Source organism: Mesorhizobium sp. P2_F7 (assembly GCF_056403695.1).
The window spans coordinates 165339-280034 of sequence record NZ_JBFUFA010000002.1; the positions used below are offsets into that span (position 1 = coordinate 165339).

Here is a 114696-nt window from a genome sequence, read left to right on the forward strand (position 1 = left end):
ATTCTGTGCAGCGGCCTCATCGCTTTGGCCGGCGCCGGGGTGCTCGAAGCCTATGGCGTGATGCTGTCGGCCTCGTTCGGCGACAGCTACGCCATCACCGAAACACTGGTGCGCGCTGCACCGATGATCTTCACCGGGCTGGCAGTGGCCGTCGCCTTCCGGGCGAAGTTCTGGAACATCGGCGCCGAGGGGCAGTTGCTGGCCGGCGCGGTGGCCAGCTGTTTCGTCGGCGCCATCCCGATGCCGGGGGCGCTGGCGATCCTGTTGATGGCGATCGCGGGCGCCGCTGCTGGTGCGGCGGTGGCGCTGGTGCCGGCGACGCTGCGCGTAAAGTTCAAGGTCGATGACGTCGTCAGTTCGCTGCTGCTCAATTCGGTCATCTACTATGCGCTGATGGCGCTGATCGAAGGGCCGTGGAAGGATAGTTTCAGCGGCTATCCGATCTCGCCGCCGATCGAGGATTCGGCAAATTTTCCGGTGCTGCTCGAAGGCACGCGCCTGCATCTCGGCGTCATCGCGGCGCTGGTCGCCGCGCCTTTGATCTGGTTCCTGATCGTGCGCACCACGCTCGGCTTCCGCATCCGGGTCACCGGCGAAAGCCCTGAAGCCGCCCGTTATGGCGGCATCCATGTCGAGCGGGTGCTGATCTCAACCGCGCTGCTGTCCGGTGCGCTGGCCGGGCTCGCCGGTGTCGGCGAAGTCGGCGGCGTGCATTTCCAAGTGATGAGCGACATCTCGCCGGGCTATGGCTATTCCGGCATCGTCGTCGCCATGCTGGCGAGGCTCAATCCGCTCGGCGTGGTGCCGGCGGCGATCTTTCTGGCCGCCGTGATGACAGGGGCCGAGGCGATGTCGCGGGCGACCGGCGTGCCGGCCTTCCTCAGCGATGTCATCCAGGGAACGGCGCTGCTTGCCATGCTGGTGGCGCTGCTGTTCACGGCATATCGCGTCCGCCGCGTCGGAGCGGCCTCATGAGCGCAGTGTTCGAACAGATTTTTCAGGTCGGCTTTTTGGCCGCCATCATCCGGATCGCCACGCCGCTCGCCTTTGCCACGCTCGGCGAGATGTTCTCCGAGCGCGCCGGCGTGCTCAATCTCGGCACCGAAGGCATCATGCTTTTGTCGGCGATGACCGGCTTCACCGCCGCCAGCCTCAGCGGCAGCCTGTGGCTTGGCGTGCTGGCGGCAGTGCTGACCGGCATGCTGATGGGCGCGCTGCATGCGCTGTTCACAGTGGCACTGGGCTTGAGCCAGCATGTCTGCGGCATCGGCGTCACGCTGTTCTCGTCGGGCCTGGCCTATTTCCTCTACCGGCTGATCTTCGGCCAGCAATCGGTGCCGCCCAGCATCAAGGGGTTTCAGACCTTGCCGATCCCGCTGCTCTCCGACATTCCGGTGCTCGGGCCGGCAGTGTTCAACCAGTTCACGCTGGTCTACATGGCGATCATCGCCATCCCACTCGCCGCCTTCGTACTCTACCGCACGCCCTGGGGCCTGTCGGTGCGGATGGTCGGCGAGAACCCGCGCGCGGCCGATTCCGCCGGCGTCAGCGTCATTGCCACGCGTTTTCAGGCCGTCATCCTCGGCGGCGCGCTGATGGGGCTCGCCGGCGCCTTCCTCACGATGGCGCAGTTCAACGCCTTCACCTTCGGCGTCGTCTCCGGGCGCGGCTGGGTAGCGATCGCGCTGGTCGTGTTCGGCCGTTGGGATCCGTGGCGCTCTGCGGGCGCTGCGCTGCTGTTCGCTTTCGTCGATGCCTTGCAATTGCGCATGCAGGCTAGCGGGCTCGGGCATATCCCCTACGAGGCGTTCCTGATGCTGCCCTTCATCTTCACCATCGTGGCGATGGCGGCGATGTCGCGCAATGCGGTGGCGCCGTCCGCGCTGTTGAAGCCGTTTCGACGGGAAGAACGGTAGACGAGCAGGACTTGGCGCCGTTCCTCTCCCCCGTCGATCGGGGGAGAGGTGTCGAGCGCAGCTCGACGGAGTGGGGGTCGACCCTCAGCGCGACATAGAGAGATTCTTGTGCATCCGTTGGCGACGGTTGCCAGGTGGTTCCCCCACTCCATCGCTGCTTCGCAGCGCCACCTCTCCCCCCTCCGGAGGGAGAGGAAGGGCGCCAAGTCTGGAATACTCACATCGCCGTAAAGCCGTTGTCCACGAACAGATGCGTGCCGTTGACGAAGCTGGACTCGTCGCTAGCCAGATACAGGGCGGCCTTGGCCACTTCCTCCGGCTCGCCGATGCGGCCTTGCTGCGCGGCCAACGCGGCATCCGAAACGTCGACGCCGAGCTTGCCGAGATCGGCCACCTCGTGCAGGCCGTGCGGTGTCCTGATAAAGCCGGGGCAGACGGCGTTGCAGCGGATGTTGCGGTCGCGGAACTCGACCGCAATGGCGCGCGCAAACATGTGGCAGGCACCCTTGGTGGTGTCGTAGAGCACCTCCATCGGTGTCGCCGCCACCGCCGAGATCGACGAGGTGCAGACGATCGAGCCACCACCGGCGGCAATCATGCCGGGCAGCACGGCGCGGGTCATCAGGAACATCGAGCGGACATTGACGGCATGCAGCCAGTCCCATTCCTGCACCGTCGTTTCCAGGAACGGCTTTATGACGATGGTGCCGGCATGGTTGAACAGCACGGTCGCGGGGCCAAGCTTGGCTGTTGCAGCTTTCACCGCCGCCTCGACCTGTGCCTCGTCCGACACATCGGCGACGAAGTGTTCGGCCACGTGCCCGCGCGCCCGGATTCCTGCTGCGGTTTTCGCCGCCTCTTCGCTATTGCGGTCGATGATCGCCACATGAGCGCCTTCGGCGGCGAACAATTCCGACGCCGCTCCGCCCATGCCCGTCGCGCCGCCCGAGATGATGGCGACCTTGCCGGCCAGTCTTGAACCCATGTCCTGTGCTCCCCGTACCCGATTGAATCGTCCGCTTTTACGCGGGAATGGCGATGCTATCCCCGTTGTGAAGGCTGGCCAAGCTGGCTGGTCGCCTGCCTCGAATCGTGGCCTCCCAGCAATCTCAGACCAATTCACATCGAAGATTGAGAAAATTGTTCTGCGTATTGCCAAAAAATAGCAATCGACAAAGTCTACTGATTTTATAGATTAACCGGCGAGACGGAGGTCGATATGTCCTATATCCAGAACGCCGAGACGGATCGCAGCAGCCAGAGGCTGGCCAATGCCCAGGCTTTCCGCCCGGCCTATGCAGGCGCCTTCGCCTATCTCGTCTTTGCCCTTGCGTTTGCGTTCACCGGGGCAGTCGTGCTCGGCCTGATCCCCTGATCCGTTCAGGCCGAAAGGGTGGCGACCTACCGCCTTCAGGTAACCGGAGTTGATGAACCGAACGCGGACGCGCTCTGGCGTGGTGCGCTTTGTTTTATGCATGTCGTTGCCCCCAAAACCGGGGCCTTTTTGGGCGACATGCATCCAACGTGATGGAGGAGATGGCAATGCCGATCGAGTTCACGCATGTTCCCGGTAAAACGCAGGCCGCCGACGCCGGTTCGGCCGTTCCTTTCTTCTACGATTTCGTCGAGACGGCGACAAAGCTGTCGCTGATCGAGGAGTCCGGCTTCCAGAAGATCGTCGTCGACGATCAAGCCGGGCTGTTGACCAATATGGACATTGCCGCCCAGGCGCTCGACCGCACCTCGTCGCTGGAAGTGGTGCTGACGCATTGGGCCGGCGTGATCGCGCCTGCGGTTGCTGCGCGGCAACTGGCGGCGCTCGACGCCAGGAGCGGGGGCCGGCTGTCGCTGAGGATGCTGAGCGAACCGCTGGCTGATGACGATGCCGAGACGCGTCCGGTTGGCCACACGGTGGTCTGGCAGCGCATTGACGAATATCTGGTGTTGCTGAAGCGGCTGTGGTCGAACGACAGGCCCTTCGACCATGAAGGCGCCTTCTACAGCATCAAGGGTGGCTACGTGCCGCGCAAGGGGCCGCATGGCGCCGATATCACCATCCGCATGGGTGGCCAGTCCGGCACCGCGCTCCGGGTCGCCGGACGGCATGCCGACGTCTTTGAGCTGGCGTCCGGATCGCTCGACGAGATCCGCCAGCTGATGGAACGGGCGCGCAGCGCCGCTGCCGAACATGGCCGTGCCGGCAAGCTGCGTTTTGCGCTTCCGCTTCGGATTCGTTCGGAAGGCGGTGCATCCGTCGCCGGCCACAAGGCCGTCGAGCTTTCCGGACCGCCGGCGCAGATCGCTTTGTCGCTACTGCCCTATGCGGCGCTCGGCATCAGCGAGTTCATGATCGTCGGCGTCGACAGGCCGCGGGAGATCGCCAGCATCGCCCGCGAGACGATCGCGCTCACGCGCAACTCGCTGGCGCGCCGTGAGGCCGAAGTGCCGCAGCCCGGCGCGTTTGCGTCGCGAGCAGGGTCGGACATACACGCAGGGTAGTTACGTGCCAAAACTGGCGCCTGCTGCGGATCGCGATCTGGAAACGCCGGCAGGACAGAGGGGGTGCTGTCCCGCCGGCATCTAACCGCGACCCAACCGCGCCAGCGCCTCAAGCACAGCACCCGATTCGGCCAGCGCACCGAAAACCCCATCCTCCACCGTCACCATATGCAGCGCCGCCTCATGCGCGTATTGGTCGCCGCTCGCACACGCATCGCTAATCGTCAGGCACTGGAAATTGCGGTCGGAGGCCTCGCGCAGCGTGGTGTGGACGCAGACATCGGTCGTGCAGCCGGAAAACATCAAATGGGTGATGCCGCGTGCGCGCAGCACTAACTCAAGATCAGTATAGGTGAAGGCGCTGTTGCAGGTCTTGTCGACGATAATGTCCTCGGGCTTGACCTCAATGTCGGCGACGATCCGGAAGCCCGCGCCGGAGCGCAGCAGCACGTCGGTGCCGTCGAGTCCAGCCCGCTTGCGCCGCCATTTCTCATAAGGCGTCATATCGGCCATATCGCCACGGTAGCCTTGCCTGGTGTGGATGACGGTGAGACCGGCCGACCGTGCGGCCGCGATCAGCCGGTTGACCGTCGGCAGGATGGCGCGCAGCGGCGCAGGGTCATAGCCCTTCCTGGCAAAATAGCCTGTCGGCGACAAGAAATCTTCCTGCAGGTCGATGACCAGCAGCGCGGTGTTTGCAGGCACCAGCCTTCCGTCATAGGGGAAATCGAACGGTGTCGCCTTGATCATCGATGCGTGCCTCAATTGCTGCCTGGCATCGTGGCCCAGCAACGCCGCCGCCGTCCATCCCTCAGTGCAACGCGGCAAGCCAGACCGACACGAAGACGATGCGCCGGTTGGCACATCGCGCCAAAGACTGCTGGCCAAAAAGCCATCTTGTTTGTTGACTAGTAAACTCATGTTTTATAGTCAAGCGGGGCACGGCCGCCTGAATTGGTTTCCAGTGGCTGTGCCACGTTTGAGAGAAAGCCAGAATCCGTGGCTGGTATTTTTCGGGGTCGAGATGGGGTGTTTGCGCATCCCGTCACCCCCGCCAGCCCATCGGTTACGTGCAATGACGAAGCGAGGACGAATCGTGTCCAGAAACGGTCTTTTGGCGGCGCTGGCCGCGGTTGTGCTGTCGGCCGGCAGCGCTGCGGCGCAAGAGCAGCCGACCACCCAGCCTCGGGTGACGACGGAACCCGCTCCAGCTGCGCCGGCCGCAGTCGTCCAGCCCGCGCCGGTCTTGCCGCCAGCGGCAATGGAACAGGCGGCACCGACCGCGCCGGCTGCGCCTTTGCCGGCCAGCCAGTCCGGTGCACCCACGCAGGCCGGGCCTTCCGCCATTTCGCTGACTTTGCCGCACGATCTGTCGCCCTGGGGCATGTTCATCGCCGCCGACATCATCGTCAAGGCGGTGATGATCGGGCTCGCCTTCGCCTCCCTCGTCACCTGGACGGTGTGGCTGGCCAAGTCGCTTGAAATACTCTTCGGCAAGCTCAGTGCCCGCCGCGCCGCGCGCGCCATCGGCAATGCCGCCACGCTGCGGCAGGCCGGGCGCGCGCTTGGCAACAGCGGCGGCCCCGCTGCGCTTTTGGTTCAGGCAGCCGAAGAAGAGGCAGCGCTTTCGGCCGGCGCGCTCGACCACGTCACCGGTGACGGGTTGAAGGAACGCGTGACGTCGCGCCTGTCGCGGATCGAAGCGGCGGCGGCGCGGCGCATGTCGCGCGGCACCGGCGTGCTGGCGACGATCGGCTCGACGGCGCCCTTCGTCGGCCTGTTCGGCACCGTCTGGGGCATCATGAACGCCTTCGTCGGCATTTCGCAGGCGCAGACCACCAATCTCGCCGTCGTCGCGCCYGGCATCGCCGAGGCGCTGCTGGCCACCGCGATGGGCCTGGTCGCGGCCATTCCCGCCGTCGTCATCTACAACGTCTTTGCGCGCTCCATTTCCGGTTACCGGCAGATCCTTGCCGATGCGTCGGCCGGCGTCGAACGGCTGGTCAGCCGAGATCTCGATTTCCGCACGGTGCCGCAGGCGCCCGCGCTGGCGGCGGAATGATGGAGCGGGAGCATGGCGTCTAGGATTCGCGAAAACATCGACGGCGATATCGAGGAAAACCACGAGATCAACGTGACGCCGTTCATCGATGTCATCCTGGTGCTGCTGATCATCTTCATGGTCGCCGCACCTTTGGCGACGGTCGACGTCAATGTCGACCTGCCGGGCTCGACGGCGACACCGGCACCGCGGCCGGAAACGCCGCTGTTCCTGACTCTGAAGGACGATCTGACGCTGGCGATCGGCAACGACAGTGTGCCGCGTGCCGCTTTTGCCACCGTGCTCGACGGCAAGACCAAGGGTGACAAGCAAACCCGCATCTTCCTGCGTGCCGACAAGGCGGTCGGCTATGGCGAGCTGATGGAGGTGATGAATTTGTTGCGCGGCGCCGGCTACCTGAAAATTGCGCTGGTCGGGCTGGAAACGGTGCCGGCGGGACCGGCCGCGCCGTCGCAACCAGGCCCCGCCCCATGATGCATCTGGCCGCTGCCGTTCCCATGGCCGATCCGCCGCGCACTGGCGCGCGCGAGATCGGTCTGTGGACAATGGCAGCGGTGCTCATTGTCGGCGCGCATGTCGCGATCGCCTATGCCGTGCAGAGCTTCAGCCTGGCCAACGAGATGGATGGCGGCCCGCCGCCGGCGGTGGCGATCGAGCTGTCGCCTATGATGGTCGCACCAGCAGTGCCGGAGGACGCGATAGCCGATGTGGTGACGCCGGAGCCGACAAACCAGGTCGAGGAGACGGTCGCCGACGCAGAACCTGTCGTGGAGCCGGACGTCGGAAAGCCGGAGCCGGTCACCGAGGAGGCTGAAGAGGTCCAGCTCGACGAGCCCGCACCAGTCGAGACGGCCGCGGCCGAACAACCCGACCAGCCGCCGCTCGACGAGGTCGTACCCGACATTGTCCCGGCCATTGCGCCGGACGTGGTCATTCCGCTGCCGCAGGCCAAGCCAGTGGAGGACAAGCCGGTCGAAAAGGCGAAGCAAGCGGTCGAAAAACCCAAGCCGAAACCAAAGAAAGAGAAGAAGGAAAAGGCTGTGCCGGCGAAAGCGGTCGTAACCGCCAGCGTCGATGCGAAAGCGGCTGCCAAAGCCGCCGCGCCGAAGGCCTCGCAGTCGAGTGGATCATCAGTCAGTGCAAGCAAATGGAACTCACAGCTGATCGGATGGATCAATCGGCACAAGCGCTACCCGAGCGCGGCAAGGTCGCGGCGCGCCGTGGGTACCGCAAATGTGACCTTCGTCGTCAGCGCTTCGGGCAAGGTGACCTCCGCCCGACTGACGCGATCTTCGGGGGACGCGGATCTCGATCGCGCCGCGCTCAGCATTCTGCAGGGTGCGACGGTGCCCGCGCCTCCGCCTGACAAGGCCGGTACGGCTGTCGTGGCACCTTTGATGTTCACGCTGCGGTAAAGTTATGCCGTAGCGGTGGAGCCGATGCGGGATGCGGGCTTTGTGTCCCGCATCCCATTTTCGTTCAGCGCCCCTGTTGCTGCAGGCGCGCTTCCCGCTTCTTGCGCCACGGCGCGTTGGCCTCCCAGTCGCCGGCCATGATGCAGCCATAGGGCAGCACCTCGTCGACGATCTCCGCCAGGCCGAAATGCTCGATCTGGCGGCGCATCGAGGCCGCGTTCTTGTAGGCGCTCGGCAGCTCCGAAATATCGGTCACGCCGGAGAAGAAACGGGCATCGATGCTCTTCGTCTCCTGCGCAAAGATATCGGCGTCGCTGCGCCCCGCCTGCATGCGCCGGTGCTGGCTGCGCGAAAAGTTGCGCCCGGCGCCGTGCGGCGAGAAGCCAAGCCCGTTCTCGGCGTTCTTGCCGCGCACGATCAACACCGGCTCCGCCATGTTGAGCGGGATCAGCGTCAGATCGGTCGCGTCGTGCGCCCAGTTGTCGAAGGCCGGCGTGGCGCCTTTGCCGTGGTAGAACAGCCCGTCCGAACGGCGGAAGACGAAGTTGTGCTCGTTCCAGAACCGGTCCGACACCTTTGCTGCCAGCTTTTCGGCCGTCAGGTCGTGGATGAGCATATGGTTGCCCTTGGTCCATTCGCGGATCGTCTGCAGGGCGTCCCAATACTCATCGCCTTCCCGCGTATCTGCCGGGATCCAGGCGTTCTGCGGCAAGGTTTCCGGCGACAGCGTCTTGCGCACACCCTCGGCGATCTTCATCCCCTTGCTGTACAGCCGCGCCCCTGGCGAGCGCGAGCCATGATGGGTGACCAGCGCCGTCTCGCCGCTCGACTTCAAAGTGCCGACATAGGCGAAATGGTTGCCGTCGCCCTGCGTGCCGAAATGCTCGATCGCGGCACTGGTCAGGTCCCGCAGCAAAGGGTTCGCCTCGAAGCGCTCGAAGACCTCCTTGGCCGGCCGGATCTGCTGGCCGCGCGGACGCCCGCCCGGCCCGAAATGAGTGACCGCGTGGACGGCATCGAGCAGGGCTGCAGGCGCCACGCCCGGAAATACCGAGATCGCCATCGAGCAGCAGATGTCGGCCGAATGCATGCCGGGGTGGATTGCCTCGGACACCGCGACGCCGCCAACCGGGATCGTGCCCGACGGACCGGTCGGGCAGGCATCCGGCATGATGGCGCCGGCGCGGATCACCGGCGTGCGCATCAGCTCGGCCATGCTGCGCGTGACCGCTTCGACGTTGGCGGCTTCGTCAGGCGTCTCGGCCTCGATGTTGAGATGCAGCGGCATGGAAGCGACCGCATGCAGCGGCAGCGCCGGCGGCGGCGCGAAAGCACGCGCGGCGTCCAGCGCATCGCTCGGCGATCCACCGCTTTCCAGCACCGCATTGGCCGCGGCAAGCGCCTTGCCGAACCATTTGCCCTGCGGCATGCCGGCGTCGATCAAATCCTGTCCACTCAAAATCTCGGTCATGTCTTTCACTTTCGGTCCATATCAAGCACTGCGTATTGCGGGCGGACGACAAGGGAATGCGAGACATCTTTCCGCCACTTCGCGAAGATGCGAGGAGGGACACGAACCCTCACGCCTTTCGGCACCCGCCGTAACGGGCTGCGTCTACCTGTAGTCTCGCAGGCATTCGTCCTATTCATTCGGTCTGGCGACAAGGGTCGGCAAGACAATTACTGAGCTACTTTCCATCCGGAGATGGGAGGGATGGTTTGAACATCCGACCTTCCGCGACTTTCGCCGCGGACGCTCTATCCCTGTAGTCCTGCCTGCATTCGCCATTCAGTTACGTCGCCGCGGCGACAAGGGATGATGAAACACCGGGAGTCCCGCTCGTGCCAGAGAGCGCCGCCAAGGTGAGGAGTCGAACCTCACGGAGCATCCCATTCTTTGGAGCTGTAGTTCCATCCGGCATTCGCCGCGGTTTTGTCGAGGTGTGTGACGACAAGTATGTTGTGAAAACTGCCTTTCTGCTCTGCCGACTGAGCTACGGAGTCGATTGGCAACTCCGGCGGGACTCGAACCCGCGACCCGAAAGTTAGGATGTAGTTCCACAGGCATTCGTCACGCCGTTTGTTCAGTTCCTTTCTGTCCAATTGCGGCCGAAACCGCGTAAAGCCGTCAGGCATGACGACAAGGTTTGATGAAACGTCCCGCTCTATCCGCTGAGCTACGGGTCCATAGTGGCGGACCCGGCGGGACTCGAACCCGCGACCTGGAGGTGAATAGCCTGTAGTTCCATCGGCATTCGTCATGCCCAGATTTTTGTTCTGTTGGTCCCGGCAGACTCACTGCCGGGACTTGGTTCAGAGTTCGACCGCCTCGATCGTGCGCACCCAATGATCCGGGTCGCCGCTCGAAGTCAGCATGGTTCCCACCACGTCGAAGACGCGGTCGGAAAAGCCGCCGACATTCAGTATGTCGGCCTGCGGCTTCGCCTGCGTCGTCGCGTAGGGCTGGATGTCGACGCAGACCAGCTTGGCCTCCGGGTTCAATCCCTTGAGCTTCTGCCATTCCTGCATCGTCGCCGTGCCCTGATGCGCATGCGCTGATGCATCCACCCAGGACTGGTTGTCCGACACGAACACCACCAGGTCGACCTTCGCCTTCTCGCGCACCAGCCGCGCCAGCGGAGCCGAACAGTTGGTTCCGCCACCACCGATAGCCGCCAGCTTGGCGGCGTTGGTCATCACCGTGTCGCGAGCGTTGAGGCTGATATCAACCACATCGTTCTCGAACGGCAGGACCCTCGCCGTCGGGTTGCGCCGCAGCATCGCGGCGGCCACCAGGGCAGCCACATCGATGCAACGCACGGCCGAGGTCGCGCCCTTGCGGTAGCCGGTCGCGGGCGATGCCATCGAGCCCGAAACGTCCGGGCATACGACGACGTTGCCGTTGATCCGCGGCGCATTGCCGAGCGCGATTTCCATCGCATCCTGCAGCGCATCCCTGATCACGCCGGGCACATCCGTACCGGTCATGGTGAACGCCACCATGAGCTGGTACGGGAACACCCGGGCGCGCCGGACCGCTTCCGGATCGCGCAGACGCGCCGCCAGCTTCTCGGCGAACCCTTCCACTTCGAACACGCCGTTGCGGGCGAAAGTGTTCAGGTTCTGCCGCAGCATCTGCCAGCCGGCCGCTTCGGCGATCTGCACCCAATGCTCGCGCGACAGCGGCATCGAGGTCAGCATCTGGAACGGCACTTCCGGCACTGGCAGCGACGGATCGCGCTTGAACGCCTCGAAAGCCTTCACCGCGTCCGGCAGCACCGACAAATCATGCGGCTTGCCGATCAGGTAGCCATAAAGCGCCTCACGCGAGGCCGATTTCGGCTTCGGGTGAACCATCTTGATGACATCGGCCAGCGACGGATCATTGCCGACCGCAGCCCGCATGATCTCGAAGTCGGCCGCCTGTTCGAGCCAGGCCTGGACGAGACGCTTCGGCCGCGTGCCGAGCGACTTGCGCCCGGTGGCGCCGGAGCGCATGACCTGCACGAAGTTGCGCAGCATCTTGCCGTTCCTGACGATCCGTCCGAAAGCACGGTCGAACTCGTCGCCCTGCATCGAGGACAGAACCGCCAGCAGCAAGGCCGGCATATCCTTCATGTAGCCCTGCTCGAAGGCGTGGACAGCGGTGCGAGCCAGGAAACCCGGCTCGACCTGCCAGGCGAGCTTCAACACCTCGTCCAGCTGCTCGCGCGGCTCGGCATAGAAGGTCGCGTTGAACGTGCCCGTCGCCGCCAGCTGCGCCAGGGCCTGATGGGGCGACAGGCGATAAGCCCGGGCTCCTTCATTGTTCTTGATGCCAGCCGACGGGAGCAGCTTTCCTGCATACGTCGCAAACACGGATTTGTTCGCCATTGTTCCTATCCTTCATTTCACACCAGCAGCACTGCAGAAGGCGTGCCAGTTTGAAGGATGTGCAGGCGGCGGCTCGTGATGCTCCTCATAAATTATTGATTTTATTCCAAAATAAAAAACAACATCAAAACTTGTCGGCACTGGCCCTTCGCGAGAGAGTGCCTGTATAGTAATCCAAAAATCTCTGTTGTTATAACACAGGATAAAATGAAAAGACGCGTCGCGATAGGCATTCTGGGGACGACGCTCGATGCGGGGCGCACCGATGACCGCTGGAGGAAATGGCGGCCGACGGTTGCGCTCTGCCAACAGCAAGGGCTGTTCATCGACCGGCTTGAACTCATTCACGGGTCTCAGTCCCGGCAACTCGCCACGCAGGTCATCGCCGACATAGAACAGGTTTCGCCGGCGACCGAGGTCAGGACGCATCTGATCAGCATGCGCGATCCCTGGGATTTCTCAGAGGTCTACACGGGTCTGAGGGACTTCGCCCGCGCCTACACATTTGATCCCGACAAGGAAGATTATCTCGTCAACATCACCACCGGCACCCATGTCGCGCAGATCTGCTGGTTCCTGCTCACCGAAGCCCATTTCATCCCGGCCCGGCTGCTGCAGCTTTCGCCGCGCAAGCAGGGCAGCGACGACGATGTTTCCGGCAGCCATTCGATCATCGATCTCGACCTCTCCCGCTACGACGCCATCGCCACCCGCTTCACGGCGGAGCGCGACGAGGCGACATCGTTCCTGAAATCAGGCATCGCCACCCGCAACCCTGCCTTCAACCAGATGATCGACCAGATCGAAAAGGTGACGATCCGCTCGCGCGCGCCGGTGCTGTTGACCGGCCCGACAGGCGCCGGCAAGTCGCAACTGGCCAGGCGCATCTATGAACTCAAGAAGGCGCAGCGCCAGGTCTCCGGCGCCTTCATCGAGGTCAATTGCGCGACACTGCGCGGCGACCAGGCGATGTCGACGCTGTTCGGCCACGTCAAGGGCGCCTTCACCGGCGCCCAGAACGAGCGCGCCGGGTTGATGAAATCGGCCAACAAGGGTGTGCTGTTTCTCGACGAGATCGGCGAGCTCGGCCCCGACGAGCAGGCCATGTGCCTGAGGGCCATCGAGGAAAAGCGCTTCCTGCCGGTCGGCGCCGACCAGGATGTCATGTCGGACTTCCAGCTTCTTGCCGGCACCAATCGCGATCTGGCGATCGGCGTCAAGGAAGGCAAATTCCGCGAGGATCTGTTCGCGCGGCTGAACCTGTGGACCTTCCAGTTGCCGGCGTTGCGCGATCGTAAGGAAGACATCGAGCCGAACCTCGACTTCGAGCTGCGCCGCTTCAGCGAGCGCGAGGGCCAGAACGTTACCTTCAACAAGGAGGCGCGCGACCTCTATCTGAAATTCGCCATGGCGCCGGAGGCGATGTGGCGCGCGAACTTCCGCGATCTCTCGGCTTCGGTTACCCGCATGGCGACGCTGGCGCCGCTCGGACGTATCGACGAGGAGACCGTGCGCGACGAGATGGAGCGGCTCGGCGCCTTGTGGCGGAGCGGCGAGGCCGGCGATCGCGAGGCCATCTTGCTGGAAATCCTTGGCTCCGAGCGTCGCGATCAGATCGACATATTCGACCGGGCGCAACTGGCCACCGTGCTCGAGGTTTGCCGCGGCAGCAATTCGATCAGCGCCGCCGGCCGCAAACTCTTTGCCGTCTCCCGGCTGCAAAAGACCAGCGGCAACGACGCCGACCGGCTGCGCAAATATCTCATGCGCTTCGACCTCAGCTTCGAAGACATCGCCCGTAAATGATCGGCTTCGTGCGCGGTGCGATCGCAGTGGCGGTCACTTTCCCGCTTGACTGACCCGCCGGACCGAATACGCTAGCCCAAAATACCGGCTTTGGTCGCCGGGCGGCAAATATGCCTCGTATGCCTCGCCCTTGCGGCGCTGGCTGCGGGGCATTGTCATTTCTGGGGTTCTGTATGAAACGGCGTATCGAGATCGGCATCCTCTATTCCCGCTCGGGCAGCTACCAGCTGGTCTCCGATGCGTGCCGGATGGGCGCCATGCGCGCAATTGCCGATATCAATGCCGATCGCAGCTCAGGCATCGAGCTGGTGCCGGTCGAGCGCGATCCGCACAGCAATGCCGACCGCTACGCGACGCTGTGCGAAGACATTTTCAGGACCAGCAGCGCCCGCCATGTCGTCGGCTGTGTCACCTCATGGAGCCGCAAGGAAACGATCCCGGTGCTGGAGAAGGCCGGCGGCATGCTCTGGTACGCCTGCCCTTATGAAGGTTTTGAGGCCAACGAGCATGTCGTCTACATGCACGCTTGCCCTAACCAGCACCTGGTGCCGCTGATGGCGCATGTCGTGCCGCGCTTCGGCGCCAACGGCTTCCTGCTCGGATCGAACTATATCTGGGGCTGGGAGATGAACCGCGTGGCGCGCGACCTGATCGCGGATGCCGGCGGCAAGGTGCTGGGCGAGCGCTATCTGCGCATCGGCGAGACCGATGTGTCGCGCCTGATCGCCGAGATCCGGGCGACGCGGCCGAGCTTCATCCTCAACAATCTGATCGGGACTTCGTCCTACGCCTTCCTGGCGGCGTATCGCGATCTGGGCGACGAGGACCCGGCCTTCCGGCCGGAAAACTGCCCCGTCATTTCCTGCAACCTCACCGAGGGCGAGCTGCCGGCGATCGGCGAGACAGGCAAAGGCCATCTGTCGGTCGGGCCGTATTTCGCGCCGCGTCCGGCTGCCTTCGCCTCGTCCTTCGAGGCCTCCGCCTATGCCTCCGTGCAAGTGATGGCCGACGTCCTGTCGCGCGATGCCGATGCCGGCCCGGCGGAATTCTCCAAAGCCTTCGCCGAACGGCGCTTCTCGACCCGGCTCGGGCCGATCGCCATCGACGCCCACTCCCAGCACGCGACGCTGCCAGTGATCATCGGACGGATCGCCGACGGGTTCTTCGAGGTCGTCAGCCGCGAGGATGAGGTCGCGCCCGATCCGTATCTGTCGCGTTACGATCCGGCAAAAACATTCGGCCGTCCGCGTCTGAGAGTGGTGTCGTGACCAGGACGCGCATCCCCAATCTCGGTGGCGCCAGGGCGTTCATCCTGCATCGCCCGCACCCGACGGTGCAGGCGATCACGAGGCAATTGTCGGCCATCGGCCTGATCACGGTCGACTGCTGGCCGGAACTGTCGCCGGAAGTGCTCGCTGCCGATTTCGTCTTCTTCGACGCCGATCTCGGCTTTGACGAGCAATTTCCGTGGAAGGCCGGCGAAGCGCCGATGCCGCTTGTGGCGCTGATTGGCTCGGAGGCACCGGGCCGTATCGAATGGGCACTGTCGCACAAGGCCGATGCGCAGCTTCTGAAGCCGGTCGGCAATGCCGGCGTCTACAGCGCACTGCTGATCGCCAGGCAGAGTTTCGAGGCGCGAAAACATTTAGCCGGCGAGATCGCCTCGCTGCGCCAGCGCGTCGCCGAGCGCCAGACCATCGTGCGGGCGGTGGCAGCGCTGTCGAAAGGCTCGGATGACGAGCGCGCCTACGCGCAGCTGCGCTCGCTGGCAATGAGCTGGCAGATCAGCGTCGAGGATGCGGCGCGCCGGATCGTGGCAATGACGGATGAGGAAACAACGGGTGAGGAAGGCGGCGATGACCAGTCCCATCGCGCCTGATTTCCCTGTGCGCATGCCGGCCAAGCCACGCGCCGGCGTCTGGCGCCGGCTGGTCAAGCGCCGCCTGGCGCTGCTCGGCCTGGTCATCGTCGCCATCGTCGTCGCCGGCGCCATCCTGGCGCCATGGCTGACCGGCTATGATCCCAACGAGCAGATGTTCGATGGCCTGACCATCGAGGGCTCGCCGCTGCCGCCGAGCGCGCAGTATTGGCTGGGCACCGATCTGCTCGGCCGCGACCTGTTGACCCGCATCCTCTACGGCGCGCGCACCTCGCTTATCATCGGCATCGTCGCCAATGGCGTGGCGCTTTTGATCGGCACTTTGGTCGGCGTCACCGCCGGCTATTTCCGCGGCGGGATCGGCAGCGCGCTGATGCGCTTCACCGATCTGATGATGGCCTTCCCGGCGCTGCTGCTCGCCATTTGCCTGGCGGCGGTGTTCCAGCCGAGTCTGTGGATCGTCGCCATGGTCATTGCGCTGGTCAACTGGGTGCAGACCGCGCGCGTCATCTACACCGAGACGTCTTCGCTCGCCGAGCGCGAGTTCATCGATGCCGAACGCACCATCGGCGCCGGCGCACCGCGCATCCTGTTTCGCCACATCCTGCCGCACCTTTTGCCGACCATCATCGTCTGGGGGACGCTCGGCATCTCCACCACGGTGCTGCTCGAGGCGACGTTGTCGTTTCTCGGCATTGGCGTGCAACCGCCGACGGCGTCGTGGGGCAACATCATCTTCGAGAACCAGACGTACTTCCAGGCCGCACCCTGGCTGGTGTTCTTCCCCGGAGCCGCGATCCTGGCGCTTGCGCTGGCCTTCAACCTGATCGGCGATGCGCTGCGCGACATCCTCGATCCGACGCAAAGAGGCCGGGCATGATCGCCTATCTCGGCCGCCGGCTGATCCAGTCGCTGCTCATCCTGCTCGGCGTGTCGCTGATCACTTTTGCGCTGCTCTACCTGTTGCCCGCCGACCCGGTGCGCCAGATCGCCGGCCGCAGCGCTACGCCGCAGACGGTGGAAAACATCCGCCAGCAGCTCGGCCTCGACCAGCCCTTCGTCGTCCAGTACTGGCACTATCTCACGAAGCTCGTCAGCGGCGATCTCGGCCGTTCCTATATCCAGCGCTCCGAGGTCACCGAGCTGATCGTCTCGCGTCTGCCGGCCAGCCTGCTGCTGATGGTCGGCGCCATCCTCTGCGAGCTACTGATAGGGCTTTCCATGGGCCTGATCGCTGCCGTCAAGCGCGGCACCGCCACCGACCAGACGCTGATGGTCGCCTCCTTCGTCGGCGTCTCTGCACCGCAATTCGTTGTCGGCCTTTTGCTGCTCTACGTCTTTGCGGTGCGGCTGAGCTGGTTTCCGATCGGGGGCTACGGTACCTGGCGGCATCTGGTGCTGCCATCGCTGACCATGGGCATACTCGGCGCCGGCTGGTATGCGCGCATGATGCGCTCGTCGATGATCGACGTGCTGCGCCAGGATTATGTCCGCACCGCGCGTGCCAAGGGGCTGGCGCGCAGCGCCATCATTTTCCGCCACGCTTTGCCCAACGCCATTTTGCCGGTCATCGCCATGATCGGCATCGACATCGGCATCTTCATGGGCGGCATTGTCGTCGTCGAAAGCGTGTTCGGCTGGCCCGGCATCGGCCAGCTGGCCTGGCAGGCGATCCAGCGCGTCGACATTCCGATCATCATGGGCGTCACGCTGGTGTCGGCCTTCGCCATCGTGCTCGGCAATCTCCTCGCCGACATCATCGCGCCGTTCATCGACCCCCGTATCAAGCTCAGATGAAAATGAAAAACAAACAGAGAAAGGGAACATAACAATGAAAAAGTTTCTCACCTCAACCGTCGCGGCATCGGCCTTGGCGCTAATGCTCGGCATGGCCAGCGCCCGCGCCGAGGACGCCGTCGACCCAAACGCCAAGCAGGGCGGCGAGATTGTCGCCACATACAAGGACGACGTCACGACGCTCGATCCGGCGATCGGCTATGACTGGCAGAACTGGTCGATGATCAAGAGCCTGTTCGACGGGCTGATGGATTACGAGCCGGGCACGACCAACCTCAAGCCCGACCTCGCGGAAAGCTACGAGATTTCGCCAGACGGGCAGACCTTCACCTTCAAGCTGCGCCATGGCGTGAAGTTCCACAATGGCCGCGAGATGACGGCTGACGATGTGAAATATTCGCTCGACCGCGTCACCAATCCGAAGACGCAGAGCCCGGGCGCCGGCTTCTTCGGCTCGATCAAGGGCTATGACGATGTCGCCGCCGGCAAGGCCGAAGGGCTCTCCGGCGTCACCGTCGTCGATCCCTACACCGTCAAGTTCGAGCTGACCCGCCCCGACGCCACCTTCCTGCATGTCATGGCCATCAACTTCGCCCATGTCGTGCCGAAGGAAGAGGTCGAGAAATACGGCGCGGATTTCGGCAAGCACCCGGTCGGCACCGGCGCTTTCAAGCTCGCCGAATGGACGCTGGGACAGCGCATCGTCTTCGAGCGCAATCCGGACTATTGGCACAAGGGCCTGCCGCATCTCGACAAGATCACCTTCGAGGTTGGCCAAGAGCCGATCGTGGCGCTGCTGCGCCTGCAGAAGGGCGAGATCGACCTGGCTCTCGACGGCATTCCGCCAGCCAAGTTCCAGGAGGTGATGTCCGATCCAGAGCAAAAGTCGCACGTCATCGAGGGCGGCCAGTTGCACACCGGCTACATCACCATGAACACCACCATGGCGCCGTTCGACAATGTGAAGGTGCGCCAGGCCGTCAACATGGCGATCAACAAGGCACGCATCGTCCAGATCATCAACAACCGCGCCGTGCCGGCCAACCAGCCGCTGCCGCCGTCGATGCCCGGCTACGACAAGGAATTCAAGGGCTATCCCTATGACGTCGCCAAAGCCAAGGCGCTGCTGGCCGAGGCCGGCCATCCCGATGGCTTCGACACGCAATTGTTCGCCATGAACACCGATCCCAACCCGCGCATCGCCCAGGCGATTCAGCAGGATCTGGCGGCGATCGGCATCAAGGCCAGTATCCAGGCGCTGGCCCAGGCGAACGTCATCGCCGCCGGCGGTGACAAGACCGGTGCGCCGATGATCTGGTCCGGCGGTATGGGCTGGATCGCCGACTTCCCCGACCCGTCGAATTTCTACGGCCCTATCCTCGGCTGTGCGGGCGCTGTGCCCGGCGGCTGGAACTGGTCGTGGTACTGCAACAAGGATCTCGACGCCAAGGCGGCGGAAGCCGACTCGATGACCGATCCGGCGAAGTCTGCAGAGCGCAACAAGATGTGGAGCGGGATCTACGACAAGATCATGGAGGACGCACCTTGGGCGCCGGTGTTCAACGAGCAGCGCTTCACCATTAGATCCGCGCGCATGGGCGGCGCCGACAATCTCTATGTCGACCCGGTCCATGTCTTCATCAACTACGACAATGTGTATGTAAAAGATGTGCAATAGCTGCGACTACACCATCCACGGGCGCCATCATCATTTCGGCTGGGACAATTCCTTTGTTCCGGCCGAGCGGGTGGCGCCCGGCTCGACCATCGAGTTCCAGTGCCTCGATGCCGCCGGCGGCCAGTTGAACGCCGACAGCACGGTCGCCGACGTCGTCAAGCTCGACTTCGCCAAGGTGAACCCGGTGACCGGGCCGATCTTCGTCGAAGGTGCGGAGCCGGGCGACGCGCTGAAGGTGACGATCGAAATGTTCAAACCGTCCGGCTTCGGCTGGACGGCGAACATTCCCGGTTTCGGCCTGCTTGCCGACGATTTTACAGAGCCGGCGCTGAACATCTGGAAATACGATGCCGCCTCGCTAGAGCCGGCGCTGTTCGGCAAAAATGCGCGCGTGCCGCTGAAGCCTTTCGCCGGCACCATCGGCAACGCCCCGGCCGAGATGGGGATTCACTCGGTGGTGCCGCCACGGCGTGTCGGCGGCAATCTCGACATACGCGATCTCGCCGCCGGCACGACGCTCTATCTGCCGGTGGAAGTGGCCGGTGCGCTGTTTTCGGTCGGCGACACCCATGCTGCTCAGGGTGACGGCGAGGTCTGCGGCACGGCGATCGAAAGCCCGATGGACGTCGTGCTCAAGCTCGACCTGGTCAAGGACGCCAGGCTGAAGATGCCACGCTTCACCACATCGGGTCCGGTGACGCGCCATCTCGACGCCAAGGGCTATGAGGTGACGACCGGCATCGGACCGGATCTGATGACCGGGGCCAAGGAGGCGGTGGCGCAGATGGTCGATCTGTTGGCCGTGCGCTACAGAATAGACCCCGTCGAGGCGTATATGTTGGCTTCGGTGTGCGGTGACCTCAGGATCAGCGAGATCGTCGACATGCCGAACTGGGTGGTGTCGTTCTACTTTCCGCGTTGCGTGTTTGAATGAGGTTGGGTCAGCGCCAAGACACCCCCCTCTGCCCTGCCGGGCATCTCCCCCTCAAGGGGGGAGATCAGATGTCGCCTTGGCGTTCGCCAATCTCGAATGTCGCAAAGAGAAATGCCGCGCGGCGTGACGGCCAATCTCCCCCCTTGAGGGGGAGATGTCCGGCAGGACAGAGGGGGGTGCGGCGCTGACCGACAAAACAACCCCCATCCTCTCCATCGCCAACCTCTCCGTCAGCGTGCGTGGCGAGGAGGGCCAGCGCGAGGTCGTTTCCAATCTGTCGCTGACGCTGGCGCGCGGCGAGACGCTGTGCATTGCCGGCGAATCCGGTTCCGGCAAATCGATGACCGCGCTGGCGATCATGCAACTCTTACCGCAGCCGGCCGCGCGCATATCCTCTGGCGCAATCCGTCTTGGTGACACCGACCTGGCGACACTCGACGAACGCCAGATGCGTCGCATCCGCGGCGACCGCATCGCCATGATCTTTCAGGAGCCGATGACCTCGCTCAATCCGGTCTTGTCGATCGGCCGTCAGCTCACCGAATCTATCGAGGCGCACACCAGCCTTTCGCAGGCCGAAGCCCGCCAGCGCGCGATCGAGGCGCTGAAGGCGGTACGCATCTCAGAAGCCGAAAGCCGGCTAAAGCAGTTTCCGCACGAGCTGTCCGGCGGTATGCGCCAGCGCGTGATGATCGCCATGGCGCTGGCGCTCGAACCCGACGTGCTGATCGCCGACGAGCCGACGACGGCGCTTGACGTCACCGTGCAGGGCGAGGTGCTGGAGCTGTTGCGCGACCTGCAGCGCGAGCATGGCACCAGCGTCATCCTGATAACCCATGATATGGGCGTGGTTGCCGAAATGGCCGACCGCGTCATCATCATGCGGCACGGCCGCATGGTCGAAGAGGGCAAGACATCGCACATTTTCGCCAGGCCGCAGGCTGATTACACACGCGAGCTGCTGGCCGCCGTGCCACGCATCGGCAGCGGTGTCGGCCGCCAAAAATCCCGGGATGCAGTTGAAATCTCGAAGCCGGCCAATGTCGCGGAAGTCAGCGACCTGCATGTCCGTTTCGATCTGCGCGGCGGTATTTTTGGCCAGGTCACCCGCCGCGTCCACGCCGTCGAAGGCGTCAGTTTTTCCATAGCACCCAACGAGACGCTGGCGCTGGTCGGCGAATCCGGTTGCGGCAAGTCGACCACCGCAAAGGCGCTGGCAGGGCTGGTGCCGTATAGCGGCGACATCGTCATCGGCGGGCGCAATCTGTCGGGGCTCGGCCGAGACGAGCGCAAGGCGGTGCGCCGCGACGTGCAGATGATTTTTCAGGATCCGTTCGCCTCGCTCGATCCGCGCATGCGCGTGGGCGATCTCGTTGCCGAGCCGCTGGTGATCCACGGCATCGCCTCCAAGGACGAGCGCCGCGACCGCGTGGCGGCGCTGTTCGAGCGCGTTGGCCTGTCGGCCGACCAGATGGAGCTCTATCCGCACGAATTCTCCGGCGGCCAGCGCCAGCGCGTCTGCATCGCCCGCGCGCTCGCCTTGCGGCCAAAGCTGATCATAGCCGACGAGAGCGTCTCGGCGCTCGACGTCTCGGTGCAGGCGCGCGTGCTCGACCTTTTGAAGGAATTGCAGCGCGAATTCGGCGTCGCCTATCTCTTCATCTCGCACGACATGGCGGTGGTCGAAAACATCTCCGACCGTGTCGCCGTCATGTATCTCGGCCAGATCGTCGAGATGGGTACGCGCGACCAGGTGTTCTCCAACCCGCGGCATCCCTACACCAGGCGGCTGATCGACGCCGTGCCGGTGCCCGATCCGGCGCAGCGCAGAACCCGCTTCGCCCGCCTCGACCAGGAGATCCCGAGCGCCACCCGCAAGATCGGCGAGGCGCCGCTGAAGCTCGCGCTGAACGATGTTGGCAACGGCCATCTCGTTGCTGCCGAGGGCTGAGGCCGGTTTTGCGGCGACTGCGCGTTTCATGAACGCCGTCCCCCACTCCGTCTCGGCCTCGCCGAGCCACCTCTCCCCCCTCCGGAGGGAGAGGAAGGGAGCCAGGCGACATAAGCTCGCGCCCTTCCTCTCCCCCGTCGATCGGGGGAGAGGTGTCGAGCGAAGCTCGACGGAGTGGGGGTCGACTGTTCACCAGCAGCATTGATCAGGAATCGGTCGCTAAACGGGTGTAGTCCTCCGGTGCCGAGAGCCGCAGCTATTCAGACAGCCGAAAGTATGCCGCCATCGGAATGCCGGCATTGCAGCTATTCTTTTACCCTGTTCGCACCAACCAGGCGTTGTCGTCTTCAGGTTTACCGCACTTTAGGCTGATAGCGGTGATGATACGCTAGGCATCAGAGCCCAAGGGGACAAACAATCTTGCTCAAGGCGGTTCTGCAGCTGCTGCCGGGTCGGTTCATGGATGTGCGCATGCGCGTGTCCGACGGCTACGAGACGCGCGTGGTGGAGCGGCCCGGGCGCTGGATGAAGGCTGCTGAACTGGAGCAGCTGAGCAGCGATTTGCGGCTGGTGGCGTCGAAGACGCTGAAGGCCGGCAGCCTGACCTATGGCGTGTTTTCCGGCGATCGAAGCCGGCTGGAACATTCCATCATCACCATCGTCTACCGGCGCAGCGACGGGCGGCCGATCGCCTTCAACGCGCTGGCGCTGATGGACATCTCGCTGGCCGGCAAGCCCTATGAGGTATTGCATCTCGGGCTGGTCATGATCGATCCGGACGAGCGCAGCCGGGGTCTCAGCTGGGTCCTCTACGGCCTGACCTGCTTCCTGATGTTCCTGCGCAATCAGCTCAGGCCGATCTGGATCTCCAACGTCACCCAGGTTCCCGCCGTCGTCGGCATGGTCGCCGAAGCCTTCAGCAATGTATTTCCGGGACCGCATGCCGGCGCGCGGCGCTCGCTGACCCATGTGCTTTTGGCGCGGCAGGTCATGGCACGCCATCGCCATGTCTTCGGCGTCGGCCCCGAAGCCGGGTTCGACGAAGAGCGCTTCGTCATCACCAATGCCTATACAGGCGGATCGGACGATCTGAAGAAAACGTTCTACGAGGCGGCCAAGCATCGCGACGAGGCCTTTAACGAGTTCTGTCAGAAAGAGCTCGATTACGGGCGCGGCGATGACGTGCTGCAGATCGGCCAGATGAGTTTCCAGGCGGCTCGCACCTATCTTGCCGACGCGGTGCCGCGCGGTTCGCTTGCCGCCCTTGCCGTGGCGGGCGCCGCCGCCACGCTGCAGCGGCTCATCCTGCCGGTGGTTCACTGGGCGGACTCCAGCCGCCAATGGAATGTGCTGAGACCATGGACACGCTGATGCCGCCGTTCACCTATGAGGAGTTCACGACCCGCAACATCGGGTTCGTGACGGAGGCACAGCAGGCCAGATTGCGGGACGCGACGGTGTTTGTCTGCGGCACCGGCGGCATGGGCGGCGCCTGCATCATGGCGCTGGCGCGCGCCGGCGTCGGCCGGCTGATCATCGCCGATCTCGACACGTTCGCCATCTCCAACCTCAACCGCCAGGTCTTCGCCTTCACGGGCACGGTCGGTCGTGAGAAGGCGGAGGCGACGCGCGACCTCTGCCTGACCATCAACCCGCAAATGCAGATCGAGGTGCACGGCAAGGATTGGCCCAAGCATGCCAGCGCCGCGATCCGCGAAAGCGCCATTGTCGTCAACGGCACCGACGACCTCGGGGCGTCGCTGCTGCTCTACCGCACGGCAAGGGAGCTCGGCCGCACGGTCATCGACGCCTATGCCTCGCCTTTGCCGTCGGTCTATGTGACCAGGCCAAGTGAGCCGATGCCGGAGGAGCGTCTCGGCTACCCGACGCGTGGCACCGCCTGGGATGCACTCACGCCGGAGCAGCGCGCCACCGCCTTCCTGCGCGAGGCCGAATATGTCGTGCTCAACTCCTCGTCGCGCCACCATGTCGACCTTGCCATGGCCGGCGAGGTGGCGGCAGGAAGGCGCAGCCGCATGTCGTTTGCGCCGATGGTCGTCACAACCGGCATGCTGATGGCCTATGAGGTCGTTGCCGGCATCCTCGGCAACCCACATGGCGCCGACTACCGTGGCTGGTTCTTCAATCCTTACAAGGGCCGTGTCGAGCGGCCGCGCAATGCGCTGGTCGCAGCGCTTCTGCGCCCGCTGGTGCGTCGTTTCATGCTCAAGCTTATGGCGGCGGAACCATGAGTTTCGACGACACGCTCGTCGCTGACACCATCACCTCGCTGGCGGCGCTGGTCGGGCTGCTGATCGTGATCTCGATCGTCGGCGGCCGCGACACTGGCGATCCGCTGTCGCGGCGCTTCCTGTTTGGGCTGCGGGTCTTGGCGGTGCTGCTCGCCTGCCGCATCCTCGACTGGATCACCGGTCTCGCCCTCTTCCGTTTCGTCACCATCGCCGCGGCGGGCCTGCTGCCGCTGGCAGCACTTCTGCTGACCGAAGGCCTGCTGCGCCGGCATGCGCCGTTCGCGCTCAAATTCTTTGCTGCCGGCGGTGCCGTGCTGTTCTTCCTGCTGGCGCTGATCCCGGAACGCTTCGCCGAGCCATGGCGGATGGCGATCCTTCTGGCCTTCCAGTTCGGTGGTTTTCTCGCCATCGGTTGGCTGGTGATGACGCGCGACCGCGACAGCCTGTCGGCGGCCGAAAACCGCACGATCGAGCGCATGGCGCTGTCGCTGCTGCTGATCCTTCCGTTCATGGTCACCGACTACCGGCCCGGCCTGTTCGAAGTGCCGGTGCGGCTCGGCGGCATCGCCATCCTGTTCCTGTGCTGGCTGACGATCGGGCTTGGGCGCGCGAGCCTCGGCCATCGCGATACGATCGGCGCCTTCGCCGTTGTCGCGCTGAGCTCGGTGTTTGCCGGGCTGGCGCTGGGCGGCATCGACGATCTCGGCTGGCGCGGCAGCGTGCAAGGCGTGGTGATCGTGCTTTCGGCGACGCTGCTCGCCGTCATTTACAATGACAGCGTCAGCCTGACCGCAGAGAAGCGCCGCGATTCGCTGCTGAAGCATATGGCGGAGGGCGATCTGACCGATTCGGCGCGTTTTTTGCGCGGCCTGCAGCACCATATCCTTGTCGACGGCGCCCTGATCCTACCGGCTGCCGACCTCGGCGATTTCGACCTCAAGGTGCTGGCGCGGGCCCTGGAACAGGAGCCGGTGCGCTCGGTCGCCGACATGAAGCTGGATGCGCCGGTCGACCAGGACGTACGCGAGCAGCTGGCCTGGCTGTTCGAGAAATACGAGGCGACGCATGTGCTTCTGGCGACGCTCGAGCCCTTGACGGTGGTGGCGCTCAACATGCCGGCGCTGGCTTCGTCGCCGGGACTGGAGATGGAGCTGCGCGCCGTCCAGCGGATGGCCATGCTGATCTCGCAGCGGGAGGCGAAGCTGTAGGATGGACAATGCCTTGCTTTCCCGCATCGTCGCCACCGCCAATCTGGCGCCCTCGGTGCACAACACGCAGCCGGCGCGCTGGCATGCGGCGAGCGACGGTTCCATTCTCGTCATGGCGGAACTGGCGCGGCATCTGTCGGCCGGCGATCCTTCCCGCCGCGATATGGGCGTCTCCTGCGGCGCTGCCGTCGAAGGCACGGTGATGGCGCTCAATGACGCCGGCATCGGTGTGGCGACGGTCGAGGATCTCTGGGCGGTGAACGACACGGTGGCCTTTCCTGGTTACCGTCTGGCGGCGCGGATCGTTCCTGATGGCGCGGCGCAAGCCTCGCCGCTGAACAGCCATGTCGCGAGCCGGTTTACCTGGCGCTCGCATTTCAAGCCGGCGGCGATTGATGTCGCACAGGCGCTGCAAGCATGGGCAAAGGAGACGCAAGACGTAACGCTTGCCCATGCGCCTGGCGACATCGCCATGCTGGCGGCGTTGGCCGACGATGCCGGCATGGTCTTCCTGCGCGACCGCGCCTTTCGCCGCGAGCTGGTCGGCTGGATGCGGCTGACGCGTTCCGATCCGCGCTATGACACGGACGGCCTCAATCTCGATGCGCTGCGCATGAGTGCGCTGGAAGGGTTCGGTGCAAAGGTCGTTCTCGGCACTGGCCTGTTTGAGGCGCTTGACGCGCTCGGGCTTGGCAAGGCGCTGACCGGCGAAAAGGCTAAAACGCTGTCGTCGACGGCCATCGCCCTGTTCCACCGGCCGCGCGAGGAGTCGCCGGTCGAGTCAGGCCGCGCCTTCTATCGGTTTTGGCTGAACCTGGCCCGGCTCGGTTTCGCGGCCTGGCCGATGGCGGCGGTGGCCGACCATGCGGACAGCGCCGAGATGTGCGGCCGGCATTTCGCCATTCCGCCGGAGCGGCGGCTGATCAACGTGCTGCGCGCCGGCGTTGCTGCAGCAGTTCCGAAACGGGCGCGGCTGCCGGTGAAACTGGTCATCGCTTAAATACAAAGACGCAAACAAAAAAGGCCGGCGTCGAGCGCCGGCCTTTTTGCGTCTATCGAGATGCCGATCAGGCGGCCTTGGTCTTCATGGCCTCTTCGTCGCGCACCATTTTGGTGACGGCGGCGAAGTCGAGCTTGCCGGAGCCGAGCACCGGCACTTTCGGCACGACCCGCACCTCGGCCGGCACCATCAAATCCATGGCGCCATTGGCCTTGGCAAAAGCCAGGAAATCCGCACGCGTCGCGCCCGCCGCCTCGGTGATCAGGATAAGCTTTTCCCCTTTGCGCGCGTCCGGCACGGTGGCGACCGCCGATAGCAAGCCTTTCCACAATTCGCCGGCCAGCGCTTCGACAGCCGCCAGCGAGATCATCTCGCCGCCGATCTTGGCAAAGCGCTTGGCGCGGCCGCGAATGGTGATGAAGCCGCCCTCGTCGATGGCGACGACGTCGCCCGTATCATGCCAGCCGTCTTCGAGTGGCTCGAGCACGCCGGGCTTCTCGGCCCGGAGATAGCCCGCCATGACATTGGGTCCGCGCACGAACAGCCGTCCGCCATCGTCGACGCCCGGCACCGGGTCGAGGCGATATTCCATGCCGGGCATAATCTTACCGACGGTTCCCGAGCGGTTGTACATCGGCGTGTTGATGGAGATCACCGGCGCCGTCTCGGTGACGCCATAGCCCTCGAGGATGCGCACGCCGAACTTCTCCATATACGTCATGCGCGTCGCTGCCTTGACCGGTTCGGCGCCGGCAAAACAATAGCGTATCGAGCGGAAGTCGTAGGGGTGTGCGGTCCGCGCATAGCCGGACAGGAAGGTGTCGGTGCCGAAGATGATCGTCGCGTTCGAGGCATAGATCAGTTCCGGCACGATGCGGTAGTGCAGCGGCGACGGGTAGAAGTACACCGGCACGCCCGAGATCAGCGGCAGCACCGTGCCCGCCGTCATGCCGAAGGAATGGAAGATCGGCAGCACGTTGAACACCTTGTCGCCCGAATGGAAGTCGATGCGCGACGCCGCCTGGGCGGCGTTGGCCAGGATGTTGCGGTGGGTCAGCACGACGCCCTTGGGCGTGCCTTCCGAGCCTGAGGTGAACAGGATCACCGCCGGATCGTCAGGCAGGCGCTTAGCGCGCGGCGTCGACTTGCGCAGCAGGCCCAGCAGCTTTTCGCGAAGGCTGATGGTCTTTCGGAGATCGTCGAGCCAGACGATCTCGACCGAGCGGCCGAGTTCCTCGACCACAGCGCCGAGCTTTGCCTGTTCGACGAAGGCGCGGGACGTGAGCACGGTCCGAACTTCGGCCGCCTTGCAGGCCGACAGTATGTTGGCCGCACCCGCGGTAAAGTTCATCATCGCCGGCACCTTGCCGGCCGACATGACGCCGAGCAGGGCGGCGCAGGCGCCGTTGGCGTTGGGCAGCATGACGCCCAGCGTCTGCTGGTCGGCATAGGTGTTCTGGAACTTCTCGCCGAGCACGGCGGCCGCCGTCAAAAGCTTGCCGTAGCTGAGCGAGCCGGTGACTGGATCCTCGACGGCGAGCTGTTTCATGCCGCGTTCGTTGGCTGTCTGGATGATCTTTTCCAGCACGGTCTTATCGATGTCCTGAGTGCGGAAGACGAGATCCGACATCACCTGATAGAGGGCAGACCCCGCCGCGGCGCGGCGTTTGCGGCCCTTCAGCTCCTGCGGCACTTCGAGCTTGACCGGCTCCAGAATGGTCACCTTGACCTTCGGGAACAGGCGGCGGCGCACATGCTGCGAGCTCAGCCGCGAAAAATAGGTCTTCTCCAGCCCGTCGATGCGCACCGGCACCACCATCGAGCCGGTCTTGTCGGCGACCATGGCGGCGCCGTCATAGACCTTCATCAGGCCACCGGTGACAGTGATGCGGCCCTCGGGGAAGATGACCAGCGGGTCGCCACCCTGCACGACCTTGATCAGCGTGCGGGTCGACATCGGCTTGGCCGGATTGAGCGGCAAAGCGCGGGCAAGCTTCATGAACGGCTTCATCCACCAGGCCTGGGCGATGAAGTAGTCGATAGCGAAGACCGGCTCTTCATCAGTCAGCGTCAAGGCGAGCGGACCGTCGAGGAAGCTGACATGGTTGAGCGCCAGGATCGGCGCCTTGCCGGCGGCCTTGAGGTTGTCCATGCCCTCGACCTCAAGGCGCAGGAAGGCGCGGAACAGGATGGAGACGAAGTCGCGGAACGGGTTGGTCGGCAGGAATTTCAACATTAGCCAGGCGGCAATCGCATTGGCCCCGGCGAGGCCGAACAGAATGCCACCGGTGGAGACTTTCGTCTGAATCAAGGCGACAATAACACCGCCGACGGTCATGAAGCCGGCATTGACGATGCTGACGGCAGCGACGACGCGGGCGCGGCGCGCCTCGGGCGACCAGGCCTGTACGGCGGCGAAGGTCGGCACCACCAGGAAGGCGGCTGCAATGGCCATGCCGGCTAGGTCGATGGCGACCCGGATCGTGTTCGGGCCAGCGAAGAATGCGCCAAGGGTTTCTGCCTGGGGCGAAGGCTGCATGCTCCAGATCGTCCAGGCGAGATGCAGGCCGAACAGCGCCAGCAGCGCCGTGCCGACAGGTGCGGGCAAGAGCACGATACGGCCCTGCGACATCCAGGCGGCGATGGCCGAGCCGATGGCGATCGAGACGGCGAACACGGCGAGATAGACGGTGACGGCCATCTCGTTGCCGCCGAGCGAATCCTTGATCAGGGTCGGCAGGATCGACAGCACAATGGCGCCGATCAGCCAGAACCACGAGGTCATCAGGCCGGCGCGCCAGATACGCATGTCGGTGCGCAACTCGGCGACCTGGCGCCAGGTCGAGCGGAAGATGTTCTTGTCGATGACGAGGTCGGGCGCCGCCGAACCGGTGGATGGGATGTAGCGGCTGACCAGCCAGCAGCCGACGGCAAGCGCCATCATGATCGGTCCGAACACCGCGACGCCGATGCCGTCGGCGGAAACGACGCCGCCGGCAATGGTGCCGCCGAGGATGGCGGCAAAGGTGGCGGATTCGATCCAGGCGTTGGCCTTGGGCAGTTCCTTGCGCTCGAGGTGATCGGGCAGGATGCCGTATTTGATCGGCCCGAACAGGGCCGAGATGATGCCGAACATCAACAGCGCCACCATCAGCACGGGAATGGACGACAGCGCGATGCCGACGACGGAGACACCAGCCGCGGCGATCTCGGCGAATTTCAGACGCTTGGCGATGAGGGCCTTGTCGAAGCGATCGGCGATCTCGCCGCCAAGCGCTGACAGCAGCAGGAAGGGGGCCATGAACACGGYGCCCGCCAGGGTGACCAGGGACGCCGCCTGGTCCGCCGCCAGCGTGAACAGAATAAGGAACACCAGCGTGTTCTTCAGGAAATTGTCGTTGAAGGCGGACAGGAACTGCGTCCAGAACAAAGGCGCAAAGCGCCGGGACGTCATCAGATGAGCTGTGGGACGATTGATCGGAGCGATTTCCATAGCGGCGGCTTCCATTGGGCAAGACCGTTGAAAATCCTGGCTGGATTGATCAGCGGTCTTGCGCGGTTTGATCCTTGTTTAGCGGGAACCCGATTACACTTCGTTACTGCGGCTGACTTCCATCAGCAACTTCTCGGTCTTGGCGTCTTCCAGCCGGTTGATGAAACGGCTTGCTTCTTCCGAGTCGCGCAGCGTCTTGGTGATGGTGATCGAGGTGTGCACGAGCATGATGGCGGCCATGGCATAAAACCCCTTGGCGGCGAAGCTCGCCTCCATGAAGTAGATGCCGCCGGCCATCATCGTGGCGGCAACGGCGAAACTGGCCATGGTGAAGGTCTTCCAGGCGCTTGAATCCTTGGGCGAATAGGTGTTCGGGGTCATCGGTATAATCCTTCCGTTTCAGGGTTAGGTTGGTTGGGCGTGCGTCTGTTTCAGGCTGGATACAATCAGGCCGGCTTGGTCATGGTCTTCGTAAGCCGTTCGAGCACGGCGTCGGCGCTGGTTCTGAGCGGCGCGCCGCAGCCTGCGGCCGCAAGCTTTTCTGAGACCGCGGCCGGATCGCCCGACTGCTCCATCTCGGCCATGGCGGCTGCCGTGGCGTCGATCTGCTTTTGCCGTGTGCGCAGACGCAGCAGCGTCTCCTCGGCGTCCTTGAGCGCCGAGAGGCTCGAGCCCGGGGCGCTTTCGCGCAGGCGCTGGGTCGAGTCGACGGCGGCTACGATGCGCTGGCCGCGCTGCAATTCGCGCAGGCGCATTTCAGAGACGCGAATGATCCGCTTCAGCCGCTCGATTTCGGCGCTGAAGCTCTTCTGCGCCTCGCTGGAAGCGTCGCGTTCCGCTTCCAGCATGGCGATGGTTTCGGCGGCTTCGCGGGCCAGTTCATTCTGTCCCTGCTCGATCGCGGCGATCGTGCGCTTCTCCAGATCGTCGATGCGGACGACCAGCTTCTTGAACTGCACGACTTCCTGTTCGTTCTGGGCGATGGCAATGGCGACCGCCCGGCGGGCAGCGGCAATCGCATCGGCGCAATCGCGGATCTGCTGGCGCAGGATCACCAGCGCATTGCGGTCGACGACGGTCTCGGCTGCTTCGTAGCTGCGGCCGCGGACGAGAGCAAAAAACTGTTTCAACATTCCCGTTTCTCCTCTATGAACGTTGTTCACGAATGTAACGTAACACATCGTGAACAGCGTTCAAGAAAAAATGAACGGTGTTCATAATTTCGAATAAGGAAGGTTAATGACGGCAAAACGGGACGCCAAACGCGAGGATCTCAGGAGCAGGCTGATCGAGGCCGCGCAGGCGCGCATTGAAGCCTCCGGTCTCGCCGGCCTGCGCGCACGCGACATCACGGCCGATGCCGGCTGCGCGCTAGGTGCGCTCTATACCGCCTTCGCCGACCTCGACGAGCTCATCCTGCACGTCAATTCGATCACGCTGGCGCGGCTGGGGGCGGCCTTGGAACAGGAGGAGACGGGCGCCGCCGAGCCGAGAGCCAGGCTGAAGGCGCTGGCCAAAGCCTATCTCGGCTTCGCGCGCGACAACCGCATGGCGTGGAAGGCGCTGTTCGAGCACCGCATGGCGCCTGGCGTGCCGGTGCCCGAATGGCATCTGGCCGAACATGCGGTGCTGATCCAGCATCTGGTCGAACCGCTTGCCCAGCTGCTGCCAACGTTGGGATCGCACGATCTGCTGGCCCGCGCACGCACCCTGTTCTCCGCCGTCCACGGCATCGTCGCGATCTCGCTCGAGGACCGGTTCATTGGCCTCGCGCCCACCGACCTCGAAAGCGAGCTGCTGGGTTTCGTCGACACGCTGGTCAGCGGGCTGAAGACTGAAAGAGAATGAGCTGCCACGATCGGCTCTTGCCTCAATGCTCCCTGTCCTTATGAAGGTCTTGGCGCGGGCTGCCCTGTTGAACAAGGCCAGCTGAAACTGTTGGGGACATCAGGTGACAATTGACCAGGAACGTCGGTTTCGGCCCGAAATACAGGGGCTGCGCGGACTGGCCGTCACTCTGGTCGTCGTCTTTCACCTGTGGCCCTATGTTCTTCCCGGCGGCTATGTCGGCGTCGACGTCTTTTTCGTCATTTCGGGTTATCTGATCACAGGCTTGCTGGCGCAGATGGCGCTGCGCGACGGCCGCGTCTCGCTGATCGAATTTTATTCGCGACGGATTCGCAGACTTCTGCCGGCCGCGATCCTGGTGCTTCTGGTGACGCTGCTCGGCACGCTGCTGTTCATTTCCAAGGCGCGCTGGGAGGAAACCGCCAAGCAGATCCTGGCCAGCGCGCTCTATGTCGAGAACTGGCGTCTGGCCCATCAGGCTGTCAGCTATCTCGACGCCGACAATCTGCCGACGCCGGTGCAGCATTACTGGTCGCTTTCCATCGAAGAGCAGTTCTACATCGTCTGGCCGGTGCTCATGATCGGTGTGATCTGGCTGGCGCGGCGATGGCAGCTCTCGTTGAGACGATGCCTGGCGATGACATTGTCGCTCGTTTTCGTGGCATCGCTGGTCGCCTCGATTGTCCTGACGAAAACAGACCCCGCCCGGGCCTATTTCGTCAGCCATACACGCCTGTGGGAATTGGCGCTGGGCGGCCTGCTGGTGCTTGGCGAGCACCGGTTTCGATTGGGCGCGGGTGCAAGGCGGCTGCTCACGCTTGCTGGCATCGCCGGCATCCTCGCGTCTGCTTTTCTGTTTTCCGCGGCGACACCGTTCCCCGGCGCCAGTGCGTTGCTGCCAACCCTGGCCACCGTGCTCGTCATCCTGGCTGGCGAGATCCGAGTCGGCCGGTTTCGTGGGCTCGATTTGTGGCCGCTCCGCTTCATCGGCGATCGGTCCTATTCGATCTATCTGTGGCACTGGCCGCTGATCGCATTCTTCCTGGGGCAGGGCTATTCGCTGACATTTGCCAGTGGTGTCGGCCTGATTGCGGTGATCCTGGTGTTGTCGGACCTGTCTTATCGTTATGTCGAACAACCCTATCAGCAGTCCCGACACGACGCGTGGTGGAAGCCGCTGGGATACGGCACCATCGCGGTCCTGGCATGCGTGGCGGCGTCCGAGGGGCTGCTGCATTTCGTGACGACGCAACGCACCGACATTACGCTGATCGGCACACCTGCCTATCCTGGGCCTGCCGCTTTGCTGACCGGCGCGGCGGTTCCGGACGGTGTGGACCTGTTGCCGCCGCTGGCTCGCCTGAGGCGGGACGTGTCGAGTTTGTTCGCAGCAGGCTGTCAGCAGAACCTGAAAGGCGCCAAACCGGTGGGATGCGTGCTGGGCGACCCCGCCGGCACGCAAACCCTCGTCCTCGTGGGGGATTCCCACGCTGCCCAATGGGGTCCGGCCCTGAACAAGATCGCCAAGGACCGCAAATTCAAACTGGTTTCTTTCTCGAAATCCGCCTGCGCATTCGCGCGTGCGCCCACCATGTCGGACGGCAAGCCGTATCCATCGTGCTACGAGTGGCGAGAGAAAGTGCTGGCCGAGATTTTAAAGCTCAGACCGCTTGCTGTCATCACCAGCCAATCCAATGCCGGGTCGGTTCCGGACGACCTGATGATCGAGGGGTTGCGCGACATCTGGAGCAGACTGACGGAAGCGGGCTCCCGGATCATCGTCATCCGCAACACGCCCTTGATGCGATTCGAGCCCGGCGATTGCCTGAGTGCCACGCCTGCAAAATGCTTCACCAAAAGAAGCGACGCCGAGCTCAACGACGTGTTGGCGGTCGCCGCAGGGGGTCAGAAAAACGTCGGCGTCGTCGATATGACCGACGCCATATGCGGGCCGGAACTATGCGCGGCGGTTGTCGGCAACATGATCGTCTGGCGCGACAATGGTCATTTGACGGCCACCTATTCGCTTGCTCTCGCGCCCTATCTCGGCCCCAGGCTGGGGCTTTGACACAGTTCCCAAGGGGAAAGCGCAACGCGCCTTTCCGGATCCGTTGGGGGCGAGCAAGGAATGAATAAATTCCGCTGGTGGAGCTGAGGAGGATCGAACTCCTGACCTCGTCATTGCGAACGACGCGCTCTCCCAGCTGAGCTACAGCCCCGTCCAGCGGATGGCGCATTTATCGAAGGCTGCGCTTTCCTGTCAAGGCGCGGTTTTGCCGAAACGCCCTGCTGGCGGCCATCGCCTGCCGGCATGCGGCAGAAGGCGGCCCTTGCCGGTTCGGCATGCAATGGCTACATGTCGCGCAATTCAACGGAGCCTCGAATGAACGCGCTTATCGATACGCTGATCTACGCGCTGAGCATTTATGGATGGATCGTCATCCTGTCGGCGATCTTTTCCTGGCTGTATGCCTTCAACGTCGTCAACACGCGCAACCAGTTTGTCGGCAGCGTCGGCAACATGCTGTACCGGCTGACCGAACCGGTCTACCGGCCGATCCGCCGCTACATGCCCGATCTTGGCGGCGTCGATATCTCGCCGATCGTCGTGTTGGTGATCCTGTTCTTCCTGGAGCGGTTCCTCGACAGCACGGTTAGGTCGCTGTTCCTTTAGGCCCCCGGTGAGGGACACGCCGTTCCGCCTGCGTGACGACGGCATCGACCTGTTCGTGCGGCTGACGCCCAAGGCGGCGGTGGACAGGCTCGAAGGCGTGGAGACGGCGGCCGACGGGCGGTGCCACCTCAAAGCCCGCGTGCGCGCCGTGCCTGAGAATGGCGCCGCCAACCAAGCATTGCAAAGACTTGTCGCCAAGGCGCTGGGCGTTCCTGCATCGGCGGTGTCGGTCGTTGCTGGTGCTACCGCTCGCTTGAAGACGCTACGCGTGCTTGGCGATCCGGCGGCGCTGGTGACGAGCCTTAAGGCGCTCGCCAGCTAAGTCCTCAATCCCCCAGCGGCAATTTGGGATCGTCGACCTTCAGCGTGTTCACGCTCTGCTTGATGCGGCGCAGGTTTTCGAGAACCCTGGGTCCGCGCGTCTCGGCGACCGAAGTGACGATCATGTCGACGATCGACAGCAGCGCATAGCGCGACGAGGTCGGCTTGTAGATGTTGCCGTCTTCCAGCGACTGGAACTGGATGACCGTGTCGGCGGCTTTGGCGAGTGCTGAGTCCGGCGGGGTGATGGCGATGGTGGTGGCGCCATATTGCTGGGCGACCTGCACCGCATCGATGACCGAACGCGCATAGCCGGAGACGGAAAAGGCGATCAGCGTCGTCTCCGATGTGGCGACCGCGGCATACATGCGCTGCAACTGCCCGTCGATCTGCGCCAGCACCGGCACGCCCAGCCGAAACAGCCGGTTCTGCATTTCAGTCGCCATCATCGAGGAAATGCCGCCGGAGCCGATGCACAGCACATTGCCCGAATTGACGATCCGCGCTGCGACGCCGACCAGCGTCTTCATGTCGAGGTTTTCGCTGGCGCGCTGGATTGCGGCTATCGCCGCTTCGGTGATGGCGGTCGCGATTCGCTGCTCGCGGGCGTCGCGGCTGAGCGGTTCGGGCGACAGATACTGACCGCCAATGGCGATCGCCTGCGCCAGATAGAATTTGAAATCGCGCAGGCCCTCGCAGCCGAGATTGCGGCAGAAGCGGGTCACCGTCGGTTCGCTGACGCCGACACGCGCGGCAATCTCCGAGATTGCCGCCTTGGAGGCGAAGTCGAGGTCGGTCAGCACAAGGCCGGCCAGGCGACGGTCCGATTTGGTGCCGTCCTGCGACATCAATTGCAGGCGCGTGATGATGTCGGCCGGCGTTTTCATTTCTGGGTTTTCGTTTTCATGGCGCCTTCATAGCGGTAGCCCCGTGGCCTTGTCGAACAGATGGATGTTGCCCGGCGCGACGGAGACCGGCAGCAATTCGCCCGGCTTGACCTGCATCCGGTCGCGGAACACGGCGCGCACCGTATCAGTGCCAATGGCGCCATAGACATGGGTTTCCGAGCCGGTCGGCTCGACGACATCGACCTTGATCGCCATCGCGTCGACAGCCTCGCCGATGACGAAGTGTTCGGGCCTTATGCCGGCCTCTACCGTGCTGCCTGCCGGCGCCGTCTTGCCGCCGAGAGCCAAACGTCCGCCGCCGGCCGATTCGAACCAGGTCTTTTCGGGCGTGGTCTTCAGCGCGCCGGACACAAAGCTCATCGACGGCGAGCCGATGAAGGACGCGACGAATTTGTTGGCGGGACGGTCGTAAAGCTCCAGCGGCGCGCCGACCTGCTGGATTTTGCCGCGGTCCATCACCACGATGCGGTCGGCCATGGTCATGGCCTCGATCTGGTCGTGGGTGACGTAGACGATGGTCGATTTCAGCCGCTGGTGCAGCGCCTTGATCTCGGTGCGCATCTGCACGCGCAATTGCGCGTCGAGATTGCTGAGCGGCTCGTCAAACAGGAACACCGAGGGTTCGCGCACGATGGCGCGGCCCATGGCGACGCGCTGGCGCTGGCCCCCCGACAGCTCCCGGGGGTAGCGGTCGAGATAGGAGAACAGGTTGAGGATGCCCGACGCCTTCTTGACCTTCTCATCGATGGCCGGGCGCGCCTCGCCGCGGATCTTTGGACCGAAGCCGATATTGTCTGCCGCCTTCAGGTGCGGAAACAGCGCATAGGACTGGAACACCATGGCGATGTTGCGCTGCTGCGGCGGCAGCGAGTTGGCGCGCACGCCGCCGATCAGCAGATCGCCCGAGGTGATCGGCTCCAGCCCGGCCAGCATGCGCAGCAAGGTCGACTTGCCGCAGCCGGACGGGCCGACCAGCACGACGAACTCGCCGCTTTTGATGTCGAGGCTGATGTTCTCGAGGATCTTGTGCCGTCCGAACGATTTCGACAGGTCACGGAACTCGACATCGGTCATGGTCAGGCTCCCAATATGTCGTCGATGAAAGGCAAGAAGCCGGCGGTCAGTCCGGCGTCCACCGGCACCACCGCGCCAGTTATCCCCGACGCGCGTTCTGAGGCAAGAAAGGCCACCGCTTCGGCCACTTCCGAGGCGTCGACGATGCGGCCGAGCGGGTAGAGTCGCTGCAGCTTGCCGAGAATATCAGGGTTCTTTGCCAGGCGATGGTCCCAGGCGGCGGTGCGTATCGAACCGGGGCAGACGACATTGGCGCGCAGGCCGCTGCGGCCGAGTTCCACCGCGACCGATTTCGCATAGGCATTGATGCCGGCCTTGGCCGCGGCATAGGCCGGGTTGCCGAAATGGGCGATGGCGTTGACGGAGGAGATGAAGACGATACTGCCGGAACCTCGCGCGGCCATCGCCTTGATCAGCGGATCGGCGAACAGCATCACCCCGGTCAGATTGAGGTCGAGTTCATGCTCGATCTTATCTGATGTCAGCGCGGCAAGTGTCTCTGCGCGCGTCCAGCCGGCATTGTTGATCAGGATGTCGGGAACGCCGTCTTTCTCAAGGATCGCCGGTATCGCCGCTTCGATGGAAGCCCGGTCGAGGAGGTCGAAGACATGGCGCGAGGCCAGATGCGGACTGACAAGTTGGTCTTGCGACTGGTCACAGCCGATCACCCGTGCGCCGCGTTCAGCCAGGAGCGCCACGATGGCCGAGCCGAGGCCGCCGCCGGCGCCGGTTACCAGCACAGTCTTGCCTGCAAATTCGGCGTTCGAAACCACCCTGCGCGTCTCCCTGGGGTCTACGATAGTCGCAAAACGCTATTTTAAGAAATGTAATTAAGCAACAGAATAATCCGCTTGCGCAGTGCGAAATGATGGATAATGTAGGAAAGTCACATAAAGCTTGTGCCGCCTGAAAGCCGCAAGAGCGCAGGCGCGCACCAAATGGGAGAGATCATATGACGCTTGCGAAATGGACTGTCGGCCTGATGGCCGGAATGAGCATGCTGGCGCTGACGGCGCAAGCAGACGCCGGCGAAGTGCGCGTCACCGTCGCCGAATACAGCGCCAAGACCGGGCCATATTTCGAGGCGGTGAAGAAGGAATTCGAGGCCGCCAATCCGGGCATCACCGTCAAGTTCGAAGTGGTGCCGTGGGACGTGCTGCTGCAGAAGCTGACCACCGACATCACGGCCGGCACCAATGCGGATCTGTCGATCATCGGCACGCGCTGGCTGATCGATTTCGTCCAGCAGGATGTCGCCGAGCCGCTCGACGGCTACATCAAGCCTGACTTCAAGGACCGCTTCATCGACACCTTCCTGTCGCCCTCTATCATGGACGGCAAGACCTACGGCCTGCCGATCGCCGCTTCGGCGCGGGCGATGTACTACAACAAGGAATTGTTCGAGAAGGCCGGCATCGCCAACCCGCCGGCAACGTGGACAGAGCTGCAGGAAGATGCACGCAAGATCAAGGCGCTGGGCACCGGCACGTTCGGCTTCGGCCTGCAGGGCAAGGAGATCGAGACCGACGTCTATTACTACTACGCGATGTGGTCGCAAGGCACCGAGATCCTGAACAAGGATGGCACGTCGGGCCTAGGCACGCCTGGCGCGCTCGAAGCCGCCAAGCTCTACAAATCGATGATAGACGAGGGCCTGACCGAGCCGGGCGTCACCTCCAACAACCGCGAAGACGTGCAGAACCTGTTCAAGCAGGGCAAGGTCGGCATGATGATCACCGCACCCTTCCTGTCCAACCAGATCAAGGACGAGGCGCCGAACCTGAAATATGGCGTGGCCGCCATTCCGGCCGGCCCGAGCGGTGCGCGCGGCACCTACGGCGTCACCGATTCCATCATCATGTTCAAGAATTCCAAGAACAAGGATGAGGCCTGGAAGCTGCTCGACTTCCTGTTCACCACCGAACAGCGCGCCAAGTTCACGCAAGGCGAAGGCTTCCTGCCGGTGAACAAGGAAGAGGCCAAGATGGACTATTACGTCAACAACGCCGATCTGGCCGCGTTCACAGCACTTCTGCCCGACGCTCGCTTCGCGCCGGTTATCCCGGGCTGGGAAGAAGTCGCCCAGATCACGTCGGATGCGATGCAGAAGATCTATCTTGGCGGCGACCCGGAGGCAGGCTTGAAGGAAGCGGCTGATAAGGCCAACGCGGTGCTGAAGAAATAGGGCGTATCTCCCTGCGCCCGGCGCGCCCCTAGAGATCGGGGCGCGCCACCCTTTCCTCTCCCTCCGGAGGGGGGAGAGGTGGCTCGGCGCAGCCGAGACGGAGTGGGGGAACCACCTGGCAACCGCCGCGAACGGACATAGGAATTGCACTAGGCGCAAACATCGCCTCGCCCTGCGCCCAAGGGTCGACCCCCACTCCGTCGAGCTTCGCTCGACACCTCTCCCCCGATCGACGGGGGAGAGGAAAGGCCTTCTTCCGCAGCGCTGCTCCAGACCGATATGCAAGATTGACCCCAGCTGGCGTGCCAGCGCCACTGAACCACGGTACAAAACCGGCCGATGCAAAACCGCTTCTTGCCCTATCTGCTGACCTTGCCCAGCCTGCTGCTGGCGGCGGTCGTCATCTTTTGGCCGGTCTGGGACCTGATCCAGATTTCGACGCATGATGTCAGCCGCTTCGGCCAACTGCGCGACTTCAACAATTTCGCCAATTACGCCGCCTTCCTCGCCGATCCCGATTTCCTGGCAGCACTGTGGCGCACCGGCCTGTGGACGCTGCTGGTTGTCGGCGGCGCGCTGCTTTTTTCGATGCCGGTGGCGATGATCCTCAACACCGATTTCTATGGCCGCGGCATCGCCCGTGTCATCATCATGCTGCCCTGGGCGGTGTCACTGACGATGACGGCGGTGGTCTGGCGCTGGGCGCTCAACGGCGAAAGCGGCATGCTAAACTCGGCGCTGATCGGGCTCGGCCTGATCCATGAGAACATCCAGTGGCTGGCGCGCGCCGAGACGGCCTTTCCGATGCAGGTGCTGATCGGCATTCTGGTGACGGTACCGTTCACGACGACGATCTTCCTCGGCGGCCTGTCGTCTATCCCCGACGACCTCTATGAGGCTGCGGCGCTCGAAGGGGCGACGCCGCTGCAGCAGTTCCGCGAGATCACCTTTCCGCTCTTAAAACCGTTCATCAACATCGCCATCGTGCTCAACACCATCTACGTCTTCAATTCCTTCCCGATCATCTGGGTGATGACGCAAGGCGGGCCGGCCAATTCCACCGACATATTGGTCACCCATCTCTACAAACTGGCCTTCCGCATCGGCAAACTGGGAGAGGCCTCGGCGGTGTCGCTGCTGATGTTCGCCATCCTCTTGATCTTCACCATGATCTATGTGCGGCTGGCCATGCGGGAGCAACGCGCATGACGCCAAAGCTGAAACGCACGATCATTGCCTGGCTGCTGCTTTCGCCGCTGCTGGTAGTGACGATCTTTCCCTTCGCCGTGATGTTCCTGACCGCGGTCAAGCCAAGGCAGGAGGTGCTGTCGCCAACCTGGTGGCCGAGTGAATTCCGCTGGTCGAATTTTGCCGACATGTGGGTGGCGACCGGCTTCGGCCAGGCGCTGGCCAATTCGCTCTATGTCTCGGTCATCGCCACGGCCGGCGCCATCCTGATCTCGGTGCCGGCCGCCTATGCCATGTCGCGGTTTCGCTTTGCCGGCTATGGCGCCATCCGCCAGTTCCTGCTGATCTCGCAGATGATCTCGCCGATCGTGCTGGTGCTCGGCCTGTTCCGACTGATGGCCGCCTGGGGGCTGATCGAATCGACCACGGCGCTCGGCGTCATCTACATGGCCTTCAACGTCGCCTTCACCGTGTGGATGCTGCAGAGCTACTTCGACACCATCCCGCGCGATCTCGAAGAGGCCGCCTGGATGGAGGGCGCCGGCCGCTGGCTGACCTTGCGCAAAGTGTTCCTGCCGCTCTGCCTGCCGGCAATCGCGGTCACCGCCATCTTCACCTTCATCAACGCCTGGAACGAGTTCGTCGTCGCGCTCACCATGCTGCGCAGCCAGGAAAGCTATACGCTGCCGATCCAGGTGTTTTCGCTGGTCGCCGGCCGCTACACAATCGAATGGCACCATGTGATGGCGGCGACGCTGCTGGCGACCTTGCCGGTGGCGATCCTGTTCATCTGGCTGCAGCGCTATCTCGTCCGGGGGCTGGCGCTCGGGGCGGTCAAATAGCGTCTCTACGGAGTTTTCATGCGCATCTTCACCGCCTCGCTGGCGACGGAAACCAACACCTTCTCGCCGGTGCCGACCGACCGGGCCTCGTTCGAGATGGCCTTCTATGCCGGCCCGGGCAAGCATCCGGACACGCCGACCTTGTGTTCCTCGCCAATGGTCGCGTTGCGCCGGCGTGCAGCCAAGGATGGGCTGACCGTCATCGAAGGCACCGCCACCTGGGCGGAGCCGGGCGGGTTGGTGCAGCGGCAGACCTATGAAGCGCTGCGCGACGAGATCCTCGGCCAGTTGCGGGCAGCCTTGCCGGTCGATGCCGTCATTCTCGGCCTGCACGGCGCCATGGTGGCGCAAGGCTATGACGATTGCGAAGGTGACCTGCTCGAGCGGGTTCGCGCAATGGTCGGGCCGGATGTAGTGGTCGCGGTGGAGCTCGACCCGCACAGCCATTTGACGCCGAAGCGCGTGGCGGCCTCCAACATCATGGCCTACTTCCTCGAGTTCCCGCACACCGATTTTTACGAACGCGGTGAGCATGTCGTTGAGTTGGGGCTCGCGGCGGCACGCGGCGAGATCAAGCCCGTGATCTCGACCTTCGACTGCCGCATGATCCAGGTGCTGCCGACCAGCCGCGAGCCGATGCGCTCCTTCGTCGACCGCATCAAGGCGCTGCACGGCAAGGACGGCGTGCTGTCTGTGTCGGTCATCCATGGCTTCATGGCCGCCGATGTACCGGAAATGGGTACCCGCATCCTGGTCGTCACCGACAATGACAAGGCCAAGGGCGATGTGCTGGCGGAAAGGCTGGGGCGTGAGCTCTACGCCATGCGCGAGAAGACGGCGATGACGATGCTGAACACCGAGGATGGCATTGATCGGGCGCTTGCCGTGCGCAAGGAAAATTCGAACAAGCCGGCCGTCATCGCCGATATCTGGGACAATCCGGGCGGCGGCGTCGCCGGCGACGGCACCGTGGTGCTGCGCGCGATGCTCGAACGTGGTTTGAACAATGTCGGTGTGGCGACGATCTGGGATCCGATCGCCGTCACCTTTTGCCAGGCGGCCGGCGAGGGCGCCGTCATTGATCTGCGCTTCGGCGGCAAGGCTGGGCCGCTGGCCGGCGAACCGATCGATGCGCGCGTCAAGGTGCTGAAGGCGGTTGCCGAGGGCTGGCAGAGTTTCGGGCCGAGCCGGGTGACGCTTGGGCCGACGGCGCTGGTGCGTATCGACGGCACGGAGGTCGACATCATCCTCAACACCAACCGCACGCAGACCTTCGAGCCGGACATTTTTTCCAACATCGGTGTCGACCCGATGTCGAAGGACATTCTCTTGGTCAAGTCGACCAACCATTTCTACGCCGGCTTCGAACCGATCGCGGCGGAGATCATCTATGTCTCAGCGCCGAGTTCGTATCCGAGCAACCCGGCGGCGACGGATTACAAGAAGCTGAAGCGGCCGGTTTGGCCTAGGGTGATGGATCCTTGGGCGGTGTAATCTCCCCCCTTGAGGGGGAGATGTCGCCAAAGGCGACAGAAGGGGTCCTCGCGCGTGAAGCGCTAGCCTTCCTGCGCTGAAGATAAGGGTCGCGTCCGGTCGGGCCGACCCCCTCTGGCCGCTTTGCGGCCATCTCCCCCTCAAGGGGGGAGATTAGCTGGCGCTACACCAACCCTCTTTTCACCATCATCGCTTCCGGCGACGGCATCTTGCCGCGGAACGCGGTGTACAGCTCTTCCGGATCCTTCGAGCCGCCGGCAGCATAAATGTTCTTGCGCAGCCGTTCGGCCAGCGCCGGGTTGAAGGGGTCGCCGGTTTCCTCGAAGGCGGCGAAGGCGTCGGCGTCGAGCACTTCCGACCACATGTAGGAATAGTAGCCGGCTGAATAACCGTCGCCGGAGAAGACATGGCCGAAATGCGGGGTGCGGTGGCGCATGGCGATGGTGTCGGGCATATGTAGCTTGTCAAGCGTATCGGCTTCGAACTGAAGCGGCTCAGCCGGCGCATCGGAGCGCGCGTGATAGGCCATGTCGATGAGCGCTGAAGCCGTGAATTCGACCGTGGCGAAGCCGGCGCCGAAGGTGCGGGCGGCCAGCATCTTGTCGAGCAGCGCCTTCGGAATAGGCTTGCCGGTCTTCACATGCAGCGCATGCTTTTCCAGCACCGCCGGCACCGTCAGCCAGTGCTCGTAGAGCTGCGAGGGCAGTTCGACGAAATCGCGGCTGACCGACGTGCCCGCCACCGACGGCCAGGTGACGTCGGTCAGCATGCCGTGCAGCGCATGGCCGAACTCGTGGAACAGGGTCTTGGCCTCATCGACCGACAGCAGGGCAGCCTCGCCAACCGGCGGCTTGGCGAAATTCATGATGTTGTAGATCACCGGCTTCGAGCCATCGCCAAGCTTGTAGCCGGATTTCAGCGCGCTCATCCAGGCGCCCGAGCGCTTTGAGGAGCGGGCGAAATAGTCGGCGAGGAACAGGCCGCGTTCGCTGCCATCGGCGTTCTTCACCACGAAGGTGCGGGCGTCGGGATGCCAGGCGGCGATGCCCTTCTTCTCCTCGAAGGTGATGCCGAACAGTTTGGTCGCAACGTCGAAGCAGGCGTCGATGACGCGGTCGAGCTGCAGGTATGGCTTCAGCTCCGCCTCGTCGAAGGCAAATTTTTCCGTGCGCAACTTCTCCTGGTAATAGCGCCAATCCCAGGCGGCGAATTTCTCGTTGCTGCCGGCCTCTGTTGCCAGCCGTTCCAGTTCCTTCTGGTCGGCTGCCGCCTTCTCCAGCGCCTTTTCCCAGACGGGGTCGAGCAAATCGTGCACCGCCTTCGGCGTCTTGGCCATGGTGTCGTCGAGCTTCAGCGCGGCGAAGGAGCCATAGCCGAGCAGCTTGGCCTTTTCGGCGCGCAATTTCAGCATGTCGCGCACGACTGCGGTGTTGTCGCTGGCGCCGCCATTCTGCCCGCGCATGGTGAAGGCGCGGAAAGCTGTTTCGCGCAGGTCGCGGCGCTCGGAGAAGGTGGTGAACGGCTCATAGATCGAGCGCGACAGCGTGACGGCGTAACGGCCTTTCTGGCCGCGCGTCTCGGCGGCCTCGGCCATCGAGCTCTTCACAAAGTCCGGCAGGCCGGCAAGGTCGGCCTCATCGAGGAACAGCGCCCAGTCGCGCTCGTCGGCCAGCACGTTCTGACCGAAGGTGGTGCCAAGCGAGGACAGTTCCTCGCTGATGTTGGCTAGCCGCTTCTTGCCGTCGGCATCGAGCTTGGCGCCGGAGCGGACAAAGCCTTTCCAGGTCTTTTCCAGCACCCGCAGCGTCTCGGCATCCAGCTTCAGAGATTCGCGGCGCTGGTATAGATCGTCGATGCGGGCAAACAATTTCTCGTTCATCGAGATCGCCGAGAAATGCCTCGACATCTTTGGCGAAATCTCGCGCTCCAACGCCTGGATCTGATCGTTGGTGTGGGCGCCGGCCCGGCACCAGAAGATCGACGAAACATGGTCCAGCGGCTCGCCGGCAAGTTCAAGCGCTGCCAGCGTGTTGTCGATGGTCGGCGCATCCTTGTTGCCGGCGATGGCGTCGATCTCGGCCTCATGCGCCTTCAGCGCTGCGTCGAATACCGCTGAGAAATCGCCGTCGCCGATGTTGGTGAAATCCGGCAGGCTGAGCGGTCCTTGCCATTTGGTCAGCGGATGGGCGGCGAGGTCGACGGTTTTCGTGGACGGCATAGGGGATCTTTCGATGATTGGCGAGCGGGTGGGCTGGTGACCGATGTAGGGCGATGCCTCGCCCGGCGCAACCGCACGGTCATTCAGGATCTGGTCGGAAGCCGTCGCAATTTTCCGCGATCGCTGCTTGCGAACTGGCGGTGATGCGGTTGCCGGTGACGGCAAACGTCTCCTGCATCAGCATGTCGTTGTTGGGAAAATCATAGCAGGCGATGACAGTGGTGACACCGGCCTCGCGCTTTTCGATGCGATGGCGAATTGCGGCGCCGGCAACCGCGCCCTTCCATTCGTCGATCGAGGCGATGAATTCCTGTTTCGACTGCACGACGCCGAGATCGTCGAGTTTTATGCGGACATCGTCGGCGAGCAGGTCCGACAATTCGGTCCGGTCGGCGACCAGCAGCGCGGAATACCAGCGATCGATGACGGCGCCGTCATCGGCGAGGGCAGGGGTGAGCGAGAAGAGCAGCGCCGCCACGGCGAAAACGATCGAATGGCGATCCCGCATGACTGCCCCTCCTACCCCAAATCCGGCCGCTCGAAGTCGCCGGTGTCCTTGTTCATCACCCAGAGTTCGCCGGTCGAAATGTCGAACCAGGCGCCGTGCAATGCCAGCCGCCCCTTGCCTTCGAGGATCGAGACGCAAGGGAAGGTCCTGAGATTGGCAATCGAATAGCGGATGGAGATGCGCTCCAGCGCCGTCTGCCGTTCCGTCGCCGTCATGAAGGTGCTGGACGACACGGTTTCGGCCGCCGGCGCGATCAGGCTCATCCATTTGCCGATGAAGTCGCCGGGCGAGAGCGGCGCCGAATTGGGGTCGAGCGCGGCACGGATGCCGCCGCAGCGGCCATGACCCATCACAACGATGTTCTTCACCTTCAGGCTCTGCACCGCGAATTCGAGCGCGGCGGAGGTCGAGTGGAATTCGCCGTCCGGCGCATAGGGCGGCACCAGATTGCCGACATTGCGCAGCACGAAGAGTTCGCCGGGGCCGGCGTCGAAGATCGCCTCGGGCGCGGAGCGGGAATCGCAGCAGGCAACGATCATGGTTTCGGGCGCCTGCCCCTCACGGGCGAGCTCGCGATAGCGTCCGCTCTCGGTGAGATAGCGGCCATTCATGAAGTTGCGATAGCCGGCGAGGAGGTGGTCGGGGAGGTGGGGCATGGGCGGCGGACGGAGCCTTTCCGGGTTGGAGACGGCAGCTCGTTTTCAGTTGAGAAAGCCTCTAACGGCAAAAGTCGGTCGTGGGCAATGCCGAATTGCGGATGGCTCCGTCGCAAATGGCCATGCTGCACGCATGGCTCAAGGCTTGCCTCACGCCCAGATGGCGACGGGAATGCCGAAGCGGTCGGCGAGTGGCGGGTCGGGAAACGGCTTCGCGTCGCTGCGGGCAATGCGGGCGGCAATCAGCATCATGGCTGCCGCATCGAGGAAATCGTCAGCGGCAGCACCTTTCGGCGGCGGCTGGTCGAGAAAGGCTCTTTCATAGCCGTGGCGGCTGAGCAGCGCCTTGCGCTCTTCCATGCCGGCCGGATTGACGGCGCCCTTGATCTTCTTAGGCAGCGACATCGGCTTTTCGCCATTCAGCCGGCAGAAGGCGACTTCCGGATGCGATTCGAAGACGCGGCCGCGCAGTTCGGGGCGCGCGATCAGCAGCGCGTCGATCTCGCGGATCTTGGAAAAGATGCCGAAGGCCTGGATCGAGACGCCGCGCGGCGGATCAGAGGTCGCCTTGGCCACCTCGCTGGCGCGGCGATGCGCTGCATACCAGGCTTCGATCGTGGTGAAGTCGCTGGTGTCGGCGTAAAGGGCCGCGCGGGAAGGGATAGCGAAAACACTTGACTGGCGTTGTCCCAGCAGCGGCCGCACCAGCGCTTCCGGCCCGCGACCGCCTTTCTGCGAAAAATCCGGCAGGCCGATCGGCATGTCGACGGCTATTGTCGCATGGCCAGGCAAGGCGTCGAGCAGGGCCGCGAAGGTAGGAAAGACGCTGACTGAGGGCGCGGCATCCAGATCGCGGCAGACGGCTATCCAGCCTGCCTTGCAGCCGTCGACGCCGGCCAGGGATGTCACGCCCGGCGGTCCCGCCCTGGGTGTGTGAGATGGCGCAGCTGGACCATCGCCATCGGGTGCGACAGGCTTTGCGCGTCGGTTTCGAGCTGCAGTTCGTCGCCGCCGCGTTTGGCTGTGCGCGCCAGGATCTCGTAGACCGCGGCCGTGGTCGACTGCAGCGCCTTGATCGGCGGCTGTCCCGACAGGATGCGGGCGAGATAGACGGCTGCCGTCAAATCACCCAGCCCGTTCGGTGGCTTGTCGATCAGGCGGTGCTCGGCCAGCAGCGCCTGGCTGGCGTCGAGCAGCAGATTGCCGGTGCCGCCGGTCATCATCGACGGCGCCGACGTCACCAGCATGGTGCGCGGTCCGGCATGAAGCGCGGCTGCGATGACCGATTTCAGGTCGGGCAGAGGCGCGCCTGCCATCCATTCCAGCTCGTAGCGGTTGGGGGTGGCGATGTCGGCGATCGGCATCAGCCGGTCGCGCATGGCAGCGGCCGTCGGCTCGGGCACGTACAGCCCGCCGGAATCGCCCATTACCGGGTCGCATATATAGACCGCGTCCGGCGTCTTCGCCTTGACCGCCGCAACCAGCGAGGCGACGGCCTCGGCCTGGCCGGCTTCGCCGAGATAGCCCGACAGCACGGCGCCGACCTCGCCTAACCATGGCGCGCGTTCGAGATCGGCCATCAGCGCCTTGAACTGGTCGAGCGGCGGCACGATGCGCGTCGCCCTGCCGTGGCCGGGATGCCAGGGCAAGGTGACCGTCGGCACCGCCCACACCGGAAAGCCCAGCGTCTCCAGCGCAAACACGGCGGCGCGGTTGCCGACCGAGCCGCGAGCGACATGGCTGGAAATGACGATGACCGCGCGCGGCGCGTCTGACTTTTCGCTGTTCATGGAATTCCTAGCTGCCCCGGGAGACGTAGTAGACGAGCCAGATCAACAGGCCGAGGGCGATGATGAGGCCAAGTGCGCGGCCGATGCGGGTGCCCCACACCTCGATCGGGTCGGAGCGGTCGGCCTCGGCGGCGGTGACGTGATCGCGCGCGCTTTTCGCGACCCGCGACACCAACGACGCGCCGCCGAGGCCGCCCTCGTTCGCCACGCGCTCGAGAATGCGGCGCGATTCGCTGTCTTCGTCGTGGCGTTCCGCCATGATCCTGTCCTGTTTCACGGCGACCATATCGCGTTCGCGCGGTCAATCACAGGGCCTGGCGAGCGCATGAGTGGGCGCCAGCCGCAGACATTTTCTTGAGCGCGGATTGTGCTAATGCTTCGCATGCAACTTTCTGTCGAGGGACCACACCATGTTTGCCCAGCGCCTTGCTTTCCCCGTCCGCAACCTGCCGGCCGTGCTGATGATGGCCATCGTGTTGCCGCTGCTTGCCGGCTGCGGTTACAACACCATCCCGACGGCGGAGGAAAACGCCAAGGCGGCGTGGAGCGAGGTGCTGAACCAGTATCAGCGCCGCTCCGACCTGATCCCCAACCTGGTCGAGACGGTCAAGGGCTATGCGGCGCATGAAAAGGACACGCTCGACGCGGTGGTCGAGGCGCGCGCCAAGGCGACGCAGATCACGGTGACGCCGGAAACGCTGAAGGATCCCGAAGCCCTCAAGAAGTTCCAGGATGCCCAGGCAGGGCTGACCGGCGCACTGTCGCGGCTGATCGCGGTGTCCGAGGCCTATCCCGACCTGAAGGCCAACCAGAATTTCCTGGCGCTGCAGGCGCAACTCGAAGGCACCGAAAACCGCATCGCGGTGGCGCGGCGCGACTACATCCTTGCGGTCAAGGATTACAATCTGACACTGAAGACCTTCCCCTCGGTGCTGTGGGCGACCTTCTGGTTCCGCAGCAACGAGCCCTACGCCAACTTCACCGTCGATGAAGACAAGATGCAGCCGCCGAAGGTCGATTTCGGCACGAAGCAGGGCGGGTGAAAGAACGGTTGGTGGGCCTGGTCCTTGCCAGCCTTGCGCTCCTTCACACCCCCCTCTGTCCTGCCGGACATCTCCCCCGCAAGGGGGGAGATCAGCAGTTTTGCTGCTTTCGCCAATTTTCGACGGGGCAGAAGGGTAGCTGCCGGTGATGACAGCCAATCTCCCCCCTTGCGGGGGAGATGGCCGGCAGGCCAGAGGGGCGTGTGCCGGAGCGCCTTCGTCGGCGTCTTGCTCGCCTTCTTCTTCCTGCCCCTCACCGCCTTCGCCGCCGATCTCCCCGCACTGACCGGCCGCGTCGTCGACAATGCCGGCATCATCGATGCAGGCACCAGAGCCGCGCTCACCCAAAAACTTGCCGACTTCGAGGCCAAAGGCTCCGACCAGATCGTCGTCGCCACCATACCCAGTCTCGATGGCGAGGAGATTGAGCCTTACGCCAACCGGCTGTTCCGCTTCTGGAAGCTTGGTCAGGCCAAGGAAAACAACGGTGTGCTGCTTCTGGTGGCGCCGAACGACCGCAAGATGCGCATCGAGGTCGGCTACGGGCTGGAAGGCACGCTGACCGACCTGCACACCAAGCTGATCATCGAAAACGACATGGTGCCGGCCTTCCGCGCCGGCGATTTCTCCGGCGGCATTTCCAAAGCCGTCGACGACATGGTGATGGTGCTGGAAGGCAATCCGGAGGAACTGGAGGCGCGCGGCAAGCGCAATGAGCAGCCGCCCGTCGACATGGACAATCTGTTCTTTGGCGTCTTCATAACCATCTGGGCGGTCATCTTCTTCGGCAGCATGGCGGCCTCCATCCTGCCGCCGATCTTCGGCAAGAAACTCGGTCCCGGCCGCTACCGCTGGCTGGGCATGACATTCGAGCCGAGCCGGCGGTCATCCAGCAGCGGCTGGTCTTCGGGCGGTGGCGGCTGGTCGTCGGGCTCAAGCGGTGGCGGCGGCTTTTCCGGCGGTGGCGGTTCGTCCGGCGGCGGCGGCTCGTCGGGGAGCTGGTGACGAGATGACCGCACGAAGCATCAATTCCTGGCATGGCCGCCTCGTCACGATGACCGGCGCTGTTTTGCTGGGCCTGGCGGTGTTGGTTGTCGGCTTTGCCGCGCTGGCGGCGGACCTACCTGCACTCACTGGGCGCGTCGTCGACAATGCCGACATGATCGATGCCGCGACCGAGGCGACACTGACGCAGAAGCTGGCGGATTTCGAGACCAAAGGCTCCGACCAGATCGTCGTCGCGACGATTCCAAGTCTCGACGGCGAAGAAATCGAACCCTACGCCACCCGGCTGTTCAATTTCTGGAAGCTCGGCCAGGCCGACAAGAACAATGGCGTGCTTCTGCTGGTGGCCAGGGGCGACCGCAAGATGCGCATCGAGGTCGGCTATGGGCTGGAGGGCGCGTTGACCAACCAGCATGCCACACGGATCATTGAAGACGACATGGTGCCGGCCTTCCGCGCCGGCGACTTCTCCGGCGGCATTTCCAAAGCCGTCGACGACATGATCACGGTGATCGAGGACAGTCATGGCACGTGAGGGGAAGCCGGTGACCGCATGACAGGACGCGCCTTCAATCCGCCAGAACCCGGCCGCGCAGCAGCGACCATCGGCATCGCCTTGTTGGCGATGATCGCAATGCTGTTCGCCGCCTTTGCCGCGGAGTTGCCTGCACTCACCGGCCGTGTCGTCGACAATGCCGATATCATCGACGCGGCGACCAAGGCGGCTCTGACCCAGAAACTGGCGGATTTCGAGACAAAAGGGTCCGACCAAATCGTCGTCGCCACCATCAACAGCCTCGACGGCGAGGAGATCGAACCCTACGCCAACCGGCTGTTCCGCTTCTGGAAGCTCGGCCAGGCCGGCGAGAACAATGGCGTGCTTTTGCTGGTGGCCAAGAACGACCACAAGATGCGCATCGAGGTCGGCTATGGGCTGGAAGGCACGCTGACCGATCTGCACACCAAGCTGATCATCGAAAACGATATGGTGCCGGCCTTCCGCGCCGGCGATTTCTCCGGCGGTATTTCCAGAGCCGTGGATGACATGGTCATGGTACTGGAAGGCAATCCGGAAGAGCTGGAAGCGCGCGGCAAGCGCAACCCGGCCGACCACAGCATGCCGATCGATCCCATCGTCGCGATCTTCCTGATCCTGTGGGGGACGATGTTCTTCGGCGGCCTGGCGATGGCATTCCTGCCGCCGATCTTCGGCACCAAGCTGTCGCCGGGCGTGTATAAATGGCTGGGTATGACCTTTCGCTATGGCCAGGGGCCGAGCGGGTCGTCCTCAGGCAGCAGCTGGACAACGAATTCGTCCTCGGGCTGGTCCTCGGGCAGTGGTTGGTCATCAGGAAGTTCGGGCAGCAGCTGGTCGTCGGGCTCGAGCGGCGGCGGCGGGTTTTCAGGCGGCGGCGGTTCGTCCGGCGGTGGCGGGTCTTCAGGGAGCTGGTGAGAGACATGGCAACACGACCGATCAGCCCGCAGGACCATGAGCGCATCGCCACCGCGATCCGCGCCGCCGAATCGAAAACCGACGGCGAGATCTACTGCGTCGTCGCGCATGCCAGCGACGGCTATTTCTTTACCGCCGCATTCATGGCGACGATCGGAATGCTGATCGTCAGCCTCGTCGTCGCCTATGGGCTGGAAGCCTGGTGGCTGTCGATCCGGCTGCCGCTTTTCGTGCTCGCGCAGCTTCTGGCACTGGCATCGGTGCTCATTTTGTTGTGGGCGCTGCCCGCCTTGCGCATTCATCTGGTGCCGCGCCGTCAGCGCTATAAGGCAGCGCATGACAATGCGCTCCGGCAATTCCTCGCCCGCAATGTCCATCGCACCACGGCGCGCACCGGCGTGCTGGTGTTCGTGTCGATCGCCGAGCGCTATGCCGAAGTGGTCGCCGACTCTGGCATCAACAGCAAGGTCGGCCAGCATGTCTGGGACGGCGTTATCCGCGACCTCACACAGCATGCCGGCGACGACCGGCTCGCCGACGGCTTCGTCAAGGCGATCGGGCAGGTTGGCGCGGTGCTGGCCGAGCATTTCCCGGTGACGTCGGGCGACGCCAATGAGCTCGACGATCATCTCGTCGAAATCTGAAGGCCCGCCTGCAATCGCTGCTCAGCCAGACGCCTGACCGCCTCGGCTGAGTGCGTTTTCAAGCAGGCTTTGCCCGATGTCAGCAGGTGTCGTGATTGGCTGTGAGAAAGCGGTTGGCGGGCCGGCCTCGACTCTTGCAAATGGCCGATGCGGGTTTATGGTTAACAAATCATGAATACGCTGAGCATCGACATCAGGAAAGCCGAACCGCGCGACGCTGGCGCCATTGCCGACGTGCATCAGCAGGCCTGGGAGGGCGCCTATTCCGGCATCATCCCGCATCGCTCGCTGACCTCGATGATCAACCGCCGCGGCGCCGACTGGTGGGCGAATGCGATTCGCCGCGCCGCCACCGTGCTGGTGGTCGAGATCGGCGGCACCATTGCCGGTTACGCCACGATCGGCAAGAACCGCGCCCGCGAGCTTCGCCAGCAGGGCGAGATTTACGAGCTTTATTTGCGCCCGGAATATCAGGGCATCGGGCTTGGCAGCCGGCTGTTCAAGGCGGCGCGGGCACGGCTTGCCGACCACGGGCTGAAAGGCATGGTGGTGTGGGCGCTGGAAGACAACCAGAACGCGCTCGCCTTCTATGCCGGCGCCGGCGGCCGCGATGTTGCCGAGGGCGTCGAGATTTTCGAGCAGAGGGCGCTGAAGAAGGTCGCCTTCGTCTGGGAATAGCAGGCGGAGCCTCGGTTACAGCCCATTCACAAACTGTGCGCTTCCACGAGCGCTGCGTACCAATCGCCGCATTGCGCGCTTGCGCTTCGCCCGCTATCGATCTTGGAAATCGAGAGAGGGATTTGAGCCATGCGCATTGAAGCCATTGCCAGCGGAAAGAACCCGCCTGACGACGTCAACGTCATCATCGAGGTGCCGATCGGCGGCGAGCCGATCAAATACGAGATGGACAAGGAGGCCGGCACGCTGTTCGTCGACCGCTTCCTGCACACCTCGATGCGCTATCCCGGCAATTACGGCTTCGTGCCGCACACGCTGTCGGGCGATGGCGATCCGATCGACGTGCTGGTCTGCAACACGCGCGCGCTGGTGCCGGGCTGCGTCATCAATGTGCGGCCGATCGGCGTCTTGATCATGGAAGACAATGCCGGCCAGGACGAGAAGATCATCGCGGTGCCGTCGCCGAAGCTGACGCTGCGCTATGAAAACGTCACCGAATACACGCAGCTGCCCGACATCACCCGCCAGCAGGTGCAGCACTTCTTCGAGCACTACAAGGATCTCGAACCCGGCAAATGGGTCAAGATCGAAGGCTGGCACGATTCCAAATACGCCAAGAAGATGATCGTCGACGCAATCGCGCGGGCGAAGGCGGCGAAGTAGCAGCGCCGGGCCTCGCTTCCTTCGGGCTAAGCGGTGGTATCTTTCAAAACACTGGCGCGAGGCACCCCCCTCTGGCCTGCCGGCCATCTCCCCCTCAAGGGGGGAGATTGGCAGCTCCACTGCCGGCGCCTTTTTCTTTCAGCGCTGAAAATTGGCGAAAGCCACGGCACCATCTGATCTCCCCCCTTGAGGGGGAGATGGCCGGCAGGCCAGAGGGGGGTGCCTCGCGCCGACGTACCTAGTTATCCACCCTACCAAATGCCGGCACGTTGCCGATGACGGTGTGCGTGTCCTTGCCGCAGGTGAAGCTCTTGGCCTTTTCGTCAGCCAGTTTGCGTGCCTGGTCGTTGGCCTGCGGGTTGCCGGTGGCGAGCACCAGGCCGATGGTGCAGCCGTCGCGGGCATCGATCTGGGCGACCTTGGCGACCAGCAGCACTTCGGTCGGCTTGTTCTGGTCTTCGGGGTTGCTGATCGAGCGGCGGTGGATGACGGCGAAGGGAACGACGACGTCGCCCTTGGTGTCGATGCGCCATTCGACCTTGGCGCCGGACGAGTTGAAGCCGGAAAAGCTCTCCCAGACCGAGGTCATCTCGCCGCCGGGCGGAAACCCGTAAAACAGCGATTCACGGGCATCGTCATAGGCGATCAGCACGGGGTAGCCGCGATAGCCGGAGCAGGCGAGTTCGGCCCAATCGCCGTCACCTTCCTCGGCCTGCGCATAGGTGACGCAATCCTTCTGCGAGTCGAGATCGGTGTAGACGCTGGATATGCCGTCGGCATGGGCGACCTGGCACAGGGCGGCGAGGGCAAGCGGGACCAGAAGCACACGCATGGTGGACAACTCCGTTTCGAGCAGTCGCAGCCTATCGTCTGGCGCTATTTCTTCAAGCTTGCCTCGATCAACAGGTCGGCGTTGCGAGCCACCGATGCCGCTGGGCCGCCGAGGCCGAAGAGCTGGCCGCTGATGTAGGCGCCTTCGATCAAAAGCAGCAGGCCGTCGCCCAGCGTGTCGGGATCTTGCGCACCCATCGCGGCCGCCATGGCACGCAGGCGGCGGCGCAGTTCCTGCTTGTTGGCTTCGCTGACGACGCGCGCCGGATGGCTATGCTCGGGATATTCCACCGCCGCGTTGGTCATGCCGCAGCCGCGATAGTCCGGCGTCTGCGTGCGCTTGCCGATGCGGGTCAGGAAAGCCTTGAGCTGCGCGCGCGGATCACCGGGATGGGCGGCCACGGCTTCGTCGAAACGCTCCCAATATTCACGGTCATATTGCCTCAGGTAAGAAGCGGCCAATTCGTCCTTGGAGGGGAAGCTGCGATAAAGGCTGGGCTTGGTGACGCCGGCGCGCTTGACGATCTCGTCGACGCCGATCGCCCTGATGCCGCGGCGGTAGAACAGGTCGTAGGCCACGTCGAGGATCTTCTTGGCAGCCGTGGGCGGCGACGGTGCGTGAGCGTCGCTGATCGTCAGTTCAATATTTTTGTCCGTTGGCATTGTGTGACTCGATTGACGTGTTACCGATCGGTACGTATACATGTCCCCGTCCTGCAACGTACCGGTCAGTAACATGATAGCTCAATCCCGTCCCTTTGGCCAGCGCTACGCTTTCGTCGTGGTCGGCGTCATCTTTCTCTGCCTGCTGATCGCAGCCGGTCTGCGTTCGGCTCCCTCCGTGATGATGCTGCCGCTGGATAAGAGCTTTGGCTGGGGGCGCGACACCGTTTCGATTGCCGCTGCCATCGGCATCTTCCTCTACGGTCTGACCGGGCCGTTTGCCGCCGCGCTGATGGAGCGGATCGGCCTGCGCCGCACGCTGCTCGCCTCGCTGGTGATCATGTCGGGCTCGACCGCGCTCAGCCTGCTGATGACCGAGCCGTGGCATCTGTTCCTCACCTGGGGCGTGTTTTCCGGCATCGGCTCGGGCGCCGTCGCTACCGTGCTCGGCGCCACCATCGTCAACCGTTGGTTCAAGACCAATCGCGGCCTAGTCATGGGGCTGATGTCGGCCTCCAGCGCCACCGGCCTGCTGGTGTTCCTGCCGCTGCTTGCCTCGCTCGCCCAGTCCGGCGGCTGGCAGCCGGTAGCCATCGCTGTCTCTGTCGCCACCGCCTGTCTGCTGCCGCTGGTCTGGCTGCTGGTGCCGGAGCGTCCGGCTTCGATCGGCATGGTGCGCTATGGCGCCGAGGCCGATGACGTGCCGCCCGTGTCGCCGGCCTCGCAAGGCAATTTCCTGGCGCATACGCTGAACACGCTGCGCCGCGCCGCGGGCACCCGCGTCTTCTGGTATCTATTCGCCACCTTCTTCATCTGCGGCTTCACCACCAACGGGCTGGTCGGCACGCATCTGATCTCCTTTTGCGGCGATATGGGCATCGGCGAAGTGCAGGCCGCCGGCCTGCTGTCCCTGATGGGCATATTCGACCTGATTGGCACGACTTTGTCGGGCTGGCTTACCGACCGCTTCGACCCGCGCAAGCTGCTCGGCGTTTATTACGGCATACGCGGCCTGGCGCTGATCTATCTGCCCTATTCCGGCTTCTCGGCGACCAGCCTGATCATCTTTGCCGTGCTCTACGGTCTCGACTGGATCGCCACCGTGCCGCCGACGCTCAGGCTCGCCAACGAAGCCTTCGGCGACCGCAGCGGTCCGATCGTGTTCGGCTGGATCGTCGCCGGCCACCAGGTCGGCGCCGCCGCCGCCGCTGCCTTCGGCGGCACAATGCGGGAATTGCAGGGCAACTACGAACTGGCCTTCCTGATCGCCGGCATGACGGCGATTGTGGCGGCTTGTCTGTCGCTGCTGATCAATACGAGCCGGCCGGCTTTCGATCCGGAACCGCAAGCGGCCTAAGGCGTGTCGATATTCAGGTGAGGCCGGCCTGCAAATGATGGCTTCCTGCGCTTCCGGTGCTCACGTACGAAAAGTACGCTCCGCTCCGGTTCACGGAAACCAACATTTTCGGCTCGGCCTGACCTGAATCTCGAAACGCCTTCGCGGCCACTGCTGCTGTTGATTGTTATCAAAACTTCATCTTTCCGAGATGCGGCTGAAACATTGAGGCTGGAGCTTGGTGGCGGACGTTCAAGCCATCAGGAGACAGCCATGAACAAGATCTCGTTGACCCGCCGCGCCTTCGTCACATCGGCGAGTGCGGCCGGTCTGCTCGGCGCATCGGGCCTCGCTTTGCCCTATTATTCGCGCGCCAGCCAGCGCCCGGCCTTTACCCATGGCGTCCAGTCCGGCGATGTCGATGCCTCGAGCGGCATGGTGTGGACGCGCACCGATCGTCCGTCGCGCGTCATGTTCGAGATATCGTCGACGGAGAATTTCGCCAATGCCACCCGGCTGGCGCCGCTCGACACCTCGCCGGCCAGCGACTTTACGGTCAAGCGGCTGCTCACCGATCTCGCTTCCGACCAGGACATCTTCTACCGCATGACGGCCGCCGATCTCGCCGACATCAATGTCGTCTCCGAGCCGATCGTCGGCCGTTTCCGCACCGCACCCGCCTCGAAGCGCGACATCAAATTCGCCTGGTCGGGCGACACGGCCGGCCAGGGATGGGGCATCGACGAGACCGGCATGAAGACCTACGCCACCATCGCCAAGCACACGCCCGACTTCTTCCTGCATTCCGGCGACACGATCTATGCCGACGGGGCCATGAAGGATGAGGTCGACCTGCCCGGCGGCGGCAAATGGAAGAACGTCGTCCTCATCGACGGCAAGCGCAAGGTCGCCGAGACGCTGGACGAGTACCGCGACCAGTGGAAGTACAACATGATGGACAGACATGTGCTCGCCTTGAGCGCCATCTGCCCGACCTTCTACCAGTGGGACGACCACGAAGTGCTGAACAACTGGTCGGATTCGAAGAATCTGAGCGCTGACAACCGCTACACCGAAAAGTCCATCCATGTGCTGGCGGCGCGTGCGGCGCGCGCCTTCCATGAGATGACGACGATCCGCTACGAGCCGTCGGAACCTGGCCGCGTCTATCGCAAGATATCCCACGGGCCGCTGCTCGACGTGTTCTTCCTCGACATGCGCTCCTATCGCGGCCCCAACGGCCCGGACATGCAGGACACGATGACGCCGGAGTCCCGTATGCTCGGCGAACAGCAGACGAAATGGTTGAAGCGCGAGCTGGCCAATTCCAAGGCGACCTGGAAGATCATCGCCGCCGACATGCCGCTCGGCCTCGTCGTCTGGGACGACGGCACCAAGAAGGTCGGCGCGGAAGCCGTCAGCAATGGCGACAACGGCCTGCCCAAGGGCCGCGAGCTCGAGATCGCCGACCTGTTGCGCTACATCAAGAACGCCGGCATCACCAACACGGTGTGGCTGACGGCCGACGTGCACTACACGGCCGCGCACTACTACAACCCCGACAAGGCGCAGTTCCAGGACTTCAACCCGTTCTGGGAATTCGTCTCCGGCCCGATCCACGCCGGCACGTTCGGCCCCAACGATTTCGACATGACGTTCGGCCCGGAGCTGAAATTCATCAAGGCGCCGACCGCCGAACAGGGACAGAACCTGCCGCCGTCAGCCGGTCTGCAGTTCTTCGGGTTGGTGGATATTTCAGGGGCTACAGAGCAGCTGACGGTGCGGCTGGTGGATCGCGACGACAACGAGCTTTACAAGGTGACGCTGGATCCGGTGCGCTCGGCTTAGGGGCGGGATAATCTCCCCCCTTGAGGGGGAGATGGCCGCGAAGCGGTCAGAGGGGGTCGGTTCGACCGGCCTCAACCTTCAATCGCAGCGCAGGAGGTAGGCGCTTCATGCGAGACGACCCCCTCTGTCGCCTTCGGCGACATCTCCCCCTCGAGGGGGGAGAGGGGTCAGCGGCCGTCAATCCGGATAGCAAACCGTTGGAATCTTTGGCCAAACGGCGCTGTCGCAGCCGGCGGCCTGCTGCTTCTGCCTGAACGACGCGCTGACCGGGCCGGTGACCACGGGGTCGACGCCGTCAGGGGCGTCGGCGAACATCTGCTCGGCCGTCTGGTCGGACGACGAAGCGGGATTGGCTTCCTTAAGCGTCGCGGCCGATTGGGCAGCATTGGCCGCCAGCAGGGCGGCGAATGCGACCGAAGCGATGAGTGGCCAAAATCGGTTGAGTTTGTCGGTCATGAATTTCGAACTGCCCGGGCCCCGAAAGGTTCCCACCTTGGTTAACAAAACCATCTCACACCGAGATGCTTAAGATTTGATGAGTATTTGGTGATGCGCCTCCTCTTTCGCAATTGCGAAAAACCCTGTATGAGCCGCGCAACCGAAAGAGGCGGCGCCTTTTGGCCTGCTGCCTGCAACGCTCCCGAGACCACAACATGAAAATTCGTAATATCGCGATCATCGCGCACGTCGACCATGGAAAAACCACCCTCGTTGACCAATTGCTGCGGCAATCCGGCTCCTTCCGCGACAATCAGCGCGTCGCCGAGCGTGCCATGGATTCCAACGACCTCGAAAAGGAACGCGGCATCACCATCCTGGCTAAGGCGACCTCGGTCGACTGGAAGGACACCCGCATCAACATCGTCGACACCCCCGGCCACGCCGATTTCGGCGGTGAGGTCGAGCGCATCCTGTCGATGGTGGATTCGGCCATCGTGCTGGTCGACGCCGCCGAGGGCCCGATGCCGCAGACCAAGTTCGTCGTCGGCAAGGCGCTCAAGGTCGGCCTGAAGCCGATCGTCGTCATCAACAAGATCGATCGTCCGGACGCCCGCCACGTCGAGGTGGTCAACGAGGTGTTCGACCTGTTTGCCGCACTCGACGCCACCGACGAACAGCTCGACTTCCCGATCCTCTACGGTTCGGGCCGCGATGGCTGGGTTTCGGAAAACCCGGAGGGACCGAAGGACCAGGGCCTGGCGCCGCTGTTCGACCTCGTCATCAAGCATGTGCCGGAGCCGACCGTTCATCCCGGCCCATTCCGCATGATCGGCACCATCCTGGAAGCCAATCCCTTCCTCGGCCGCATCATCACCGGCCGCATCGAATCCGGCACCTTGAAGTCCAACCAGGCGGTCAAGGTGCTGCACCATGACGGCACCCAGATCGAAACCGGACGTATTTCCAAAATCCTCGCCTTCCGTGGCCTCGAGCGCCAGCCGATCGACGAAGCGCAGGCGGGTGACATCGTCGCCATTGCCGGCCTGTCGAAAGGCACCGTCGCCGACACCTTCTGCGACCCGAGCGTCAGCGAGCCGCTGCATGCGCAGCCGATTGATCCGCCGACGGTCACCATGTCCTTCCTGGTCAATGACTCGCCGCTCGCCGGCACCGAAGGCGACAAGGTGACAAGCCGCGTCATCCGCGACCGCCTGCTGCGCGAAGCCGAAGGCAATGTCGCGCTGAAGATCGAGGAATCGCCGGACAAGGATTCGTTCTTCGTCTCCGGCCGCGGCGAATTGCAGCTGGCCGTGCTGATCGAGACGATGCGCCGCGAAGGCTTTGAAATCGCCGTGTCGCGTCCGCGCGTCGTCATGCAGAACGGCGAGAACGGCGAATTGCTGGAGCCGGTCGAGGAAGTCGTCATCGACGTCGACGAGGAGCATGCCGGCATCGTTGTGCAGAAAATGTCGGAGCGTAAGGCGGAGATGGTGGAACTGCGGCCTTCGGGCGGCAACCGCCAGCGCATCGTCTTCCACGCACCGACACGCGGCCTGATCGGCTACCAGTCGGAACTGTTGACCGACACGCGCGGCACCGCCGTGATGAACCGGCTGTTCCATGCCTACCAGCCCTACAAGGGCGAATTGCCGGGCCGCACCAACGGCGTGCTGATCTCCAACGAACAGGGCGAAGCAGTGGCCTACGCCATGTGGAACCTCGAAGACCGCGGCCCGATGGTCATCGATCCGGGCGTCAAGGTCTATCAGGGCATGATCATCGGCATCCATAGCCGCGACAACGATCTCGAAGTGAACGTGCTGAAGGGCAAGAAGCTGACCAACATCCGCGCCGCCGGCAAGGATGAGGCGGTCAAGCTGACGCCGCCGATCCGCATGACTCTGGAGCGCGCGCTGGCCTGGATCCAGGACGACGAGCTGGTCGAGGTGACGCCGAAGACCATCCGGCTGCGCAAGCTCTATCTCGACCCGAACGAGCGCAAGCGCTTCGAGAAGTCGGCCAAAGTGGTCGGCGCGGCGTAATCATCTGATATTTCGAATTTGGGAAGGGGCGAAGCACCAGCGTGCTTCGCCCCTTTTCGTTTATCCGCTGGCCGTTGAGATGATGGCTTCCCGGTCAGCTTCGCCGGCGAGATCAATTCGCACGGTGGTGCCGTGGCGGGCCGGCTTGCGCAAAGCTTTGGCGCCGTCCGGGACGACAACCAGCAATCGCTTCTCCTCCAGCGCCTGAAGCCTTGATCGCGAGATGCCGAGTTCGCCGGCGAGCAACCGGTCGAGCCGCAGCGATGTCGGCATTTCGAGCGCAGCCCGATCTCAAGCGCGGTTGCGCCTTCGCCGCCGAGCCTGTGCTTGTGAACCGCGACGTCGGAAAACTCCTCGACGCGTCCGACCCGGCTTCGCAACGCCAAGACATCGAAGGCGTGGCGGCGGGCCAGCGCCGGGTTGTTGCTTTCAAGGGCTGCCAGCAGGGTCGGTTCGATGTCGCGGCGGTTGCGGCGTTCGAAAATGCCGAAATTCCAGGAATTGTCGCAATCGATGCAGCGATAGATCAGCCACACGTCGATACGCTTGCCATTGGCGTTGACGCGGAATTTGTCGCTGCAGCGATAGGCCTTCACCGTGCCGCAGCGGTTGCAGTTGATCAGGGGTCGAGGTGCGGTGCCGGGCGCGATCGTCCAGCGAACAGCGAGATGTTGAGGCAAGCCGAAAACCTTCCAATGCGGAAGTTCTTCAGGCCGGCAATGTCGAGATGCCCATGCGGGCACGGCGTGGCGAGAGCTAGCTATGGTCGGAAGTCAGGTGCCACGGGCGACAGCCACGCGACAGCGGTTCAGCAGTGCCAAACCGGTCTCGAACCGCCGCCTGAGGAACACATGGAAATAAAGCAGGCACCGCTTGATGCGGCGCCCTGCCAAGTGTGATCAGGGGAGTTGGCGAGACCGGCGGTTACTGAGGCAAAATCAAGCTCGAAATGGATGTCGGGACGGCTCTTCTAGCGACAGAGCCGCGGTCGGGCAAGCCTCATGATTATCTAGGCAAAGGCGATCTGCACCTTCATCGATTGGGTGCGGTCGCCGGCGATCTCGAAGGCCGCCACCGCCTCGTCCATCGGATAGATGCCGGTCAGCAGCGGCTTGACGTCGACACGGCGGTTGTTGATCAGGTCGACGGCCAGTGCGAATTCGTCGTGAAAACGGAAGGAGCCGCGCATCTCGATTTCCTTGGCGACGATCTGATTCTGCGGCAACGACATGTCGCCGCCAAGCCCGAGCTGGACCAGCACGCCGCGCGGCTTCAGCACGTCCAGGCCGGCCCGCACCGCACGCTCGTTGCCGGAACATTCGAACATCACGTCGAAACTGCCCTTTTCGACATTGTAGGCGGCGAGCTTGTCGGCATCGGTAGCGACATTGATGATGCGGTCGGCGCCGATCTCGCGAGCCTTTGTCAACACGGCATCCATGACATCGGTGGCGACGATCTCGCGCGCGCCGTGGACGCGCGCGGCCAGGATGCAGAGGGCGCCGATCGGCCCGCTGCCGGTGACCAGCACCCGCTTACCGAGCAGCGAGCCGGCGCGGTTCACTGCGTGCAGCGTCACAGCAAAGGGCTCAGCGAAGGCGGCTTCGTTGATGGAGACATGGTCGGCTATTCTGTGGCACTGCCAGGCTTCGGCGACGAGCCGCTGGCGGAAGGCGCCCTGTATGTGCGGCATCGGCATGGCGCTGCCGTAAAAGCGCATGTTGAGGCATTGGTTCTGCATGCCTTGCAAGCAGTAGCGGCAGGCATTGCAGGGCCGGCTGGGCGAAATCGCGACACGGTCGCCGGCGGCGAGGGTTGAGACACCGGCGCCAAGCGCTCTCACCGTGCCGGCAACCTCATGTCCCAGGATCATCGGCTCGCGCAGGCGCACGACGCCGAAGCCGCCATGATTGTAGTAGTGCAGGTCCGAGCCGCAAATGCCGCCGGCCTCGACTGAAATCTCGACCTGTCCGGCGCCGGGCGCACCCGGATCGCTCTCTTCGATGCGGAGGTCTTTTGCAGCGTGGATGACGATCGATTTCATGGCAGCGATCCTTTCTGAAACCACCGATGCGGGCAAGGTCGCCTGCTGAAATTTGTCGCGTGCGATGGGGCCATCAGCCCGCAGGGTTCCAAATTGCGGCTGATCGGCTATCCTTCGCGCTCCAACGCTCGAAGGCTCCACCATGCACCTCACCTCGCTCCTGATTTTCGCTGCAGCTCTGTTCGTCGCCGCCGGGTCGCCCGGCCCATCGATCGCAGCGCTTGTGGCGCGCGTCATCTCAAAGGGCTTTCGCGACGTGTTCCCGTTCCTGCTTGCCATGTGGATCGGCGAGGGTATCTGGCTGTCGCTGGCGGTGTTCGGACTGGCTGTCGTGGCGCAGACTTTTCACTTCGCCTTCGTGGTCGTGAAATGGGTCGGTGTTGCCTACCTCGCCTACCTCGCCTGGAAAATGTGGACGGCGCCGGTCGATGCAAAAGAAGGCGAGATGCCGCGCGAGGATTCGCCGGCAAAACTGTTCTTTGCCGGCATGGCGGTGACGCTCGGCAATCCGAAAATCATGATGTTCTATCTGGCGCTGCTGCCGACCATCATCGACCTGGCTTCGGTCAGCCTCGTCGGCTGGGTCGAGCTGACGGCGACGATGGCGGTGGTTCTGATCGCCATCGATCTCGCCTGGGTGCTCGCGGCCTCGCAGGCGCGCAAGCTCCTGAAAAGCAAGCGCGCCATGAAGATCGCCAACCGCGTCAGCGCCACGACGATGGCCGGCGCCGCAGCGGCTATCGCGGCGCGATCCTGATCGCCTTTCTATGGCGACCTCACAGCTAGACTTTGTCCAATAAGTCCATGCTATCGCCGGTGCCCACTTTCCAGCCGGCGAAGCATCCCAAAACGCCACAGGCCGCGCATCGTTCGCCGACATAAAGCCAGCGAACGCCGCCACGTCCCGGGTAGATGGAAAACCCGACGCCGATGTTTGCAGCTTCGGAGCCGCACTCGGTACACGCCCATCGTTGCGGCTGGGCTTCGTCCCAAAATTCCTCGCTGTCGCAGATAAGATGCTCGGATCCACAGGCTGTGCATGTTCGTCGCGCCACACCCTCGTCATCGTCGGCATCGAGGAGAAACGAGATGGAACCGCATTTGCAGCGGGCGAGCCTGAAGTCGTGAACCTCATAGCCTTCGGTGGCATACCCCTCCAGGTATTCCGCAATGTCGGTGGGCTCGCTGCCAACCCACCATTTGCCTGACGTGTCTATCGTCATGCTATCACCTTGCCATGGCGTGGTATTCGTCGTTCGGCCGCATGTCGATGGCTGCCGCCACCCGGTTGGACATGTTGAAGAAGGCGTCGAGGCGATGTCCCAGATGTCGCGGTTGGTGAATCCGGCGTTGCGTAAAGCGGCCCTGTCGGCTTCGACGATCTTTGCCGGCTCCTCGGTCAGCTTGACCGCGAATTCCAGCATCGCCATGTGCTTCGGGGAAAGATCGGCGGCGCGGAAATTCATCACCATCATCTCGCCAAAGGCGGGATCGCCGGAGAGCTGGCGCACCGCCGCGCCATGCGCGGTCAGGCAATAATAGCAGTGGTTGATCGAGGAGACGACGACCGCGATCATCTCGCGCTCCAGCTTCGACAGGCCGGATTCACCCAGCATCAGATCATTGTAGGTGTCAGTGAAGGCGCGCAGCTTCTTCTCGTCGAAGGCATAGGCAAGAAGGACATTGGGAACCAGGCCGAGCTTTTCCTCGCATTTGGCGAAATAGGCTTTTGTCGCCTCGCTCAGCTCGGCGATGCCGAGGTCAAGGGCGCTGATTTTGCCGGACATGGGTGTTCCTCCTCGTTCATTGCCGCCTGACCGCCGAATTCGGATAATTCTTAGCGAGCCGTCAAACCTTTGTCGCCAAACGGCGGTCATCTGCTACCATAGTCGTAAAAGCATGTGACGGGAGGACATCATGGCGAGCGTGAAATCCGCAGCGAAATCGAAGAAAAAAGCCACCGCTGCGGCAAAACCAGAGGACAGGCCAGGCAGGCTTGCAGACTATCTGCTGGCGCGCGCGCCGGCTGAAGACATTGCAACCTACGCCACCGCCGATCTCGAACGCGCCGCCGATCTGGCCGGCCGGGCCGTAGCCGTCCACAAGAAGGGCCACAGCGTCGTTGCCGTCGATGCCGATTCGGGCGTCTCCCGCGAAGGCCGGCCGATGACGATCATCACCGTGGTCAACGACAACATGCCGTTCCTGTTCGATTCGATCCTGGGCGAGATCACCGAGACATCAGGCGAGCCGACTTTGGTCACCCATCCGGTCATCGTGGTGCGCCATGGCAAGGCCGGCGTCGATGAGATCCTCGGCGACGGCGGCATCCTCAAGGATGACGGCAATCACGATCGGCTGAGCGTGGTCCATGTCCACATCCCGCGCCTGACGGCGGGGCAGGCGAACGCGCTGGCCGAGCGGCTGCGCAAGATGCTGGACCAGGTCCGTGCCGCGGTGAGCGACTGGAAGCCGATGCTCGCCCGCCTCGATCAGGCGATCTCGGAGTTTCGCTATTCCGCCGTGCCGTTGGACAAGAAGAGCGTCGCCGAGGCGATCGCCTTCCTGGAATGGCTGCGCGACGACAATTTCACCTTCCTCGGCATGCGCGAGTTCAAATACACCGGCGGCGCGGAGAGCGGCAATCTGGAGCGCGCCGACAAGCCGGGCCTCGGCATCCTCTCCGACCCTGATGTGCTGGTGCTCAGGCGCGGCACCGAGGCGGTGACGACAACGCCGGAAATCCGCGCCTTCCTGCATGGGCCGGAACCGCTGATCGTCACCAAGGCGAACGCCAAGTCGCTGGTGCACCGGCGCATCTATCTCGACTATATCGGCGTCAAGACCTACACCGCCAAGGGCACGCTTGCCGGTGAATTGCGTATCGTCGGCCTGTTCACCTCGACCGCCTACACGCGCTCGGTGATGAAGATCCCTTATCTCAGGTCAAAGGCCGAAACCATCATCGCCAAGTCCGGCTTCGACCGGCACGACCACTCCGGCAAGGCGCTGATCAACGTGTTGGAGAGCTACCCGCGCGACGAACTGTTCCAGGTGCCGGTGCCGATCCTGAAGAAGCACGCCGCCGCCATTCTCGGCCTGGTCGAGCGGCCGCGGGTGCGGGCGCTGGTGCGCGTCGACCAGTTCGACCGCTTCGTCTCCATCCTCGTCTTCGTGCCGCGCGACCGTTATGACAGCGTCGTGCGCGAGAAGGTCGGCGCCTATCTCAAGACCGCCTTCGAAGGTCGTTTGTCGGCTTACTATCCGGCCTTCCCCGAAGGCGGCCTGGCGCGCGTCCACTTCATCATCGGCCGCTCCGGCGGCAAGACGCCGAAGGTCGAGCAGGCGGCCATCGAGGCGGCCATCCGCGACATCGTGCGCACCTGGGATGACGCGCTGGCCGAGGCGGCGGAGGCCGGCGGCGGCGATCTGTCGCTGAAGGCGATCGCTGCGCGGCTTCCCGAAAGCTATCGCGACTCCTTCAGCGCCGCCGTGGCGCTGGCCGATGCCGGGCGCATCGCCAAAATCAGCGCCGGCAATCCGATCGCCATCGACTACTATCGCCACTCCGAGCAGAAGCCGCATCAGGCGGCGCTGAAAATCTACCACTACGGCAGCCCGGTGGCGCTGTCGCGTCGCGTGCCGGTACTGGAAAACATCGGTTTCCGCGTCATCAGCGAGCGTACCTTCGAAGTCGACGAGGACAGTGGCGACACCGTCTTCGTCCACGACATGGAACTGGAGAACAGCTACGGCAAGCCGATCGAGCTCACTGACGGCGGCGCGCTGTTCGAGGACGCGTTCCTGTCGGTCTGGCGCGGCGACGTCGACAATGACAGCTATAACGGCTTGGCCCAGACCGCTGGGCTATGGTCGGGCGAAGTCAACATCCTGCGCGCCTATGGCCGCTATCTGCAGCAGGCCGGCATTCCGCAGAGCCAGGATTTCATCGCCGCAGCGCTCAACCGCTACCCGGACATTGCGCGCGGCTTGCATGCACTATTTGTCGCCCGCCTCGGCCCGACGGCCGAGACGGAAGGCGTGGTCGCCGCCAAGCACCTCAAGGCCAAGATCAAGGACGCCTTGGAAGAGGTGCCCAACATAGACGACGACACCATCATCCGCCGCTATCTCAACCTGATCGAATCGTCGCTGCGCACCAACCATTTCGTTGCCGAAACGAAGGCGAGAGGGCAGTCGCTGGCGATCAAGCTGGATTCGCAGGCGGTCGAAGGCCTGCCGGCGCCGCGCCCATGGCGCGAGATATTCGTCTACGGCTCCGAGGTCGAGGGCGTGCATCTGCGCTTCGGCCCGGTGGCACGCGGCGGCCTGCGCTGGTCGGACCGCGCCCAGGACTACCGCACCGAGGTGCTCGGCCTGGTCAAGGCGCAACAGGTCAAGAACGCCGTCATCGTGCCGGTCGGCGCCAAGGGCGGCTTCTTCCCCAAGCGGCTCCCCGCGGGCGGCAGCCGTGACGCCATCTTCGAGGCTGGCACGTCGGCCTACAAGAATTTCGTCTCCAGCCTGCTGTCGATCACCGACAATATCGGCCTCGACGGGGTCATCCCGCCTGCCGGCGTTGTCAGGCGCGACCCCGACGATCCCTATTTCGTCGTCGCCGCAGACAAGGGCACGGCGACCTTCTCCGACACCGCCAACGCCATTTCCGAGAAGCACGGCTTCTGGCTTGACGACGCCTTCGCCAGCGGCGGCTCGGCCGGCTACGACCACAAGAAGATGGGCATCACCGCCAAGGGCGCCTGGGAAGCGGTCAAGCGGCATTTCCGCGAGATCAACCGTGACATCCAGACCTCACCCTTCACCGTCGTCGGCGTCGGCGACATGTCGGGCGACGTGTTCGGCAACGGCATGCTGTTGTCGCCGCAAACCAGGCTGATCGCCGCCTTCGACCATCGCGACATCTTCATCGATCCCGATCCGGACAGGGTGGCCTCGATGGCCGAGCGCGTGCGCATGTTCGCACTGCCGCGTTCGTCCTGGCAGGATTACGACAAGACCAAACTGTCGGAAGGCGGCGTCATCGTCTCGCGCAGCCAGAAGTCGATCACCTTGCCGGCGGCAGCGGCTGCGGCGATCGGGCTGACCAAGACCACGGCAACACCGGCCGAGATCATGACCGCCATCCTCAAGGCGAATGTCGATCTCTTGTGGTTCGGCGGCATTGGTACGTACTTGCGAGCATCTGGCGAGACCAACGCCGAAGTCGGCGACCGCGCCAATGACGCCATCCGCATCACTGCGCTCGATGTCCGGGCGAAAGTGATCGGCGAGGGCGCCAATCTTGGCGTGACGCAACGCGCCCGCATCGAGTTCGGGCTTGCCGGCGGCCGCTGCAATTCCGACGCCATCGACAATTCCGGCGGCGTCAACTGCTCCGACGTCGAGGTCAACATCAAGATCGCGCTGGCGTCCGCCATGCGCAAGGGCTCGCTGACCCGACCGGCGCGCAACAAGCTGCTCGCCGAGATGACCGACGAGGTCAGCGGACTGGTGCTGTCCAACAATTACGAACAGACGCTGGCGCTTTCGATCGCGCGCAAGCGCGGGCTCGCCGACATCGCGCATCAGAGCCGTTTCATGGCGGCGCTGGAGGCGCGCGGCCTGCTCGATCGCGCGGTCGAGACGCTGCCGTCGCCGGCGGCCCTTGCCGAGCGCGAGGCGCGCGGCGAGCCGCTGACCCGGGCCGAGCTTGGCGTGCTGCTTGCCTATGCCAAGATCGTGCTGTTTTCCGACATCGTCGCCAGCGACGTGCCGGACGATGCGCATTTCGACCGCGACCTGATGGGCTATTTCCCCGACCGGATGGCGAAGAAATACGCCACCGAGATCCACGGTCATCGGCTGCGCCGCGAGATCATCGCCCGCGTCGTCGCCAACGACCTCGTCAATCGCGGCGGTCCGTCCTTCGTCAACCGGCTGCAGGAAGCCACAGGCCGCACCGCCGCTGACGTGGTGCGCACCTTTGCCGTGGTGCGCGACGGCTTTGCCTTGCCGGCGCTCTACCGCGAGATCGATGCGCTCGACAGCCAGATCGACGGCCAGGCGCAACTCGACCTCTACCAGTCCGTCAGCCGGCTGATCTACGTGACCAGCGGCTGGTACCTGAAGAACGATGCCGGCACGGCCGCGCTCGGCCAGCGGATTGCCGAATTGCAGGAGGCGCGCAAGGCGCTGGAGCCGAAGCTCGTCTCGCTGCTGCCGGCCTTCTCGCGGGAGCGGATCGAGGAGCGGAGGCACGGCCTGTTCAAGGTCGGCGCGCCGGAAAAGCTGGCCGAAAAGCTGGCGCTGGCCGATCTGGCGGAACTGATCCCCGATATCGCGCTGACGTCGCGCATGGCCAATGCCGACATCGTCGTGGCGGCCAAGGCGTTCTTCGCCGTCAGCGATGCCTTCCGCATTCCGCGTGTCGAGGACGCGGCGCGCTCGATCACGCCGTCGGACTATTACGACCAGCTGGCGCTGTCGCGCGCCACCGACACGATCGGCGCGGCAAGGCGCGGCATTGCGGTGGCGGCCCTCACCGGCCATGCCGGGACGGCCGACCCGGTGGCGGCATGGCTGGAAGCCGGCGGCGAGCGCGTGGCGCGCATCCGCGAGCGGCTGCAGGCGCTGACCGAAGGCGGCGACATCACCGTGTCGCGCCTGTCGGTGGCGTCGGGGCTGATGAGCGATTTGACGGGGATGTGAGTCCTGAAAAGCTTGGGTTCCTCGCCCCCGCCACAGGCGGGGGAGAGGTGGCCGCGAAGCGGTCGGAGAGGGGGCTTCGTAGGGCGAGGCCTGTACAATCAACCCGAGCGTAGGGCGGCGCTTTTCCCCCTCTCCGTCTCGGCTTCGCCGAGCCACCTCTCCCCCACTCCGTGGGGGCGAGGAACCCAAGGCCAATGGCCGGCGGCGTGACGCTTGTTTGTTTGCAAGACAATGCGAAACATGCAGACATGGCGCCCGACTCGGGCGGAGCGGATGTCGGGGGAATCATGGCGGCGGTAGAGACAGTGCAGCGGGCATCGGGACGCGGCATCTGGGGATGGATGTTGTTCGACTGGGCGGCGCAGCCATTTTTCACCGTCGTCACCACCTTCATCTTCGGCCCGTATTTCGTTTCGCGCATGGCCAGCAATCCCGAAAGCGGCCAGGCGGCCTGGGGCTATGGTATCGCCGCCGCGGGTCTGGTCATCGCCGTTCTGTCGCCGATCCTCGGCTCGATCGCCGACCAGACCGGCCCGCGCAAGCCATGGATCGCCTTCTTCGCCTCGATCAAGATCATCAGTCTTTGCCTGCTGTGGTTCGCCGCACCCGGCTCGAACCTTTTCCTGGTGGTGCTGTTCTTCTCTCTGGCATCAGTGGCGGCGGAATTCTCGACCGTGTTCAACGATTCGATGATGCCGCGCCTGGTGCCGAAGAGCGAGATCGGCCACATCTCGAATATGGCCTGGGGCCTCGGCTATCTCGGCGGCATGATCGCGCTGATCTTTGTCGTCACCTGCCTGGCGGGCTCTGCGGAAACCGGCAAGACGATCATCGGCATCGACCCGCTGTTCGGGCTCGACCCGAAGCTCGGCGAGGACGCGCGCGCCACCGGGCCGCTGTCGGCAGGCTGGTATTTGCTGTTCATCCTGCCGATGTTCTTCTTCACGCCGGACGCCATCAAAGGCATTCCGATTGGGCCGGCGGTGCGCGAGGGCCTGTCGGAGCTGAAGTCGACACTGACCGAAGTGCGCCAGCGCAAAGGCATCTTTCGTTTCCTTGTCGCTCGCATGATCTATCAGGACGGCGTCAACGCGCTGCTCGCCTTGGGCGGCACCTTTGCGGCGGCGATGTTCCACTGGTCGATCACCGAGATCGGCATGTTCGGCATCATCCTCAATGTCGTCGCTATCGTCGGCTGCCTGGTTGCCGCATGGCTGGACACCGCGCTCGGCTCCAAGACCATCGTGATGATTTCGCTCGTCATGCTCAGCCTCGCCACCATCGGCATCGTTTCGACCGGGCCGGGCTACACGCTGTTCGGCGCCTGGATGATGCCGGGAGCCGATAGCGGCGGCCTGTTCGGAACGGCGGCGGAAAAGGCTTACATCTTCTATGGCCTGTTGATCGGGCTGGCCTTCGGGCCGGTGCAGGCGTCGTCGCGTTCCTACATGGCGCGTAGCGTCACAGCCGCAGAATCCGGCCGATATTTCGGCATTTATGCGCTGGCCGGTAGGGCGACGAGTTTCCTGGCACCGTTCATGGTGGCGTCAATTACGCTCGCCAGCGGCTCAGCGCGACTGGGCATGGCTGCCATCGTGCTGTTTCTCGGCGTGGGGATCGCGATATTGATCAAGACGCCATATCCGGCGGATCAGCCGGTGGAATAGCTCCACTTTCCTTTCCCCCCTTGTGGGGGAAGGTGGCCGAGCGAAGCTCGGACGGATGAGGGGTGTTCCAGGGAATGCCGACGTCTCACTCCGCTGGAACACCCCTCATCCGTCTCGGCGCTATCGCGCCGATCCACCTTCTCCCACAGGGGGAGAAGGAAGAGGCGCTAGTGCCTGAAATGCCTCACGCCGGTAAACACCATCGCAATGCCATGCGCATCGGCGGCGGCGATGACGTCGTCGTCGCGCATCGAGCCGCCCGGCTGGATCACCGCCGTGGCGCCGGCTTCGATGGCTGAGATCAGCCCGTCGGCAAAGGGGAAGAAGGCGTCGGAAGCGACCACCGAGCCTTTGGTCAGCGGCTCGGCGAGGCCTGCCGCTTCCGCCGCATCGAGCGCCTTGCGGGCGGCGATGCGCGAGGAATCGACGCGGCTCATCTGGCCGGCGCCGATACCGACGGTGGCGCCGTCCTTGGCGTAGACGATGGCGTTCGATTTGACGTGCTTGGCGATGCGGAAGGCGAATTTCAGGTCGGCCAGTTCAGCCTCGGTCGGCGCGCGCTTCGTCACCACCCTGAGTTCAAGATCGTCGACGACCGCATTGTCGCGGCCCTGGACAAGCATGCCGCCGGCGACGGACTTCACCGTGGTGCCGGCAGAACGTGGATCGGGCAGGCCGCCGGTGACCAGCAGGCGCAAATTCTTCTTGGCGGCAACGATGCGGACGGCGTCTTCCGAGGCGTTCGGCGCGATGATCACTTCGGTGAAGGTCTTGACGATCTCCTCGGCTGCTTCGGCATCGAGGATGCGGTTCATGGCGACGATGCCGCCAAAGGCCGAGACCGGGTCGCAGGCCAGCGCCCTGGCATAGGCCGCCGTCAGCGAAGCGCCTTCGGCGACGCCGCACGGGTTGGCGTGCTTGATGATGGCCACCGCTGCGCAGCGGTTAGGATCGAACTCGCCGACCAATTCGAAGGCCGCGTCGGTGTCGTTGATGTTGTTGTAGGATAGCTGCTTGCCCTGCAGCTGGCGGGCCGTGGCGACGCCCGGACGCTTGTCGCCATTGAGGTAGAAACCGGCGCTCTGATGCGGGTTCTCGCCATAGCGCATGACGCTCTCCAGCCGGCCGCCCAAGGCACGCCAGGTCGGATGCTCGATCTCCAGCGTCTCGGCGAACCAGCCGGAGATCGCCGCATCGTAGCTGGCGGTGCGGGCAAAGGCCTTGGCCGCGAGCTTCTTGCGGAAATCCAGTGACAGCGAGCCGATGTTCATCTCCAGTGCATTCAGCACCGCGGCATAGTCGCCGGGATCGGTGACGATGGCGACATAGGCGTGGTTCTTGGCCGAGGCGCGGATCATTGCCGGGCCGCCAATGTCGATGTTCTCGACAATCGCGGCATAGTCGGCGCCGGAGCGGCGAACCTCCTCGAACGGGTAGAGGTTGGAGACCAGGAGATCGATCGGCTCGATGCCGTGATCGTGCATCGCCTTGGTATGCTCCGGGTCGTCGCGCACGCCGAGCAGCGCGCCATGCACAGACGGATGCAGCGTCTTGACGCGGCCGTCCATGACTTCGGGAAAGCCGGTCAGTTCGGAGACATCGCGCACGGCAAGGCCGGCTTCGGCAATCGCTTTTGCCGTGCCGCCGGTCGAGACCAGTTCGACACCGGCCGCGGCCAGGCCCCTGGCGAAGTCGATCAGGCCGGTCTTGTCGAAAACCGAAAGCAGCGCGCGGCGGACCGGAACGAGGTCGGGTGCCGGAATGTTCTTGGCGGCGACGGCCATGGGCTGGCGGCCTTTCAGGGCTGATTGGAGAGCGTTGTCGGGCCGTAGCACATGAGGTCAGGAAATCAAGCAGGAAGGTCGGGCCGGAAGCTCGATCAAGCCGGCGTCGGCAATGACGCTCAGTTGTTTTCGGGGTAGCCGGCGATGCGGGTGCGCGTCAGCTGCCAATGGACCTCGGCAATCTCTGACGCCTTGAACGCCAGCATGATCTGGCGGCAGCGGCGCGGGCCGCCAAGGCCGGCGAAATAGATCGATTCCTCCACCTCCGGCGCCACTTCGGTGCAGGTGAACACCCAAGTGTCGGCCTGGTCGGCGGTCAGCACCAGACGGTCATGCTCGTCCTGCAAAAGGTTGATGTCGGGATGAATGTGGAAACGCACCACCACGAAGTCGCGGCCATTGTTGCGGATGGCGGCGCCGCCGGGGCGCAGAAAGCGGTCCCTGCCGGCAAGCACATTGCCCTCGCTCGACAGTTTCATCTCGCGCTCATGCAGGAAGCCGAAGCGCTGGATATAGCCGTCATGGCGGGCAATGAAGCCTTGCGTGCCCTTCTGGTCGATGCGCTTGCACGGCACCTGCTGGGGGCCACCCAGCAGCGGTGTACCGAGCAGGTCGTTGACGCGCAGCGAATGCGAAAACCGCGCCGACGAGGTGTCGTTGATGGTGGCGGTCGAATGCGCCGCGGTGGCGCGCGCCAGCGGCCGGAATTCGGCGGCGCCATAGGTATCGATACCGGCATTGACGACATAGTGCTGGCGGCCGGAAGACAGCTCGAAGGCCAGGCACCCGGCATGCGCGGCGTTGGACACGTCGACGGGCGGCGACGCGCCGGTGTCGGCAATGACCGTCACACCACCCATCGACAGCCGCTCATAGCCGGAATGCGGCGCGTGCAGCAGCGGCGCGCCGGCGGTGTCGTCATGGCGCAATATGGTGGCGATGCGGTCGTGGATGGTTGCGCCCATGCCATTGAAGCGGGCCAGGCTGCCGTCCTGATGGCGAAAGAAGCGCAGCGCCGGCAGCATGCGGTCGATGGCGCCCATAAGGGCTGCCGGCGGCGTTTCGGCTTGGTTGGCATAGGTCTGGCGCAGCGGCAGAAGGTCGGCGAGCAGTTCGAGCACCGCCATAGGATTGCGCGAAATATGGCCGCCGTCGGGAAGGATCTGGCGGTCGAGTTCTTCCGCCAGATTGCGGGTGGCGCCGCGCAGCGCCGAGGCAGGCGCCGGCAGCGACAAGGCGGCGAAAGCCAGCGCAATGCGGGCGCGCAGCCTGTCCTTGCCGTCCGGCATTTCGCGCGCCATCGAGCGGAGGTAGCGGATCTGCACGGCGAGCGATTTCAGGAAGGCGCGATAGAACGGAAATTCGGCCCCTTGTAGGACAACCGAGGAATGTTGCAGCCAGGCGATGACTCGCTTTGCCGTGGTTCCCGGTTCCCAGGCGATGCCGGAAATCTGGTTGCCGTGCATGGCGATCCAGTCGGAAACCAGCGCACGGGCATTGGCGGCGGCAAGCTCGGTGCCGGCGGCGCGCATGTGGCGCAACCAGCGGAAACCGTGCAGCGTCTTCACCCAGCCGCGATTGGCGACTTCGATCTGGAATGGCGATTTGCCGCCGGTCTCGACCAGGTGGCCCGATAGCGGATAGCGGCCATAATAAATCTCGAGCGCGATCTGCGGGTCGGCGAGCCTGAGGTCCGGCGGCGCAATCAGGACACGCTCCGGCGTACGTCCGGAATAGCGCCAGCGATAGACTGGCCCCGCGCGAAGGCGCCGGCGCGTCTTGCGCCAAAACTCCCTAGCGACAAGCGTCCACAGACGTGTCGTGCTGCCGGCAGCCAGTGCCAAAACCCCTCCTCGTCGACCTAGCGATAGAGCATGATGCTGTCCGAAAACCGCGTCACACTTCTCGGCATCATACTCTTGTACCCCAGCACAAGCTTATATGATTCAAGAACTTATGCGAAGTCGAATTCCGCCGGCGTGAAGGGCTTCACGCTGCCGGCCTCCGGTCCACCCCGAAAAAAGTCAAGCAATTTCCGGGGCTAAGCCCGACAATCCAGCGCTCACTTGCGGTTGTGGCGAGATCGAAACTCGCTCGGCGAACAGTTCTCGCGATCGCGAAACAGGCGGGAGAAGTAGAAGGCGTCGTGGATGCCGACGGCGGCGGCGATGGATTCAATCGACGAATCGGAAGCGGCCAGCATCTGCTTGGCGCGGTCGAGCCGAATGCGCAGTTGAAAGGCCTTGGGTGACATGCCAGCAGCCAGCGCGAACCTGCGGCGCAAGGTTGCCGGCGACATCGAGAATTTCGCGGCAAAGGCGTCGAGATCGACCGAATCGCAGGCGCAGCGGCGCAATTCGTCGATGATGGGCTCGATGTCTGTGGCAAGACCGGGATTTCGTTCGCGGTTGATGCGATCCGCCGCCTGGCGCGCAGCCTGCACGACGATGTGATGCATCGTGGCGGCGGCTTCCGCTTGGCTGAGCACGGTGTCGAGCGAAAGCTCGCTATGAAGCCTGTCGAACAGACGCCGCATTTCCCTTAAGTCATGCAAGGGGACGACGGGTGCGCCCTCGGCGATCAGCCGCAGCCTTGTGAAATCACGCATCAGGGCACCGTCGAACAGCGCCCAGCGTTCCAGCCAGCCCGATGCGTCCGGCCCGTAGGAGTGAGCCTTGCCGGGAAACAGCCAGAACAGGGCAGGTGCCTCGACCGCCTGCCTGCCGCCGGCTTTGGTTTCCAGCCAGCCTTGCCCGTCCTCGACCAGCACCACGGCAAAATCCGGCAGTTTGCGCGCGGTGATTGCCTGCGCGACCCGATGTCGGCCAATCCCGGTTACCGACAGGCCGCCGGCGGCCTCCGGCGCAGATCTGTAGAGTGCGAAATGGTGATCAGGCATGAGCGAAAAGTCCAGCTCTTTGTTCTGTCCATGGTGAGGGCGACGGTAGACATGGCACTGCTAGCTGAGACGACAAATCATGGGTGACTGAAATGTCAAGATCGACAGGCGGAGCGCAGCTCGAGGGCACCGTTCCTCCGATCGATCTGGTCGCCAACGGCAAGACATTGTCGGCAGCTTCGAACCGGTTGGGCTATCTCTCGCCGACCGAACCGAAGGTCGGCATCGAGACGATCCGCAAGCTCTTTGCCGAGCAGGGCTATGTCTGGCTGAAAGGCTTGCTGCCGCGCGGCGACGTCATCGGTTTTCGCGGCTGGGTGTTTTCGCATCTGGCTGACAGCGGATTGCTGCGGCCCGGGTCCGATCCTGCGCTCGGGTTGGCGGCGGCCGGCGTGTTCGACCGTCAGCTCGCCGATCGCCGGCTGATGGCGCTGGTTCGCTCCACCGCCTATGAAGGCTTTTGCGCGCAGCCGCGGATGTCGCGGCTCATGGATGCGTTTGTCGGCGGGCTGTCCTACTTGCACAAGCGCAAGCTCATGCGCTTCACCCAGCCAGGCACGACTGTCGCGACGCCGGCGCATTATGACCTCGTCTATCTGCGCGGCGGCACCAGCGGCATCGTCACAGCCTGGATTCCGATCGGCGACGTTTCCGTCGACATGGGCGGTCTGGTCTATCTCGAGGGCTCGCACGCGATCGGCCTCGACATGGAGGCCCGGTTCAATAGGGACAATGCCGAGCTCAGCCCGGAAGAGCGCATCAGCGCCTTTAACAAAAACATGAGCGAGGGTGGCTGGGTGTCAAAGGATCTGCCCGATATGGCGGAGCGGTTCGACACGCGCTGGCTGATCGCGGATTTCGAGGCGGGCGATGTCGTTCTGCACTCGCCCTACATGATCCACGCTTCGACGACCAACCAGAGCCTGGAGGGGCGAATCCGGCTCTCCACCGATATCCGCTACCAGAATGTCGACGATGAAATAGATGCGCGGTGGGCCAACCACTGGTCGCTAGACGACATGCTTTAGGCATCGCAAGCGTTCGGAATTGGCTGATGTGTCCCACCTTCGTCATCCCAGGGCGAAGCAGGAGCGCAGCTCCGTCGCGGAGACCCTGGGATCCATTCCGTGACCTTGGCCGTGGAGTACAGCGGAGCAGAATTCTGGACCGTAGCAACGCCTCGAAGTCGCGGCATGGTTCCTCGGGTCTGCGCCGCGTCGCTTCGCTCCTTGCTCCGCCCGTGGATGACGAAGTCACGAAGGCTTCGGCCAATCACCAAGGTCTGCCGTCCACATCACTGCGACGGCGCTTGTTCCTTAGGCCACACGCCGCATGCGGGCGGCGAAGAAACCGTCCAGGCCGGAAATGCCGGGCGAGCCGAGATCGAGATCGGCTGGTGTGGTGCGCAGCGTGCCCTGGCTGGTCAGGAAAGAATCGAGGCCAGCGATCTCGCCCGGCTGCAGCGGATCGTCGGCGATCGTTTTGTTGCCGGCGAGGAAGGCGCGGTGCAGCTCTTCGCCTTCGATCGGGTCGAGCGAGCAGTTGGAAAAAACAATCCGACCGCCCGGTTTGACCAAGGTGACGGCGCGCGCGAGCAGCCTTGCCTGCAGATCGGCGAGCTTTTCGACGTCGGCCATGGTCTTCGTCCATGGCACGTCGGGATGCCGCCGCACCGTGCCGGTGGAGGAGCAGGGCGCGTCGAGCAGGACTGCGTCGAACAGTTCCGCCGGCTGGTATTTCAGCAGATCGGCCTGGACGATATCCGCCGACAGGCCGAGCCGTTCGAGGTTCTGGATCAGCCGCGCCAGCCGGTTCTTCGATGTGTCGACCGCGGTGACCTTGGCGCCGGCAAGGATCAGCTGGGCGGTCTTGCCGCCGGGGGCGGCGCAGAGGTCGGCGACGCGCAGGCCTTTGACATCGCCGAACAGCCGCGCCGGAAAACTGGCGGCGGCATCCTGGACCCACCAGGCGCCTTCCTCGAAGCCGGGCAGTTCGGTGACCGAGGCACTGAGCTTTTCCACCCGGATCGTGCCGGTCGGCAGCACGATGCCACCGAGCTTTTCGGCCCAGAGTTCCGGATCGGCCTTGACCGTGAAGTCGACCGGCGCCTCGACGCGATGGGCAGCGAGAATCTGCTTCGTCCTGTCGGCGCCATAGGCGGCCTTCAGCCGGTCGGAAAACCATTTTGGCGCTTCGTCGGTGGCGGCGAGCGCGGCAGGCAATTCCGTGTCCTTGGCCCGCGCCAACGTGCGCAGCACGCCGTTGACGAGGCCGGAGAAACGCTGCGTGCGCGGATCGGATTTGGCGTGGGTCACGGCCAAATCGACGGCGGCGCTGTCGGGAATGTCGAGGAACAGGATCTGCGCCGCCGCTACATGGAGGATATGCGACAGCGCCGTGGCGTTGGGTGGCAGCGGCTTTTCCAGGCGGCGGGCGAGGAGCCCGGCAATGGTCATGCGGTAGCGCAGCGCGGTCACCAGTATGGCGCGCACCAGGCCGCGGTCGCGCAGGTCGAGCGCCTTGTACTGCGGATGGCCGTTCTCGTGATCGGTCAGCCCGTCGAGCGGCGTCCTGGCGTCGATGACGGCGGCGAGCAGCCGCGCCGCCGCCTTGCGCGCGGCAAGGCCGGCGACCGATTCGTCCGAGCTGTTTTCGCGATTGCCTGAATGTACGGGCCGGCTTCCGGCGCCGCTCACGACCACGGACCTTTGGGTCCGGTCGAGTTGCGGCCCCATGGGTTAGGCTTGGGCTGTGCCGGTTCGACCGAGGGCTCGGGCTGCGCTGCCTTGCCCCATGGGCCTTGCTGGCCATCGGCTTGCAATTCTTCGGTGGGCGTCGGCGCCTGGCGCGGCGCGGGCTGGCTGCCGGCCATGTCGCGCGCCATCGCCTGCAGCGCGGCGATGCGGTTGTCGGTGTTCGGGTGGGTCGAAAACAGGCTGTCCATGCGCTCGCCGTGCAAGGGATTGATGATGAAGAGATGCGCGGTCGCGGGGTTGCGCTCGGCATCCGGGTTGCGGATGCGTTCGGCGCCGCGGGCGATCTTGTCAAGCGCTGAAGCCAGCCAGAGCGGATTTCCAACGATTTCTGCGCCGCGCCGGTCGGCCTCGTATTCGCGCGTGCGGCTGACCGCCATCTGCACGATCATGGCGGCGAAGGGCGCCACCAGCATCGCCACCAGCACGCCGACAAAGCCGAACGGATTGTTGTTGTTGCGGTTGCCACCGAAGAAGAAGGCGAAATTGCCAAGCATCGAGATGGCGCCGGCGAGCGTCGCGACAATGGTCATGGTCAGCGTGTCGCGGTGCTGGATGTGGGCGAGCTCATGCGCCATGACGGCGGCCACCTCCTCGTGCGAGAGGCGCTCCAGCAGCCCGGTCGAGGCCGCCACGGCGGCGTTCTCGGGATTTCGGCCGGTGGCGAAGGCGTTGGGCTGCGGGTTGTCGATCAGATAGGTTTTCGGCATCGGCAGGCCGGCCTGCTTGGCCAGCGCCTCGACGATGGCGTAAAATTCGGGCGCGTTCTTCGCGTCGACCTCGACGGCGTGGTTCATCGACAGCACCATCTTGTCGGCGTTCCAGTAGCTGAACAAATTGGTGCCCGCGGCGAACACGAAAGCGATCATCATGCCGCCGGTGCCGCCGATCAGAAAGCCGACGCCCATGAACAGCGCAGTCATCGCGGCCAGAAGCATGGCGGTGCGTAGCGTGCTCATCGTCTGCTCCGTTTGCGGCCGTGGCAAAAAGGGGTCGATCCGGGTGTCATCATCGCTATATGATGGGAAACGCCGCCTCTCGTTTCAATCCGCCGGAACTATCGCATGAGCGACGAACCCAGCAAAGCCGACGCCGATCCGGATGGTGTTGCCCCTCCGAAGGACCTGACACCCGCCGCCCGTCGCGCGCTGGCCGAGGCCAAGGCGCGCCGTGAAGCGTATAGCCAGAAGGAGGCCGCGCTGCCGAAGGAACTCGGCGGCCGTGGAGGCAAGGAGCCTGGCCGCTACGGCGACTGGGAGGTCAAGGGCCTGACTAGCGACTTTTAGATCCTAGGCCGCGCTGCGCTGTGCCTCCAGCGTCATCCAGCCGCTGTCATCAACGGCGATGGAGACGGTGTCGTAGCCGGCAATCGAATTGTGCTGCGTCGCCATTGGGTGCTGGTGGGTGGCGCTGATCACCATCACTGACGCGCCCGCGGCTTCCGCCGCGGCGATGCCGGCTGGCGCATCCTCGAAGACCAGGCAGTCGGCGATATCGACGCCGAGCCGTTTTGCCGCCAGCAGGAAACAATCGGGCGCCGGCTTGCCGTGCGAAACGTCCTCTCCGGCGACCATCAGCGCCGGAACCGGGACGCCGGCGGCCTGCATGCGCAGCAGCGCCAGCGGGCGCGGCGCCGAGGTGACGATCGCCCAGCGCTCGGGCGGCAGCGCGTTGAGAAACGGCACGGCGCCGGCGATCGGCAGCACGCCTTCGACATCGTCGGACTCGGCCTGCAACAGCACATGCGCCTCGTGCACCGGATCGACGCCGGGGAGCGCCAGCCGGGTGATGGTCTCGACGGCGCGCACGCCATGGATCGTCGGCAGGAACGTTTCGACGTCGAGACCGTGCTTACGCGCCCACGCCGCCCAGACGCGCTCGGCCGAAGCAATTGAATTGAGCACCGTGCCGTCCATATCGAAGAGGAAGGCGGCGAATTTTCTGCCTGCAAACATCAAATTTTTCCAAAGGGTTTTCGGGAGCGTTTCGGGGAGGGTCAAAACCTGTCGTTCGACCGTAACGCCATGGCCTCTGCGTGGAAAGGCGCGGGGCAGTCTTTTCGATCGCTCCAGGGAACCATGATCCCGCTTCTGGCGTTTGAACCAAACTGTCTTCCACGACGAAATGACGGGGGAATCGCCATGCTGATCCGGCTCGGCTACGAAATCGCGATTGAATGCACCGATGCCACGCCGGTCATCTCGCTGCTTGAGATCCATGCGGACCGGCAGGCCGACATCAAGCGGCAGACGCGCGTGCTGACCTCGCCTTCGGTACCGAGCAAGCTCTATCACGACCTGTTCGGCAATGCCTGCCGCCGCTTTGTCGCGCCCGCCGGCAATTTCCGCATCCTCTACGACGCTGCCGTCGAGGACAGCGGCGAGCCCGATGCGGTCAACACGCTGGCCAGGGAAGTGCCGGTGGCGGAACTGCCGGACGATGTGCTCGGCTATCTCCTCGGCAGCCGCTATTGCGAGACCGATCACCTGAGCGGTCTCGCCTGGCAGCTTTTCGGCCACCTGCCGTCCGGTTGGACGCGGGTGCAGGCGATCGTCGACTATGTCCATAACCGGCTGTCCTTCGGCTATGGCTATGCCCGTCCGACACGAACCGCCGCACAGGCGAATGAGGAGCGCGTCGGTGTGTGCCGCGACTTCGCCCATCTGGCGATTACGCTGTGCCGTTGCATGAACATCCCGGCCCGCTATGTGAACGGCTATCTCGGCGATATCGGCGTGCCGGTCGATCCGGCACCGATGGATTTTTCCGCCTGGATGGAAGTCTACCTCGACGGCAAGTGGTACACGTTCGACCCCCGCCACAACACGCCCAGGATCGGCCGCGTCGTCATCGCGCGCGGCCGCGACGCGACAGACGTGCCGCTGCTGCACAGTTTCGGTCCGCACCGGCTCAGCCTGTTCAAGGTCTGGACCTATGAGCAGGAAGGCAAGCTGTTCAATCCGCCCTATCACGGCGTCGACAAGACTGTCAGCGCGCACATGCTCGCGTAGAGCGGTTCGCGACGGGGATTCTGATCCGCTTCGACACACCACATCGTAAGGACATCTGTGCCGGATCGGGACCGGGATTCGGCATGCGGCGGATCATGGTAAGCACTTCGTAAACGAAGTCGCTTCGGTGAATTTCCGTTTACCGCTTGTTCACCTTGCGGCGATGCCGAACTCAGCAAAAACAACAGTTTGACCGATGGCTGGCTGCTTTAGCGGAGGCAACCGCGCGATCCGGCCGGAATCCTGCATTGGCTGTCCCGCGGCGAAGAGGCCGAGGCGATCGGGGGCTGAAGGATGCGGAATTACGAGGGTCTTGTTCACGCGGCTGGCGTTTTCACCAGGGATCGCGGCGGAAGTTTTGCGGTGCTGTTCGGCCTTGCCGCTTCGGTCCTGGCGCTCGGCGTCGGCTTTTCCGTCAACATCTCCCAGATCTACAACGCCAAATCGAGCCTGCAGGGCGTGGTCGATGCCGCTGTCACCTCGACCGCACGCGACCTGACCACCGGGGTGATCAAGGAAGCCGACGCCAACAAGTCGGTGCAGGCCTTTCTCGACGCCAACAGCATGGCCGGCATACTGCAGGCCAACCAGATCGTTCTCGACAAGCTGACTGTCGACAGGACCGCCAATACGGTCACGGCCGACGCACACGCTGATGTCGCGCTCTACTTTCCGCTGTTCAGCATCGGCGACATGCAACGTGTCGGCGCTTCGACCACGGCGCTCTATTCCGACAAGACCATCGAAGTCTCGATGATGCTCGACGTCACCGGCTCGATGGCCGGCCAGAAGATCAAGGATTTGAAGGCAGCGGCAAGCAATGCCGTCGATGCGTTCCTCGCCGGCCAGGACATGTCGAAGCCGCGGGTGCGCGTCGCCATAGTGCCCTACGCCAATTCGGTCAATGCCGGCACGCTTGCCGCCAGCAGCGTGTTTGTCGAAACCAAGGCCAGCCAGCGCAAACAGGCTCCGGCCAATGACGACCCGCAGGCCGTCTCGTCATCGACGCGGCCAGACAACTGTGCCACCGAGCGCAAGGGAGCCAACCAATATACGGATGCCGGCCCCGATGTCGGCATGGTCAATCGCGATTATTTGCTGTCGGGCTTCGCGCAAAACACCGGAACGGCGGCCTGCCCGGCCGCCGCGCTGATGCCACTGACGGCCGACGCCAACGCGCTCAAGAGCGTGATCAAGAACTTCGCCGCTTCGGGCGGCACCGCCGGCCATATCGGCGTGCAATGGGCCTGGTACATGCTGTCGGAAAACTGGGGCAGCGTGATGAAGGCATCGCAGCGGCCAGCCAAGATGGATCCGAAGAAGGTCGCCAAATTCGCGATCCTGATGACCGACGGCGAGTTCAACCTGTCCTATTTCGACGCCAACACGGTCAATGACGTCTATAACGACGCCGGCAAGGAACCGACCCGTACGGCAGCCAAGACCTTGTGCGGCGCGATGCGCAACAAGGGCATCGAGATCTTCACCATCGGCTTCGACCTCAACGAGAAGAACGCCAAGGCGACCTTGCAGGATTGCGCCAGCCCGGACACCGGCAGCATCAAGCACTTCTACCAGGTTGCCAGCGGTACCGAACTCAATGATGCCTTCCAGGCCATCGCCCGCAACATCGAGAATCTGGCGCTGACCAAGTAGCCATCCCTGCCGGCACAAAAGGAAAAGGCCGCCGCTTCTTGACGAAGCCGGCGGCCTTCCGTGTTTCCGTCCATGGCGCGGCCGATGGCGGCGACCGAAGTCACCCACCGCGCTTCTCGCGCCTTAACGGGAAGACTGCTTCCCGAAAGTGCAATCCGCTGAGGCCACGTTCTGGAAAACGAAATCACTCGACATCGGATCACCTCCTTTCGATTTGTTGAACACAACAGAGATGATGGGGTGCGTCGCAGCAAAAGACAAGATGCCGGTTTGAAATAGCCGGCGGGCTGGCTTTCCCGCGCCGGGTTGCGAACGGACGCCGGGGCGGGCAAACTCCCGCTGGGGGGACCAGCATTCGGAGGAATGGCATGGAGGCAGCGGAAAAGGCCGCGCGCATCGTGCGAACGGTGATCGAAACGCTGAAGCCGGGTTTTGCAGTCAGGCTGTGGACCGGCGAGCGCATCGGTCCCGCCACCGGGCCGGTGCTCACCATCAACGACCAGGACATTGTCTGGCAGGTGGTGAAGCGGCCGTCCTTGTCGACGCTGATCGAGATGTGGATTTCCAAGACGATTGACATCGAAGACGGGACGATTTTCGATTTCTACGCCCTGCCGTCGCAAGGCAAGCTCAGGACCAAGATCAAGTCGCTGCCGAAGCTGGCGATCCTGCGCGACCTGCCGGCGGTGCTGTTGTCACGCAAGCAGATGAGTGCGCGCACCGATCTGTCGGGGCGCAATCCCTATGTCAGCGGCTCGAGCCAGGAAGCGATCCAGCACCACTACGACATTTCGAATGCATTCTACCGGCTCTTCCTCGATGAGCGCATGGTCTACAGCTGCGGCTATTTCAAGGATTTCGCCAATGGCATCGACCAGGCGCAGGCCGACAAGCTCGACCATATCTGCCGCAAGCTGCGGCTGAAGCCGGGTGAAAAGCTGCTCGACATCGGCTGCGGCTGGGGTGCGATGCTGATCCATGCGGCGAAGAATTACGGCGTCATCGGCCATGGCGTCTCGCTGTCGCAGGCGCAGACCGACCTTGCCCGTGAGCGCATCCGCGCGGAAGGACTGGAAGGCCGCATCACCATCGAGATCAAGTCCTATGCGGAGCTTACCGGTTCCTTCGACAAGATATCGTCGATCGGCATGTTCGAGCATCTCGGCCTCGCCAACCACGCCACCTATTTCAAGACCGTCCATCGGCTGCTCAAGCCGGGCGGCATCTATCTGCACCACGCCATCACAAGGCGCAGCAAGGGCGATTTGAAAAAGACCTTGCGCAAGGGGCCGGAGTTCAAGGCGCTGCTCAAATACATTTTCCCCGGCGGCGAACTCGACACAATCGGCATGACGCTCGGCAATTTCGAGGCGCATGGCTTCCTCGTCTACGACGTCGAGAATTTGCGCGAACACTACGCGCGCACTTGCCGGCTGTGGGCCGAGCGGCTGCAGGCCCGTTTCGACGAGGCGGTCGCCGAAGTCGGCGAGGCCAAGGCGCGGCTGTGGCTGCTCTATCTCACCGGCTGCTCGATCACCTTCGAGCGCGCCTCGGCGCAGATTTTTCAGACCGTCGTCACCAAACGCGCGCGCGGCCCGAGCGGCCTGCCGCCGACACGTGCGGATTTGTATCGGTAGCGGGGCCGGTTTCGGTCAATCGCCAAGGTCTGCGGTTCGCCACCTCTCGTAGAGGCGCTACACGAACCGCATCGGCGCGCCGATCTCGACGCTGGCTGGCCTGTCCACCGTGCAATAGACGCCGAGATTATGGGCGTTGTGGCGGACCAGGTTGCGCAGGATGCCGGGGTCGTGGTCGAAGCCGTCCTGGGAGATGATGGTGAAGCCGCAGCGGCGGCACGGTGCCGAGATGGTCACCAGCAGGTCGCCGATGGCGAGCTTGCGGCCGATCCATTCGGTCTCGGGAAACGAACCTTCGACCGCCGCCATGTCGACGACGATGTTGGGGCGGAAGCGGCGCGGGTCGAGCGTGCCTTCCGGGTGCAAAGCCTTCAGCCGCGCCAGCGATGCGGTGGTCAAGAGATGGATCGGCGCCTTGCGGTAGCGCTCGGCGGTCAGCGGGCCGGAATAGCCGGGCGCGGTTTCCTGGCTGAACGGCCGGATCGAGGCGGCGAAGCCGAGATAGGCCGAGACGGCGTTGTCGCATTCCGCGCCAGGTGCTGCCAGCCAGTCGCCGTCTGGAATGGCGATCTCAAGCTTCCGGTCGTCCCTCAGCCTTGTGTGGATGCGCGGCACCTTGTGCCATTTCGCATCGCGATCCGGCCGCGCGATCTCGTTGTCGGAGAGATCGACGAGACCGAACAGGCGGTCGCCGTCGATGGTTTCAAGGCCGACCGAAATGGCGTCCCGGCGCTCGCCGGCAAGCGAACTTGCGGGGTAACGCCAGAGCTCCGTGACTGCGCCCAGTGCAGCCATCAAATGCGTCAGCCCTTCCTGTTCTGGCGGTTGGCGATCAGGTCGTCGACGACGGCCGGATCGGCCAGCGTCGAGGTGTCGCCGAGTGCGCCAAAATCGTCCTCGGCGATCTTGCGCAGGATGCGGCGCATGATCTTGCCCGAGCGCGTCTTCGGCAAGCCAGGGGCGAACTGGAGCTTGTCGGGCGACGCGATGGCGCCGATCTCCTTGCGGACATGGGCGACCAGTTCCTTGCGCAGTTCCTCGCTCGGTTCCACCCCTTTCATCAAGGTGACGTAGCTGTAGATGCCCTGGCCCTTGATGTCGTGGGGATAGCCGACGACTGCGGCCTCGGAAACCTTGTCATGGCTGACCAGCGCCGATTCGACTTCCGCCGTGCCCATGCGGTGGCCGGAAACATTGATGACGTCGTCGACACGGCCAGTGATCCAGTAATAGCCGTCGGCGTCGCGGCGGCAGCCGTCACCGGTGAAGTACTTTCCCTTGTAGGTGGAAAAATAGGTCTGCACGAAGCGGTCATGATCGCCATAGACGGTGCGCATCTGGCCGGGCCAGGAATCGGTGATGCAGAGATTGCCGTCGGCGGCACCCTCCAGCACCTTGCCCTCGCCGTCGACCAGCTGCGGCTTGACGCCGAAGAAGGGCCGCGTCGCCGAACCCGCCTTGAGGTCGGTGGCGCCGGGCAATGGCGTGATCAGGATGCCGCCGGTCTCGGTCTGCCACCAGGTGTCGACGATCGGCACCTTGCCGTTGCCGACGACGTTGAAATACCACTGCCAGGCTTCCGGATTGATCGGCTCGCCGACCGAGCCCAGCACGCGCAGCGATTTGCGCGATGTCTTCTTCACCGGCTCGTCGCCGGCGCCCATCAGTGCGCGCAGTGCGGTGGGCGCGGTGTAGAAGATGTTGACCTTGTGCTTGTCGATTACCTCCCAGAAGCGCGACTGCGAGGGATAGTTCGGCACGCCCTCGAACATCAGCGTGGTGGCGCCGTTGGCCAGCGGCCCGTAGACGATGTAGCTGTGGCCGGTGACCCAGCCGACATCGGCGGTGCACCAGTAGATATCGCCGTCATGGTAGTCGAAGACATATTGGTGGGTCATCGAGGCGTAGACGAGATAGCCGGCGGTGGTGTGCAGCACGCCCTTCGGCTTGCCGGTCGAGCCGGAGGTGTAGAGGATGAACAGCGGATCCTCGGCCTTCATCTTCTCCGGCTTGCAGTCGCCCTTCACGGTGGCGATCTCGTCATGGTACCATACGTCGCGGCCCTGGACCCATCCGGTCTTGCCGCCGGTGCGGCGCACGACAACCACTTTTTCGACCTTGGTGCCGGCCTTGGCCGCGATCTCGACCGCCTTGTCGGTGTTTTCCTTCAGCGGGATCGGCTTGCCGCCGCGCAGGCCCTCATCGGCGGTGATGACGAAGGTCGACTTGCAGTCGTCGATGCGGCCGGCCAGCGCGTCCGGCGAAAAGCCGCCGAAGACGATCGAGTGGATGGCGCCGATGCGCGTGCAGGCCAGCATCGCATAGGCCGCTTCCGGGATCATCGGCATGTAGATGGTGACGCGGTCGCCCTTCTTGACGCCGTGCTTCTTCATCACGTTGGCCAGCCGGCAGACGTGCTCGTAAAGCTCGTTGTAGGTGACCTTCTTGTCGTCGTAGGGATTGTCGCCTTCCCAGATGATGGCAGTCTGGTTGCCCCGCTTCTTCAGATGGCGGTCGATGCAGTTGTAGGAGACGTTGGTCTCGCCGTCCTCGAACCATTTGATCGAAACCTTACCGTCGAAGGAGGTGTTCTTGACCTTGCTGAACGGCTTGAACCAGTCGATGCGCTTGCCGTGCTTGCCCCAGAACTTGTCCGGATTTTTCACGCTGTCGGCATACCATCTCAGGTAGGTGTCGTTGTCGATCAGCGCGTTCTTCTTCCACGCCGGTTGGACGCGGTGGACATGGACCTCGGACATTTCTGGCATTCCTCCCGAACCGTTCCGCTGGCTTGGCGCCAACGGTTTCGCGGCGACGCAGCCGCGAATTCGGCGGCATTATTACCAGTTCCGCGCTGACGGCAACATTAGACGTTGGATTCGCGCGGCGGGATGCCGCAGCCGTGGATTCGGCGGCTGTCAGCACTCTGCCAAGGTCGCTGCTAACTGCATGTTTTAGCGTAGAAAATGCCCGCGACGATCAAAAAAAATCAATAGACAGTTAAGCAAGTGAGCGCAGAATCCAACATTGGGAGGAAAGGAGATCGACGCAGGGGGCTGCAATGCGTGACCATGCCGAAATGGACTTGATGCTCAAAGGCTATGGGCTGACCACGGCCAAGATTCTCTACCACTTCCCCGATCACCCGCACCTGCTGCAGAGCTTCATCTGGCAGGACTACGATCTGGCGCCGACGTTTCCGGTGCTGATCAAATTCATCGAGTTCTGGCGGGCCAAGCTCGACGGGCCGCTGCATTCGGTCAGCTACACCCACCAGAAGCTGATCGCGCCGAATGAGTGGCGGAAGGTCGATGGGGAGTTTGTGCTGCACTGAGCGGCGCGCAGACGTTTTGACGGACTGCGTGACGTATCGCATGCCTTGGTGGTTAGCGGAAATGCGCTCATCGCTTCGTCATCCTCGGGCTTGACCCGAGGATCCATGCCGCGACTTCAAGGCGTTGCTACGGTCCAGAATTCTGCTCCGCTGCACTCCACGGCCAAGGTCACGGAATGGATCCCAGGGTCTCCGCGACGGAGCTGCGCTCCTGCTTCGCCCTAGGATGACGACGTTGGGGAAGCCTCAGCCAACCTCGAACGTTTGCGCCGGTACGCTCACACCGCCGGCGGGTTAAGCCGCGCAAAACCTTCCTGGCGGCGGTAGGGGAAGTACGGGTAGGGTGCGGTGACTTCGCTTGCCGCGTCGAGTTTCTTCACCTGCTCCGGCGTCAGCGCCCAGCCGATAGCGCCGAGGTTCTGGCGCAGCTGTTCCTCGTTGCGGGCGCCGATGATGACCGATGACACGGTCGGGCGCTGCAGCAGCCAGTTGATGGCGATCTGCGGAACGGTCTTGCCGGTCTCTTCGGCCACGGCGTCGAGCGCGTCCATGACCCGGTAGAGATGCTCGTCGTCGACCGGCGGACCGAAATCGGCGGTGTCGTGCAGCCGGCTCTTTTCCGGCAGCGGCTGGCCGCGGCGGATCTTGCCGGTCAGGCGGCCCCAGCCGAGCGGGCTCCACACCAGCGCGCCGACTCCCTGGTCGAGGCCGAGCGGCATCAGCTCCCATTCATAGTCGCGGCCGACCAGCGAATAGTAGACCTGGTGCGCGGCGTAGCGCGGGTAGCCATGCCTGTCGGCTTCAGCCAGCGACTTCATCACTTGCCAGCCGGAGAAGTTGGAGACGCCGGCATAGCGCAGCTTGCCTGAGCGCACGAGGTCGTCCAGCGTCGACAGTACTTCCTCGACCGGCGTGCCGGCGTCGAAGGCGTGCAACTGCAACAGGTCGATGTAATCGGTGCCCATGCGCTCCAAGGAGGCGTCCACGGCCTTGATCAGGCGCGAGCGCGACGAACCGTAATCGGCCGGCCCGTCGCCCATCGGCAAGGACGTCTTTGTCGAGATCAGCACCGCATCGCGGCGACCCTTGATGGCTTCGCCGAGTACCTCTTCGGAAGCGCCGTTCGAATAGACATCGGCCGTGTCGAACAGGTTGACGCCGGCTTCCAGGCAGATGTCGATCAACCGCCGCGCCTCCTTGGCATCGCTATTGCCCCAGGCGCCGAACAGCGGGCCGGAGCCGCCGAAGGTGCCGGCGCCGAAGGAGAGTGCCGGGACCTTGAGGCCCGATGCGCCGAGACGTCGATAATCCATTTGTTTGTCCTTTCAGATACGAGCCGAAGCAGTGGATGCGTCGCTCAGTTTTTGACCAGTGTGGCAAGGTCGATGGCGTCGGCCATGGTCTGGTTTCCCTTGTCGCCTGGATGCAGGTGGTCGCCGGAATCGAATTCGGGCAGCAGGCGTGTCGGATGCGCCGGATCGCGCAGCAGGAGGTCGAAATCGACCACGGCATCGAAGGCGCCGCTGGTGCGGATCCAGTCGTTGACTTTCTGGCGCAGCGCATCCTTTTCCGGCGTGTAGTAGGCATCAAGCGGCGTCCCGCTCAGCGCGCCTTCGAAGGGCGTCAATGTGGCGCCGACAATGCTAAGATTGTGGGCGTGGGCCTGGGCGGCGAGCTGCAGATAGCCGCTTGTCAAGGTTTCGAAGGTGGGCAGCGATTTTTCCTGCACGAAGGGCGTACCTGGCCAGCTGATGTCGTTAATGCCGATGAGCAGGATCACCGCCTTGGCGCCGGGCTGGGCCAGGACATCGCGGTCGAAGCGGGCGGATGCCTTCTCGCCCATGGCGTCGTCCAGCAGCCTTGCGCCGGATATGCCGGCGTTGAGCACCGCTACCTGTTTCGGCGCGAGGCGCGCGGCCAGGAAATCGGGCCAGCGGTTGTCCGCATCCAAAGTGGCGCCATTGCCGTCGGTGATCGAATCGCCGATGGCGATGACGGCGCCGTCATTTGCCGGGGCGTCGACCAGGATTTCGCTGAGCAGGATACGTGCATCGGTAGTCTGTGTCGCCGCGAATGTGTCCGAAGCCGTCTGGTTGCCGTCGCCGACATAGGCGGTCGCCTTGCCGTCCCAATGGAAGGTGGCGAGCGGCGTTTCCTGCGGCAGATAGACCGACACCGAAAGCCGGCTCAAGGCATCGAGCGGCAGGTCCACCGGGTCGCTGATCAAAGATGTGCCCGGCGCGATTGCGGCCTTGGCCCGTCCGCCAAAGGTGAGCGCGCGATCGGTGCCGGAGAGGATTTTCGACCCCTCGCCGGCGATCGCCAGGCGGGCCTCGCCGATCTGGACCGGCGTGGCGGCATACTCGTTCGACAGGACGACACGGACTTTCTCGCCACCAAGGCTGATCCGGACGGTCTGGCGAATGGTCTGGTTCTCAAGCTGCGGCGGTATCTTCACCGGCAAGGCAAAATCGGCGCCCCATGTCGATTGCGGACTGGCCAGCCAGGTGCCAACCCACGCCTGCCTTTCGCCGGCTATCGCCGAATCGACCATCAGCGACGCCGCCAAAGCGAGCGGCACGAGCTTCAAATGTCTGACCGCATTGGCAAGGATGGCGTAGCGAACCGGATCTCTGCTGTTGGGCACAACGGTCTCTCCTGTTGGGTTCGTGTCTTGGCTTCTGTCGGGGCAGGGATGTTTCGAAGCCGCGGTCACTCCGCGGCGCTTGGGCAGACTGCGACCGGCGCGGATCGCTCGCTGTTTCTGTCGAGACGCAGCGCCAGGGCGGCGACGCCGAGTGCTGCGACCGGCAGCAAAGCGGCGATCCAGGTCAGCGAGCCGAGGCCGAGACCATGGGCAATCACTGCGCCGCCGAGCCAGGCGCCGGCGGCATTGCCGAGGTTGAAGGCGGCAATGTTGAAGGACGAGGCGAGGCTCTGGCCCGCACCTTGCGCCTTCTCCAGCACCCACATCTGCAGCGGCGCCACAGTGGCGAAGGCGGCAGCACCGAGCAGGCCGACATAGATCACCGCCAGAACCTGGCTGTGGACGGCGAAAGTCATGGTTGCCAGCACCAACGCCAGCACGACGAGGCTGCCGAGCACAGCCGGCACCAGCCAGCGATCGGCAACCTTGCCGCCAAGCAGATTGCCGGCGATCAGACCGCCGCCGAAGACGAGCAGGATCGGCGACACGGCGGCTTCCTTGAAGCCGGTGATCTCGGTGAGCAGCGGGGCAATGTAGGTGAAGACGGCGAAGACGCCGGCATAGCCGAGCACGGTTGTGGCAAGGCCGAGCAGCACCGGCGTGCGGCGCAGCACGGCGAGATCGGCGCGCAGGTTGGTCTTTTCGGGCGCTTCCTTGCTGCGCGGAACCAGAAGCAGGATGACGGCGAAAGCTGCCAGACCGACCAGGGTCACAGCCCAGAAGGTGGCGCGCCAGCCGAAGGCCTGGCCGAGCCAGGTGCCGAACGGCACGCCGAGAATGTTGGCGATGGTCAGGCCAGTGAACATCAGCGCGATCGCCGAAGCCTTCTTGTTGGGCGCAACCAGGCCGGTGGCGACCACCGAGCCGACGCCGAAGAAGGTGCCATGGGCAAAGGCGGTGATGATGCGGGCGCCCATCAGCGTCCAGTAATCAGGGGCGATCGCACAGGCGAGATTGCCAAGCGTGAAGATCGCCATCAGCGCCAAAAGCACGGTCTTGCGCGGCCAGTTGCCGGTGGCGATGGTCAAAAGCGGCGCGCCGATGACGACGCCCAGCGCATAGCCGGAAATGAGCTGGCCGGCGGCCGAGATCGAGACGCCGAGATCTTTGCTGACATCGATCAGCAGGCCCATGATGACGAATTCGGTGACGCCGATGCCGAAGGCGCCGGCGGCAAGAGCATAAAGAGCGAGAGGCATGGCGGTTTCCAGTTCCAAGACGATGAGCGCCTTGTCCAATCCGCGCCCCGATCCGAAAGATCGTGTTGCCATGCCTTGTGAACCAGACTTGCCTTAGGCATATTTCCTGTGAAATAGATTCACAGATGGCCAGACCCGACATCAACCGCTCCGGCGAGATCGAAGTGTTCGTGCGCGTCGTCGAGGCGGGCAGCTTTTCGGCCGCCGCACGCGCGCTGCGCATGACGCCGTCGGCGGTGAGCAAATTGATCGCGCGGCTGGAGGCGCGGCTCGGCGCGCGGCTGGTCAGCCGCTCGACGCGCAAGCTGCAGCTGACGCCGGAAGGGACGGCCTTCTATGACAGCGGGGTGCGCATCCTGGCCGACATGGCGGCGGCCGAGCGCGAGGCCGCCGTGGGTGCGGCGCCGCGCGGACGGCTGCGGGTCAACAGCTACGTGCCTTTCGGCGTGCACCGGCTGATCCCGCTGCTGCCGCGCTTCCTCGAACGATACGCAGAGATTTCGGTCGATCTGGTGCTGACCGACAGCGTCATCGACCTGATGCAGGAGCGCGCCGATGTCGCCATCCGCGCCGGTCCGCTCGGCGAATCGCGGCTGGTGGCGCGCAAGCTCGGGCAATGCCGGATGGCGGTCGTTGCCGCACCGTCCTACCTAGCCACTCATGGGACGCCGCTGACACCAGCTGATCTCGACAAGCACAATCGCATGGCTTTCGGCTTTGTCCGGCATGTCGACGGCTGGCAGTTTGTCGACGCAGCCGGCAACGCCATCATGGTTCCCATCACGGGAAACACGATGGTCGGCGATGGCGAGTCGATGCGGCTGATGGCGGTTGGCGGCGCCGGCATCGCCAGGCTGGCGCACTGGCATGTGGCCGATGATGTTGCGGCGGGCCGGCTGGTGGCGCTGCTGGAGGATTTCAATCCCGGCGACGAGGAGCCGACCCACGCCGTCTATGTCGGCCAGGGCCGGCATTTGCCGGCCAGGGTGCGGGCCTTTCTCGACTTTCTGGTTGAGAGTGTGCGGATGACCTGAAAAGACATTGGGGAGCCGAATGGCTCCCCAAGCATCAGATCGACAGTGGTTGAATTACTTCTTCGGCGTGAACGGCGCCGGGCGGCGGCCGGCGCCCTGGCGTTCCAGCATCCAGCCGGGATATTCGGCCGGCAGTGCGCTAACCTCGTCCAGTTTGGCGAGATCGTCGGCGTCGAGCTTCACCTCGGCGGCGGCAAGGTTCTGTTCCAGCTGCTCCATGCGGCTGGCGCCGATGATGACGCTCATGACGAACGGCTTGGCCAGGACATAGCCGAGCGCGACGGTAGCGACGCTGACATCGTGCTTCCTGGCGATCTCACGCATGACGGCGACCGCCGCCCAGGCGCGGTCCTCATTGACCGGCGGGAAGTTGAAGGCGGCACGGCGGCCTTCGCCATTGCCCGGCGCGCCGGGGCCGTATTTGCCCGACAGCAGGCCGCCGGCCATCGGCGACCAGACCATCAGGCCGAGTTTTTCCTCATTGATCAGCGGCACGATCTCGCGCTCGAGGTCGCGGCCGGCGATCGAATAATAGGACTGGATGGTCTCGAGACGGGAGAAGCCCTTGCGCTCGGCAGTGCCCAGCGCCTTGGCGATGCGCCAGGCCTGCCAATTGGAAACGCCGACATAACGCACCTTGCCGCTGGCAACGAGATCGTCCAGCGCCCGCAGCGTCTCGTCGATCGGCGTCACCGTGTCGGTGCCGTGCAGTTGGTAGAGATCGATATGGTCGAGCTGCAGCCGCTCCAGACTGCCTTCGACCGAATCCATGATGTGGCCGCGCGACGAGCCGCGCTCGTTCGGACCCTGACCCATGGCGCCATGCACCTTGGTGGCGATGATGACGTCCGAGCGCTTGACGCCGAGATCCTTGAGCGACTGGCCGAGCAGGCGCTCGGACTGGCCGAAGGAATAGACGTCGGCGGTGTCGAAGAAATTGACGCCGGCGGCGATGGAATGGGCAACGATGTCGTTGACGCCCTTCTGGTCGAGGCTGGCGATGAGGCCCCATTGAGCATTCTCGCCGGCGGCGCCGAAGGTCATGGTGCCAAGGCACAGTTCGGAGACGAACATCCCCGTATTTCCGAGTTGATTGTAGCGCATGGGTGCGGCTCCAGCAGAATTGTGATGACGCCAAGCAAATAGGAACGGTACGTTTCGTTTCCAGTCGTGGCGCAACGGAGCGGCTGGACTGGTCCAACCGTCCGTTTGGCTTACCGACTGCCGAAGATCGCCGAGCCGACGCGGACGCTGGTGGCGCCGAAGGCGATGGCGGTCTCGTAATCGCCGGACATGCCCATCGACAGTTTTGCCACGCCGGCCTCCTTGCTGAGCTTTTCCAGCAGGGCGAAATGCGGACCGGGATTTTCGTCCGCCGGCGGGATGCACATCAGGCCTTCGATGGTCAGCCCATGGACATTGCGGCAACGAGCAACGAAGGCGACGGCGTCGCGCGGCTCGATGCCGGCCTTTTGCGGCTCGGAGCCGGTGTTGACCTGAACGTAGAGCTTCGGTGCCCGGCCCTGTCTGGCGATCTCCTTGGCGAGCTCGGCGGCGATCTTCTCGCGGTCGACCGTCTCGATGACGTCGGCGAGCGCAACGGCTTCCTTCGCCTTGTTCGACTGCAGCGGGCCGATCAGATGCAGCTTGATGTCGGGGAATTCCGCTTTCAGCGCCGGCCATTTGGCTTGCGCCTCCTGCACACGGTTTTCGCCGAAGACGCGCTGGCCGGCCTCGATGACCGGGCGGATGGCGTCGGCTTCAAAAGTCTTCGACACGGCCACCAGGGTCACCGAACCGGCGTCGCGGCCGGCCTCGCGCTCGGCAGCGGCGATCCTCGTCTTGACGGCGAAAAACTGTTCGACGGCGCTGGCCATGCCTATATCCTGCCTGTCTTTAATCGTCCTCGCCGGCTCGCCGCAGTTGACGGGTCCGGCAATCCATGGTGAACACCGCGACGACATTTACCTTGGCAACCGGGCCTTGTCCGGCGGTCTGCGCCTGCTTTTAAGTGAAAATCATCCGATGGCAACCGAACGATACAATCCACGCGCGTCAGAGCCCAAATGGCAGAAGGCCTGGGCCGAAAAGAAGCTGTTCGAAGCGCAGAACGACGACCCGAAGCCGAAATACTACGTGCTGGAAATGTTCCCCTATCCCTCGGGGAAGATCCATATCGGCCACACCCGCAACTATACGATGGGCGACGTGGTGGCGCGCTACAAGCGGGCCAAGGGTTTCAACGTGCTGCACCCGATGGGCTGGGACGCCTTCGGCATGCCCGCCGAAAATGCGGCGATGCAGAACAAGGTCCATCCCAAGGAATGGACCTACGCCAACATCGCCGCCATGCGCGAGCAGCTCAAGATGATGGGCCTGTCGCTGGACTGGTCGCGCGAATTCGCCACCTGCGACGTAGACTATTACCACCGCCAGCAGATGCTGTTCCTCGATTTCGTCGAGAAGGGGCTGGTGACGCGCAAGTCCTCCAAGGTCAATTGGGACCCGGAGGACATGACCGTGCTCGCCAACGAGCAGGTCATCGACGGGCGCGGCTGGCGCTCCGGCGCGTTGGTCGAACAGCGCGAGCTGACGCAGTGGTTCTTCAAGATCACCGATTACGCGCAGGACCTGCTGGATTCGCTGAACGGTCTCGGCGAGTGGCCGGAAAAGGTCAAGCTGATGCAGCAGAACTGGATCGGCCGCTCGGAAGGGTTGCTGATCCGTTGGCCGCTGGCAGCACCGGTTGGCGACACGAAAGAGCTGGAAGTCTACACGACCAGGCCCGACACCATCTTCGGCGCGTCGTTCATGGCGGTTGCCGCGGACCATCCGCTGGCCAGGAAGGCTGCGGAGACCAATGTCGAGCTGGCGAAGTTCATCGACGAGGTCCGCCATATGGGCACCTCGGTGGCCGCACTGGAGACCGCCGAGAAGAAAGGCTTCGACACCGGCATCCGCGTCGTCCATCCCTTCGACGACTCGTGGACGCTGCCGGTCTATGTCGCCAATTTCGTTTTGATGGAATACGGTACCGGCGCCATTTTCGGCTGCCCGTCGGGCGACCAGCGCGACCTCGACTTCGCCAACAAATACGGCCTGCCGGTGATCCCGGTGGTGATGCCGGAAGGCGCTGACGCCAAGGTCTTCCAGATCACCGAAGAGGCCTATGTCGACGATGGCGTGATGATCAATTCGCGCTTCCTCGACGGCATGAAGCCGGAGCGGGCGTTCGATGAAGTGGCGAAGCTGCTGGAGCAGAAGACGATCGGCGGGCGGCCGATGGCTGAGCGCAAGGTGAACTTCCGCCTGCGCGACTGGGGCATTTCGCGCCAGCGCTACTGGGGCTGCCCGATCCCGATGATCCATTGCGAGGATTGCGGCGTGGTTCCGGTGCCGAAGGCCGACCTGCCGGTCAAGCTGCCCGACGACATCGAGTTCGACCGTCCCGGCAATCCGCTCGACCGTCATCCGACCTGGCGGCATGTGAAGTGCCCGCAATGCGGCAAGGATGCGCGGCGCGAGACCGACACAATGGACACGTTCGTCGATTCGTCCTGGTATTTCGCGCGCTTCACCGCGCCCTGGGCCAATGAGCCGACCGAGCCGAAGGCTGCCGATGACTGGCTGGCGGTCGACCAGTATATTGGCGGCATCGAGCACGCGATCCTGCATCTGCTCTATTCGCGTTTCTTCACCCGCGCCATGCGCGAGACCGGGCATCTCGACCTGGCCGAGCCGTTCAAGGGCCTGTTCACGCAAGGCATGGTGGTGCACGAGACCTACCGTGTCGGCGGCGCCTCGACCAATGGTCGCTGGCTGTCGCCGGCTGAGGTCAGGATCGAGGATGCCGGCGGCAAGCGCCGCGCCATCGAGATCGCCACCGGCGAAGAGGCGGCGATCGGCTCACTCGAAAAGATGTCGAAATCGAAGAAGAACACGGTGAGCCCGGAAGACATCACCGACGGCTACGGCGCCGACACCGCGCGCTGGTTCATGCTGTCGGACTCACCGCCCGAGCGCGACGTCGAATGGACCGACGATGGCGCCGCCGGCGCGCATCGCTTCATCCAGCGCATCTGGCGCCTGGTGTCGATCGCCGCCGAGACGCTGGACGACGTCAAGCCGCAAGCGGCGAAGGAGGGCGAGGCCGGTGTCGTTTCCAAGGCCGCGCACAAGATCCTGAAGGCCATCGGCGAGGACATCGAAAAGCTCGGCTTCAACCGCGCCATCGCCCGCATCTACGAACTGGCCAATGCCTTGACCACGCCGCTCAACGACGTTGCCGAGGGCAAGGCCGATGCGGCGCTCAAAGGTGCCTGCCGCGAGGCGGTGGAAATCCTGGTGCATGTGGTCGCGCCGGTGATGCCGCATCTGGCGGAAGAGTGCTGGCACACGCTGAGCGGCGCCGATCTGGTCGCCGAACGGCCGTGGCCGGTCTACGATCCGGCGCTGGTCGTCGACAACGAGGTTGTGCTGCCGGTCCAGGTCAACGGCAAGATGCGTGGCTATTTGACAATTGCCCGCGACGCGGACCAAGGTGCGGTCGAAAAAGCGGTTCTGGCTCTCGACTTCGTGCAGAAAGCGCTGGAAGGTAAGGCGCCCCGCAAGGTGATCATCGTGCCGCAGAGGATCGTCAATGTCGTTACCTGATCTGGAAAAGACGACGCGTTTGCTGCGCCGCGCCGCGCTTTACAGCATGGTCGCCTCGATGGCGCTGGTTTCAGCCTGCACCGTGCGTCCGCTCTATTCGAGCGCGCCGCTGACGTCCGGCTCGACGCTCAGCGCGTCGGCGGAACTCGCCTCGATCGCGGTCAAGCCGGTCAAGACCCGCTACGCCCAGCAGGTCCGCAACAATCTGATCTTTGCCTTTGGCCAGGGCGCCGGCGAGCCGCCGGCACCGGTCTACATGCTCGATCTCGGCGTCACGGAGCTGGTGGAATCGGCGGCGCAAGTGCAGATTCAGACCGACGAGGACGAGCCGACCGCAGGCACGGTGACGCTGACCGCAAACTATGTGCTGACAGACGCCAAGACCGGCGCGGTCATCGCCACCGGTAAACGCTCGATCCCGTCGTCCTTCGACAAGCCGACGCAGGAGTTCGCTTCCTACCGGGCGCAGATCGACGCCGAGAACCGCGCTGCGCGCGAACTGGCTGAAATCGTAAGCCTGTCGGTCGCCCAGGATCTGGTCAAGCACGGCAAAAAGGCTGGCTAGCGCCGCTTTCGGTTCACGGGAAACGCCATCTCGATTTTAAAGCGCGTCGCGCTGAAACGGATTCATGCGACGCGCTTTAAGTCTTTGTTTGATGCATGTCGTTCTCTAAAACCGGAACCACTTTTGAGCGACATGCATTAGAGCATTTCACCGTTTCACAGAAACGGCGAACTACTCTAACTCTTTGTTTTTCGCAATTCCGGACCGAAAACCGCAGACACTTTTCCTGGAATTGCTTTAGTGCCCGGCCCGCTTCGCGATGGCCGAGGGTTCTTCCTTTTGACCCGACGGATGTGGATGAGAGGATGATCGTGGGATGACGATCGTCGGCTCGAATCCGACCCGCGCACCGTCGCCATGAAAGATATATTTCGGCCGCTCCAAAAGCGCTGACGGGAAGCAACTGTTAACCACTCGCTCCCTATTGCTCAGCAGACATTTCAGAGTGAGTCTTGAGAATGGAATCCAAGCGTTTTCCTCGGGTCAATTCATTGAAGTCAGCTTCGCCCGATGGCCCCGAGGGGAAGCGTTCAAACGGCATCAGCGGCAAGGTGGATGGCCGGCATGCCGGCCCGAGCAGGGCCGGCAATCTTCCGCCACCTGTTGATCTCGGCGGCAATGAAAGCCCTGCCTGGCAGGATTATTTCTTCCTGGCGCCCAATGTGCGGTTCACGCGCACGCCGGACTATGAAGCCAGCACACGCCGCCACACCTCGCGCGAGCAGGGGGATGCCGGGCAGAACGAGCAACCGGCGCAGCCGGCGCCGCAAGCAACCGCATGGTCGATCGCGCCGTCGCATCCGGCTTTGCCCGCGCCGACGAGCGATCGCAATCCTGCCCTGGACGCCGCTCGGCCACCCGCCGGCAGCGCGGCCCATACCCAGGGCAACTCAAGGCAGCCTGCCTCGCCCGATCATCCCGGTGACAGGGCAAGGGCGGGGACGGCCGCCGCGGCACGCACATCTGCAGCGCCCGCCCAGGGAACGGCGGCATCGGTCCCCTCACAAAGCCGCGGGAATGCGCGCTGGCCCTATCTGTCGGATCACGTCTTCTTCGAACTCATGGCGCCCTACATGATCGAGAGCCCGTTGCCGGCTCCGCAGGCGGTTCCGCGTCCGGCCGCACCCGTTGCCGGCCCACGGGTCGACAGCCTTGCCGTGACGGCGGCCGATCCCACCGCATTGTTCCGTGTCATCGACTGCCTTCCAGGCCTGCAGGCTCCGTCCGCTGCGCCAGAGGTCCGTCCGGCCAACTCGAAACAAGCCGCGGCTCAGCCCGCGGCGAGCAGCACGCCGCAGCGCGCCCGGGCGGCAGTCGCGGTTCCCACCGCTCCGGCGCGGGTCGGGCAAGGCGCGGAAGAGACCGTACAGGCTCCGGCCATGCGCGTGTCGGCGCCGCTGCCCATGGCGGGCAAGATCGTGCCCGCCACGGCCGATAGGGCATACGAACTCCCCCCGGAAGAGTTGCTGCAGCAGCCGCCGGAAGGGCAAGGCTTCTACATGTCGCAGGAGCGGCTCGAGCAGAATGCCGACCTCCTGGAAAGTGTGCTCGAGGATTTCGGCGTGCGCGGCGAAATCATCCATGTGCGTCCAGGTCCGGTCGTCACCCTCTATGAATTCGAGCCGGCGCCGGGCGTCAAATCGTCCCGCGTCATCGGGCTTGCCGACGATATAGCGCGTTCCATGTCGGCGGTTTCGGCACGCGTCGCCGTCGTGCCCGGCCGAAACGTCATCGGCATCGAGCTTCCGAACGAGACTCGCGAGACCGTCTATTTCCGCGAGCTGATCGAATCGCAGGGTTTTCGCAAGACCAGTTGCAAGCTGGCGCTTTGCCTCGGCAAGACGATCGGCGGCGAACCCGTCATCGCCGAACTGGCAAAAATGCCGCATCTGCTGGTCGCCGGTACCACCGGCTCCGGCAAGTCGGTCGCCATCAACACCATGATCCTGTCGCTGCTCTATCGGCTGAAGCCGGAAGAATGCCGGCTGATCATGGTCGATCCCAAGATGCTCGAGCTCTCCGTCTATGACGGCATCCCGCATCTTCTGACCCCCGTCGTCACCGACCCCAAGAAGGCGGTTACCGCGCTCAAATGGGCGGTGCGCGAGATGGAGGACCGCTATCGCAAGATGGCACGGCTCGGCGTGCGCAATATCGACGGCTACAATGAGCGCGCCGCCCAAGCCCGCGACAAGGGCGAGGCAGTCGTCATGACGGTGCAGGCGGGCTTCGAAAAGGGCACCGGGGAGCCGTTGTTCGAGCAGCAGGAAATCGACCTTGCGCCGATGCCCTACATCGTCGTCATCGTCGACGAGATGGCCGACCTGATGATGGTCGCGGGCAAGGAGATCGAAGGCGCGATCCAGCGCCTGGCACAGATGGCCCGCGCCGCCGGCATCCATCTGATCATGGCCACGCAACGTCCCTCGGTCGATGTCATCACCGGCACGATCAAGGCGAACTTCCCGACCCGCATCTCCTTCCAGGTCACGTCCAAGATCGACAGCCGCACTATTCTGGGCGAGCAGGGTGCCGAGCAACTGCTCGGCCAGGGCGACATGCTGCACATGATGGGCGGCGGGCGTATTTCGCGTGTTCACGGCCCCTTTGTCTCCGACGCGGAGGTCGAACATGTCGTGGCGCATCTGAAGGCGCAGGGCCGCCCCGAATATCTGGAAACCGTGACGGCGGACGAGGATGAGGAAGAAATCGAAGACGACGAGGGCGCGGTCTTCGACAAGGGATCCATCGCGGCCGAGGACGGCGATTCCAGTTATGACGAAGCGGTCAAGGTGGTGGTGCGCGACAAGAAGTGCTCGACATCATACATCCAGCGCCGCCTTGGCATCGGCTACAACCGCGCCGCTTCCCTGGTCGAGCGTATGGAAAAGGAAGGCCTGGTCGGCGCACCCAACCATGTCGGCAAACGCGAGATAATCATGGGGCGGCGCCCGCCGGCGGCCGCGCCTGACGATAAGGGGACGGACTGATCGGCGAAGGGGCTTCTTCTGAAGCACAATAAAAAAGGTCGGTTTCCCGGCCTTTTTTATTGATATCCAAACCTGATCTCAGCCGATCTTCTGGCCGGTCTTGGCCCAGTCGGCGGCGAACTGATCCAGACCCTTGTCGGTCAGGGGGTGCTTGACCAGCGCCTTCAGCGTTGCCGCCGGCGCGGTCACGACATCGGCGCCGATCAGGGCTGCCTGCTTGACGTGGTTCACGGTGCGAACCGAGGCAACGAGGATCTCGGTGTCGAAATCATAATTGTCGTAGATCTGCCGGATCTCCTGGATCAGCTCCATGCCGTCGGCACCGGTATCGTCGACGCGGCCGACGAAGGGCGAGATGAAGGAGGCGCCGGCCTTGGCTGCCAGCAGCGCCTGGTTGGCCGAGAAGCACAGCGTCACATTGACCAAGCGGTTCATCTCGGTGCGGATCGTCCTGCAGGCGCGCAGGCCGTCCAGCGTCAGCGGCACCTTGATGCAGATATTGTCGGCGATCTTGGCCAGAATCTTGGCCTCTGCCATCATGTCCTTGTACTCGGACGCGACGACCTCGGCCGAAACCGGGCCCTTGACGATGTCGCAGATCTGCTTGGTGACTTCGGCGATCTTGCCGCCGGATTTCAGGATCAGCGAGGGATTGGTGGTGACGCCGTCGAGCAGCCCCAGGTCGTTCAGTTCCTTGATGTCCTTGATGTCAGCGGTGTCGACAAAAAATTTCATGGGGGGTCTCCTGAAAGATTTCCATGTGCATGCCATGCACATTCGGGGTTGCCCTTTGATCTAGACCAAAGTCGGGGCAAGGTCACGCCCGATGATCGAAGATTCGCCCTTTGTCGCAGCCGCGCCGGTGCTGGTGCCGATGCCGGCCGAACGGCCCTACACCTATGCGGTGCCTGCCGGCATGCGCGTGGTGCCGGGCTCGATCGTGCGCGTGCCGCTCGGTCCGCGCCAGGTTGCCGGCATCGTCTGGGACGGCGTGACCGAAAAGGTCGATGCCAAGAAATTGCGGCCGATCGAGCAGGTTTTCGACTGTCCGCCGATCGATCGCGGCATGCGCCGCTTCGTCGACTGGCTGGCGCAATACACGCTGTCGCCGCCCGGCATGGTGGCGCGCATGCTGCTCCGCGCGCCGGAGGCGTTCGATCCCGAACCATGGATCGAGGGCCTGCAGCGAACCCTTCTCATGCCCGACCGGATGACGGATGCGAGGACACGCGTGCTGGAGACGGCGGAAGGTGGCCTGGCCTGGACACGCTCCGGCCTGGCGCATGCCGCCGGTGTGTCGTCGACGGTGATCGAGGGGCTCAAGGCGCAAGGCGTGTTCGAGACAGTGATGATCCCGCCGCGTCCGGTGGTCGCAGCGCCCGATCCTTCCTACGCCCTGCCGGAGCTGATGCCCGACCAGGCCGATGCCGCCGCCATGCTGCGCGGCAATGTTGCGGCGGGCGCTTTCAACGTAACGCTGCTCGACGGCGTCACCGGATCGGGCAAGACGGAAGTCTATTTCGAAGCGGTGGCGGCGGCTCTCGACCAGGGCAAACAGGTGCTCATCCTTTTGCCGGAAATCGCGTTGACCCACGCTTTCCTCGAACGTTTCCAGCAGCGTTTCGGCGCCAAGCCGGCCGAATGGCATTCCGACCTGCCTCCCAGGATGCGCGAAAAGGTCTGGCGGCAAGTGGCGGAAGGCGGCGTTCGCGTCGTCGCCGGCGCGCGCTCGGCGCTGTTCCTGCCGTTCCGGGAGCTCGGCCTGATCGTCGTCGACGAAGAACACGACCCCGCCTACAAGCAGGAGGACCGCGTCTTCTACAATGCGCGCGACATGGCGGTGGTGCGCGGCCATATCAGCAGCTTTCCGGTGGTGCTGGCATCGGCGACACCATCGGTCGAAAGCCGGGTCAATGCACAACAGGGTCGTTACAGCAGGGCGGTGCTTTCGGCGCGCTTTGCCGAGGCCGCCCTTCCCGATCTGAAGACAATCGACATGCGGCGCGCACCGCCGGCGCGCGGCGGCTTCCTGTCGCCGCTGCTGATCGACCAGATGCGACACACGCTGGAGAGACAAGAACAGTCGCTGCTGTTCCTCAACCGGCGGGGCTATGCACCGCTGACGCTGTGCCGGGTCTGCGGCCACCGCTTCGGTTGCCCGGTCTGTTCGGCCTGGCTGGTCGAGCACCGCTTTCGCGGCCAGCTCGTCTGCCACCATTGCGGGCACAATGAGAAGCGGCCGGAGGCCTGTCCGGAATGCGGCACGCTCGACCATCTGGTGGCGTGCGGTCCCGGCGTCGAGCGCATTGCCGAGGAGGTCGTGGCGCATTTCCCGGACGCCCGCACCATCGTCTTGTCGTCCGACCTGATGGGCGGCGTGCGGCGGCTGCGGCTGGAGCTGGAGGCCATCGCCAATGGCGAGGCCGACATCGTCATCGGCACGCAGCTGGTGGCCAAGGGCCACAACTTCCCCAACATGACGCTGGTCGGCGTCGTCGATGCGGACCTCGGTCTCGCCAATGGCGATCCGCGCGCCGCCGAGCGTACTTTTCAGCTGCTCAGCCAGGTGACAGGGCGTGCCGGGCGCACCGGCAAGAAGAGCCTCGGCCTGCTGCAGACTTTTCAGCCGGACCATCCGGTTATGCGGGCGATCGTCTCGGGCGACGCCGAGGCGTTTTACGAGCGCGAGATCACCGAGCGCGAACGGGCCGCACTCCCACCCTTCGGTCGGCTCGCCGGCGTCATCGTCAGCGCGGTGACCCGGGCCGAGGCCGAGGGCCATGCGCGCGGCCTGCGCCGCGCCGCACCCCAGGCCAGCGACCTGTTCGTGCTTGGCCCGGCCGAGGCGCCGCTGTCGCTGCTCGGCGGGCGCCATCGCTTCCGCTTGCTGATCCAGGGCGAGCGGCGGGCCGACATGCAAGGCTTCATCCGCACCATGCTGGCTGAAGGGCCAAAGCAGCGCGGCTCTGTCCGCGTGCAGGTCGACATCGATCCGCAGAGCTTTTTGTAAGCACAAAGGCTGACGCCGAGGGCGGCGCCCCGGAGCCGTTTTGTCAAGAAAGCTCAGTGTCTTAGCATCCGCTAAAACGCGCGCGGCTGATGTATCCAACTCCCGTTTCGCTTGCTGACTAATCCTGATCAAAAAACTCATAAAATAAATGTTGACTCGTTTTATCATGAATTATAACTGGGCCTTTCCGCTCTGGCACTGGGGACCAGGGCATGGATGGGGGCAGCATGCGCAGATTTTACATTTCACTTCTTTGGTCATCGGCTTTGGGTTCGTCGATCCTGGCAGGCACGGCCTTTGCCCAGGAAGCCACCGCGACAGACAAGCAGGGAGCCACCGTGCTCGATCAGATACTCGTCACCGGCCGCAACGAACGGTCCATTTCCAGCGTTGCCCAGTCTGTCCAGGTCGTGGAACGGGAGCAGGTCGAGGAAGCCGCGCAGGAGAACATCGACGCCGCGACCCTGATCAGCCGCATCGTCCCCGGCTATGCGCCACGCAACCAGACCATTTCGGGCGCCTCGGAAACCTTCCGCGGCCGCAGCGTTCTCATCATGGTCGACGGCGTGCCGCGCAACACGCCGCTGCGTGACGTGTCACGCATCCTGTCGATGATCGACCTGAATTCGGTCGAGCGCATCGAGGTCATCAACGGCGCTTCCAGCCTCTACGGCGCCGGCGCCACCGGCGGCACGATCAACTTCATCACCAAGCGCGGCGACAGCGACAAGCCGAAGGTGACGGTGCGCACCGGCGTCACCGCCTTCACCGAAAATCCCGGCAAATCGGCCGGGCCCAGCACCAGCGTCTCGGTCGAGGGCAAGAAGGGCGATTTCGACTATTTCTTCTCCGCCTCCGGCGATCTGTCGCGCCGCACCTACGACGGCCACGGCAACGAGATGGCTTCGGATGCCATGCTTGGGCAAGGCGGCGGCGACCGCACCGGCACGGGCAATCTGTTCGGCGTGGCCGGCTACCAGTTCGACTCCAGGCGCTTCGAGGTCAGTGTCGACTGGACCTATGCCAACCAGAAGCCGGACTGGTTCACCGACTACACGACCAATCCCGTCTCCCCGGATTTCGGCGATCCCTATGAAGGCAAGCCGCTGAAGGAAGATTCCAAATACCTGACCGCCAAATACACCGACAGCGACTTCGCGCTCGGAAACCTCGAGGTCAAGGCGTTCTACAACGACATCTTCAAGCAGTCGCCCTTCACCAAATTCTCGGCCGTCAACAGCCAGGTCTATCTGCCGACAAACCCGACGCGGCCGGTGGTCCTGCCGCCGGGCACGGACCCGACGGCAGACTTCAACCAGACGGCGCTGCAGTCGCGGCGCAGCGGCGTCAACCTGACCGTCAACACGCCGATGGACTTCATCACCCAGGGCAGCACGCTGACCTGGGGCGCGGACTATGTATTCGACGCTACCGATCAGCAACTGACCAACGGCCAGGATGCCATCTCGCCCACGACCCAAAACTCGGTCGCCTTGTTTGCGCAGGGCGAAATTCCGGTGACGGATCGTTTCCGCATCAGCGGCGGCGCGCGCTACGACCAGTTCTACCTCAATGTCGAGGACTTCACCCGGCCTGCTGCCGCGGTCCTGCTTGGCCGCAACATTATCGGCCTGCCGGCGATCCGGGTGACCGGCGGCTCGTTCGACTACGACGCCGTCACCTTCAATGCCGGCGCCGTCTACGATGTGACCGAGAGGATGCAGCTCTTCGGCAATTTCTCGCAAGGCTACAGCCTGACCGACATTGGCGGCTTCACCCGCCGTGCAGGGTTGAACTCGAACGCCGAAACCTGCGACGCCTATGGCACGGCGATCCGGCCGCTGCTGCCTTGCACCAACGCGCCGGACTATGCGATCAGCTATGCCGATATCGCGCCCGAGCCGCAGCTGGTGAACACCTGGGAAGCCGGCCTGCGCGGCGACTGGGGCGACTATCGCGGCGGCGTCAGTACCTATCTGTCGACCTCCGACAACGGCGTCAGCTACGACATCGTCAACAACCGGGTGTCGCAGCAGAAGGAACGCATATGGGGCGTCGAGGCCAATCTCGAAGCCGACCTCAGCGGCATGTTCACGCTGGGCGGCTCGGTCGGCTATGTCGAAGGCAAATACGATGCGGATCGCGACGGCCACATCGAGGCCAACGAGTATTTGCCCAACAACCGCATCCCTTCAACCTACAAGGGCCTGGTCTATCTCACGACCCGTTTCGAGAACGAGCTGACCCTGCGCAGCGAGCTGGAGCTGTTTTCCGGGCGCGACCGTATCGCTACCCAGGAACTGGACGGCGCCGCGCTGGTCAATCTCGCCGTCTCGAAGAAGTTCGCCAATGAGAGCGTGCTGAACCTTGCCGTGCGCAACGTGTTCGACACCTACTACATCAACCCTTCGGCATCGGCGACTCGCGGTGCCGACGTTCCCGGTCTCGGGCGTTCGGTCGCGCTGTCCTACCAGATCACCTTCTGAGGGGCGGCGATGGCGGTGTCTCTCCAACGAAACGGTGCGCTGGTCTCGCTGCTGGCGGAAGCGCCCGCCGATCCGGCGGATGGCGGAGCCTATGTCGAGGCGCTCGGCCGCCTTTCGTTGGAACAAAAGCCGTTCGTGCTGCTGGTCGATATCGGCATCGACCTTGACTTGAGCGACGCCCAGCGCAAGGCGCAAAACCTCTGGTACAAGGCGGAGCGAGAGCAACTCGAAAAGGTCTGCCGCGCCTGCGCGCTGGTGCGCTCCGCCGTCGACGAGAACATGCAGCGCGTCTGGCAAAGCCTGTTCGGCTTTCCGGTGCTCGTCACCCGCAGCCGGGAGGAGGCCGACGCCTTCCTGAGCGGGCACGCGCCGAAGGAATATGCCAAATGAGCGGCGACGCAGACCGGCCGGAACCCGCCGGGCTTTCGCGCCTGCGGCTTTTCGTCGTTCTGGCCTGCCTCTACTTGGCGCAGGCCATCCCGAGCTATCTGTTTGCCGCGGCAATCCCGCCGATCCTGCGCGAGCAGGGGGTGTCGCGCACCGCCATCGGCATGATGGCGCTGCTGATGCTGCCGCTGGTGCTGAAATTCCTCTGGGCGCCGCTGGTCGACCGTTTTAGGCCGCTGGCTCGCGCGCATCGCGCCGGCTGGGTCATCATCACCCAGATCGGCGTCATCGCCGGCATCGCCGCCATGCTGTGGATCGAGCCGACCGATGCCGCCGGTATCTTCGCCGTCGGCCTTGTGGTCAGCCTGCTGATGTCGACGCAGGACATTGCCACCGACGGCTACGCGGCCAAGTATCTCGACCCGAAGGACAGGCCGATCGGCAATGCGATCCAGGGCGGTTCCGTCGCGCTCGGCGTCGTTCTCGGCGGCACGCTCGGCCTGTTGGCCTATCATCACGCCGGCTGGCAGACCATGGTGGCCATGGTGGCCGCACTGTCCGTCATCCCGCTGTTCGCCGCCTTCGCCATGCGCGAGATCGATCCTGTCGCGAGCGGCCCGCAGGCGGCCATCGACCGCCCCTCACTTCTGCGTTTCCTGCGCCGGCCCGAGGCGCGCCAGATCCTGTGGATCGCGCTCATCTATCGCGCCAGCGAAGGGCTGGTGAAGTCGATGGAAGGTTCTTATCTGGTCGATGCCGGTGTGCCGCTCGACATCATCGGTTATCTCTCGGGCGGCGCCGCGCTCACCGTCGGGCTCGGCGGCTCGGCGCTGGCGGCATGGCTGCTGCACAAGCGGGGTGCCGCTTCGGTGCTCGGCCTGCTCGGCGCGCTGCGCACCATCTGCTTCCTGATCTTCGCGCTGCATGCTTTCGGCGCTATTGCCGGCTTCTGGCCGATCTTCGGCGCTTCGTTCCTGCAGACACTGGTGCGCTATATGGAGATCGTCGCGCTCTACAGCCTGTTCATGGCTGTTACCTCGTCGGACCAGCCGGGCACCGACTTCACCATCCTGTCCTGCGCCCAGCTCATCGTCTACCTCGTCGGCTCCATGCTTGCCGGGCGCCTCGCCGACATGCTCGGCTACTCCGCGCTGTTCACCCTGGCGACAGTGCTGTCGGGCATCGCCGTGGTGGCGACCTATCGTATGCTCAACGCCCATTTTGCCGATGCCGCAAAAGCCCGGCCGGGCGCTCGGATGCAGCCGCTGCCGGAGGTCGCCGAATGAGCGCGGTTTCGCTAGTGCTCACGAACCATGGCGGCGAGACAGGCGGCGGCCAGCGCCAGCGCCGCGCAGCCGGCCAGCGGCGCAAAGGGCCAGAGCGTGAAGGCAAAGCCTCCCGCAACCGCGCCGATGCTCTGGCCGAGCACATGGGTGCTGGTCAGCCAACCGGCCGCCGCGCCCTGCTCGCCGGGTTGCAGGCGCTTCATCAGCCAGGCGGTGTAGCCGGGCGTCGCCAGCGCAATGCCGGCAGCCGCCACCACCAGGGCCGCAGCCGAGACAACATGGCTGGCCGCGACGGCCAGCATCGTCATGCCGGCACAAACCAGGGCGCAGCCGACGACAACGCTGTTGCGCTCGGCCAGCCGCAAGCGTGCCACGACCAGCCCCTGAACCAGAACCATGACGATGGCCACCAGCATCAAAGCGAGGCCGGTCACCGTCGTGGCCTGCGTCGCGCCAAGGGCAAAGCGCTGCTGGACCATCGGGCCAAGCATCATCTGCACCTGTCCGAAGCCCAGCGTCAGGCACAAGCCCATCGCCAGGCAAGGCAGAGCGCGGCGGTCGAATGGCGATATTCCACGGCCGGCATCGGCAACTTTCCCATCGGTCTGTCCGCCGCTTTGCTCTCTGCCCGGCGCCAACCACAGCAGCAGCGGGCTGAACAGGAACAGGATGGGCGGCAGCAGCGGCGACAGCACGGCGACCGCCGCCGGCAACGCGCCGGCCAGCCGTCCCATGCTGACGCCGGCACCGAGCAGCCCCAGCGCGGCCTGCCGCCTGTCATCGGCGACCGAGCGGCTGGCCCAGACTTGCGCCGTCGGCATGACGCCCGATGCGGCGAAGCCGTAGACGAAGCGCGAGAGCGTCAGCAGGGCGATGCCGAGCGCGGCGCTGGTCCCGGCTATCAGCAGCATGGCGAACACCGCCTGGCCGGCCAGCATGGCGAGGCCAAGCAGGCGCAACAGCCTGGCGTGGCCAAGTCGTTCGCCCATGCGGCCCCACAGCGGCGAGCCGACCAGGAAGGCCGCCGCACCGACGGCGGTTGCCGCGCCGATGGCAAACGTGTCGAGCCTCAGTCGCTCCATCACCAGGGGAACGAGCGACACGAAGGCCGACTGGCCGAAACCGATCGCGGAGACCGCGATTGCGAGTCGGCGCAGAAGCGAAGATCGATTTTTTATATTACTCATCACGACGAAAAGCTTATTTCTCGTTTGTGCGTGATAATCAATAGAAATATTTGGAGTCACAAAAGTATAATATATTATATATACAGTATCGTATCAAATTAACGAGGACGGGTATGCAAAATGTAAGGCCAGAAACTTCCTCTGCATTGAGCCCGTTCCTCAACGCGTTGCTGCGGGAATGGGATGGCTGGGAATTCATCGGCGGGGGCCAAACCGGGCTGTTCCGGCCGCAAGCGGCCGTGTTGCGGCTGAATTTCCCTGCCTCGCGCGCCGCTGTGCTCCTCGAGGCGCGGCATCGCTCGAAGGTCGGCTACCATGATTTCGCGATGCCGCTGTGGCGGCTCGATGCCGATGGCGAGGCGACCGAGATCGACCTTTTCAGTCTTCTGGCGCTTATCCTGGCGGAGCCTGACATTGCCGGCCGGGCGACACCGAAAAGCCGGCTGACCTTCCTGCGCCGCAGCCTGGCCAGCATCGCCGCGATCACTGAGGCAACTGCGGCGCGCGGATCGTCGCGGCCCTTCTCCGAAGCCGATCCGGATTTCATCGAAGCCGAAAGCGCGCTGCGCTTCGGCCATGCCGTGCATCCGGCGCCGATGAGCCGCGAAGAGTTCACGCAGATTGATTCCGAGCGCTTCGGACATGAGTACGGCTATGCGTTCAAACTGCGCTGGTGGGCCGTCGACGCGGCCATCCTCGCCGGCGGCAGCGTCGAACCGCTTGAAATCACCGACATGGCCCGCGGGCTCGCCGTCAGCGACCCGGAGTTGCTCGCCCGTGCCGACCGGGCGCCGAGCAAGGTTCTCGTCCCGATGCATCCGTGGCAGGCCGCACAGCTGATGCTGGAAGACCGCGTCGAGAGCCTGTTCCGCACGGGCCGCATCGTCGATCTCGGGCTCGGCGGACCGGCCTGGCGGGCCACGACGTCGCTGCGTACGATTCATTCAGCTGAGGCCGAGTGGATGCTGAAATTCTCACTCAGCCTGCGGCTAACCAATTCCCGGCGCATCGTCGAGGAGCATGAATGCCGGCGCGGCCTTTCGGTCCATCGGCTGGTCAAGGGCAGCCTTGGCGACGCCTTGCAGAGCCGCTGTCCGACCATGACGGTGCTGGGCGAGCCGGCCTGGTTCGGCCTGCGCGACGAGGGCGGCCGGCTGATGACGGACACAATCGTCTCGTTTCGCGAAAATCCTTTCCGCGGCGCGGGCTGTCCGCGGGCTGCCGTTCTCGGCGCGCTTTGCGAGCGCCATCCCGGCCGTAGCGAGAGCCATCTGTCCGACCTGATCCGCCGCATCGCCCGCGACGAGAAAAGATCGGTCAAGGAGACGGCGCGTCTATGGTTCGAGCGGTTCCTCGAAACCGCCATCGAGCCGTTCATCATCGCCTTCTCGGAATTCGGCCTGCTGTTCGGCGCCCACCAGCAGAATCTCGTCGTCGGTCTTTCCGGAGGCTGGCCGAATGCACTCTATTTCCGCGACTGCCAGGGCACCGGCTATGTCAAGGAATTCCTGCCCAGGCTGCGCGAATTCCTGCCCGAGGCCGGTCAGGCGGGAGACCATGTCTTTCCGGCGGCGGCGGCCGCCAAGTTGTTCGGCTATTATTTGATCGTCAATGGCGCCTTCGCCGCCATCGCAGCCCTTGCCGCCGCTGGCCTCACCAACGAAGACGATCTGCTGGCGATATTCCGCCGCTCGCTCGAGCGGCTGGCCGCCGCGCCGATGGCCGACCGGTCCTGCGTCGACTATTTGCTCAACGCGCCGACGCTCGCCGCCAAAGGCAATTTCCTGATCGCGCTGCGCGACATCAATGAGAACACCGAGGTGACCGACCCGCTGGCCGGTTACGTCGAGCTTCCCAACCCCCTGCATGTGAGAGAGTACGCATGAACATCGAGGCTGCGAAAAACTGGTCACCCGCCACCGCTGCCGGCAACGACGGATGGCAGCACCTGGCCTCCACCGCGGAGCCGCTCGCCATCCGTGCCGGGGATGGGCATGTCAGCCTGGTCGGCGCTGACGGAACAGCGGTCGGACAGGCCCGCATCTCCATCGCGGATGGCCGCCTGCTCATCGACGACGTCGCGTTCGCCGCCGGCCGTCTCGACCAGCCGCAGATCCTGGCGGGCCTCGTCGATGCAGCGCTGCGCCTGCATCCCTCCTTCGACCGCGCCTTCCTGCCGGCGGCCAAGACACTGTGGCCGGTTTCGACGCTGGCCACCGAGCTGGCAGCGGGCGAACCGGAACGCGCCGTCATCCATCGCTCGGTCCTGCGCCAGCTGCCGCTGCTGTGGCGCAGCCAGGCCTCGCATGTGACCTATCCGGCGCTGACAACCGCGATCGGCCCGGAAGACCGGCTGCCGCCTTTGCGGCAACCGCGGCCCTGCGGTCCGATGTACGAGCGTTGGATACCCGAAATCGGCCTCACCGTGTCGCTGCGTCCGATCGACCGCCGGACCGATCTCGATCTCTTCCATCGCTGGATGAACGATGGCCGCGTCGCCTTCTTCTGGGAGCTTGCCCAGAGCCATGAGGCGCTCGACAAATATCTGGCCGAGCAGGAAAGCGATCCGCATATTTTCGGCGTTATCGCCAGCTTCGACGGCGAGCCGACCGGCTATTTCGAGTTCTACTGGGCCAAGGAGGATCGGCTCGGGCCCTATTACGAGTCGCTCGACTGGGACCGCGGCTGGCATGGGCTGATCGGCAATACGCGCCATCTCGGCCGGCCGAAGACGCTGGCTCTGTTCCGATCCGTCACCCACTATCTGTTCCTGGACGAGCCGCGCACGCAGCGCATCGTCGGCGAGCCGCGCGCCGCACACCAGAAGATGCTGAGCTATTGCGCCGACGCCGCCTACGACAAGGTCAAGGAGTTCGACTTTCCGCACAAGCGCGCGGCGCTGGTCTGCTGCGAACGGGAGCGCTTCTTCCGCGAGGTGCCGCTGTGACGGTGCAGCAACCGATCGCCAAGGCGGGGACACGTTGGACCGCGATCAACCGCGAGGCGGTCGCCAAGGCCATTTCCGAACTGGCCTTCGAGGAGTGCCTTGCGCCGCGCGAACTTTCGCCCGGGCGATGGGAGCTGTCGCCCGGCCCGGGCGTGACCTATCGCTTTGCCGCAACGCGGCGGCTGTGGGGCCAGATCGCCGTCCGCCCGGAGACGCTGACGCGGGATGCCGGCATCGAGCTGCCGGTGGACGATGCGGTCGCCTTCTTCGCCGATGCGCGCGAGACGCTCGGCATGTCGCCGGCAACGTTCTGCACCTATGCGAAGGAACTCTACAACACGCTGATGGCAGACATGAGCATCGCCAAGGCGCGTGGCGGCCGGCAGGCGGCCGAACTCGCCGACCTGCCGGATACCGAGTTGCAGGCGTTGCTCGACGGCCATCCGAAGGCCCCCGCCAACAAGGGCCGGCTCGGCTGGGGGCGGGGCGATTTCGAGCGCTACGCGCCAGAATCGGCCGCGGCCATTCAGCTCTTCTGGCTTGCCGCCGCGCGCGACCGTTGCCTGCTGGCGCTCGACAGCGAGATTGACGAAGAGACGCTGCTGCAGGCGGTGCTTGGCGGCGAGGAGCGGGCAAGGCTCGAAGCGGCCGTCACCGCCGCCGGGGTCTCGCGGTCGACGCACCGGCTGCTGCCGGTTCACCCCTGGCAGTGGCAGGCGATGATAGCTTCACAATATGGTGGCGAGATTGCCGCCGGCCGGCTGGTGCCGCTTGGCCCGTTCGGCGACCCGTTCCTGCCGTTGCAGTCGCTGCGCACGCTTGCCAATGCGGCACGGCCCGGGGTGCTGCACGTCAAGCTGCCGCTGACCATTCTGAACACCTCGGCCTGGCGCGGCGTGCCGGGAAAATACATGGCGATCGGCGCCGATCTGTCGCGCTGGCTGGGTACGGTGGCGGCCGCGGACCCGGTGCTGAAGAACGTCAAGGTGCTGAAGGAAGTCGCCGGCGCTTTCTATCCGCATCCGCACTACACCGGCGTCGAAGGCGCCCCCTATCAGTTTTGCGAGATGCTGGGCGCCATCTGGCGCGAAAGCCCCGAAAAGGATTTGGCCACGGGCCAGCGGGCGATGATGATGGGCGCGCTGCCGCAGCGTGACGCGCATGGCAGGCCGATCGCCAGCGCCCTGGTCGAGCATTCCGGCCTTGGCCCGGAGGCCTGGCTGGACCGCCTGTTCTCCACGGTCTTCGTGCCGCTCTACCATTTCATGTGCCGCTACGGCGTCGGCTTCATCGCCCATGGCCAGAACGTCACCATCATCCTCGACGGCGCGACGCCCGTCGGCGTGGCGGTCAAGGATTTCCAGGGCGACCTCGATCTCGTCGACCAGGCGTTTCCCGAACTGGCCGGCCTCGATCCAAAAATCCTGTCGACGCTGAAGCGCCGGCCGCCGGCGCATCTTCTCCAGCATCTGCAGACCGGCCACATCGTCAGCGTCCTGCGCTTCCTGTCCGAGGCGCTGGCCGCCTATGACCATTTCGACGAGAGGACTTTCTACGCCATCCTCGCCGGCGCCATCCGGCGCTATCAGGCGCAAAACCCGGAGCTGGCGGAACGGTTCGCGCTTTTCGACCTGTTCGCACCAAAAATTCCGCGCATCGCCATCAACAAGGTGCGCTTCGCGATCGGTTATGGCGATAGCGGCGAACGCCCTCTGCCCGACCTCGGCACACCGCTCGACAATCCGCTCAACCCGAGTCAGCCCGGCGATCTCCCATCGGCCCAGCCAGCTCCAGAAGGAGTTCGCCATGACCCAAGCACTTGACCTCGCCGGCATCGGCATCGGGCCGTTCAACCTCAGCCTTGCTGCCCATCTCGATGCGGTGGACGGCGTCGAAGCGCGCTTCTTCGACCGGGCGGCGCGGCTTGAATGGCACCCCGGCATGATGCTGCCGGGCGTCGAACTGCAGACGTCCTTCCTCAAGGACCTCGTCACCGCGACGCATCCGACCAGTCCGTGGTCGTTCATGTCTTATCTCGTCGCGCAGAAGCGGTTCTATGAATTCCTCAACGCCGATTTCTCCGCCATTCCGCGGCCGGAATTCGCCCGCTACCTGGCATGGGTCGGCGAGCACCTGTCATCGCTGCGCTTCGCCAGCGCCGTCGACCAGATCGACTTCGACGGAACGAATTTCAGGCTCCGCATCGGTCGCGAGGCGGTGAGCGCGCGCAATCTAGCCATCGCCGTCGGGCTGAAGCCCAACATCCCTGCCTGGGCGCGGGCCGCGGCCTCCGACCAATGCTTCCACAACGCTGAGGCCGCCAACCGTCTCGATCGCCTGACCGGGCAGCGCATTGCCGTCATTGGCGGCGGCCAGAGCGGCGCCGAAGTGCTGCTGCATCTGATCTCCTCCGACCGCTTCGCCGGCTGCGAGATCGAGTGGATCTCGATGCGGCCGAATTTCCTGCCGCTGGACGACTCGCCGTTCACCGACGAGCTGTTCACGCCGGGCTATGTGGAAAACTTCCATCGGCTGCCGCAAGGCCGGCGCGAGACCATCCTGGAACAGCAGCTGCTTGCCGGAGACGGCGCATCGACGAGCACGCTGAAGGCGATCTACCGCCAACTTTACACGCT

Annotated in this window: 93 protein-coding genes, 1 tRNA gene and 3 pseudogenes (2 of these 97 running past the window's edge); 58 read left to right on the forward strand and 39 right to left on the reverse strand. The window is 64.1% G+C overall.

What is annotated here, in order from left to right:
• Both AC1DZ8_RS06090 and AC1DZ8_RS06095 read left to right on the forward strand, forming a co-directional pair.
• Positions 1-975, forward strand: the 3' portion of a protein-coding gene (locus AC1DZ8_RS06090) for an ABC transporter permease (protein WP_477308007.1). The gene continues 81 nt to the left of window position 1, outside the view; only the last 975 of its 1056 coding nucleotides appear in the window; its start codon lies off the left edge, out of view; it ends in the stop codon at positions 973-975.
• Complete coding sequence (locus AC1DZ8_RS06095; protein WP_477308009.1) at positions 972-1916, forward strand: ABC transporter permease; 945 nt, start codon at positions 972-974, stop codon at positions 1914-1916. The genes AC1DZ8_RS06090 and AC1DZ8_RS06095 overlap by 4 nt, the downstream gene beginning before the upstream one ends.
• 217 nt (positions 1917-2133) lie before the next feature.
• Here AC1DZ8_RS06095 and AC1DZ8_RS06100 read toward each other — a convergent pair whose 3' ends face one another.
• The gene (locus tag AC1DZ8_RS06100; RefSeq protein ID WP_477308011.1) at positions 2134-2901 is read right to left on the reverse strand and encodes an SDR family NAD(P)-dependent oxidoreductase; all 768 of its coding nucleotides are present in this window, start codon (positions 2899-2901) and stop codon (positions 2134-2136) included.
• Positions 2902-3135: 234 nt separating this feature from the next.
• Between AC1DZ8_RS06100 and AC1DZ8_RS06105 the strand changes: the two genes are divergently transcribed.
• Together AC1DZ8_RS06105 and AC1DZ8_RS06110 are read left to right on the forward strand one after the other, a co-directional pair.
• On the forward strand, positions 3136-3291 hold the full coding sequence (locus AC1DZ8_RS06105; protein WP_112561314.1) for a hypothetical protein: 156 nt from the start codon (positions 3136-3138) through the stop codon (positions 3289-3291).
• Positions 3292-3458: 167 nt separating this feature from the next.
• The gene (locus AC1DZ8_RS06110; RefSeq protein WP_477308013.1) at positions 3459-4415 is read left to right on the forward strand and encodes an LLM class flavin-dependent oxidoreductase; all 957 of its coding nucleotides are present in this window, start codon (positions 3459-3461) and stop codon (positions 4413-4415) included.
• A gap of 81 nt (positions 4416-4496) precedes the next feature.
• Here AC1DZ8_RS06110 and AC1DZ8_RS06115 read toward each other — a convergent pair whose 3' ends face one another.
• Entirely contained in the window at positions 4497-5165 is a 669-nt protein-coding gene (locus AC1DZ8_RS06115) for a cysteine hydrolase family protein (protein ID WP_477400505.1), read from the reverse strand.
• Between the two features lie 346 nt (positions 5166-5511).
• Between AC1DZ8_RS06115 and exbB the strand changes: the two genes are divergently transcribed.
• From exbB to AC1DZ8_RS06130, 3 genes are read left to right on the forward strand one after another with little or no spacing between them, the layout of a single operon-like run.
• Entirely contained in the window at positions 5512-6477 is a 966-nt protein-coding gene (exbB, locus tag AC1DZ8_RS06120; protein ID WP_477308017.1) for a tonB-system energizer ExbB, read from the forward strand.
• A 12-nt stretch (positions 6478-6489) separates the two neighbouring features.
• Positions 6490-6951, forward strand: coding sequence for a TonB system transport protein ExbD (gene exbD / locus AC1DZ8_RS06125; RefSeq protein ID WP_477308019.1), 462 nt, complete (start codon positions 6490-6492; stop codon positions 6949-6951).
• Positions 6948-7892, forward strand: coding sequence for an energy transducer TonB family protein (locus tag AC1DZ8_RS06130; protein ID WP_477308021.1), 945 nt, complete (start codon positions 6948-6950; stop codon positions 7890-7892). The genes exbD and AC1DZ8_RS06130 overlap by 4 nt, the downstream gene beginning before the upstream one ends.
• Positions 7893-7956: 64 nt before the next feature.
• On the opposite strand, the gene AC1DZ8_RS06135 is transcribed toward AC1DZ8_RS06130, so the two are convergent.
• Positions 7957-9363: an RtcB family protein gene (locus tag AC1DZ8_RS06135; protein ID WP_477400508.1), complete on the reverse strand. Its 1407-nt coding sequence runs from the start codon at positions 9361-9363 to the stop codon at positions 7957-7959.
• An 842-nt stretch (positions 9364-10205) separates the two neighbouring features.
• Positions 10206-11765: a vWA domain-containing protein gene (locus AC1DZ8_RS06140; protein WP_477308025.1), complete on the reverse strand. Its 1560-nt coding sequence runs from the start codon at positions 11763-11765 to the stop codon at positions 10206-10208.
• A 207-nt stretch (positions 11766-11972) separates the two neighbouring features.
• On the opposite strand from AC1DZ8_RS06140, the gene rtcR reads away from it, so the two are divergent.
• From rtcR to AC1DZ8_RS06200, 12 genes are all read left to right on the forward strand, one after another.
• Positions 11973-13571: an RNA repair transcriptional activator RtcR gene (gene rtcR, locus AC1DZ8_RS06145; protein WP_477308027.1), complete on the forward strand. Its 1599-nt coding sequence runs from the start codon at positions 11973-11975 to the stop codon at positions 13569-13571.
• Positions 13572-13744: 173 nt separating this feature from the next.
• Positions 13745-14839 carry a transporter substrate-binding protein gene (locus AC1DZ8_RS06150; protein WP_477308029.1) on the forward strand — a complete coding sequence of 365 codons (1095 nt, stop codon included), beginning with the start codon at positions 13745-13747 and terminating at the stop codon, positions 14837-14839.
• Positions 14836-15450 (forward strand): ANTAR domain-containing response regulator, encoded by a 615-nt coding sequence (locus tag AC1DZ8_RS06155; RefSeq protein ID WP_477308031.1) that lies wholly within the window; start codon positions 14836-14838, stop codon positions 15448-15450. The genes AC1DZ8_RS06150 and AC1DZ8_RS06155 overlap by 4 nt, the downstream gene beginning before the upstream one ends.
• The gene (locus tag AC1DZ8_RS06160; RefSeq protein WP_477308033.1) at positions 15428-16330 is read left to right on the forward strand and encodes an ABC transporter permease; all 903 of its coding nucleotides are present in this window, start codon (positions 15428-15430) and stop codon (positions 16328-16330) included. Before AC1DZ8_RS06155 ends, AC1DZ8_RS06160 begins: the two co-directional genes overlap by 23 nt.
• The gene (locus AC1DZ8_RS06165; RefSeq protein ID WP_023815305.1) at positions 16327-17247 is read left to right on the forward strand and encodes an ABC transporter permease; all 921 of its coding nucleotides are present in this window, start codon (positions 16327-16329) and stop codon (positions 17245-17247) included. Before AC1DZ8_RS06160 ends, AC1DZ8_RS06165 begins: the two co-directional genes overlap by 4 nt.
• Before the next feature lie 34 nt (positions 17248-17281).
• Positions 17282-18925, forward strand: coding sequence for an ABC transporter substrate-binding protein (locus tag AC1DZ8_RS06170; protein ID WP_477400511.1), 1644 nt, complete (start codon positions 17282-17284; stop codon positions 18923-18925).
• Positions 18915-19859 carry an acetamidase/formamidase family protein gene (locus tag AC1DZ8_RS06175; RefSeq protein WP_477400513.1) on the forward strand — a complete coding sequence of 315 codons (945 nt, stop codon included), beginning with the start codon at positions 18915-18917 and terminating at the stop codon, positions 19857-19859. Before AC1DZ8_RS06170 ends, AC1DZ8_RS06175 begins: the two co-directional genes overlap by 11 nt.
• A gap of 154 nt (positions 19860-20013) precedes the next feature.
• Entirely contained in the window at positions 20014-21810 is a 1797-nt protein-coding gene (locus AC1DZ8_RS06180; protein WP_477308037.1) for an ABC transporter ATP-binding protein, read from the forward strand.
• 420 nt (positions 21811-22230) lie between these two features.
• Complete coding sequence (locus AC1DZ8_RS06185) at positions 22231-23181, forward strand: hypothetical protein (RefSeq protein ID WP_477310365.1); 951 nt, start codon at positions 22231-22233, stop codon at positions 23179-23181.
• A complete protein-coding gene (locus tag AC1DZ8_RS06190; RefSeq protein WP_477310367.1) occupies positions 23169-24062 on the forward strand; it encodes a ThiF family adenylyltransferase in 894 nt (297 codons plus the stop codon). Before AC1DZ8_RS06185 ends, AC1DZ8_RS06190 begins: the two co-directional genes overlap by 13 nt.
• Positions 24059-25270: a hypothetical protein gene (locus AC1DZ8_RS06195; RefSeq protein ID WP_477310369.1), complete on the forward strand. Its 1212-nt coding sequence runs from the start codon at positions 24059-24061 to the stop codon at positions 25268-25270. Before AC1DZ8_RS06190 ends, AC1DZ8_RS06195 begins: the two co-directional genes overlap by 4 nt.
• Before the next feature lies 1 nt (position 25271).
• Positions 25272-26270, forward strand: coding sequence for a nitroreductase family protein (locus AC1DZ8_RS06200; protein ID WP_477310371.1), 999 nt, complete (start codon positions 25272-25274; stop codon positions 26268-26270).
• A gap of 67 nt (positions 26271-26337) precedes the next feature.
• On the opposite strand, the gene AC1DZ8_RS06205 is transcribed toward AC1DZ8_RS06200, so the two are convergent.
• The 3 genes from AC1DZ8_RS06205 to AC1DZ8_RS06215 all read right to left on the reverse strand — a co-directional run bounded on the left by AC1DZ8_RS06205 (position 26338) and on the right by AC1DZ8_RS06215 (position 30896).
• Positions 26338-29763 (reverse strand): acyl-[ACP]--phospholipid O-acyltransferase, encoded by a 3426-nt coding sequence (locus AC1DZ8_RS06205; protein ID WP_477400517.1) that lies wholly within the window; start codon positions 29761-29763, stop codon positions 26338-26340.
• A gap of 93 nt (positions 29764-29856) precedes the next feature.
• Entirely contained in the window at positions 29857-30144 is a 288-nt protein-coding gene (locus AC1DZ8_RS06210; RefSeq protein ID WP_023668598.1) for a YiaA/YiaB family inner membrane protein, read from the reverse strand.
• Between the two features lie 65 nt (positions 30145-30209).
• The gene (locus AC1DZ8_RS06215) at positions 30210-30896 is read right to left on the reverse strand and encodes a PspA/IM30 family protein (protein ID WP_477310375.1); all 687 of its coding nucleotides are present in this window, start codon (positions 30894-30896) and stop codon (positions 30210-30212) included.
• A 106-nt stretch (positions 30897-31002) separates the two neighbouring features.
• Between AC1DZ8_RS06215 and AC1DZ8_RS06220 the strand changes: the two genes are divergently transcribed.
• A complete protein-coding gene (locus AC1DZ8_RS06220; RefSeq protein WP_477310377.1) occupies positions 31003-31611 on the forward strand; it encodes a TetR/AcrR family transcriptional regulator in 609 nt (202 codons plus the stop codon).
• A 103-nt stretch (positions 31612-31714) separates the two neighbouring features.
• Complete coding sequence (locus AC1DZ8_RS06225; RefSeq protein ID WP_477310379.1) at positions 31715-33679, forward strand: acyltransferase family protein; 1965 nt, start codon at positions 31715-31717, stop codon at positions 33677-33679.
• A 75-nt stretch (positions 33680-33754) separates the two neighbouring features.
• Here the strand turns inward: AC1DZ8_RS06225 and AC1DZ8_RS06230 are convergent.
• A tRNA-Ala gene (locus AC1DZ8_RS06230) sits at positions 33755-33830 on the reverse strand.
• A 164-nt stretch (positions 33831-33994) separates the two neighbouring features.
• Between AC1DZ8_RS06230 and AC1DZ8_RS06235 the strand changes: the two genes are divergently transcribed.
• Positions 33995-34285, forward strand: coding sequence for a YggT family protein (locus AC1DZ8_RS06235; RefSeq protein ID WP_477310381.1), 291 nt, complete (start codon positions 33995-33997; stop codon positions 34283-34285).
• Between the two features lie 7 nt (positions 34286-34292).
• Complete coding sequence (locus AC1DZ8_RS06240; protein WP_477310383.1) at positions 34293-34607, forward strand: DUF167 family protein; 315 nt, start codon at positions 34293-34295, stop codon at positions 34605-34607.
• Positions 34608-34611: 4 nt separating this feature from the next.
• Here the strand turns inward: AC1DZ8_RS06240 and AC1DZ8_RS06245 are convergent, their stop codons facing one another.
• The 3 genes from AC1DZ8_RS06245 to AC1DZ8_RS06255 are packed head-to-tail and all read right to left on the reverse strand — an operon-like array spanning position 34612 to position 37361.
• Positions 34612-35493, reverse strand: coding sequence for a MurR/RpiR family transcriptional regulator (locus tag AC1DZ8_RS06245; protein WP_477310385.1), 882 nt, complete (start codon positions 35491-35493; stop codon positions 34612-34614).
• 27 nt (positions 35494-35520) lie between these two features.
• Positions 35521-36588: an ABC transporter ATP-binding protein gene (locus tag AC1DZ8_RS06250; RefSeq protein ID WP_477310387.1), complete on the reverse strand. Its 1068-nt coding sequence runs from the start codon at positions 36586-36588 to the stop codon at positions 35521-35523.
• Between the two features lie 2 nt (positions 36589-36590).
• Positions 36591-37361, reverse strand: coding sequence for an SDR family NAD(P)-dependent oxidoreductase (locus AC1DZ8_RS06255; protein ID WP_477310389.1), 771 nt, complete (start codon positions 37359-37361; stop codon positions 36591-36593).
• A gap of 179 nt (positions 37362-37540) precedes the next feature.
• Between AC1DZ8_RS06255 and AC1DZ8_RS06260 the strand changes: the two genes are divergently transcribed.
• The 4 genes from AC1DZ8_RS06260 (at position 37541) to AC1DZ8_RS06275 (ending at position 42297) form a co-directional block, all read left to right on the forward strand.
• Complete coding sequence (locus AC1DZ8_RS06260) at positions 37541-38773, forward strand: ABC transporter substrate-binding protein (protein ID WP_477310391.1); 1233 nt, start codon at positions 37541-37543, stop codon at positions 38771-38773.
• Positions 38774-39112: 339 nt separating this feature from the next.
• Entirely contained in the window at positions 39113-39982 is an 870-nt protein-coding gene (locus AC1DZ8_RS06265; RefSeq protein ID WP_477310393.1) for a carbohydrate ABC transporter permease, read from the forward strand.
• Positions 39979-40803 carry a carbohydrate ABC transporter permease gene (locus AC1DZ8_RS06270; protein ID WP_477310395.1) on the forward strand — a complete coding sequence of 275 codons (825 nt, stop codon included), beginning with the start codon at positions 39979-39981 and terminating at the stop codon, positions 40801-40803. Before AC1DZ8_RS06265 ends, AC1DZ8_RS06270 begins: the two co-directional genes overlap by 4 nt.
• A gap of 18 nt (positions 40804-40821) precedes the next feature.
• Complete coding sequence (locus AC1DZ8_RS06275) at positions 40822-42297, forward strand: M81 family metallopeptidase (RefSeq protein ID WP_477310397.1); 1476 nt, start codon at positions 40822-40824, stop codon at positions 42295-42297.
• A 163-nt stretch (positions 42298-42460) separates the two neighbouring features.
• Here AC1DZ8_RS06275 and AC1DZ8_RS06280 read toward each other — a convergent pair whose 3' ends face one another.
• From AC1DZ8_RS06280 to AC1DZ8_RS06305, 6 genes are all read right to left on the reverse strand, one after another.
• Positions 42461-44515: a M3 family metallopeptidase gene (locus AC1DZ8_RS06280; RefSeq protein ID WP_477310399.1), complete on the reverse strand. Its 2055-nt coding sequence runs from the start codon at positions 44513-44515 to the stop codon at positions 42461-42463.
• Between the two features lie 79 nt (positions 44516-44594).
• Positions 44595-45023 (reverse strand): nuclear transport factor 2 family protein, encoded by a 429-nt coding sequence (locus AC1DZ8_RS06285; protein WP_477310401.1) that lies wholly within the window; start codon positions 45021-45023, stop codon positions 44595-44597.
• Positions 45024-45034: 11 nt separating this feature from the next.
• Positions 45035-45679: a carbonic anhydrase gene (locus tag AC1DZ8_RS06290; protein WP_477310403.1), complete on the reverse strand. Its 645-nt coding sequence runs from the start codon at positions 45677-45679 to the stop codon at positions 45035-45037.
• Positions 45680-45829: 150 nt separating this feature from the next.
• Positions 45830-46588 (reverse strand): DUF429 domain-containing protein, encoded by a 759-nt coding sequence (locus AC1DZ8_RS06295; RefSeq protein WP_477310405.1) that lies wholly within the window; start codon positions 46586-46588, stop codon positions 45830-45832.
• Entirely contained in the window at positions 46585-47469 is an 885-nt protein-coding gene (pdxY, locus tag AC1DZ8_RS06300) for a pyridoxal kinase PdxY (RefSeq protein WP_477310407.1), read from the reverse strand. The genes AC1DZ8_RS06295 and pdxY overlap by 4 nt, the downstream gene beginning before the upstream one ends.
• Positions 47470-47476: 7 nt before the next feature.
• The gene (locus AC1DZ8_RS06305) at positions 47477-47728 is read right to left on the reverse strand and encodes a hypothetical protein (RefSeq protein WP_477310409.1); all 252 of its coding nucleotides are present in this window, start codon (positions 47726-47728) and stop codon (positions 47477-47479) included.
• Positions 47729-47879: 151 nt separating this feature from the next.
• On the opposite strand from AC1DZ8_RS06305, the gene AC1DZ8_RS06310 reads away from it, so the two are divergent.
• From AC1DZ8_RS06310 to ppa, 7 genes and pseudogenes are all read left to right on the forward strand, one after another.
• A complete protein-coding gene (locus tag AC1DZ8_RS06310) occupies positions 47880-48512 on the forward strand; it encodes a LemA family protein (RefSeq protein WP_477310411.1) in 633 nt (210 codons plus the stop codon).
• A gap of 201 nt (positions 48513-48713) precedes the next feature.
• On the forward strand, positions 48714-49517 hold the full coding sequence (locus tag AC1DZ8_RS06315; protein WP_477310413.1) for a TPM domain-containing protein: 804 nt from the start codon (positions 48714-48716) through the stop codon (positions 49515-49517).
• A 49-nt stretch (positions 49518-49566) separates the two neighbouring features.
• A pseudogene (locus AC1DZ8_RS06320) lies at positions 49567-50034 on the forward strand (TPM domain-containing protein); the annotation flags it as partial.
• Positions 50035-50070: 36 nt separating this feature from the next.
• Positions 50071-50970: a TPM domain-containing protein gene (locus AC1DZ8_RS06325; protein WP_477310415.1), complete on the forward strand. Its 900-nt coding sequence runs from the start codon at positions 50071-50073 to the stop codon at positions 50968-50970.
• Positions 50971-50975: 5 nt separating this feature from the next.
• Complete coding sequence (locus AC1DZ8_RS06330; RefSeq protein ID WP_477310417.1) at positions 50976-51614, forward strand: TPM domain-containing protein; 639 nt, start codon at positions 50976-50978, stop codon at positions 51612-51614.
• 171 nt (positions 51615-51785) lie between these two features.
• Complete coding sequence (locus AC1DZ8_RS06335; RefSeq protein ID WP_142869081.1) at positions 51786-52292, forward strand: GNAT family N-acetyltransferase; 507 nt, start codon at positions 51786-51788, stop codon at positions 52290-52292.
• 129 nt (positions 52293-52421) lie between these two features.
• A complete protein-coding gene (ppa, locus tag AC1DZ8_RS06340; protein WP_477310419.1) occupies positions 52422-52955 on the forward strand; it encodes an inorganic diphosphatase in 534 nt (177 codons plus the stop codon).
• A gap of 238 nt (positions 52956-53193) precedes the next feature.
• On the opposite strand, the gene AC1DZ8_RS06345 is transcribed toward ppa, so the two are convergent.
• Both AC1DZ8_RS06345 and AC1DZ8_RS06350 read right to left on the reverse strand, forming a co-directional pair.
• The gene (locus tag AC1DZ8_RS06345) at positions 53194-53787 is read right to left on the reverse strand and encodes a hypothetical protein (RefSeq protein ID WP_477309124.1); all 594 of its coding nucleotides are present in this window, start codon (positions 53785-53787) and stop codon (positions 53194-53196) included.
• Positions 53788-53831: 44 nt separating this feature from the next.
• A complete protein-coding gene (locus tag AC1DZ8_RS06350; RefSeq protein ID WP_477309126.1) occupies positions 53832-54449 on the reverse strand; it encodes a TetR/AcrR family transcriptional regulator in 618 nt (205 codons plus the stop codon).
• A gap of 73 nt (positions 54450-54522) precedes the next feature.
• Between AC1DZ8_RS06350 and AC1DZ8_RS06355 the strand changes: the two genes are divergently transcribed.
• A complete protein-coding gene (locus AC1DZ8_RS06355) occupies positions 54523-55806 on the forward strand; it encodes an MFS transporter (protein WP_477309128.1) in 1284 nt (427 codons plus the stop codon).
• A 252-nt stretch (positions 55807-56058) separates the two neighbouring features.
• The gene (locus AC1DZ8_RS06360) at positions 56059-57633 is read left to right on the forward strand and encodes an alkaline phosphatase D family protein (RefSeq protein WP_477309130.1); all 1575 of its coding nucleotides are present in this window, start codon (positions 56059-56061) and stop codon (positions 57631-57633) included.
• 177 nt (positions 57634-57810) lie between these two features.
• On the opposite strand, the gene AC1DZ8_RS06365 is transcribed toward AC1DZ8_RS06360, so the two are convergent.
• Positions 57811-58089 (reverse strand): hypothetical protein, encoded by a 279-nt coding sequence (locus tag AC1DZ8_RS06365; protein WP_477309132.1) that lies wholly within the window; start codon positions 58087-58089, stop codon positions 57811-57813.
• Positions 58090-58286: 197 nt separating this feature from the next.
• Here AC1DZ8_RS06365 and typA point away from each other — a divergent pair, with 197 nt between their 5' ends.
• The gene (gene typA, locus AC1DZ8_RS06370; RefSeq protein ID WP_477309134.1) at positions 58287-60116 is read left to right on the forward strand and encodes a translational GTPase TypA; all 1830 of its coding nucleotides are present in this window, start codon (positions 58287-58289) and stop codon (positions 60114-60116) included.
• A 60-nt stretch (positions 60117-60176) separates the two neighbouring features.
• On the opposite strand, the pseudogene AC1DZ8_RS06375 reads toward typA, so the two are convergent.
• Together AC1DZ8_RS06375 and AC1DZ8_RS06380 are read right to left on the reverse strand one after the other, a co-directional pair.
• Positions 60177-60796 (reverse strand): annotated as a pseudogene (locus tag AC1DZ8_RS06375) (DUF1062 domain-containing protein).
• Between the two features lie 329 nt (positions 60797-61125).
• A complete protein-coding gene (locus AC1DZ8_RS06380; protein WP_477309136.1) occupies positions 61126-62160 on the reverse strand; it encodes an L-idonate 5-dehydrogenase in 1035 nt (344 codons plus the stop codon).
• A 142-nt stretch (positions 62161-62302) separates the two neighbouring features.
• Here AC1DZ8_RS06380 and AC1DZ8_RS06385 point away from each other — a divergent pair, with 142 nt between their 5' ends.
• Positions 62303-62917, forward strand: coding sequence for a LysE family translocator (locus AC1DZ8_RS06385; protein WP_477400527.1), 615 nt, complete (start codon positions 62303-62305; stop codon positions 62915-62917).
• Between the two features lie 25 nt (positions 62918-62942).
• On the opposite strand, the gene AC1DZ8_RS06390 is transcribed toward AC1DZ8_RS06385, so the two are convergent.
• Positions 62943-63383, reverse strand: a complete 441-nt coding sequence (locus AC1DZ8_RS06390; protein ID WP_477309140.1) for a hypothetical protein — start codon at positions 63381-63383, stop codon at positions 62943-62945.
• Positions 63384-63387: 4 nt separating this feature from the next.
• A pseudogene (locus AC1DZ8_RS06395) lies at positions 63388-63947 on the reverse strand (peroxidase-related enzyme).
• Positions 63948-64077: 130 nt separating this feature from the next.
• Here AC1DZ8_RS06395 and AC1DZ8_RS06400 point away from each other — a divergent pair.
• Positions 64078-68868, forward strand: a complete 4791-nt coding sequence (locus AC1DZ8_RS06400; protein WP_477309142.1) for an NAD-glutamate dehydrogenase — start codon at positions 64078-64080, stop codon at positions 68866-68868.
• A 248-nt stretch (positions 68869-69116) separates the two neighbouring features.
• Entirely contained in the window at positions 69117-70535 is a 1419-nt protein-coding gene (locus AC1DZ8_RS06405; RefSeq protein ID WP_477400530.1) for an MFS transporter, read from the forward strand.
• A 167-nt stretch (positions 70536-70702) separates the two neighbouring features.
• Here AC1DZ8_RS06405 and purH read toward each other — a convergent pair whose 3' ends face one another.
• The 3 genes from purH to AC1DZ8_RS06420 all read right to left on the reverse strand — a co-directional run bounded on the left by purH (position 70703) and on the right by AC1DZ8_RS06420 (position 75218).
• On the reverse strand, positions 70703-72319 hold the full coding sequence (purH, locus tag AC1DZ8_RS06410; protein ID WP_477400532.1) for a bifunctional phosphoribosylaminoimidazolecarboxamide formyltransferase/IMP cyclohydrolase: 1617 nt from the start codon (positions 72317-72319) through the stop codon (positions 70703-70705).
• 119 nt (positions 72320-72438) lie between these two features.
• Positions 72439-74163 (reverse strand): heparinase II/III family protein, encoded by a 1725-nt coding sequence (locus AC1DZ8_RS06415; protein ID WP_477309148.1) that lies wholly within the window; start codon positions 74161-74163, stop codon positions 72439-72441.
• A 218-nt stretch (positions 74164-74381) separates the two neighbouring features.
• The gene (locus AC1DZ8_RS06420) at positions 74382-75218 is read right to left on the reverse strand and encodes a helix-turn-helix transcriptional regulator (protein ID WP_477309150.1); all 837 of its coding nucleotides are present in this window, start codon (positions 75216-75218) and stop codon (positions 74382-74384) included.
• Between the two features lie 92 nt (positions 75219-75310).
• Here AC1DZ8_RS06420 and AC1DZ8_RS06425 point away from each other — a divergent pair, with 92 nt between their 5' ends.
• Positions 75311-76246 carry a phytanoyl-CoA dioxygenase family protein gene (locus AC1DZ8_RS06425; protein ID WP_477309152.1) on the forward strand — a complete coding sequence of 312 codons (936 nt, stop codon included), beginning with the start codon at positions 75311-75313 and terminating at the stop codon, positions 76244-76246.
• A gap of 288 nt (positions 76247-76534) precedes the next feature.
• Here the strand turns inward: AC1DZ8_RS06425 and AC1DZ8_RS06430 are convergent, their stop codons facing one another.
• Entirely contained in the window at positions 76535-77953 is a 1419-nt protein-coding gene (locus AC1DZ8_RS06430; RefSeq protein WP_477309154.1) for an RsmB/NOP family class I SAM-dependent RNA methyltransferase, read from the reverse strand.
• Entirely contained in the window at positions 77911-78930 is a 1020-nt protein-coding gene (gene htpX / locus AC1DZ8_RS06435) for a zinc metalloprotease HtpX (RefSeq protein WP_477400535.1), read from the reverse strand. The genes AC1DZ8_RS06430 and htpX overlap by 43 nt, the downstream gene beginning before the upstream one ends.
• Positions 78931-79035: 105 nt before the next feature.
• Between htpX and AC1DZ8_RS06440 the strand changes: the two genes are divergently transcribed.
• Positions 79036-79257, forward strand: a complete 222-nt coding sequence (locus tag AC1DZ8_RS06440; protein ID WP_477309158.1) for a DUF1674 domain-containing protein — start codon at positions 79036-79038, stop codon at positions 79255-79257.
• 3 nt (positions 79258-79260) lie between these two features.
• Here AC1DZ8_RS06440 and AC1DZ8_RS06445 read toward each other — a convergent pair whose 3' ends face one another.
• Positions 79261-79926: an HAD-IA family hydrolase gene (locus AC1DZ8_RS06445; protein WP_477309159.1), complete on the reverse strand. Its 666-nt coding sequence runs from the start codon at positions 79924-79926 to the stop codon at positions 79261-79263.
• A 186-nt stretch (positions 79927-80112) separates the two neighbouring features.
• Here AC1DZ8_RS06445 and AC1DZ8_RS06450 point away from each other — a divergent pair, with 186 nt between their 5' ends.
• The 3 genes from AC1DZ8_RS06450 (at position 80113) to AC1DZ8_RS06460 (ending at position 84275) form a co-directional block, all read left to right on the forward strand.
• Positions 80113-80982, forward strand: a complete 870-nt coding sequence (locus tag AC1DZ8_RS06450; protein ID WP_477309161.1) for a transglutaminase-like domain-containing protein — start codon at positions 80113-80115, stop codon at positions 80980-80982.
• A gap of 294 nt (positions 80983-81276) precedes the next feature.
• A complete protein-coding gene (locus AC1DZ8_RS06455) occupies positions 81277-82638 on the forward strand; it encodes a pilus assembly protein TadG-related protein (RefSeq protein ID WP_477309163.1) in 1362 nt (453 codons plus the stop codon).
• A 368-nt stretch (positions 82639-83006) separates the two neighbouring features.
• Positions 83007-84275, forward strand: coding sequence for a class I SAM-dependent methyltransferase (locus AC1DZ8_RS06460; protein ID WP_477400538.1), 1269 nt, complete (start codon positions 83007-83009; stop codon positions 84273-84275).
• Between the two features lie 57 nt (positions 84276-84332).
• On the opposite strand, the gene AC1DZ8_RS06465 is transcribed toward AC1DZ8_RS06460, so the two are convergent.
• Both AC1DZ8_RS06465 and acs read right to left on the reverse strand, forming a co-directional pair.
• Positions 84333-85070, reverse strand: coding sequence for an MOSC domain-containing protein (locus AC1DZ8_RS06465; protein ID WP_477309167.1), 738 nt, complete (start codon positions 85068-85070; stop codon positions 84333-84335).
• Between the two features lie 8 nt (positions 85071-85078).
• Positions 85079-87034 (reverse strand): acetate--CoA ligase, encoded by a 1956-nt coding sequence (acs, locus tag AC1DZ8_RS06470; RefSeq protein ID WP_477309169.1) that lies wholly within the window; start codon positions 87032-87034, stop codon positions 85079-85081.
• Positions 87035-87336: 302 nt separating this feature from the next.
• On the opposite strand from acs, the gene AC1DZ8_RS06475 reads away from it, so the two are divergent.
• A complete protein-coding gene (locus AC1DZ8_RS06475; protein WP_477309171.1) occupies positions 87337-87609 on the forward strand; it encodes an usg protein in 273 nt (90 codons plus the stop codon).
• Positions 87610-87887: 278 nt separating this feature from the next.
• On the opposite strand, the gene AC1DZ8_RS06480 is transcribed toward AC1DZ8_RS06475, so the two are convergent.
• The 3 genes from AC1DZ8_RS06480 to AC1DZ8_RS06490 form a co-directional block, all read right to left on the reverse strand.
• Positions 87888-88922 (reverse strand): aldo/keto reductase, encoded by a 1035-nt coding sequence (locus AC1DZ8_RS06480; protein WP_477309173.1) that lies wholly within the window; start codon positions 88920-88922, stop codon positions 87888-87890.
• Between the two features lie 44 nt (positions 88923-88966).
• Positions 88967-90256, reverse strand: coding sequence for an SGNH/GDSL hydrolase family protein (locus AC1DZ8_RS06485; RefSeq protein WP_477309175.1), 1290 nt, complete (start codon positions 90254-90256; stop codon positions 88967-88969).
• A gap of 65 nt (positions 90257-90321) precedes the next feature.
• The gene (locus AC1DZ8_RS06490) at positions 90322-91515 is read right to left on the reverse strand and encodes an MFS transporter (protein WP_477309177.1); all 1194 of its coding nucleotides are present in this window, start codon (positions 91513-91515) and stop codon (positions 90322-90324) included.
• A 125-nt stretch (positions 91516-91640) separates the two neighbouring features.
• On the opposite strand from AC1DZ8_RS06490, the gene AC1DZ8_RS06495 reads away from it, so the two are divergent.
• Complete coding sequence (locus AC1DZ8_RS06495; protein WP_477309179.1) at positions 91641-92549, forward strand: LysR family transcriptional regulator; 909 nt, start codon at positions 91641-91643, stop codon at positions 92547-92549.
• A 54-nt stretch (positions 92550-92603) separates the two neighbouring features.
• Here AC1DZ8_RS06495 and AC1DZ8_RS06500 read toward each other — a convergent pair whose 3' ends face one another.
• Positions 92604-93653 carry an aldo/keto reductase gene (locus AC1DZ8_RS06500; protein WP_477400541.1) on the reverse strand — a complete coding sequence of 350 codons (1050 nt, stop codon included), beginning with the start codon at positions 93651-93653 and terminating at the stop codon, positions 92604-92606.
• Positions 93654-93763: 110 nt separating this feature from the next.
• Positions 93764-94426: a YggS family pyridoxal phosphate-dependent enzyme gene (locus AC1DZ8_RS06505; RefSeq protein WP_477309183.1), complete on the reverse strand. Its 663-nt coding sequence runs from the start codon at positions 94424-94426 to the stop codon at positions 93764-93766.
• 148 nt (positions 94427-94574) lie between these two features.
• Here AC1DZ8_RS06505 and leuS point away from each other — a divergent pair, with 148 nt between their 5' ends.
• The 3 genes from leuS to AC1DZ8_RS06520 all read left to right on the forward strand — a co-directional run bounded on the left by leuS (position 94575) and on the right by AC1DZ8_RS06520 (position 100757).
• A complete protein-coding gene (gene leuS / locus AC1DZ8_RS06510) occupies positions 94575-97202 on the forward strand; it encodes a leucine--tRNA ligase (protein WP_477309185.1) in 2628 nt (875 codons plus the stop codon).
• Positions 97189-97767, forward strand: coding sequence for an LPS assembly lipoprotein LptE (gene lptE / locus AC1DZ8_RS06515; RefSeq protein ID WP_477309187.1), 579 nt, complete (start codon positions 97189-97191; stop codon positions 97765-97767). Before leuS ends, lptE begins: the two co-directional genes overlap by 14 nt.
• A gap of 458 nt (positions 97768-98225) precedes the next feature.
• Entirely contained in the window at positions 98226-100757 is a 2532-nt protein-coding gene (locus AC1DZ8_RS06520; protein WP_477309189.1) for a DNA translocase FtsK, read from the forward strand.
• A gap of 78 nt (positions 100758-100835) precedes the next feature.
• Here the strand turns inward: AC1DZ8_RS06520 and fsa are convergent, their stop codons facing one another.
• The gene (fsa, locus tag AC1DZ8_RS06525; protein WP_477286363.1) at positions 100836-101492 is read right to left on the reverse strand and encodes a fructose-6-phosphate aldolase; all 657 of its coding nucleotides are present in this window, start codon (positions 101490-101492) and stop codon (positions 100836-100838) included.
• 91 nt (positions 101493-101583) lie between these two features.
• Here fsa and AC1DZ8_RS06530 point away from each other — a divergent pair, with 91 nt between their 5' ends.
• The 4 genes from AC1DZ8_RS06530 (at position 101584) to AC1DZ8_RS06545 (ending at position 107926) form a co-directional block, all read left to right on the forward strand.
• Positions 101584-103767, forward strand: coding sequence for a primosomal protein N' (locus AC1DZ8_RS06530; protein ID WP_477311069.1), 2184 nt, complete (start codon positions 101584-101586; stop codon positions 103765-103767).
• A gap of 227 nt (positions 103768-103994) precedes the next feature.
• Positions 103995-106253, forward strand: coding sequence for a TonB-dependent receptor (locus AC1DZ8_RS06535; RefSeq protein WP_477400544.1), 2259 nt, complete (start codon positions 103995-103997; stop codon positions 106251-106253).
• Positions 106254-106262: 9 nt separating this feature from the next.
• Positions 106263-106643 (forward strand): hypothetical protein, encoded by a 381-nt coding sequence (locus AC1DZ8_RS06540; RefSeq protein ID WP_477311073.1) that lies wholly within the window; start codon positions 106263-106265, stop codon positions 106641-106643.
• Positions 106640-107926: a RhtX/FptX family siderophore transporter gene (locus AC1DZ8_RS06545; RefSeq protein WP_477311075.1), complete on the forward strand. Its 1287-nt coding sequence runs from the start codon at positions 106640-106642 to the stop codon at positions 107924-107926. The genes AC1DZ8_RS06540 and AC1DZ8_RS06545 overlap by 4 nt, the downstream gene beginning before the upstream one ends.
• A gap of 11 nt (positions 107927-107937) precedes the next feature.
• Here AC1DZ8_RS06545 and AC1DZ8_RS06550 read toward each other — a convergent pair whose 3' ends face one another.
• Positions 107938-109113 carry an MFS transporter gene (locus tag AC1DZ8_RS06550; RefSeq protein ID WP_477400547.1) on the reverse strand — a complete coding sequence of 392 codons (1176 nt, stop codon included), beginning with the start codon at positions 109111-109113 and terminating at the stop codon, positions 107938-107940.
• 146 nt (positions 109114-109259) lie between these two features.
• On the opposite strand from AC1DZ8_RS06550, the gene AC1DZ8_RS06555 reads away from it, so the two are divergent.
• The 4 genes in view from AC1DZ8_RS06555 to AC1DZ8_RS06570 are tightly spaced (each overlapping or abutting the next) and all read left to right on the forward strand, a layout consistent with a single transcriptional unit that may run on beyond the window.
• Entirely contained in the window at positions 109260-110999 is a 1740-nt protein-coding gene (locus AC1DZ8_RS06555; protein ID WP_477309792.1) for an IucA/IucC family protein, read from the forward strand.
• Positions 110996-112060: a GNAT family N-acetyltransferase gene (locus AC1DZ8_RS06560; protein ID WP_477309791.1), complete on the forward strand. Its 1065-nt coding sequence runs from the start codon at positions 110996-110998 to the stop codon at positions 112058-112060. Before AC1DZ8_RS06555 ends, AC1DZ8_RS06560 begins: the two co-directional genes overlap by 4 nt.
• Complete coding sequence (locus AC1DZ8_RS06565; RefSeq protein ID WP_477309790.1) at positions 112057-113883, forward strand: IucA/IucC family protein; 1827 nt, start codon at positions 112057-112059, stop codon at positions 113881-113883. The genes AC1DZ8_RS06560 and AC1DZ8_RS06565 overlap by 4 nt, the downstream gene beginning before the upstream one ends.
• Positions 113867-114696, forward strand: partial view of a lysine N(6)-hydroxylase/L-ornithine N(5)-oxygenase family protein gene (locus AC1DZ8_RS06570; RefSeq protein ID WP_477400549.1) — the 5' portion only. The gene runs 505 nt beyond the window's last position; the window shows 830 of its 1335 coding nt (coding positions 1-830); it begins with the start codon at positions 113867-113869; its stop codon lies beyond the right edge, outside the window. Before AC1DZ8_RS06565 ends, AC1DZ8_RS06570 begins: the two co-directional genes overlap by 17 nt.

What these genes read in the sequence shown, in the direction of transcription:
- AC1DZ8_RS06095 (WP_477308009.1), top strand. Translation starts at nt 972, where the DNA reads ATGAGCGCAGTGTTCGAACAGATTTTTCAGGTCGGCTTTTTGGCCGCC.
- AC1DZ8_RS06100 (WP_477308011.1), bottom strand. Translation starts at nt 2,901, where the DNA reads ATGGGTTCAAGACTGGCCGGCAAGGTCGCCATCATCTCGGGCGGCGCG.
- AC1DZ8_RS06105 (WP_112561314.1), top strand. Translation starts at nt 3,136, where the DNA reads ATGTCCTATATCCAGAACGCCGAGACGGATCGCAGCAGCCAGAGGCTG.
- AC1DZ8_RS06110 (WP_477308013.1), top strand. Translation starts at nt 3,459, where the DNA reads ATGCCGATCGAGTTCACGCATGTTCCCGGTAAAACGCAGGCCGCCGAC.
- AC1DZ8_RS06115 (WP_477400505.1), bottom strand. Translation starts at nt 5,165, where the DNA reads ATGATCAAGGCGACACCGTTCGATTTCCCCTATGACGGAAGGCTGGTG.
- exbD (WP_477308019.1), top strand. Translation starts at nt 6,490, where the DNA reads ATGGCGTCTAGGATTCGCGAAAACATCGACGGCGATATCGAGGAAAAC.
- AC1DZ8_RS06130 (WP_477308021.1), top strand. Translation starts at nt 6,948, where the DNA reads ATGATGCATCTGGCCGCTGCCGTTCCCATGGCCGATCCGCCGCGCACT.
- AC1DZ8_RS06135 (WP_477400508.1), bottom strand. Translation starts at nt 9,363, where the DNA reads ATGACCGAGATTTTGAGTGGACAGGATTTGATCGACGCCGGCATGCCG.
- AC1DZ8_RS06140 (WP_477308025.1), bottom strand. Translation starts at nt 11,765, where the DNA reads ATGGCGAACAAATCCGTGTTTGCGACGTATGCAGGAAAGCTGCTCCCG.
- rtcR (WP_477308027.1), top strand. Translation starts at nt 11,973, where the DNA reads ATGAAAAGACGCGTCGCGATAGGCATTCTGGGGACGACGCTCGATGCG.
- AC1DZ8_RS06150 (WP_477308029.1), top strand. Translation starts at nt 13,745, where the DNA reads ATGAAACGGCGTATCGAGATCGGCATCCTCTATTCCCGCTCGGGCAGC.
- AC1DZ8_RS06160 (WP_477308033.1), top strand. Translation starts at nt 15,428, where the DNA reads ATGACCAGTCCCATCGCGCCTGATTTCCCTGTGCGCATGCCGGCCAAG.
- AC1DZ8_RS06165 (WP_023815305.1), top strand. Translation starts at nt 16,327, where the DNA reads ATGATCGCCTATCTCGGCCGCCGGCTGATCCAGTCGCTGCTCATCCTG.
- AC1DZ8_RS06170 (WP_477400511.1), top strand. Translation starts at nt 17,282, where the DNA reads ATGAAAAAGTTTCTCACCTCAACCGTCGCGGCATCGGCCTTGGCGCTA.
- AC1DZ8_RS06175 (WP_477400513.1), top strand. Translation starts at nt 18,915, where the DNA reads ATGTGCAATAGCTGCGACTACACCATCCACGGGCGCCATCATCATTTC.
- AC1DZ8_RS06180 (WP_477308037.1), top strand. Translation starts at nt 20,014, where the DNA reads ATGTCCGGCAGGACAGAGGGGGGTGCGGCGCTGACCGACAAAACAACC.
- AC1DZ8_RS06190 (WP_477310367.1), top strand. Translation starts at nt 23,169, where the DNA reads ATGGACACGCTGATGCCGCCGTTCACCTATGAGGAGTTCACGACCCGC.
- AC1DZ8_RS06195 (WP_477310369.1), top strand. Translation starts at nt 24,059, where the DNA reads ATGAGTTTCGACGACACGCTCGTCGCTGACACCATCACCTCGCTGGCG.
- AC1DZ8_RS06200 (WP_477310371.1), top strand. Translation starts at nt 25,272, where the DNA reads ATGGACAATGCCTTGCTTTCCCGCATCGTCGCCACCGCCAATCTGGCG.
- AC1DZ8_RS06210 (WP_023668598.1), bottom strand. Translation starts at nt 30,144, where the DNA reads ATGACCCCGAACACCTATTCGCCCAAGGATTCAAGCGCCTGGAAGACC.
- AC1DZ8_RS06215 (WP_477310375.1), bottom strand. Translation starts at nt 30,896, where the DNA reads ATGTTGAAACAGTTTTTTGCTCTCGTCCGCGGCCGCAGCTACGAAGCA.
- AC1DZ8_RS06220 (WP_477310377.1), top strand. Translation starts at nt 31,003, where the DNA reads ATGACGGCAAAACGGGACGCCAAACGCGAGGATCTCAGGAGCAGGCTG.
- AC1DZ8_RS06235 (WP_477310381.1), top strand. Translation starts at nt 33,995, where the DNA reads ATGAACGCGCTTATCGATACGCTGATCTACGCGCTGAGCATTTATGGA.
- AC1DZ8_RS06245 (WP_477310385.1), bottom strand. Translation starts at nt 35,493, where the DNA reads ATGAAAACGCCGGCCGACATCATCACGCGCCTGCAATTGATGTCGCAG.
- AC1DZ8_RS06250 (WP_477310387.1), bottom strand. Translation starts at nt 36,588, where the DNA reads ATGACCGATGTCGAGTTCCGTGACCTGTCGAAATCGTTCGGACGGCAC.
- AC1DZ8_RS06260 (WP_477310391.1), top strand. Translation starts at nt 37,541, where the DNA reads ATGACGCTTGCGAAATGGACTGTCGGCCTGATGGCCGGAATGAGCATG.
- AC1DZ8_RS06265 (WP_477310393.1), top strand. Translation starts at nt 39,113, where the DNA reads ATGCAAAACCGCTTCTTGCCCTATCTGCTGACCTTGCCCAGCCTGCTG.
- AC1DZ8_RS06270 (WP_477310395.1), top strand. Translation starts at nt 39,979, where the DNA reads ATGACGCCAAAGCTGAAACGCACGATCATTGCCTGGCTGCTGCTTTCG.
- AC1DZ8_RS06275 (WP_477310397.1), top strand. Translation starts at nt 40,822, where the DNA reads ATGCGCATCTTCACCGCCTCGCTGGCGACGGAAACCAACACCTTCTCG.
- AC1DZ8_RS06280 (WP_477310399.1), bottom strand. Translation starts at nt 44,515, where the DNA reads ATGCCGTCCACGAAAACCGTCGACCTCGCCGCCCATCCGCTGACCAAA.
- AC1DZ8_RS06285 (WP_477310401.1), bottom strand. Translation starts at nt 45,023, where the DNA reads ATGCGGGATCGCCATTCGATCGTTTTCGCCGTGGCGGCGCTGCTCTTC.
- AC1DZ8_RS06290 (WP_477310403.1), bottom strand. Translation starts at nt 45,679, where the DNA reads ATGCCCCACCTCCCCGACCACCTCCTCGCCGGCTATCGCAACTTCATG.
- pdxY (WP_477310407.1), bottom strand. Translation starts at nt 47,469, where the DNA reads ATGAACAGCGAAAAGTCAGACGCGCCGCGCGCGGTCATCGTCATTTCC.
- AC1DZ8_RS06305 (WP_477310409.1), bottom strand. Translation starts at nt 47,728, where the DNA reads ATGGCGGAACGCCACGACGAAGACAGCGAATCGCGCCGCATTCTCGAG.
- AC1DZ8_RS06310 (WP_477310411.1), top strand. Translation starts at nt 47,880, where the DNA reads ATGTTTGCCCAGCGCCTTGCTTTCCCCGTCCGCAACCTGCCGGCCGTG.
- AC1DZ8_RS06325 (WP_477310415.1), top strand. Translation starts at nt 50,071, where the DNA reads ATGACAGGACGCGCCTTCAATCCGCCAGAACCCGGCCGCGCAGCAGCG.
- AC1DZ8_RS06330 (WP_477310417.1), top strand. Translation starts at nt 50,976, where the DNA reads ATGGCAACACGACCGATCAGCCCGCAGGACCATGAGCGCATCGCCACC.
- AC1DZ8_RS06335 (WP_142869081.1), top strand. Translation starts at nt 51,786, where the DNA reads ATGAATACGCTGAGCATCGACATCAGGAAAGCCGAACCGCGCGACGCT.
- ppa (WP_477310419.1), top strand. Translation starts at nt 52,422, where the DNA reads ATGCGCATTGAAGCCATTGCCAGCGGAAAGAACCCGCCTGACGACGTC.
- AC1DZ8_RS06345 (WP_477309124.1), bottom strand. Translation starts at nt 53,787, where the DNA reads ATGCGTGTGCTTCTGGTCCCGCTTGCCCTCGCCGCCCTGTGCCAGGTC.
- AC1DZ8_RS06350 (WP_477309126.1), bottom strand. Translation starts at nt 54,449, where the DNA reads ATGCCAACGGACAAAAATATTGAACTGACGATCAGCGACGCTCACGCA.
- AC1DZ8_RS06355 (WP_477309128.1), top strand. Translation starts at nt 54,523, where the DNA reads ATGATAGCTCAATCCCGTCCCTTTGGCCAGCGCTACGCTTTCGTCGTG.
- AC1DZ8_RS06360 (WP_477309130.1), top strand. Translation starts at nt 56,059, where the DNA reads ATGAACAAGATCTCGTTGACCCGCCGCGCCTTCGTCACATCGGCGAGT.
- AC1DZ8_RS06365 (WP_477309132.1), bottom strand. Translation starts at nt 58,089, where the DNA reads ATGACCGACAAACTCAACCGATTTTGGCCACTCATCGCTTCGGTCGCA.
- typA (WP_477309134.1), top strand. Translation starts at nt 58,287, where the DNA reads ATGAAAATTCGTAATATCGCGATCATCGCGCACGTCGACCATGGAAAA.
- AC1DZ8_RS06380 (WP_477309136.1), bottom strand. Translation starts at nt 62,160, where the DNA reads ATGAAATCGATCGTCATCCACGCTGCAAAAGACCTCCGCATCGAAGAG.
- AC1DZ8_RS06385 (WP_477400527.1), top strand. Translation starts at nt 62,303, where the DNA reads ATGCACCTCACCTCGCTCCTGATTTTCGCTGCAGCTCTGTTCGTCGCC.
- AC1DZ8_RS06390 (WP_477309140.1), bottom strand. Translation starts at nt 63,383, where the DNA reads ATGACGATAGACACGTCAGGCAAATGGTGGGTTGGCAGCGAGCCCACC.
- AC1DZ8_RS06400 (WP_477309142.1), top strand. Translation starts at nt 64,078, where the DNA reads ATGGCGAGCGTGAAATCCGCAGCGAAATCGAAGAAAAAAGCCACCGCT.
- AC1DZ8_RS06405 (WP_477400530.1), top strand. Translation starts at nt 69,117, where the DNA reads ATGGCGCCCGACTCGGGCGGAGCGGATGTCGGGGGAATCATGGCGGCG.
- purH (WP_477400532.1), bottom strand. Translation starts at nt 72,319, where the DNA reads ATGGCCGTCGCCGCCAAGAACATTCCGGCACCCGACCTCGTTCCGGTC.
- AC1DZ8_RS06420 (WP_477309150.1), bottom strand. Translation starts at nt 75,218, where the DNA reads ATGCCTGATCACCATTTCGCACTCTACAGATCTGCGCCGGAGGCCGCC.
- AC1DZ8_RS06425 (WP_477309152.1), top strand. Translation starts at nt 75,311, where the DNA reads ATGTCAAGATCGACAGGCGGAGCGCAGCTCGAGGGCACCGTTCCTCCG.
- AC1DZ8_RS06430 (WP_477309154.1), bottom strand. Translation starts at nt 77,953, where the DNA reads ATGGGGCCGCAACTCGACCGGACCCAAAGGTCCGTGGTCGTGAGCGGC.
- htpX (WP_477400535.1), bottom strand. Translation starts at nt 78,930, where the DNA reads ATGAGCACGCTACGCACCGCCATGCTTCTGGCCGCGATGACTGCGCTG.
- AC1DZ8_RS06440 (WP_477309158.1), top strand. Translation starts at nt 79,036, where the DNA reads ATGAGCGACGAACCCAGCAAAGCCGACGCCGATCCGGATGGTGTTGCC.
- AC1DZ8_RS06445 (WP_477309159.1), bottom strand. Translation starts at nt 79,926, where the DNA reads ATGTTTGCAGGCAGAAAATTCGCCGCCTTCCTCTTCGATATGGACGGC.
- AC1DZ8_RS06450 (WP_477309161.1), top strand. Translation starts at nt 80,113, where the DNA reads ATGCTGATCCGGCTCGGCTACGAAATCGCGATTGAATGCACCGATGCC.
- AC1DZ8_RS06455 (WP_477309163.1), top strand. Translation starts at nt 81,277, where the DNA reads ATGCGGAATTACGAGGGTCTTGTTCACGCGGCTGGCGTTTTCACCAGG.
- AC1DZ8_RS06460 (WP_477400538.1), top strand. Translation starts at nt 83,007, where the DNA reads ATGGAGGCAGCGGAAAAGGCCGCGCGCATCGTGCGAACGGTGATCGAA.
- AC1DZ8_RS06465 (WP_477309167.1), bottom strand. Translation starts at nt 85,070, where the DNA reads ATGGCTGCACTGGGCGCAGTCACGGAGCTCTGGCGTTACCCCGCAAGT.
- acs (WP_477309169.1), bottom strand. Translation starts at nt 87,034, where the DNA reads ATGTCCGAGGTCCATGTCCACCGCGTCCAACCGGCGTGGAAGAAGAAC.
- AC1DZ8_RS06475 (WP_477309171.1), top strand. Translation starts at nt 87,337, where the DNA reads ATGCGTGACCATGCCGAAATGGACTTGATGCTCAAAGGCTATGGGCTG.
- AC1DZ8_RS06480 (WP_477309173.1), bottom strand. Translation starts at nt 88,922, where the DNA reads ATGGATTATCGACGTCTCGGCGCATCGGGCCTCAAGGTCCCGGCACTC.
- AC1DZ8_RS06490 (WP_477309177.1), bottom strand. Translation starts at nt 91,515, where the DNA reads ATGCCTCTCGCTCTTTATGCTCTTGCCGCCGGCGCCTTCGGCATCGGC.
- AC1DZ8_RS06495 (WP_477309179.1), top strand. Translation starts at nt 91,641, where the DNA reads ATGGCCAGACCCGACATCAACCGCTCCGGCGAGATCGAAGTGTTCGTG.
- AC1DZ8_RS06500 (WP_477400541.1), bottom strand. Translation starts at nt 93,653, where the DNA reads ATGCGCTACAATCAACTCGGAAATACGGGGATGTTCGTCTCCGAACTG.
- AC1DZ8_RS06505 (WP_477309183.1), bottom strand. Translation starts at nt 94,426, where the DNA reads ATGGCCAGCGCCGTCGAACAGTTTTTCGCCGTCAAGACGAGGATCGCC.
- leuS (WP_477309185.1), top strand. Translation starts at nt 94,575, where the DNA reads ATGGCAACCGAACGATACAATCCACGCGCGTCAGAGCCCAAATGGCAG.
- lptE (WP_477309187.1), top strand. Translation starts at nt 97,189, where the DNA reads ATGTCGTTACCTGATCTGGAAAAGACGACGCGTTTGCTGCGCCGCGCC.
- AC1DZ8_RS06520 (WP_477309189.1), top strand. Translation starts at nt 98,226, where the DNA reads ATGGAATCCAAGCGTTTTCCTCGGGTCAATTCATTGAAGTCAGCTTCG.
- fsa (WP_477286363.1), bottom strand. Translation starts at nt 101,492, where the DNA reads ATGAAATTTTTTGTCGACACCGCTGACATCAAGGACATCAAGGAACTG.
- AC1DZ8_RS06530 (WP_477311069.1), top strand. Translation starts at nt 101,584, where the DNA reads ATGATCGAAGATTCGCCCTTTGTCGCAGCCGCGCCGGTGCTGGTGCCG.
- AC1DZ8_RS06535 (WP_477400544.1), top strand. Translation starts at nt 103,995, where the DNA reads ATGCGCAGATTTTACATTTCACTTCTTTGGTCATCGGCTTTGGGTTCG.
- AC1DZ8_RS06540 (WP_477311073.1), top strand. Translation starts at nt 106,263, where the DNA reads ATGGCGGTGTCTCTCCAACGAAACGGTGCGCTGGTCTCGCTGCTGGCG.
- AC1DZ8_RS06545 (WP_477311075.1), top strand. Translation starts at nt 106,640, where the DNA reads ATGAGCGGCGACGCAGACCGGCCGGAACCCGCCGGGCTTTCGCGCCTG.
- AC1DZ8_RS06550 (WP_477400547.1), bottom strand. Translation starts at nt 109,113, where the DNA reads ATGAGTAATATAAAAAATCGATCTTCGCTTCTGCGCCGACTCGCAATC.
- AC1DZ8_RS06560 (WP_477309791.1), top strand. Translation starts at nt 110,996, where the DNA reads ATGAACATCGAGGCTGCGAAAAACTGGTCACCCGCCACCGCTGCCGGC.